Genomic DNA, 99,291 nt, shown 5'->3' with positions numbered 1-99,291 from the left:
ACTGTTCCGTCGCTTGAAAGGCTACCGCCGGATTTTCTCGCGCTTCGACAAGCTGGATGTCATGTTCCTTGGATTCCTCAGCTTCGTCCTAGTCGTTGATGGGCTTCGGATGTGTTAACAGGCCCTAATTTAGTGAGTGCCCAGTAAATTGGTCTGGCGTCATGCCATGCTGGCTAATGTATTGAATGTTGTCTGGTGTCAGGCCCAGCCCGTTGACCACATGCGCCTCAGGAAGCCCGGTCAGCGCCGCAATCGTATGAAGACCGCAATCGTTGCTGGTGCCTGCGTGGAATGGCGGCATGCCAAGTGGTCGCATCTGCTGAGCCTGTGCGGTCGACTGAACGGGCTTGGGGGCGGTGCGATATCTTTTCGGAGCGGAACGTCCCTGGAGCTGTGCAAGCGGCCCATCGGTTTTTGTGGGCGGCCTGCTTTGCTTTTCGGCGCTCGGTGAATTCACCACATGGTGATTGTAGGAGTGTGCTGCCTGGGGTGTGGAAGAAACCTTCATGAATACCACTCGCTTGTATTGATGAGATAAGGTGAAGCGCAACGCTCGATAGCGAATCCACGTGTGATGTCTCGGGTGGCCGCTATGGGCGGCAACAATGCAGCACGCTGACCACTTTTTGCGACCTGCATCGCAAAGTCTGGCATATCGATGCGAATCGAATGTCCGGAGTGTAAGCGCGATAATCTCAGATCCATTTTGTGCAACTTGATCTTGCATTGCTCCGGGGCGTGGTGCACTTGATGCAGGTCTCGATTGCACATTTTTCACCAGGACAGCTTCGCGCGCGGCAAGAGTATTTCGCAGGGCTTTACCCAGGTATGCGTCCCGTATCGGAGACTTTGTCCTACCGGAATGGTGTATCGGTACTCATCGCATACTTTCTCGAGGATTTCGGACAATGTCGGAATTGGGAAATCTCCACACAGCGAACGACGCATTTTTCACCGGCCTGGGGGTCCGTCTTGGGTTGCCGGACGAGCTCGCGCAGCGACTTGGACAAGGCGAAACCATCCTTGGCCCTGCGGGCATGTTGTGCCGTGTCCACGCGCAGATGCAGCAGGGCGACATGACGGCGTTTCCGGAAGTGATCCTGCCACTGGCCGCACGCGAGCTCGGCGGTGATGAGGTGGTGACGCTACTGGCGCTACAGGAACAATTACTGACGCAATACGGATGGCGGCTCACGCTCTCGGATCTTGGTCTGCTCTGTGTCTGCCCGCTGTTGCTTGAACGCACGCCCGATGCCGTGGCCACTGCGCTGGAGCGCGGGCAGGTGGTCGCCCGTGTGGTGCTGGACGCGCTGGTGACGCAGGCCGGCAGCACGGCCGAGGTGGCCTCATGAAGCTCACCAGCAACATCGGGACCTCTCCCAGCAGCCGCGCAACGTCTCCTGCACCGGCACGCCCGACGCATGCCGAGGAGGCCGTCGCCCTGCCACAGACGCGAGTGCCAACCGGGCCGCTCGCCGGCTTGCCCTCTTCGGGCCCGGTGTTGCGCGGTCGTCGCGCGCCGGTTTCACGTCGCGTGACCACGGACGCAAATCATGCCGAGTCCTCGCATGGCGCATCACATCGCTCGGAGTCGTCGCATTCTTCGGAGTCGACGGATGCGTCGTTTTACACTCCGCACGCAAGCCCTGCGTCCTCGGTTGTCGATGAGCCACATGCGCCTGCCGTTGCAGCGACCTATGCGCAGCGCAGCGCGGCGGCAGCCGCTGAGTTGAAGGCGCAGCTACGTACTCGCCTGGGCAATCTGCACTTCGCAGAGCGTTCGCAGGAGCAGGAGGCGCTGCAGGCCGCGTATCTGGAATGGGCGGATGCGCGCGTGGACGAACGCATTGCCACGTTCGGGCCGGATGCCGGATACCAGATCGTCGGCGATATGAAGACGGCAGGCGCAAAGGCAGCGTGGCCGATCGCCTACGAGTGTCTCAGGGCCTTCGTCATCGGCTCGATGCGGACGCCGTTCGGTCTTGCCGCGGGCGCCGCCTACGACAACTCGCGCCCGCCCGGATCGGAGACGCTGAGTACGGCGACGCTGTCCGGTGCAGTGGCGGGCCTGGTGTCCTATACCAGCGATACGTTGCTGATCCCTGCAATGGACCGGCGCGCACGTGTCGCGAACTTGCCGCGTTTTCAGGCCATCGACCCCAAGATCCTGGTGCCCGATCCGCCGCCGGTGTTGCTGGAAATTACCGCCGAAGGCAAGCGTTTCACGCGTCCCGGCGAGGGTAACGCACCCACGCTTGCGGAACTCAAGGCACAGACCTACGACCGCCGCCAGGGGATCACCAAATGGCAGTCGACGTTGGACGACAAATCCCTGGACACCTTGTTGCTCAAGCCGACGATCAATGCAGGATTTAACGCGGCGCGGCGAACCTCCGACGACCCGGGCACGCGCACGCCGGCCGGCCAACTGGGGTTGAGCGCGCTCGCTATCGGCGGGGCGGGTGTCATGCAGAAGGCAATGCTCGAAACCGGCAAAGCCGTGGCGCGTACCGGACAGATGAGCGTCCCCGACCTGCTGGGCGGGCAGCAACGACTGAATCTGTTTTCGCTAGCATTGCCGGACAAGACGCGCCCACCTGCGCAGTGGTCCGATGCGGTACATTTCCCGACCTATTTGCTGGAAACCGGGAAAGAAGGCCTGGCGTTGGCAAGGCAGGCCTTGAGCACCACCAACGCGATCACCACTGCTGTACGCGACGTGCTGGGCCGCCACATGCTCAGCAATGTGCTGGCCAATTTCGCCTCGCTCGGGGCTGGCCGTTTGATCGCCGCGCCGTTGCGTGGCGGAAACGAAAACGGCAGCGTCGCGGGCGAAGCGCCCAACTCCACCGCCACGGTCGTGCAACAGGCCGCGCAGACCATGTTCAACGATACGGTCTGGAATGCGCTCAAGGCCAAGAACGGCGCTAACACCAGCCAGGCGACGCGACTGGATCAGGCACGTGCGGTCAAGGCCTCCGATTACCAAGGCACCATCGCACGCACACTCCAGACTCTGGCCGAACCCATCGACGAGGCGATCGCGATGTTTTCGGCGCCGACAGCTGCAGAGATTGCGCGCACCCTGGAGGAGGGGGAGCGGCTTGCGCCTGCACCGGGTCCGCAGGCGAGGAGGTTGCGCGAAGCCCTGGAGAAATTGCGCGCGGAAATCGGCACGCAGTCCATCTCGATTGCCACCATCGACACTGTGCGCGATCAGCTGCACGCGGGGCAAGCGGCGATGTTCAGCGGCGTGCCACGCAACGACCTGACCAAGACACTGGATATCGAGTTAAAGACGCTCCGGCACGCATTGCACGAGAGCGAGGCTCTTCGCCAGTGGGAAAACGGCAGGCCGTGAGCGAACGATTCTGCAGTTGATCTACTTGCGTATTGCACGCGACAACGACAGACGCAGCCGTCGTTGTGTCTGTCGCTTGTTGGCGGCTCCGGTGCCAGCCTGGTGCGCGGCTTACGTGCGATCAGCGGGTGTGGAACGGGGCGGCGCTGTGCGCGGCACCGCCTCGTACGCCGGCCATTGACCGACTGTACGCATGGCTTCGGCGATGCGGTTGCGCTGGCGCTTGACGATGAAGTCCACGCCACGTTCTTCGATCAGTTTCGCCTTCTCGCGGACTAGCAGCAAGGTCGGCTCCCACACCGCGGGCTGCTGCAGCAACGCGTCGAAGGCCGTGCGCTCGGCGAGTGCACGTGCGTGGTCACCCGCGTCCTGCGCCACCAGTGCAAGTGCCCGGTGCACGTCCAGCAACGGCGCAGCGGCGCTGCGTAACGCCTCGTCGGCAAACAGTGCGGCCAGCGCGTTGCCATCGGCAAAACGCCTGGCCTGCTGCATGAAATGCTCCAGTTGCAGCTCTGCCAGCACCGGCTGCAAGGTCTGGTCGACATCGTTGCCCAGCTTGACCAGGCCGTAGTCGGCCCAGCGCTCCCACTGGGTGCGGACCAGGCGTTCGAACGCGGCGAATTGCGTGAAGTCGGTTGCGCGGTCGCTGCGGGCCGCATCGATTTCGCCGCCGAACTGGAACAGCGTGCAGAACGCGGTGGCCACGTCCGCGCTCACTTCGGCGACATAGCCGGCATCGATTGCCGAGACCGTGGTGCTGGCAGCAGGCGTCGCCGATGCACCTTCGCGGCGCTGCTGGGCAAGTGCCAGTTGTACGCCGGCCGTCAGGCGTGCGGCCGCTTCCACCCGGCGTGCGGCGGTGGCGTCGCAATACTGCGTGGTCATGTAGCCGGCCACGGTCGTCGACGTCCAGCCGAGGTCCTGGCGCGCTTTGACGCCGAGCCCGAGCGAGCCGCCCGCGCGGCGGCCGTGCGTATCGCCTGCGCGCAGGCCGGCGCTGACGCTGGCGCTGCATTCGGTTCCCTGGCTGACGCGTGCGGCCTGGTCGATCAGCCCGACGCTGGCCTCCGGATGCTCGGCCAGCAACGCATGCATCCAGTCCGCGCCGTGTGGCTGCTCTGGATGATCGGCTGCTGCGCGGCGCACCAGATGCTCCAGCATGCGTAAAAACGCCTGCAACAGCGCCGGCTCGCGGCCCTTGCCCAGCCGCGGGATACGGATCTGCAGGCCGTCTTCCACACCGACCTCGCGCCGATAGCGCCAGTCCACGGCGGCCGACACGCCGGCTGCTGCGTAGGCACTGTCCACAGCGATGCCATAGCCGGCAGTCAGGCCCGCACCGAGCTGGCGCTGCGTCGCGGATTGGCGACTGATCTGCAGGTATAGACCGGTACGTCCCATGTAGAACTCCAGCGAGGCATCGCGATTGCACTGCATGCTGGCGATCAGTCGCGCGCCCAGGCCGAACGCAGATCCTGCAACGGCAGCTGCCGCCGAAAGCGGTGCGAGATTGGCGCCCCAGGTCCGTTGGCAGGTCATCCGCCAGCGGTCGCGCCATTCCAGGTGCGAAAGCATGTCGCGCAGCAGGTCCAGCAACGCCTCGGGGTGGGCCAGGGCCCCGGCACCGGTCTGCTTCGCCAACTGCAAGGTCTTGTCGATGGCGGTGTCGAAATGCGCCAGGCAGTCATCCGCATGTGCGAGCCACAAGGCGGCCTGTGTCGAGGCATCGCTTGCTTGCAGCTCGGCCGCTTGCTCTGCGTGCTCCGCCCGCACGGACAGGCAGGTACGCAATAGATCGAACGCGGCTGGCGCGGTGCAGCGGCCGCTTCGCACCTGCTCCCAGGCACGCTGCAATCCTTCCGGTGGCGCTGCCTGCACCGCTGCACCGCCCGGCATGCTGGATGCCTGTGCCTGATGGTGGTCGTGCAGCACCGCCGCACGTTCGGCGATGCGCGCCAGGGTGGCGGCATCGAAGACCATGCCGCTGCGGTCCACGTCCTCATCGACCCATTGCAGCAACTCGGCAGCCGCCTGCCAGTGCAACTCGGCCTGCGATGGCACACAGCCCTGCGGCCGGGCGGCGTGCAATGCGCCCAGGTAGCCGATCAAGGCAGCGCAGGCGTGTTCCAGGGTCAGGTTGGCGCGTCGACGCGGTGTCGGCAGTGCGGTGGCCGATGCGACCTCCAGCCCCTCCGACAAGGCATGCAGCGGATTGAGAGCGCTCGCGTGTGCGCCCCCAGGATAGGGCGAGGTGGCCGTACGCACCGTCTCGCCGAATGCCTGCAGGTGGGCGTTTGCGCGCGCATACGCCGAGCCGGGAGCACGCGACTCGTAGCCGTTGCGCAGCGCATGGTAGGCCGCGCGTTCGTCGCTGCTGCAGGCCTGCAGCGCCTGCGCCGGGTCGGCCGCGTGCAGGGCACTCCCGGCCGCGCGCCGTGCACCGCTCAGCCAGCACCGCGTGGCGGTATCGTCCAGGGGCGTGGCGCGCAGCAGCGCATCGGCCCGTAATGCGATGCGCGCGATGTCCTGGCGGCCCGGGTCGGCGGCACGCTCATGGCGTGCCTGGATCAACTGGCCGAGCACCTGGCGGCCGCGCGGCAAGCGCGCCAGGGTCTCCAGCCAGCGCGTCGTCGCCGCCTCGATCGCTGCGCGAGGAATCCCGGTGTGCTCGCCCATCGTCGCGCCCTGTTGGGCATCGTGCTGTTGCGGATCGGCAGGGATCAGCGCGCTCCAGCTGCTGTTGTGGACATGGTCGAAGGTGGCAAGCAGCAGCGCCCCCGCGTCAGCGCGGTTGTCGCCGAGCACACCGGCCACTGCCGAGCGCAGCGCGCCAAGCGCGATGGCCACAATGCCCGCTGCAGGCACCGCCTGGTCTCCGAAACGCGTGGTGGAGAGCCCGCTCGCCCATGTCGACAAGCGCTTGCGCAATGCAGTGGCCGCAGCGGCATCGGTTGCGCTGGATGCGGTCTGCGCGATCTGTGCGGCAATCAGCGCGTCCGACGCGGCACTTAGCGCTTGGCTGGCGCGCAGATCGTCGGCCGCTGCGGTGTCGACCTCCTGCGCGAGCGAGTGCGTCAGGCCCGCCAGCGCCGGCAGCAGTGCACGCAGCTCGTCGGCGTGCGCAGCGGTCTCGAACAGGTCGCCAGCCACGATGTGCGCAGACTGCAGCGCCTGCGCCAGGGTGGTGTCGAGGCTGGCGGCGCGCACTTGCAGGCGCTGCAGCGAGGCCTGCTGTTTCTCGCGCAGGGCGGACAGATGGCGCGCGTGCTCGTGCAGCTTGCGGATGCGATCCAGCTCGGCTTCGTGCTTGAGCATGTCGCGCAGGCGCGGTCGACGATCGCTTGCCGCAGGCGCGGGCATGGCCGTCAACTGGTCCAGTTGCTGCTGCAGCTGTTGCTCGGTGTGCGCCAGGCGCTCGCTGCAATCGGCGATGTGTTTGCGTAGTAGCGCGTTCCAGGTGGCCAGCACCTGTTGGCGTTTGCGGGTGTCGTTGGCACGGTCGGCCAGGCGCGGTGCGCGTCTGGCATGCAAGCCGGTGTCCTGCTCCAGGCGATCGAGATGCAGCCGCACCAGGCGCTGTAGCGCTGCGGCCTTGCGCACGGCGATCCTGGCATCGCTCAGCCGTTGCGAGGCGGCGAACGTCGCTGTCTGCAAGGGAGCCAGTGAGTGCCAGTCGCCCGGTTCCGATCGAGCGGGCGGTACAGGCTGCGCAGACGTGCCCTGGTAGCGCAGCAGGCGCGTGTGGTCGGGAGTGGCCTGCCGGGCAATGCCCACCGCCGTGCCGGCGAACCGGGCGAGCTTCTGCAACGACTTGCGCACGCCGCGCAGCCTGCCTGTCTCGCGCGGCGCAGGCGTGCCCTGTGCGATGTCTGCAGCAGCTGCGGTATAGCGACGTACCCGTGCGGCCACATCCACTTCCGCAGCGCGTGCTTCGGACTCGGCCGCAGGCCCATCCAATTGATGTAGTCGGTGATGGGCCTGCTTATGCGGCGACGGCGTACCCGCATGCGCCGTCCCTTGGCTATTGCCAGGTAGCCCGAATGTCAGCGTGGAGGGGCGAATACGGGTCAACGTCGATCTCTCGCGTGTAGTGGTTCATATCCGGCTGTGCTGGCCGCCCCCATAAGCCGATCAACATCAGTGGCCAGAAGCTACACAACGGCAGTGCGGAAGCACCGCTACCCGGTACGCGATTACAGTGCGCCGCACACGATGCCTAAGGTCTGCGGTATCCGCTACGAAACCGATGACGCCCGACAGATGCGATGCAGCAGCACATCTGCCGGGCGCGAACTACGCGCAGCGCTGGTACAGGGTGCGATCAGCCGCTGTAGGCCTTATGGCCGATACGTGTTGCACCTATCGCCTGAGAAGCCTCGGGGGCAATCACTTCGTTGGGCGCATCGGTCTTCAGGTTGGAAATCTTGACCGTCGCGCCGGGCGCGTCGGTGCGGAATACTGCTTCCTTGACCTGATTGAACTCGCAATTTTCGACTTGAAGGTTCGTGTCGATATCGGCATGTCCACCGTTAGTGCGGAAGACCTTGCCGGCGCCGTTGACGGTGTCACCCGACATCACCACGTCGGCAGCGCCGTTGTCCTGCACGACCTTATCTGCAGCGTTATTGAACGTGGAATTGATGATCTCGACCTTCGGCCGGCCGCCGACCTCCGAGCCACAACCGGCAATCCCCGCATCATGTTCACGGTTGCCCTGCCCATCGATGGTGACCGCGTCCTCGCTGACATCCTCGTTGACGCAGTTGATCATCTTGCCGCTGCCCATGAAATGCACGCCGTCGCCGCTGCCCTTCATGTTGACGTTGCAGACGCTGCCGCCGTCCTCGACGACGAACAGCGGCTGCTGGTGCTCATTCTGGGAGCCATCGCCCAGACCGGGGCCACCGATGTAGGTCTGACCCTTGCCGTCGAACACCTCGCCCTTGTGCACCACGATGGTCTTGTTCTGGACGCCGGGTGGCGCGGTGACGACCTTGCCGGGAGGCAGTGGCGCCTGCGTGCCGGTCGGGCCTGGTGTGCCGTGAGCACCGTCGGTGGGCGTAGGTGTGGGCGTCGCCGAGTGACCCGGGTTGGTGGGCGATGCGCCGTTGCCGGTTCCCGTTCCGGAGGTGTTACTGCCGTTGCCACCGCTGTTGCCATTGCCATTGCCGGCACCGCTGCCGTGTTGCCCGCCGGGGTTGGTGGAACACGGCGGGTTCGATGGCGGCATAGACGGTGTCGGATTGGAGTTGGTCGTTGGCTGACCATCACTGGACGGCTGATCCTGTGGCTGCATCATGTCCTTGAGCATGCGTTGCATGCAGTACGCCAGCATGCTCATGATCACTGCAGTCAAGGCCTGCTGCTGCGAAAGGGAAAATGAAGACGGTTGTAAGCTCGCAGTGGTATGTGAGGGAATAGCGAGATTCATTGGCGAGTGTCCTTGCAAGAGAGGAATGGCGAACGAAGTGCTGCGCTGGGAAATAAAAGCGTAGCGTGGCGATGTACTGCAGCGCAGCGGATGCGCAAGGCTCCGGCAGCGTGCTGCGGAGTCGTACATGTCTGGCTAAAACAATCGGCATGCAGGCAAAGCCGAGCATCTCACGCGCGTAGCCACAGATAATTTCCCGTTGCGATTCCTTCGAACATTTCGTCGTGTGCAATGAAGATGTTGTTGTTCCAGTAACGGCCATGCTCGGCGTAATGGGCAAGCAGATCGCAGATCCAGGCACCGTCGACGTCGTCGTCCAGCGGAACGCGCACGACCAGCACGATCACGCCGGCATCGTTCAATCCGAGTTGCGCCTGGTCCTGCGCATATACCGACAAATTGGCTTCCAGCAACAGCCGGAAGACCGTCAGGGTCCGTCCCGCAGGAGCAAGGCCGTAGGAGATGCGTAGGTAAAGCGCTTCTTCTTCCGGCGCTTGCTGTGCGTCATCGTCGGTCTGGGCTGCGGGCATGTGCAGATAGACTTCAAACCCTTCCACCCAGAGCACGCGATTGTTGAGCACCGCCTGCACATCCGGCAGGTCCAGTGCTTCGCACATCTGTAGAACGATCGCTTCGAATCGGGTAATGCTCATCTGTCGTACGACATGCGCAGGGCCATGCACCGGCCCTGCGTCATGTCAGGGCCTATTACTGGCCAACTAGCTGCTTCGCGTTGTCGCCTGCCTTGCCGATGAATTTGTTGAGCGCGACGTTGAAGTCAAGTTCGTTCTTCTTCGCGGTCAGGTAATTGTTCATGCGCTCCTGTGCTGCGGCTGATTTGCCAATGCCACCCATCAGACTATCCATCTGATTGTCCGAGGTCTGAGTGGCAGTGTGATTGTCAAATCTGCTTGAAAGGTCTGATCCAAGCAGATCCCCGCCCTGGCCCAATCGCGGCCCTATCGATTGTAAAGCTGACATATAAATACTCCTTAGCTAAAGAGAAGTAACGTGGAGCGCTTGTCGGCGCGTTTTGCTTGACCAACGTGGCCAAGGAACTCGATGATCAAGGCATGCTGGCGATGTGCGCGACGATGTCTCGCGCAGCGTTGATGCCGTCGTGCAAGACAGTAAAATCGTTGCGCGCAGCCTGATCGCTCGCGGCGGACCAGTGCACACGGAGTTGTTGCGCTGTCGCGTGCAGCGCTGCCTCGATGTTGCGCAGTCGCTCGCCGGAGAGATCCTGCGCCTTGGTCTGCAAGATCTTGCTCATATCCTGGGTGACCGTGTCGGTCATGGCATCGAACATGGTGCGGTTCTCATGGCGCCGCTTGCTGCGGCAGGGAAGTCATGTGCTTGGTGCCGTCCGGTGTCTCCACGTAATGCAGTCCGTCGACGAGCAAAGCGGCGTCGTAGTTGGCGGGAGGTTTCACAGACGGGTCCTGCTGGGCAATGTCCACGTGCAGCTTGCGGATTTCCGGGCCCAGATCGCTGCGCAGGTCGGCGATCCGCCGGATCGCGCGCTCTGCGTTGTCGCTGCTGCCGGCAATGGAGAAAACGCCCTGGCCCTCGTAACGCACGCTCAGGTCGCGGTCGGCCAAGGTATCGCGCAGGGTTGCCAACACCTCATCCACCACCACCACATCGACGCTGACCGCATGTTGATAGCGATGCAGTTGCGCGCGCAGGCGCGCCGCATCCGCGCTGCTTGTCACCAGGCCCTCGACCCGCACGCGCGACCCGACCTGCTCCACGCGCGCTTCGCGCAAGCCCAGCTGTTTGAGCACGAATCGCACCTGATTGAGCTGGTTGTCCTGGCTGCGCGGGGGAGCCGCATCGGAGAGAAAGGCCGGTAGCAGGGAGGGCAGCAGCGCCGCGACGGCCAGCGCTAGCATGGCGCCCACCACTGCACGCAGTGCGTTGCGCCTGGACCTGCGTTGCAAAGGAGCTGCCGGTGTCGCGGCGGGCGACAGTAACTGCTCCAGCAGCGCAACATCGTCCGGCCAATCGGCCGCAGCGTCGCCGATGCAGAGCACCAACGGACCAAAGCGCACCGGATGCAGCGCAACAAACGCTGTCGTCGGCAACGCTTCGCTGCGATAACGCACTTGACCATCTGCATCCACCTCGATGATGAGCGAACAATCGGGCCAATCTTCGATCCGGATTTCGGCTTGGGGATCGACGCCTAACGTATAGCTGCCTGGCTGCAAATCTAATCGTGCGCCGGCATGGATTCCCGTCAGCACGCGAAGTTGCATGGTCATGCGCGAATCTCCTGAGCGGTCCGCTCCTGGTGCTCAATCAGCAGTGTGTTCAAACGCGTGATTGCGCTAGCACGATCAAGGCGTTTACGTGGTTTTTCTGCGTTGAGCAGCACCAACGGAAGCAGTAGATGAAAGTTGCGCAGCGCTAGCGATGGCTCCGGTTGGACCGGCACCAGCTCCACCAGAAGCTTGCGTAACGCCTGCAGGTTTTCCGCAGAGGTGCTCGCGGTGCCGGAGCGCAGATGCTCGCGCATCAACCTCCAGACCATGGCCGTCAACTGTGCTGCGGCAGGATGGGCAATGCCGATCGCGCGCAGTTCGACAAGCGCAACGGCAAGCGCGCGTCGCCTGACCGTCGGGTCGGCGGCGCGTGCCGTCGCGTAGCGGTCGAGAACGCCGTCGACACGCGCACGCACACCGTCGTCCAAGTGCACCGACGAAGCGCTTTGCCATCTCCCCGCCTGCGGATCGCCGGCCTGCGCGTTGCCGCCCTCGCCGTGCTGATTGTCCTGGCGTTGCCCCTGGCCCTGTGGCTGAGCGACTGCAATGCTGACACGGCCGCGCAGCGCCGAGACGCGTGCCGCTTCGACTTCTTCCAGTTCTGTGGCGTCGCGTTCGTCGTCCATGCCATCCAGCGAGCGCATGCCGCGTCGCCGCTTGCGCGGCGGAGCGGAGCGCAGACGGGGTGCATGATGTGCCGTGTCCGCCAGCGGCTGTGCGCCTGGCTGCGGCGCATCGGCGCGGTGGTGCGATGCGCCGGGCGCGCTCGGCAGCGACGGCGGTACAGCGCCTGGCGAAATGCGCCGGATCATGGAAAGGCCGCCTGCATCAGCGCCTGACCGAACTGCATGATTGCCGAGGCGCCCCAGGGTGCAGTGACCGCAATGGCAGCCACCACCACCACCAGCTTGAGCGCGAACGAAATCGAGGCATCCTGCAGCGACATCACTGCCTGGATGAAGGCGATCAGCAGCCCGGCCACTGCGGCCACGCCGACCACCGGCAACGACACCTTGAGGCACAGCAACAAGGCTTCGGAAGTGAATCTCACCAGATCGTCGTGGTCCATGGCGTCACCGATAACTCAGGACCAAGCCGTGGATCAGCATGGACCAGCCATCCAGCGCCACGAACAACAGCAGTTTGAACGGAATGGCCACGTTGGTTGGCGTCACCTGCGAAAGGCCCATCGCCATCAACGCATTGGCCACCACCAGATCGATCACGATGAAGACCAGATACAGCAGGAATCCGATGCGGAACGCCTCGGTCAGCTCGCTCAGCGTGAATGCCGGTGCCAGCACGAGGAGGTCGTCCGGCTTGAGCGTATCGGCCTTGTCCTTGGGCCAGATCTGCTGCGCCGAGCGAATGAAAAAGGCTTTCTCGCGCTCGCGGGTGTGCTTGAGCAGGAACTGCCGAAACGGTTCGCGGCAGGCATCGAGCAGCACCACCACACGGCTGTTGTCGGCACCGGGACTGTAATTCTGCGCGGCCTTGAACGCCTCCATGCCCACCGGCGCCATCACAAAGCACGACACCAGCAACGCGACGCCGTTGAGCACCATGTTCGGCGGCACCTGCTGTACGCCGATGGCATTGCGCAGCAAGCCGAGCACGACCACGATCTTGGTGTAGGAAGTGACCACCATCGCTGCGAAGGGCAGCAGCCCCAGCATGATGACCACCAGCAGCAGCGAACCGACATCAGGCATCTGCATGCGCAGTCTCCGACATGCTGAGGATCTGCACGCCGAGATGTTCGCCCACCGCCAGCAATCTTCCGATGCCGATGGTCTGGCCGTAGACGACCAGGCGGATGTCGGCCTGATCCACCGGCACCGACAGCTCGAGGATCTGGCCGGGCTGCAGGCCCGACAGCACGGACAGAGACAGCGCAAGCTGGTCCACTTCCAACTGTACGGGCAGTTCCAGTGCCGCCACATCGGTGGCGGACGATGAGGATTCGGATGCGGGCATATCGTGCTGCATGGTGGGGGCAGTCTCCAGAATCATCTGTTGCAGGGTCAGGCGTACCGGAGCGCGCAACACCGCACCTCCAGGGATGCCCCAGAGCAGCTCGCCGCTGCGCACGGGAGCCGTGGCGAGCGCGTGCAGCAGGACATCGCCCGGGCGCAGCGATTGCAGCAACGCCGCCGCTGCCGTGCGCTGGCCGATACGCAGGCGCGTGGTCACCCGCAGTGCGCTCAGCCAGGCCGGCAGTGGCGATGGCTGAGCCAGCGCAGCGCTAGCCGTTTGCAGCGCAGCAAGCAGCAGCGGGCTGGCGGTTTCTGCGATCGCGTCGATGCCGCCTAGCGTGATGCCGATATCGAGGCGATCGACTGCATCCGCACAGCGCTCGAAGGCGACGACCTCGGCAGCGCCTAGTCCCAGCGGTACCAGGGCGCGCAGATCACCGCTCAACAGCACACCGGCGATCGCCACACGCAGGGCGTCATCGGCTTCGTTCAACAGCAGCGCCAGGCTGTCGCGTGCCGCGATCCGCAACTCCAGGTTGCCGCTATCGAACTGCAGCTGCAGGCGCGCGGCATCCGCAGCCCGGATGCCGCGGCGTTGCGCGGTGAAGCCACAACGCTGTGCTGCACGCGGATCGCAGAGCACTCTGCCCAGCTGCGCGCGCGCGGCGGGCACGTGGGTCAGCGCCTGCGACAAGTCGCGTGCCGGCGACGTCAGGCTCGGCTCTGTTGACAACACGGCGTCCCTCACTATGGCTGGTCTGCTGCAGCTGCAGCGCTAGACGACCTCGATGCTGATCTGAAGCGTGTCGCTGAGCGCAGCCTTCAATGCGGTATCCAAACGTTTTCTTCCGTTCAAAAGTACCTCGCGCGTCTCCGGCGAGCCGCTGTCGAAGCGAAGCGATAGCTGGTCTGGCGAAAGCCGCAAGAACAGCGTGGTCTGCGGCAGGATGTCGTGGTTGATCTCCAGCCATGCCTCCCAGGTACCTGCGCCGCGTACCGGTGTGGCGTTGCAAAACTCGGCCACCCGCAGCGCGATGTGGTTGATGGCCAGCTGCGCGCGTTGGGTGCGGATCCACTCGGTGGCGATCTGCCGACCCAGTGCGTCGCCGTCATCGCCTCGGGCGATCTGTCGACGATTGCCGTCATCCAGGCAGGGCGTTGCGCTTGGCAGCGGCGCGGGGCCGTGATCGTCGCTGGCCGCATCCACCACTTCCGGCAGCGTCGGATCGTCGTCGCCATCCTCCGGCAATACCGTGTCCGGCAATCCGGGCAGCACGCTGCTCAGGCGTCGGCGCAGTTGCATGAAGCTGACACGTTGCGTCGCACGCGCCGGCGCTGCCGCTGCGTGCGGCTGCAGCGGTGCGCCGGCAATCGGCAGGATGCGCACGTGTCGGACCGGTGGCTTGCGCATCAGGTCACCACTCTGCCGATCGGCTGCAGCTGCACCTCTGCGCCCAGTTCCTGGAACGAATACACCTCCAGCCAGTTCAGGCGTGCCTCGATCATGCGGCGCACATAACGCCGCACGTCCATCGAGGCGACCACTGCCAGTGGATGCCGCGCCTGATCTTCGACGATGCGTTCCACCTGCTCGACGAGCTGATTGGCCTGCTCGGGTGGCAGCGCCAGGAAATTGCCGGCCGGTGTGGCGCGAATCGACTGCCGGATCAACTGTTCCACCGCGTGGTCGAGCATCACCGCAGGCAGCTGTCCGGTGCCTGCGGTCGCGGTGTGCGCAAGATAGCGGCCGAGATCGCAGCGCACATACTCGGTCAGCATCAGCAGATCCTTTTCCTTCGGTCCCCACACCACCAGGCTCTCCAGGATGCTCTTGATGTTGCGCACCGGGATGCGTTCTTCCAGCAGCCGCCGCAACACATCGGCGATGCGCTGGGCGGGCATGGCCTTGTTGACCTCTGCGACCAGCCCGGGATAGTCCGCGCCCACCTGTTCCAGCATCCACTGCGTCTCCTGGATGCCGACGAATAGATGCGCGCGTGCACGCAGCGGCGCGATGGCTTGCTGGGCCAGCGCTTTCGGCATGTCCGCCGTATCGCTCAACGCGCTGCGGGTTTCCGGCACATCGTGGATCAACACTTCGTATTGCAGGTCCTGCAGTGATTCGCTCTGCCAGATCGCAATGCCCGGAAACGGCAGGCCCAATAGCTCCACCAATTGCCGGCGTTCGCTTTCGATCGCCTGATCCAGCAGTGCCGGGTCGAGCCGCGCAGCCAGTTGCGGCGACAGCCGCATCGACAAGGGCGAGGCGAAATCCGGCGCGCTCTTGCGGATATGCGGCGCATCGCCTTTGGCGCCCTTGCGGCTGGTCGATGGCAGCGTGGGCTGATCGGTACCGCTGACATCGCGCTGCTTGCGCCAGATCGTATAGCCGCCTGCGCCCACGGCCGCCGCCAGTAACAGGAACAGCAGTGCAGGAAATCCCGGAACGAACGCAAAGCAGGCCAGCAGGACGCTGGCTGCCAGCAAGGCGCGGGCATTGCTGGTGAGCTGGCGGCCGATATCGAGCCCGAGCGAGCTGATCTTGGCCTCGTTCTCGTTGGCCACGCGGGTGATCATGACGCCGGCCGCCACCGAGATCAGCAGCGAGGCGATCTGCGAGACCATCGCATCGCCGACCGACAGGATCGCAAAGCGGTTGGCCGCCTCGCCTGCGCTCATGCCGTGGTAGGTCACGCCCACCACGATGCCGGCCAGGATGTTCACCATGGTGATCACCAGGCCGGCGATGGCGTCGCCCTTGACGAATTTCATGGCGCCATCCATGCCGCCGTGCAGTTGACTCTCGATGGCCAGCCGCGCGCGTTTGCGGCGTGCTTCATCCGCGGTCAGGTTGCCGCCGCGCAGGTCGGCATCGATGCTCATCTGCTTGCCGGGCATTGCATCCAGGGTGAAGCGCGCACCGACTTCCGCCACGCGCTCGGAGCCCTTGGCGATCACGATGAACTGCACCGTGGTGATGATCAGAAACACCACCAGGCCCACCACCAGGTTGCCGCCGACCACCAGCTCGCCGAAGCTCTCGATGATGTGGCCAGCCTCGGCATGCAGCAGGATCGATTTTGTCGATGCGATGTTCAACGACAGCCGCAGCAGTGTGGTGAACAGCAGCAACGAGGGAAACGACGACAGCGAGATCGAGTCGGGCACATACATCGTGACCATCAGCAGCACCACGCTCAAGGTGATGTTGATGCCCAGCAGCGTATCGATGAGCGGGGTGGGCAGCGGCAGGATCATCAAGCCGATGACCGCCACCACCAAGGCGGCGATCGCCACTTCACCGGTGTATGAGAAATACCGTGTCAGGCGCATGCCATCTCCTAGCAAGGCAGCGGACCGCTGCCGTCATCGTTGTCGCGGCCCAGCTCATCGACCCAGCGCAGCACCACCGCCACCGTTTCGAACAGCGATTCGGGAACCGCCTCGCCCAGTTCGACCTCATGCAGCGCACGCGCCAACGGCGGGTTCGCCACGATCGGAATGCCCTGGTTGTGCGCATAGGCACGCAGTTCCAGCGCACCGTCGTCCACGCCCTTGGCAACCACTTGCGGCAAACCGAAACCGTCCGGCTCGTAGGCGAGCGCGACGGCGTAATGGGTCGGGTTGACCACCATCACCTTGGCCTTGGCAACACGCTCGCGCGGGTCGCCAAAGACCAGTTCCTTGGCGAATTCCTTGCGCTTTCCCTTCACTTCCGGGTCGCCTTCGCTCTCCTTGTGTTCGCGCTTCTGCTCGTCCTTGCTCATGCGCTTGTCGCGAATGAACAGCCAATGCTGCACGCTCCAATCCGCCGCGCCGACCAGCACGAACACCAGGACCGCCAGGGCGCACAGAACGCCCAGTGCGCGCCAGCCGATCTGGGCGATGTCGGCCGTTGGTTGGTAGGCGAGCCCGATGATGGTCGGCATGAGTGCACGAAGGCCATACCACAACACCACGCCGATCACGGCCGCCTTGATGCCCAGCTTCAGCAGGTTGATGAGACTGCGTAACGAAAAGAGTTTTTTGACGCCGTTGACGGGGTTGAGCGAATCGAATTTGGGCGTGACCGGTTTGAGCGAGGCATTGAGCCCGGTCTGCACAAAGGTGCCGATCAATCCCGCGGCCAGGCAGGCCGCCACGAAGGGCAGCGTCAGCAACACGCCCTGGATGCCGATGCGACCGAGTGCACGGTGCAATGCGGTGGCATCGCGCGTATTGGCGGTGAAATCGAAGCCGATCGCCATCAATGCACGCAGGTGTTCGACAAAATAGCTGCCTGCCAGTTTCAGCACCAACAGCGCGGCCAGCAGCACCGCAGCGGCAGTGACATCCGGGCTGATCGGGACTTCCCCATCCCTGCGCGCATCCTGCAGTTTCTTTTCGGTCGGCTTCTCGGTCTTCTCATCCGACATGGCGATCTCCGGCCGCTGTTGCTGCGCGCCGATTTTGGGCGAGCCGTCGCCAGACGATCCGCTTCCAAGGCGAATGTGTGCATGGATGGACGAAGCACGATGTGTTTGTTCGCGATGGTATTCCGATGTTCGCTTCTGAAAAGTCTTCGTTGGCGCCGACGCGTAGCGTTGCGCACGCATGCTGTCCACAGCCACTGAATGACGAGGTGCGGTATGGAAAACATTGAATGTCCCGGTCCGGTCGTGAGCGGGCTGATCGAACTGATCACGGTCGGGCTGACCCACGAAAAACTCGAAGAGGCCGCGGCGGTGCTGGCCGCTGTGCGGGTGCTGCGGCCAGAGCTGAAGGCGCTGGATACCTTCGATGCCTGGATTGCGATCAAGCGCGGCAGTTATCTGGAGGGCGCGCGCCTGCTGCGTGAGCTGGAGGCCGATGCAGGCTCCAAGCCGTTGTGCAAGGCCTTGTACGCGTGCTGCCTGTTTGCGGTGGGCGACCCGTCGTGGCATGGCATTGCAGACGGTGTGATCGAAGAGGACGCCGATGCCGACGCCGTTGGCCTGGTCAAGGCGCTGTCAGGACGCTACACCCCGGCACCCGCGCCGCTGGAAGCGGCGGCCGAATCCGCCGCGCCGATGGAAGTTCCCAACGCCCAGTATCTGCGCGCCTGACCCGGACCCCACCCAGCCTGCGGAACATGTCATGACGCTCATTCCTCCTGTCCCAGCAGTCACGGCCAGTACCGGCCTGTCCACGCCAGCGGTGTCGCCGACGGCGGCGCCGAACCAGGCGCTCGTCAACCGCTTCCAGGCGCTGATGCAGTCCTCCAGCCCGTTGCCGCCAGCCATGCAGCGTGTGGGCGAGCCGAGCATGATGAGCCGCATGGTCGACGTGCAGAACGATGGCGTGCGCAGCATTACCGAGCATATCGATGCCTTCAGCATGCAGGCGCCGACCATGGGCCTGCAGGAAATGGCCTCGCAACAAATGAAGTTGATGCACGAGCTGACGATGGTCGGCTTCAACCTCAATGTCAGCGTCGGCGTGGCGCAGTCGGGCAAGAACGCCGTGCAGACGCTGTTCAAGAACCAATAGCATGCGAAAGCTCAGATATCTGCTGGTGTTGCTGCTCGCACTGCTGCTCTCTGGCTGCGACCAGCAGCTCTATTCCGGGCTGACCGAGAACGACGCCAACGACATGCTGGCCGTGCTGCTGACGGCCGGTGTGGATGCGGAAAAGCTCACGCCCGACGACGGCAAGACCTGGGCGGTCAACGCGCCGCACGATCAGGTGGCGTACGCATTGAACGTGCTGCGCACGCATGGCATGCCGCGGGAGCGGCACGCCAATCTCGGCGAGATGTTCAAGAAAGACGGCCTGATCTCCACACCCACCGAAGAACGCGTGCGCTTCATCTACGGCGTGTCGCAGCAACTGTCGCAGACCTTGTCGAATATCGACGGCGTGATCGCGGCCGATGTGCAGATCGTGCTTCCCAACAACGACCCGCTGTCCACCTCGGTCAAACCATCCAGCGCCGCGGTGTTCATCAAGTTTCGCGTCGGTAGCGATCTGACCAGCCTGGTGCCCAGCATCAAGACGCTGGTGATGCACAGCGTGGAAGGACTGACCTACGAAAACGTCAGCGTCACGCTGGTGCCGGGCGGGGCGGAGAGCGATGCGCAGCTTTCTGTGGCGGCGCCTGCGCGCGCATGGCCGTGGCCGTGGCTGGCCGGATGCGCGCTGGCGCTGTGCGTGGCGATTGCTGCGGCAGCGCTGTATTGGTGGCCGAGCGCCGATGCACGCCGCTGGGGCGGCTGGCAGCGCCTGCGCGCGTTGTCCAGAAAACATGCTGGGTGAGGCCGGCAGATGGACAAGCCACGCATCGACAACGCAGCACTATGGCTTCAGCGATGGACGGCGGCCGTGTCCGTGCTGGCGCAATCGCTGGATGCAGAGCGGGTGGCGCACTGGCTGGGTCCGGTCGCTGCGTTGGGCTGGGAACGGGCACCGGCGCGGGCCCGTGTGCGCGTGATCCAGGCCTGGTCGGGATGCTCGCGCATGCAGGTTTCGGCGCTGGATCCGCTGGCCAATCGGCTGGTCGTGCTCGCGCCGGATCTGCTCGCCAAGGTGTTGATGAGCCGCGCAGTGTTTTCGCGCGCACTGGCGCTGCGCCGCTGTATCGAACGCGAGCGCCTGACCTGGTTCGAGCAGTGGGTGGGGCCGGCGGTGCTTGAGCATGTGCGCCATCGCGCAGTCACGGGCATGACAGTGCCGCTGTTGCCGCGCGATGCCGAGCACGCGGCATGGGTCGGCGATGGCTGGCGTCGAATGGAGGCCGATGGTGCCTGGCCAGACCCCTGCATCGCCAAGGTGCTGGCGCTGTCCTTGCCGTTGGGCGCTGCCAAGGTGGCGCCCATCGCGGCAGATGGCGCGAGCGCTGCGTTTCTGCAGGCGCTGCCTACCTTGTTGCCGGAGCTGCCATGCGTCTTTGGCTGAGGTCCACACCGGAGGCAGTCGGCCTGGACTGCGAGGTCATCCCACGCGAGGCATTGGCCTGTGTGCTGGAACTGGATGCAGCGACTGCACAGGTGCACGCGCGGTGCGCGCAGACGCTGGCGGACGCCCAGGCGCATGCGCAGGCGCTGATCGACGACGCCCAACAACAGGCCGAGACGATCCTCCAGGATGCCCAGGACAAGGCCGAGCGCAGTGCACGCCTGGGCTATGCAGCCGGGCTGCGCCGTCAGCTCGACGCGTGGAACGAGCGCGGCGTGCGGCATGCCTTCGCGGCCGAGGACGCCGCGCAGCGCGCCCGCGCGCGTCTGGCCGAGATCGTCGCGCACGCCTGCGAACAGGTCCTCCACGGGCACGACCCGGCTGCGCTGTACGCGCGCGCCGCACAGGCGCTGGACGGCGCCCTGGACGAGGCGAAGGCCCTGCGGGTGAGCGTGCATCCCGATGCGTTGGACGACGCACGGCGCGCCTTCGACGCGGCCGCCGCGGCCGCAGGCTGGGCCATGCCGGTGGAACTGTGCGGCGATGCGACGCTGGCCTTGGGTGCCTGCGTGTGCGAATGGGATACCGGCGTGTTCGAGACCGATCTGCGCGATCAGCTGCGCAGCCTCCAGCGGGTCATCCGCCGCGTGCTGGCCGCGCCACAGGCGGTGCCGGATGTCTGCTGAGATGCCGGTGCTGGAGGCAACGCTCGAGCGCGAACTGGCTGCGCTGGCCTTCGGTCGTCGCTACGGCAAGGTGGTCGAGGTGATCGGCACCATGCTCAAGGTCGCCGGGGTACAGGTCAGCCTGGGCGAGGTGTGCGAGTTGCGCCAGCGCGACGGCACGCTGTTGCAACGTGCCGAGGTGGTGGGCTTCAGCCGCCATCTCGCCTTGCTGGCGCCGTTTGGCGAGCTGGTGGGCTTGTCGCGCGAGACGCGCGTGATCGGATCGGGGCGCCCCTTGGCGGTGCCGGTCGGGGAAGCGCTGCTGGGGCGCGTGCTTGATGGCCTGGGTGAGCCGGCGGACGGCCAGGGGCCGGTCGCCGGCGACGGCTGGGTGCAGATCCAGGCACAGGCGCCGGATCCGATGCGCCGGCGCCTGATCGAACAGCCGCTACCGACCGGTGTGCGCATCGTCGATGGCCTGATGACGCTGGGCGAAGGCCAGCGCATGGGCATTTTCGCCGCAGCTGGCGTGGGCAAGAGCACCTTGATGGGGATGTTCGCGCGCGGTACGCAGTGCGACGTCAACGTGATCGTGCTGATCGGCGAGCGCGGGCGCGAAGTGCGTGAATTCATTGAGATGATTCTTGGCCCAGACGGTCTGGCGCACAGCGTGGTGGTGTGCGCCACCTCCGATCGCTCCTCGATCGAGCGCGCCAAGGCCGCCTATGTCGGCACCGCCATCGCCGAATATTTTCGCGATCAGGGCATGCGCGTTCTGCTGATGATGGACTCGCTGACACGCTTTGCCCGCGCGCAACGCGAGATCGGCCTGGCCGCCGGCGAGCCGCCCACCCGTCGCGGCTTCCCACCGTCGGTGTTCGCCGAGTTGCCACGCCTGCTCGAACGTGCCGGCATGGGCGAGACGGGCTCGATCACCGCGTTTTACACCGTGCTGGCCGAAGACGACACCGGCAGCGATCCGATCGCCGAGGAAGTGCGCGGCATCCTGGATGGCCATCTGATTCTGTCGCGTGAGATCGCCGCCAAAAACCAGTACCCGGCCATCGATGTGCTGGGAAGCCTGAGCCGGGTGATGAGCCAGATCGTGTCTGCCGAACAACGCCAGTACGCCGGCCAGCTGCGGCGCCTGCTGGCTAAGTACAACGAGGTGGAGACCTTGCTGCAGGTCGGCGAGTATCGCCAGGGCAGCGATGCGGTCGCCGATGAGGCGATCGCCAGGATCGATGCGATTCGCGACTTCCTCAGCCAGTCCACCGATCAGCTCAGCGACTATGACGCCACCCTGGAGCAGCTTGCCGGCGTGATCGACGATGCGTGAGCGTGCCGGCACCTGGGCCACGTTGCAGCAGTTGAAGACGCGTCGTCATGAGCGGATGCAGGAGCACCTGAGCGACTGCAAACGGGCGCTCGAGCAGTGCGACCGCGAGCGCGCCAGTTGCAGTCAGGAGGCCAACGCCTGCACCACGCGCCTGGAGGCGTTCGATACCACGCTGGCCGACAAGGCCGGCGCGGGTGAGCCGATCGGCATCGAGGCGATCCTGCAGCACCAGCGTTTCCGCACCGTGCTGGAAGAGCGCTGCCGCGCCGCAGAGCAGGCGCTGGTCGCAGCGACGCAGGCGTTGCAGAGCGCACTCGATGAGGCCGCAACGGTGCAACAGGCAGTGAGCAAGCTGCAGGCGCAGGCGGATGTGTACGCAGAAAACGCCGCCCGCGCGCAGCGTGCCTGGCAAGCCCAACGCGAAGCGGCCGAAGAGGAAGACGCGATCGACGCCTTGCTCGGGCTGCGGTTGCATCGTGCCGCGCGCGGAGTGGGGCAATGAACGACACCGCCACCGCACTGCTGGCGCTGTCATCCCAGGGCGTGTCGCTGCTGACCCTGCTGGCGCTATGCGGGGTGCGCGTGTTCGTGATGTTTTTCGTGCTGCCGGCAACGGCGCAGGACAGCCTTCCCGGAATGGCGCGCAACGGTGTGGTGTATGTGCTCAGTTCGTTCATCGCCTACGGACAACCGGCCGATGCGCTGGCCAGAATCGAAGCGACCGGCCTGGTCGGGCTGGTATTCAAGGAAGCCTTCCTCGGCCTGCTGATCGGGTTTGCCGCATCCACGGTGTTCTGGGTTGCCGAGAGTGTGGGCCTGCTCATCGACGATGTGTCCGGCTACAACAACGTGCAGATGACCAACCCGCTGAGCGGTGAGCAGAGTACGCCGGTCTCCACGGTGTTGATGCAGTTGGCGATCGTGTCCTTCTACGCGCTGGGCGGCATGCTGATGCTGCTCGGTGCGCTGTTCGAATCGTTTCGCTGGTGGCCGCTGAGCCAGCTCACGCCGGACATGGGCGCGGTCGCCGAGTCCTTCGTCATCCAGCAGACCGACGGCATGATGGCCGCAATCGTCAAGCTGGCCGCACCGTTGATGCTGGTGCTGGTGCTGGTGGATCTGGCCATCGGCTTTGTGGCGCGCGCCGCCGACAAGCTGGAACCTTCGAATCTGAGTCAACCGATCCGTGGGGTATTGGCGCTGCTGCTGCTGGCATTGCTGACCAGCGTGTTCATCGCGCAATCCGGTGACGCTCTCGGCTTCCTCCATTTCCAGCAGCAGTTGCACGATGCCGCGAACGCCGGCGGCAAGGGGGGCGCAGCGAATTGATCATTGTTGAGACATCGCCTGCCGTGCGCTGCCTACACTGAGTCGCACGCGCCCGATGTGCTGCTCGACGCTGCAGTACGCAGCACGGCGCTGCATCCGGCACGCAATCCCCGGCCGACGCCTGCCCGCCAGGCGCCGCCCTATCGACTTCTTTCACTTGCCTCGCAGAGGGAACGCCATGGCATACGCCTGTCCTCCAGTTCACCGCCATCGACGTGCGCCATTGGCCGCCGCGTTGCTATTGAGCCTGCTGCCGCTGCTGCCGCCGCATGCCGATGCCGCGCAGGTGCCGTGGCATTCGCGCAGCTTCAAATACGTCGCCGACCACAAGGATCTCAAGGAAGTGCTGCGCGACCTGTCCGCCAGCCAATCCATCACTACCTGGATTTCACCGGAAGTGACCGGCACGCTCAGTGGCAAGTTCGAGGCCAGCCCGCAGAAATTCCTCGACGATCTGTCTGCGACGTTCGGCTTCGTCTGGTATTACGACGGTGCCGTGCTCAGGATCTGGGGCGCCAACGAAACCAAGAATGCAACCTTGAATCTGGGCGCCGCGTCGACCAGTGCGCTGCGCGATGCGCTTGCGCGCATGCGGCTGGACGATCCGCGTTTTCCGGTCCGTTACGACGAGGCGGCGCACGTGGCGGTGGTGTCCGGCCCGCCGGGTTATGTGGATACCGTTACCGCAATCGCCAAGCAGGTCGAGCAGGGCGCACGCCAACGCGACGCCACCGAAGTGCAGGTATTTCAGCTGCATTACGCGCAGGCGGCCGATCACAGCACCCGCATCGGTGGGCAGGATGTCCAGGTGCCGGGCATGGCCAGCCTGTTGCGCAGCATGTACGGCGTGCGTGGCGCGCCCACTGCGGCGCTGCCCGGGCCGGGCGCCAATTTCGGGCGGGTGCAACCGATCGGCGGTGGCTCGTCCAACACCTTCGGCAACCCTGGTCAGGGTCAGAATGGCGGTGGCGGCAACACCGGTATTCTCGGATTGCCTGCGTCGTGGTTCGGCGGTGCCTCGCCGTCCGATCGCGTGCCGGTCAGCCCGCCGTTGCCGGGCAGTGGCGCCAATGCGCCGGCCAGCGTGTGGCCGGAGATGAGCCAGGCCCGCCGCGATGCGCCGCTGGCGGTGGACGCAGGCAGCGGCGGCGAGCTGGCCTCCGACGCGCCGGTGATCGAAGCCGACCCGCGCACAAATGCCATTCTCATCCGCGACCGCCCCGAGCGCATGGCCGCCTATGGCACCTTGATCCAGCAGCTCGACAACCGCCCCAAGCTGCTGCAGATCGATGCCACCATCATCGAGATCCGCGACGGTGCCATGCAGGATCTCGGCGTGGACTGGCGGTTCCACAGCCGGCGTGTGGATGTGCAGACCGGCGACGGGCGTGGTGGCCAGCTTGGCTACGATGGCAGCTTGAGCGGTGCAGCAGCAGCGGGTGCAACCGCGCCGTTGGGCGGGACGTTGACCGCTGTCCTTGGCGATGCGGGGCGTTACCTGATGACGCGCGTCTCGGCGCTCGAGCAGACCGACAAGGCCAAGATCGTGTCCACCCCGCAGGTGGCGACGCTGGACAACGTGGAAGCGGTGATGGATCACAAGCAACAGGCATTCGTGCGTGTCAGCGGTTACGCAGCCGCAGACCTCTACAACCTGTCCGCAGGTGTGTCGCTACGCGTATTGCCGAGTGTGGTGCCGGGCTCGCCCGACGGACAGATGCGCCTGGATGTGCGTATCGAAGACGGGCAGTTGGGCACCAATACCGTCGATGGCATTCCCGTCATCACCTCCAGCGAGATCACCACCCAGGCATTCGTCAACGAAGGCCAGAGCCTGCTGATCGCAGGGTATGCCCAGGATACCGATCAGACCGATCTGAACAAGGTTCCCGGGCTGTCCAAGATTCCCCTGGTCGGCAATCTGTTCAAGCATCGCCAAAAGAGCGGCTCGCGGCTGCAGCGGTTGTTCTTGCTGACCCCGCATATCGTCTCGCCCTGAGCAACGCTTCGGGGTGTAGCCGACGCTGTGACAACGTGCAGGCTGCCGCGTGGCGCGGCAGCCTGCACGCATTGCCAATCAGGCTTGGCCGGTGATGCTCGACAGGTTGGCGTTGAAACCGCCACCCACACTGTTGCCGCCCAGGCTGCTGTTGACCGAACCGCCACCGCCCATGCCGGCGCCGCCCTGGTTCTGCATCAGCTGCATCACGATCTGCATCAGCATCTGCGTCAACGGACTCAGGCCTTCCTGTTGACCGTTCTGCGGCTGTTCGTTGCCACACTCCTGATTGGCATCGCTGCCCTGGCTCTGTTGCAGCATCATCATGATGAACATGGCGAGCAACTGATCCAGCTGCTGCTCGGAGTCAGACGAAGGCGAGCGCTGACTGGAGTTCTCGTGTTGCTGGGGCCCGATGCCCGTCGTCTGCAGGTTGCTGAAATTCGAAAAGTTGTTTCCGATAGATGAGTCCATGGTGATTCCCGTCTCATGTGGTTGAACTGGATACATCGCGGATTGCCGGAAAGCTGCAACGGCAAGATCGCAACGGGGACGCTGCGCTGCCCCCGAGCGCAAAGTAGAAGAGGCAACGGCAATGCATCTGCCAGGACGCGAAGGCGCGCTTTTGCTTGCGAACGTGACTGCGGAAAACGCAGGGAACACTATCGAAAACAGCTGTATTGCAGCGATGCGCGTTGTGATTTCGTTTACGTCATAGACGCTTCGTTCAGCGTGTGCATGCGTGTGCACAGCACCGTTATGGTGTTGCAATCGAGCGGGGCGCTGGATCAGCCGGGGGGTGTGCGTCCACTCCGCTACGTTGCTGGAATGAACGACGATCAGGTGACAGACATGAAAGAGACCGATACGCCGACCACGTGTGCGTCTGTGCACGGCACGGATGTCTGGCGTCAACTGTGTTGTGCCACGCTTTCGAGAAACATGCGCGTAGGCACGCGGTGGTGCGCGCTCCAGCCCAGGCATGCTGCCGCGCCTCGGCGACGCGTGTTGATTGCGGCGGCGTTGCTGTGCGCCGCGCCGCTCGCACGCGCAGACTGTTTTGAAGAAGCCGCCGGCTATCAACATGTCAATCCATGGGTGCTGCGTGCCATTGCGTGGCAGGAATCACGTGGCCGTGCCGACGCGATCCATCGCAACAACAACGGCACGATCGATTATGGAAAGATGCAGATCAATTCGATCCATCTGCGGCGTCTTTCCAGTTACGGCATCTCCAGGGACGCGTTGATGCAGCCGTGCGTCAGCGTGTATGTCGCCGCCTGGCGGCTGCGCGAGATGACCAATAAATATGGAAATACCTGGGCCGCCGTCGGCGCCTATCATTCCGAAACGCCCGCCGAGCGCGATAAATATGCGCATGCCATCCACGCGATTCTGACCAAGCGCGGCGTGGTTGCCGAGTAACGCTGCTGTGATCGCGGGAGCGCATGTGGTGCAGCACATGGCATCAAGCCAGCCGCGCCCGCCTGGTGGCGGGCGCGGAGGTTTGATCGCTGTGCTTACTCAACCTGCGAGCGAGGCGCTTCGGCTGCGCGAACGGCCGCCTCGGCCTGCCAGGTGGCGCCGATGGTCTTGTATTGCATGCCGGCGACCACGCCGGACACCGTATTGGAGAGCAATCCGCTGCGTGTGGGCGACAACCCGAGCCACGCGCCAATCATGTTGATGGCGGTACCAAGCGCGATATTGGAATTGATGGCGGCCGTGCGTGCGACCGAATGATCCATGACCCGCTCATAATCCTCGCGCTTGCCCTTCCACTCGGGTTCCCAGATCTGCTGCGTCCCTGCTTCGTCGGCTTCGTGCTGGGTGACGTTGATCCAGTCCAGCGTCTCCAGGCCGACATTCAAGGCGGTGTTTACCGCCGATTGACGCAAGATGACGCTGGCCGCCTCGCCTTGGGTGAAAGGCGAGTGCAGGCCTGCCCAGCGCTGCCGGGCCGCTGCAAAGTCCGGCGATGCCAGCTCGTTGGATGCCAGATTGGTCAGGACGTTGGCCATGCCGTAGAACCTGCCGGCGCTGGTGATATGCGGATCGCTGATGCCGCCATTGGTGGGGCCACGCATTCCCACCATGCGAAATGTTGCCTGGATGGTGTCGCGGGCTGCGGCATAAGCGGCGATCTTCAGATCGCTGGCCAGCAGCCTGGCCGCCATCTCCGGTTGGCCCGCTGACTTGCCGGCCGCACCCACGGCGATGTTGCTCACGATGCCGCCTAGCGCGAGCCGGGTGACCAGATCCGAATAATGTTGCTGCTCGGCTTTCTTGTGAGTGCGTTCGTCGTCGGACAATGCATCCCACTGTTCGAGACTGAGATTGTGGAAGCCTCGCGCAGCCGCATCTGGATTGCGGTTCTCGCGGTTGCTTCGCAGCGTATGCAGCGCCATCTGCAGCGTGCCGGAGACTGCTTGCATGGCGACGACCGCTTCGGGCGGAAGCTGGCGAAGAACGGCAAACAACCCTTCGCCCAGCAACTCGCGCGCGAAGGTGGTCGGTCCCACCGAGCTGGCCTGGTGCACCAGATGCCCCAGCGCAGCGCCCAAGTATTGCTTGTCGACACTGATCGGTATCACGCCGCGCGCTGCAGCCGCCACTGCGGCCGCGGTCGGTCCAAGCACGGTGCGTACGCCACGCGCTGCGCCGGTTCCGATCGATGCAGCCAGCGCGCCCAGACGCTCGGCGGTTGTGCTTGTGCTTGTGCTGGCTGCCGCCGCAGGTGCGGTGGTCGTTGCAGATGTGTGCACCGGCGGGGCAGGTTGTTCGTGAAAGATTGGAGGCGTATCGGATGGTTCCAGGAAATTTCTGGTGCTGTGGAAGCGCTCGCTGCTGCTCTGTTCGTCGTGCAGGATCGACGCGTCCGCGGCATGCAGCAGCGGGCTCTCACCGGTGTGCTGGTTTCTGTCGGCAGCGCTGCCAGATCCTGTGTTGCGTTCCGGGTTGTCGCGTCGTCGGGACGGTTTGGGAGCCAGGCGCGACAGTGCAGGGTTTGCCGCAGGTGTGGGCGTCTGGTTGGGTTGCTGTAGCGGCGGCATTTCGATCACAAACTCTGCATTCGTCGATCGCGCTGGCTGGGAAGCACTGGCTGAAGGGATCTTCGTCACGGCATGTCCTCGCTGTGGTGGGAAAGGCGGCGTGCTGCCGCCCGGGCTTGCAGGGCTGCTGACGTGCGGCGTTGACGGCCGGCACATCGTTGGACGGACGCATGGCGTTGCCAGCCTCGATTGCAGCGCCGGGGTCGCTGGTGGCCGGGCGACGCGTCGATCGACGCGACAACGCGCTCCACGTGCGGCACGCAGACACGGTCTGGCGCACGTGCCGTCATCAACGGTCCGGGCAAATACAGTGCGAATTACTCAGCGTGCAATCGAAGTGCTCAGGCGTGCCCTGGCATTCATGGCCACCTTGTGTGGCATGCGTTGTCGTCGTCAGTGACTCGAAAATGCCATCAAGCCGCAGATCCGGGACGCTTCAATTGCGAAATGATCATTCCCCAACGGAATATGTCAGTCGTTGTGCGGATGAAATGTGTCTGCTGTTGGGCGTGTCTTCGTCTACCCGAAGACAGCGTCGTGCGCGCAGCGACGACCACACTTGAGACGCGGCCTGGTTCGGGCAAGCAGCCCAGCCAGCTCAAGCAGCGATTTGGGGATGAGGTCGTGAAGCTGGTCGGCTGAGGTCCAATCGATGCACACGACGGAAGGCCCGGCCATTCGGCCGGGCGTTTTCCTTTCAGCTCAGCCAGCTGCTGCACCCGCTGGTGTTCTTGCTGTCGCAACTGGCCTGCATTTTCTGCTGCAGCCGCGCCAGCACTGCGCTGCCTTCCCGATGATGCTGCGTGCTCCAGGTCTTGAGCGAAGTACCAAGCGCCTTGAGGTTTTGAAGGTTACGCCGACCGTATCGATCCGGCTGGCCTGCCAACTCGCCGATCACCTGTGCAGTGGCAGATTCGATGGCAGCGGTGTCGTGGGGGCTGAGCCGGATCACCCCATTGGCATACCGCAGCGCCGACTCCACGCGCATGACGGGGCCTTGGGAACCTTCGTAGGACTTTTTCAACCACGTCAGCGCTGTCTTGGGATCGTTGCGTTCTTCGGCCAGATCGGCGAGGAACTGCATGTAGTGATAGGGCGTCTTGCTGCGTGTCAGTTCGCCCAGCAGCAGTTGTTCTGCACCGGCGGTATCGCCTGTATCGTCCAGTAGCCCCGCGGCTCCGGTGATGACGGACTGTCGTTCTTCATCGGTCTTGGCCGTCTGCACCGCCCATTGCACGCGCTGGCGAACGGTGTCGAGCACCGCTGCCGGCAGCGGTGGTTGCGGCTTCTTTGGCTCGCTACCCGGGGTTTGACCCTGTGCCAGGCGAGCGAGATCGATCTGCGTGGAGGCGGTGATCATCCGGTCCACGATCGGCAGGGTGGCGTCGGCATAGACCTTGTCCAGCGCCTGATTCAGCGCCAAGGACAGCGCCGCGCGCTCGCCTGGGTCGCTGGTGGATGCCATCACCAGGCGTGGGGCAAAACGACTCAGCTCGGTGCGGTTTGCGCGCACCTCCGACGGATCGGCCAGAACCGCCTTCAGCAACGCCAGGTGCGCCGGGCTGGCAACCGGTGGCGTTGTTGCGATGGACAACTCCAGCAGCGCGAATCTGCGCTGCTGCGCAGGCTGCGGTGCCGAGGCGGCCAAATGCGCAAGCACATCGCTTGCACTGCGCGTTTTCGACGGCTCGCGCGCCATGCCCCACCACTCGTAGCCGGCCAGCAAGGTCCAGTCGTCTGCGCGCAATTCCTTCGGTGTCTTCAACGCCCGGTCGAGCAACTGCTCCGAGGTCATGGTCTGCGTGGCAGCCACCTGCAAGGCGTCGGCCAGGCGGGCATTGTCGCTGTAACCGGCCAGGCGCGTGATCAGGCTGCGATCCGGGCGCAGCACGATGATGGTTGGATATCCCTTGACGTTGAATTGATCGCCCCACTTCTGTGCATCTGCAAGGTCCACGTCCAGATGCACCGCCACGAATTTGCGCGTCAATTCAATAAAGGCGGGATCCTTGAACAAGGTGGCCTGAAGCTGGTTGCACGGTGGGCACCAGACGGCGCCCCAATACAGCATGAGCGGCTTGCCGCTTGCCTTGGCCTCGGCGAAGGCGCCATCAACGTCGCCCTCGCGCCAGGCGATGCCGGCGTTGGCAGGAGTGGCCGCCGATTTGGTCTGTGCAGGCGGCGCTGGTGTGTCCGGCTTGCCGCAGCCGGTCAGGGTTGCCAGCACGGCCAACAGCGCGATCGAGGATGACGCAGGGCGTTGGAACGACAGCTTCATGGGAATCACCGGACAAGAGCAGAGGAAGATCGAATGACCGAACGCGCGGCGTTGCGCCGACGACCGATGACGTCACCATCTTTGTAGCCCTGCCGCCAACCTGGCAGCGTGGTTGGATGCGAAATGGTGTTGGCGCCAGCGCAGCGGCACGAATCAACGTCTCGAGGTCGCCGATGAGCGGCAGCGCAAGATCGGACTGCTTCAACGCATTCTCTGGCCAAGACAGGCGTTGCACCTGGTGGGTAAGGCGTCTCCATAAAACAACCCGCCCAATCTTTCGCTAATGGCGTGACAGCGACGCGCTACACGGAAGTTGGTGGTTTACCTGAACGTCACGGCAGCCGCATCGCCCTTACCTAATTCTGGCCTCAAGAAATGCCGATCACTGCCGTTAGCGCCAGTTCCTAACCAAACGGCAGAGGTCGCCATGTTTTTCTCCGACGGTCACAAGGTCGAGGCGTTGACCAAGGCGATTGAAGCCACGTTGCAGGGGGGCACCGCGCAGTGGCCGAGCAACGGTCCCGCCTTGCTTCTCAAGAAGATGGCAGAGCGCTTGTGTGCCGCCCAACAGGAGCGTGACCTGGCGAAAGTCCAGGCGGCTGATGCGGCGGCTGCACTGCGTCAACTGGAAGGACGCTTTGAACTGGTTGCCAACAGCACCACAGACGGCCTTTGGGATATCGGCGTCATCAATGGAGACCCCACGCATCCTGACAGCCCGGTATGGTGGTCGCCCCAGATGCGCGCTCTGTTGGGCTTCTCCTCCGAGCAGGAGTTTCCGAATGTGCTGGACAGCTGGGTTGCCTGCCTGCACCCGGATGACAAGCAGCCCACGCTAGACGCCTTCGCGGCGCATCTTGCGGACAGCAGTGGCCGGACCCCCTATGACGTCGAGAACCGCCTGCGTCTGAAGTCGGGCCACTACCGCTGGTTCCGCGCATTCGGCACCACCGAGCGCGACGCGCAAGGCTTGCCGCTTCGGGTGGCGGGTGCGCTCACCGACATCACCGAGCGCCGTGACCGAGAGCAGTTTCTCGACATCACACTGACGCGCTTTGAGCTCGGCTCGCAGATGCTGAGCGATGGCTTGTGGGACATGAGTGTCATCGCCGGTGACCCGATCAATCCCAGCAACGAGTTCTGGTGGTCACAGCAGTTCCGTCACTTGCTGGGCTTTGAGTCCGAGCAAGAATTTCCCAATGTATTGGACAGCTGGGCGTCGCGGCTTCATCCGGAAGACAAGACGCGGTCGTTGAACGCCTTCGCAGCGCACCTGAACGACTGCAGTGGCCGCACCAACTTCGATATCGAGTACCGCCTGCAGCTCAAGAACGGCCAGTATCGGTGGTTCCGGGCACGCGGCCTGACCAAACGTGCGGCAGACGGCACGCCGCTGCGCGCGGTGGGCGCGTTGATGGATGTGGAGGCCGGACGTCAGCTGGGCGAAGTGGCAAACACACTCAGCAACGCGGCAGGAGACATCGTGCGCAGCAACGATGACCTGTCGCGGCGCACCGAGCAGCAGGCAGCCGCGCTGGAGGAGACCGCAAGCTCCATGGAAGAAATGACCAGCATCGTGCGCAAGAATGCTGACGGCGCGCGCCAGGCCAATGCGCTTGCCAGTAGCGCCGCAGAGACGGCGCTGCGTGGTGGGCAATTGGTCAATGGCGTCGTCAGCACGATGTCCGCGATCCAGACATCGTCGCGGAAGATTGGGGAAATCATCACCGTCATCGACGGCATCGCGTTCCAGACCAATATCCTCGCCTTGAATGCAGCCGTGGAAGCGGCGCGTGCGGGAGAGCAGGGGCGTGGGTTTGCGGTGGTGGCCTCCGAAGTGCGCAGCCTTGCTCAGCGCTGCACCACGGCCGCAAAGGAAATTCGCGATCTGATCGCCGATTCCGGTGCGAAGGTGGGGCAGGGGGCGGAGCAGGTCAACGTGGCGGGCAAAGCCATGGAGGAGCTGCTGGCGTCGGTAAAGCAAGTCAACGACATCATGGGTGAGATCGCGGCGGCCAGTCACGAGCAAAGTGCCGGGATCGAGCAGATCAATCAAACCATTGCCCAGATGGACGCAGCGACGCAGCAGAATTCAGTGCTGGTTGACACCATGGCATCGTCCGCCCGTGCACTTGAAGATCAAGCAACCGCATTGGTGGAGAGTGTTGAGAGCAGCTCACGCAGCATCAATGGAAAACCAGCGCTCGCATTGGTGGCCTGACACCTTGTGTCGCCCCAGCGCCACCCTGCGACGTGGTGGTTTCACGAAGCAGGGCGGTGCATTGGGAGGCGGGCGTCAGACGGCGATTGAGTGACGATCTGGTCTGCATCGGCGTATCAAGGCCGACTGCCTGCCGCGCTGGGTGCGTGGCGGGAACTCCCCTATGTGCGGTGAAGCGAATCGCCCGGGAACGCAGCAGCGAGCCCGTGCGAAGATATGCTTTGGTGTTGCTCGCTCCCCCAGTCGCTTGGGTATCACACAGGTTCGAGGGTGTCAGGGCGGGTATCAATTGACGGTTTCGGGCGATGTCCCGTTTAAAAACAAGAAGATAGGCCTGAAATGTTACTGATGCTCGATAACTACGACAGCTTCACCTACAACCTCGTGCAGTACCTGCAGGCCCTGGGCGCGGAGGTCACGGTGGTGCGCAACGATGCCATGAGCGTGGATCAGATCGCTGCGCTCAAGCCGGAGCGCATCGTGATCTCGCCCGGTCCGCGCACGCCCAACGAGGCGGGTGTCTCGCTGCAGCTGATCGAGCAGCTGGGCCAGACCACGCCGATCCTGGGCGTCTGTCTGGGCCACCAGAGCATCGGTCAGGTCTATGGCGGCGATGTGATCCGCGCCAGCAACATCATGCATGGCAAGACCTCGCCGATCCGTCACCAGGGCAAGGGCGTGTTCGCCGGCCTGCCGGACAGCTACGAGGCCACGCGCTATCACTCGCTGGTGGTGGACAAGACCACCTTGCCGGAGGCACTGGAAGTCACCGCCTGGACCGAGAATCCGGACGGCTCGATGGAAGAGATCATGGGCCTGCGCCATCGCCAGTTTCCGGTCGAAGGCGTGCAGTTCCATCCCGAATCGATCCTGACCCAGCACGGTCATACCTTGCTGAAAAACTTCCTGGAGCGCTGAGCGAAATGCGCACTGCGCACGTCGCCCGCGCCTGTACAGCAGTTGTCGATGCAGTCTTCAGCAACGTCGATGCACCAGCTGCCCATGCATACGATGCCCGCAATCATCTGTCCTGCATGGCAGAGATGGTTCGCCGTTTCGTTTCTTCAACGCCTGCATCCGGATCACGATGAGCACCGCTAGCGACAACGTCCACTTCTACGAACCAAGCCAGGGCCACGGGCTGCCGCACGATCCGTTCAACGCCATCGTCGGCCCACGGCCGATCGGCTGGATCGGGTCGCGCAGCGCCGACGGCATCGCCAATCTGGCGCCTTACAGCTTCTTCAACGCCTTCAACTACGTGCCGCCGATCGTCGGCTTTGCCAGCATCGGTCGCAAGGACAGCCTGCGCAACATCGAAGCCACCGGCGAATTCACCTGGAACCTGGCCACGCGTCCATTGGCCGAGGCGATGAATGCCAGCGCGGCGATGGTGCCCTCGGAGGTGGACGAGTTCGCACTGGCCGGCTTGCAGATGGCAGCTTCGCGCCTGATTGATGCCCCGCGTGTGGCAGCAAGCCCGGTGAGTTTCGAATGTCGGCTCAGCCAATTGCTGCCGCTGCAGAGTGCAAGCGGGCAGGCCATCGAAACCTGGCTGGTCCTGGGTGAAGTGGTGGGTGTGCATCTGGCGCACGCGGCGCTGCAGGACGGCATCTACGATCCCGCTGCCGTGCAGACGATCCTGCGCGCCGGCGGTGCCGCCGATTATTTCGAAGTGCAGGCGCAAGCGCGTTTCCGCATGCGGCGTCCCGGTCAATGAGCGTCGCCTGCAACGTCGCTGCATGGCATTGCATCGACGCTGGCATGTCTCTCCACGCCTGATCGATCCACAGTCCTCTCGCACTTCTCCCACGTTTTCCACGGTCCTCTCGCCCATGCCGATCACCCCGCAAGAAGCCCTGCAACGCACCATCGAACACCGCGAAATCTTTCACGACGAAATGGTCGAGTTGATGCGGCAGATCATGCGCGGCGAGGTCTCCGACATGATGGTCGCCGCCATCCTCACCGGGCTGCGGGTCAAGAAGGAGACCATCGGCGAAATCGCCGGTGCGGCCACGGTGATGCGCGAGTTCTCGCGCCGCGTGCAAGTGACTGACCGCCAGCACATGGTGGATATCGTCGGCACCGGCGGCGATGGCTCGCACACCTTCAACATCTCCACCTGCGCGATGTTCGTGGCCGCCGCCGGTGGTGCCAAGGTTGCCAAGCACGGCAACCGCAGCGTCTCGTCCAAGTCCGGCAGTGCCGACGCGCTGGAAGCGTTGGGCGCAGTAATCGAACTGCAGCCCGAACAGGTCGCCGCCTCGTTGGCGCAGACCGGCATCGGCTTCATGTACGCACCGGTGCATCACCCGGCCATGAAGATGGTGGCGCCGGTACGTCGCGAAATGGGCGTGCGCACCATTTTCAATATCCTCGGCCCGCTCACCAACCCGGCGGGCTCGCCGAACATCCTGATGGGCGTGTTCCATCCGGATCTGGTCGGCATCCAGGCGCGCGTGCTGCAGGAACTCGGCGCCGAGCGCGCGCTGGTGGTGTGGGGCCGCGATGGCATGGACGAACTCTCGCTCGGTGCCGGCACCTTGGTCGGCGAGCTGCGCGATGGCCAGGTGCGCGAATACGAAGTGCATCCGGAAGATTTCGGCATCGCCATGTCGGCCAGCCGCAACCTCAAGGTGGCCGATGCCGCGCAATCGCGCACGATGCTGTTGCAGGTGCTGGACAACGTGCCCGGCCCGGCGCTGGACATCGTGGCGCTCAACGCCGGCGCGGCCCTGTATGTGGCCGGCGTGACCGACAGCATCGCCGCCGGCGTGGTGCGTGCGCGTGCGGTGCTGGCCGATGGCTCGGCGCGCGCCAAACTGGATGCCTATGTCGCCTTCACCCGTCAGGCTGCTGCGCAGTCCTGATCCATGCAGTGTCCGCACTCCGCACGTCTGCGATGTCACCACACCGGTGTGCCTGCCCTGAGAAAGCGGCAACCGCTGGCCGGCATCGTCACGCTGCCGCTGGCATGCTGTGCACTGGCGTGCGGCCACCTCAGTTGCGGCCGTGTTGACCGATAATGCCCGCCCGCCAGGACCCGATACGATGAGCGATATCCTCAACACCATCCTTGCCCGCAAGGCCGAAGAAATCGCCGAGCGCAGTGCACGCGTGCCGCTGGCCGAGCTGGTCGCGCGCTGCGCCGACCTGCCGCTCACACGCGGCTTTGCTGCCGCCATGCAGGCCAGCATCGCCGCCGGCGACCCGGCCGTGATCGCCGAAGTCAAGAAGGCCAGCCCGTCCAAAGGCGTGATCCGGCCCGACTTTCATCCGGCCGACATCGCCGTCAGTTACGAGTTCGGTGGGGCCAGTTGCCTGTCGGTACTCACCGACGTGGATTTCTTCCAGGGCGCCGATGCGTATCTTCAGCAAGCGCGCGAGGCCTGCACGCTGCCGGTGCTGCGCAAGGATTTCACTGTCGACCCCTATCAGGTCTACGAAGCGCGCGTGCTCGGTGCCGATTGCATCCTGCTGATCGTGTCGGCGCTGGAAGACGCGCAACTGGCCGATCTGTCCGGCCTGGCCATGCAACTCGGTCTGGACGTGCTGGTAGAAGTACACGACATCGACGAGCTCGAGCGCGCCGTGCAGGTGCCGGTGCCGCTGGTGGGTATCAACAACCGCAACCTGCGCACCTTCGAGGTCTCGTTGCAGACCACGCTGGACATGCGCGCCGCGGTGCCGCGCGATCGCATCCTGGTCACCGAGAGCGGCATCGTCACTCCGGCCGATGTGCAGTTGATGCGCAGCCACGATGTGAACGCGTTTCTGGTCGGCGAGACCTTCATGCGCGCGCCCGAACCCGGCGAGTCGCTGCGTCAGCTATTCTTTGCGCATGACTGAGTCGTATCCCGCACCGCGCGACGACGCCCCGCTGGTGGTCTTCGATTTCGACCACACGCTGTACGACGGCGATTCCGGCAGCCATCTGTTTGCCTGGCTGATCAAGCGCAACCCGTTGCGTCTGCTGGTGGCCTTGTTGGCTTCGCCAATTCTCGGCCCGATGGTGGCGATGCTGCCGACCCGCAGGCGCGGTGTCTCCGGCTATGTGTGGATCGCCACCTTCGGCCTGCATCGCACGCGCGAATTCAATCGCTTCATCGATGCGTACGTGCTCAAGCATGAAGCGCAGATCCGGCAGCGCCTGTTGCCGCATGCGTTGAAGGTGTTCACCGACCATCGCGCCGCCGGCGATCGGGTCGTGGTCGCTACCGGCGCACCGCCGGAACTGGCGCGTGCGATTCTCGGCTTCGTCGCGCATCAGGACGTGCCGGTGATCGGCAGCCTGGTCGGCCCACGCCTGGGTGCGGTCACCGCGCGGCGCCACTGCCACAACGAAGAAAAGATGCGCATGCTGCGCGAGCGCGGCTATGCCGACATCGCCATCGCCTATTCGGACAGCACGGCCGATCTGCCGTTGTTGAAGGCCGCGCGCGCACCGGTGGTGGTCAACCCCAAAGCCAATCGCGAAGCACTGTTCCGTCAGGTGCTGCCCGCGGGCACACCGATCCTCAACTGGGGCTGTCGCGACCGCGGTGGCAAGGCGCTGTAGCGCCTGACACGCCCGGCAATCGATAGCGGAAAGCGCCTGACTGCATCAGTCCGCATGCCTTGTGACATGCGGCTCTAACGGCGGTCGGTGCGATGTTGCACCAACCGCGACCACAACCGCTTAGCGCGTGCCGTACAACACGACAGTCTTGCCGCGTGCATGCAACAGACCATCGGCTTGCAGTTTCTTGAGTACGCGCCCGGCCATTTCGCGCGAGCAACCGACAAGGCGTGCCAACTCCTGCCGCGAAACGCGCAGCTGGGTGCCCTGCGGATGGCTCATCGCTTCAGGCTCCTTGGACAGATCGTGCAACGTACGCACAATGCGGTCGGTCACGTCCAGGAATGCCAGGCGGCTGGCTTTCCTTGTGGTATCGAGCAATCGCTTGGAGAGCTGAACGCCAATCGCGTACAGGATGCGGGGCGCATCCGGTGACAGACTGGTCTGGAACAGTTGCTGCAGCCGCTCGTAGCTGATTTCGGCCAGTTCGCATTGGGTGCGGGTGCGCAAGATCACCTCGCGCGTATCGGATTCGATGAACAACCCCATCTCGCCGACGAACTCGCCACTGCCGAAGTAACCCAGCACCAACTCACGATCGTCATCTTCCTCGGCGATGATGCTGACCGAACCGCTGACAACGTAGTAGAGGGTGCCGGCCGGGTCTCCTGGCCGGAACACATCGGTCCGGGTCGGATAGCGCCTGCGGTGGCTGTGCGCCAGAAAACGCTCAATCGTGCCAGCGTCCAGTGCCAGATAAGGGGTAGCGTTACGTACCGTCGTGGTGACAACCGTCGTGTTTCCTGGGCTCATGGTAGTTCCGCGTGTAATTCCTGAAGCTTAACGGCATGAGTCATGCAAGGTAAACCATTCTCAACGTCGGCATTTCGTTGCTGGGATCTTTGGCTCATAATTGACTCCTTTCCCGCTTTCCATAAGGACAGACCGACGTGGTCAAGCCGTTGCCTCGCCTGAGGCTACAGGGGTTCAACAACCTCACCAAGGCGTTGAGCTTCAACATCTACGACGTCTGTTACGCGCGTACCGAAGAGGAGCGTCAGCGCTACATCGAGTATATCGATGAGCAGTACGACGCGGACCGTTTGACGCAGATCCTGACCGACGTGGCCGAGATCATTGGCGCCAACATCCTCAATATCGCACGTCAGGACTACGATCCGCAGGGCGCGTCGGTGACGATCCTCATCTCGGAAGAGCCCGTCATCGACAAGAAGCAGGCCGGCAAGGAGTTGATTCCTGAAGCCGTGGTTGCTCATATGGACAAGAGTCATATCACTGTCCATACATATCCCGAGACGCATCCGCAGGAAGGCATCGCGACATTCCGCGCCGATATCGACGTCGCCACGTGCGGTGTGATCTCGCCGTTGAAGGCGCTGAACTACCTGATCGAGAGTCTGGAATCGGACATCGTGATCATGGACTACCGTGTCCGTGGCTTCACCCGCGATGTGAAGGGCAAGAAGCACTACATCGACCACAAGATCAACTCGATCCAGCACTTCATGGCCAAGAACGTGAAGTCGCGTTACGAGATGTTCGACGTCAATGTCTATCAGGAAAATATCTTCCACACGAAGATGCACCTGAAGGATTTCGATCTCGATCAGTACCTGTTCGAAGAGCGCGCCAAGAACCTCTCGTTCAAGGAGCGCATGAAGATCGAAACGCTGTTGAAGCGTGAGATCGAAGAGCTGTTCCACGGGCGTAACCTGAGCGAATAAGCGCAGGATTCGACCTGTTGCGTGCTTGTTTGCAAGTACGCGCAAGATGCAAGGCGGGACGGCCCGCCACGCGATGACCTCGCGTTCCACAGCCGACGGCGGCCCAGTGTGCAAACACTGGGTCGCTTTTTTTTTTGCCCGTTTTCTAGTGAGGAGTGACGCGATGCCCTGGATCTATCTGTTGTTGGCCGGCCTGTTCGAAATCGGCTTTGCCATGGGCCTGAAGTACAGCGACGGTTTTACGCGCCTGTGGCCGACCGTGCTGACGGTCGGCCTGGCAGCCATTAGCCTGTGGTTGTTGACGCAGGCACTGAAGACCATCCCGGTGGGAACCGGTTACGCGATCTGGACCGGTATTGGCGCAGTCGGCGTCACCATCGCTGGCATCGCTTTATTCGGCGATAGCGCGTCGTGGCCGCGCCTGGCGTGCATCGGCCTGATCGTTGCCGGTGTGATTGGCTTGAAGCTCGCCTAAAACGAACCGCCTAAAAGCGGTAGGCGATGGTCTTCATCAGCTTGGAGGCCAGGGCCATGGCGCTGGGAATCGGCGGCGGCAGGATGCGGGCGCCGGCCTGTTCGGCCTGATCGGCGTGGCGGGCTTCGTCGATCTTCATCACGCGCAGGATGGCGCGACTGCGCTGGTCGATCGCGGGCAGGGTCTCCAGGTGCTCGTCCAGATGGGCTTCGACCTGGCGCTCGGTCTCGACCACGAAGCCCAGGCTCCAGTCGTCGCCGCGCAATCCGGCCAGTGCGCCGAGGGCGTAGCTGCCGGCGTACCAGAGCGGGTTGAACAGGCTGGGGCGGCTGTCCAGTTCGTGCAGACGGTCGGCGCACCAGGCCAGGTGGTCGGTTTCTTCCTGCGCCGCTTCCAGCAGATGCTGCTGGGTGTGAGCATCGCGGGCGACCGCCGCCTGGCCAAAATACAGGCCTTGCGCGCAGACCTCGCCGACATGGTTGATGCGCATCAGCCCGGCGGCATGCCGGCGTTGGTCTGGTTCCAGCGCGATGTCGGGCGTGTCGGCGGCTGGATTGGGTCGCTCGGCAGGCGGGTTGCCGAATACCGTGTCCAGCGCGCGCTGGGCTTCGACCAGGAGCCGGTCGAGCGGGCTATGCAGTCGGAATGAAGAGGTCTGGGTCATCCGGCGATTCTGGCCCCCGGCCGGCGCGCTGCCAACCGCCCAGCGCCGGCCGGTAGGGCGACTTGCGCCGCCACGGGGCGTCCCGTACAATCCCGCCTCTTCTGTTTCGCCTTCACAACGCGTGGCAAAGTTCCAGCGGTCATCGCCGCTGCAATCCGCCCGACTACTCAAGAGCTTCCTCATGACTACGTTCACCGCCAAGTCCGAGACCGTCCAGCGCGACTGGTATCTCGTTGACGCCGCCGGCAAGACGCTTGGCCGTCTCTGCACCGAACTGGCTAGCCGCCTGCGCGGTAAGCACAAGCCGATTTATACCCCTCACGTCGATACTGGCGATTACCTCGTGGTGATCAATGCCGAAAAGATCGTGGTCACGGGCAACAAGCTGAAAGACAAGAAGTATCACCGCTTCACCGGCTACATCGGTAACTTGAAGACCGAGAGCCTGGAGCAGGCGCTGCAGCGCCACCCGGAGCGCGTGATCGAAATCGCCGTCAAGGGCATGCTGCCGAAGGGTCCCCTGGGCCGCACCATGTACCGCAAGCTCAAGGTCTATTCGGGTGCCGAGCATCCGCACGCCGCTCAGCAGCCGCAAGTTCTGGATATCTAATCATGGCTATCACGCAAAACTACGGCACCGGTCGCCGCAAGTCCTCCACCGCTCGCGTGTTCCTGCGCAAGGGTACCGGCAACATCTCGGTCAACGGCCTGCCGTTGGACAAGTTCTTCGGTCGCGAAACTGCGCGCATGATCGTGCGTCAGCCGCTTGAGCTGACCAAGAACACCGAAAGCTTCGACATCCTGGTCACTGCTTCGGGCGGCGGCACCACCGGTCAGGCTGGTGCGATCCGTCTGGGCATCGCCCGTGCGCTGGTCGAATACGACGAAACCCTGAAGTCCGAGCTGCGCAAGGCTGGCTTCATGACCCGTGACGCCCGCGAAGTCGAGCGTAAGAAGGTCGGTCTGCACAAGGCCCGTCGCGCTACCCAGTTCTCCAAGCGCTGATCCATCGCGTTTGCTGCGTCCCGGCTCGCCGGGGCGCCTGCTTCAAAAGCCCGGCCACGCCGGGCTTTTGTCGTTTTGGGGTGTGTAAATTTCGCTTGCCTGAAAGTCATCAGGCAACAAAAAAGGCCCGATCTTTCGATCGGACCTTCTGTGTATGGCTGCCCCGGATGGATTCGAACCACCGATGCCTGAGTCAGAGTCAGGTGCCTTACCGCTTGGCGACGGGGCAATAAAACGTGTTGGTCCAAGATTATCGCATGCCCGTGTGCGCATGAATACCTTGGTGGCTATGGGTGGACTCGAACCACCGACCCCAGCATTATGAGTGCTGTGCTCTAACCGGCTGAGCTACATAGCCTAGGGAGCCGGCAATTCTCACTACGTGCCCGTGTGTTGTCAAGCATTTCGTTTTCAGCTTGTGAGCTGGCCGTCGCCGTGGCAGAGTCGGTGACAGTAGATTTTCAGGAGTCCGCATCGTGATCGATCCGGACGGCTTCCGGCCAAACGTTGGCATCGTGCTGATGCGGCAAGACGGTCAGGTGTTCTGGGCACGACGTGTGCGCAGGGACGGCTGGCAGTTCCCGCAAGGTGGCATGAATACCGACGAGACACCCGTCGAAGCCATGTACCGCGAGTTGCGCGAAGAAACCGGGTTGTTGCCCGAGCATGTGTCCGTGCTCGGCGCCACCCCTGGATGGCTACGCTATCGCCTGCCCAGCCGGGCGGTGCGCCGCAACGAACGCCAGGTGTGTATCGGCCAGAAGCAGGTCTGGTTCCTGCTGCAATTCACTGGCGAAGAATCCCACCTCAAGCTCGACCATACCGATACCCCGGAGTTCGACCACTGGCGCTGGGTGGATTTCTGGTACCCGGTCGAGCATGTGGTGATGTTCAAACGCGGCGTCTACGCACGTGCGCTACGCCATCTGGCGCCACTGGCGCAGAACCTGGCGGGGCCGGCCGCTGTCGGTGTGATGCCCGAGCGTGCGCTGGAGGCGTGGTTGCCGGGCAGCAGCGCAGCGGGGCACGACAGCCCACGCAAGCGTCCGCGTAAGCGCAGCGGGGCTCGCACGGTGCGGATTAATAATGATTAACGTTTGGAATTGACACCTATTCTCGTTTGCGGTGCAATCAGTCCCGGTCCTCTCCGGATCGCCAGCACCCGACCGATACCGTGTACGTCTGCATCTGTAATGGGGTCACCGACCACCAGATCCGCGAAGCGGCCCAGAGTGGCTGCGCCAGCCTGGCCGAGCTGACCATGCGCACCGGCTGTGGTTCCAACTGCGGTTCGTGCCTGGAGATGGCCAGCGACCTGCTGAGCCAGGCGCATGCGACCCGCGCGCTGCCGTTGCCCATGCTGGGGCTGGCGAGCGCAGCTTGAGGCGTGCGACGTCGCGCGCCGTGACGGCCGGTAGATCCGACCAGCGTCTCTCGAATATCTCTTCAGGCCTGCGCCGTCGACGGTTTTCCTTCGAGATCGAGCGCGAGGTCGTCGCAGCCTAAGGGCAGTACGGCGCTCCACACAGCGGTCGACCCACGCGTCCCGCAACTGATCACGATTCGCGTTCCTTCATGCGTCGCGCCAACGCGTTAGAGTGCGGCCGGCTCACTGTCTCGGAGACATCGCATGAAGGGCGATACCAAAGTCATCGAGTACCTCAACAAGGTGCTCTACAACGAACTCACTGCGATCAACCAGTACTTCTTGCACGCCAAGATGCTGAAGAACTGGGGCCTGAAAGAACTGGCCGAGCATGAGTACAAGGAATCTATCGACGAGATGAAGCATGCGGACAAGCTGTCCGACCGCATCCTGTTTCTCGAAGGGCTTCCCAATTTTCAGGCGCTGGGCAAGCTGCGTATCGGTGAGAACCCGACCGAGATGTTCCGTTGCGATCTGGCGCTGGAGCGCGAAGCGGTCGCTGTGCTGCGCGAGGCGGTGGCGTATGCGGAGACCGTCAACGACTACGTGAGCCGCCAGCTGCTGGTGGACATCCTGGAGTCGGAAGAAGAGCACATCGACTGGCTGGAAACGCAGCTGGATCTGGTGGCGCGGATTGGTGAGCCGAATTATTTGCTGACCAAGCTGGACGATTGAGGTCTGCTGAGGGAGCTGTCGGGTTGTTCTTGGGCGGTGCGTTTTGCTGGCTGCCTGGTATGACTCGGCACAGGCTCCTGATCGCTCAGCTGGCGGCGTGGGTCTTGGCTTGCAGGCGTGCGACCTGGCCGAGCAGTGCCAGGCGGGCGCGGGCGTATTCGGCGATGACCAGCGCCACCATGACCGAGGGGCGTTCGACGGTGCCGGTGCGAGCGGCCAGTTCGATGCGCCGTGCTGCATTGGAGACCGCTTGGGCGCCGACGTTGGCGCTGGATGACTTGAGCGTGTGGGCCAGATCGCGCAGCTGCATGCTGTCGCGATTGGCTGCTGCGGTTTCCAGTCGTTCGATGATGCCTGGCGCATCTTCCAGGAACAGCTGCAGGATGGTGATGGTGTCTGCGCCCGCCACCTCGTACAGCTCGTCGATGACGCTGTTGTCCAGGATCGGCAGCGCACGCGCCTGAGCGGCGTTGCTGGCGCTTTCGGACTCCACACTGGCTGCGCCACCACTGGTCGGACCGGGCAGCGCAGGCTGGCGTGGCAGCCAGCGCTGCAGGCAGGCATCCAGTTGTTCGCGCGCGACCGGCTTGGACAGATAGTCATCCATGCCGGCGGCCAGGCAGCGTTCGCGATCGCCGGCCATGGCGTTGGCAGTCATCGCCACGATCGGGATCGGGCGGCCGCCACTTTCGGTTTCCATCGCGCGCCAGCGCCGGGTGGCGGCATAGCCGTCCAGTACCGGCATCTGGCAATCCATGAAGACCATGTCGTAGCGGGTGGATTCCATGCTGCTCAGCGCGGCTTCGCCATCGGTGGCGGTGTCGGCGTCGAAGCCGAGCACCGCCAGCAGCTTTTGCGCGACCAGCAGGTTCACCGGGTTGTCTTCCACCAGCAGGATGCGCACCTCGCGTGCGTTGGCCAGCGGCGGCGCCAACGGCTCGGGGATCATCGCCGAGGCCAGCGTGAGCGATTGGGCCGGCTTCGGATCGGGCGGCAGCACCAGCGAGCGCAGCGTCTCGTCCGGACTCTGGCGCGGCACCAGGGTGGCGTGGTCCTGCAGTTCGGACGGCACCGGTTCGTCGCCGTAGAGCCAGATCAGGCGCGAGCCGCCGAGGTCTGCGGGCTGGGCCAATGCGCGATGCACGGCGCGGGCGCTGTAGCGCAGCGTGTCGTGGTCGGCGATGACGCAGCGGAAACCTTCGGTGTCGCTGTGGCGGCGCACGCGCTCCAGCGCTTCCTGGGTGGTTTCCATCAGCACACTCGACACGCCCCAGCTGTCGAGCAGGCGCTTGAGGCGCTGCGACAGGCGCGTGTCGGAACTGATCACCATGACGCGTGCGGCGTCGGCGCCGGTGTTCTGCTGCAGGTCGCCAATGACCTTGAGCAGCGGGATCTCGAACCAGAAGGTGGCGCCGCGCCCGGGCTCGGATTCCACCCCGATGCGGCCGCCCATCAGGTCGATGATGCGCTTGCAGATCGCCAGCCCCAGCCCGGTGCCGCCGTACAGGCGGGTGGTGGAGGCGTCGGCCTGAGCGAAGGAGCGGAACAGACGCGCCTGCTGGTCCTGCGCAATGCCGATCCCGGTGTCGCGGATCTGGAAGCGCAGCAGATGCTGAGCGCGGGTTTCGCCAAGACGACGCAGCTGGATATCCACGCTGCCACGTTCGGTGAACTTGATTGCATTGCCGATCAGGTTGCCCAGCACCTGGCGCAGGCGGATCGGGTCGCCGCGCACCAGCAGGCGCACCGATGGCTCGATCTCCAGACCGATGCGCAACTGGCGGCCTTCGGCGGTGCGCTGCAACAGCTGCACGACGCCGTCGAGCAGTTCGCGCAGGTTGAAGGTGGTGATCTCCAGTTCGAGCTTGTTGGCTTCGAGTTTGGAGTAGTCGAGGATGTCGTCGACGATGCGCAGCAGTTGCAGCGAACTGCCGGTGGCGGTCTGCAGCATGTCGCGCTGATCCAGGCTGAGCTGGCCGCTGGAGATCAGTTCCAGCATCGGAATGATGCCGTTGAGCGGGGTGCGGATCTCATGGCTCATGGTGGCCAGGAATTCGCCCTTGGCCAGCGTGGCGGCCTCGGCGGCCTGTTTGGCGCGCAGCAGTTCCTGCTCGAGTTCGCCCTGGCGTTGCAGCTCCTGCTGCAGGCGCTCGCGGGCGACCTCGGCTTCTTCCAGGCGTTGTGCCAGGGCGTACTGCGCGTGTGCACTGCGATACGCGGCGATGGCAGCGCACACGCCCAATACCACCGCGAGCGCTGCAGATGTTGCGGTCAACGCCAGCCATGGACCATCGATGGCAGACCACTGCAGGCCTGCCCCCAGCGCTGCGGCAAGGGCGGCCAGCGTGGCCAGGCTGCTCCAGGCGCGAAGGCCTCCTGCCCGCGCTGTCACTTCACAGCACCGCGTTCGTGAAGTCGAAGTCCAGTTCCTTGCCGACCGTCTGCACCAGGTTGCCCTGGATGAAGTCCACGCCGCTCATCCACATCGCCGCGGCCGCCTGCGGATCTTCGATGCGCTGGCCGATGATCAGCAAACCGCGCTGATGGGCGATATCGATCACGCTGCGCAGTTGATCGCGCACTGTGGCATTGCCGTGGGCGTCTGCAAAGCGATTGGCCATGCGCACGAAACTCAGCGGCAACTGGCTCAACAGCGCGTTGGCTTCGTCGCCGGGCTCGAACTGGCTGAGGCAGAACTGCACGCCAGCCGGCATCAGCTTGGCGCAGAACTGCTGCACGGTGACCGCGTGGATCAAGGCATCGTCCAGGCGCAGATCCACGATCAGCGATTGCCCGGCCACGCCGCGTTCGACCAGCGCCGCGAGCAGCCAGTCGGCGAAGGCATCGCGCGCCAGTGTGCGCGGGGATTGCGAGACGAACAGGCGCAGCGGTGGATGGGCGTGCTGGTACAGATGCAGCAGGCCGAGCGCGTGGTCCATGACCTGCTGGTCGAGATCGGCGATGCGTCCGGCGGCTTCGGCGGCGGGAATCACCTGGCCGGCCGACAGCAGCGTGCCATCGGCCTGGCGCAGCCGCAGCAGCACCTGGTACTGCGCAGTGTCGCCGCCGGCCACCGCCACGATCGGCTGATAGGCCAGTTCGAGCTGGCCTTCGACCAGGCGCAGTTGCTCCTGTTGCTCGGCCTGGCTGGGGGCCAGATAGACCTGCACGCCGTCGCTGCGCAGGCGTGCCTGCAAGGCGGTGCGTTCGACTGCTTCCAGCGCGCTGCCGGTGTCGTCGAAGCCAAGTCCCAGCGGTGCGACGCCAATGGCGCAGCGCACGTGCACGGATTCTTCTTCGCGCACCGAGAAGGCATTGGCGGACAGCCGCTGGCGGATCTCCAGCGCATGCTGTTCCAGACTGTTTTCCGGCATGTCCACGCCCAGCAGCAGGAAGCTGTTGTCGTTCAAACGCGCCAGCGGATACGGGTGCGCAGCACTGGCCAGGCGATGGCCGGCCTGGGTCATCAGGCGCTCGTAGGCGGCATAACCGTAGCGCTCACGCAGGCCGAGCGCACTGGCGATTTCGATGAAGAACAAGCCGCCGGACTGCTTGCGCTCCAGCGCCTCGGCGAGCAGTCCCATCACATGGTTGCGCGTTGGCAAGCCGGTTTCCGGATTGCTGCGCACGCTGACCTGTTCGCCGGTCTGTTGCAGCGCCTGTTGGCGCGCGCGGCGAATGCGGTTGGACACTGCGGCGATCAAGTGGCGCGGGCGGATCGGCTTGGTCAGGAAATCGTCGGCGCCGCTGTCGAGCACTTCGAACTGGCGCTCCGGATCCGGGTCGCCGGTCAGGAACACGATCGGCAGCAACTGCTGGCCGGGTTGTTGGCGGATCAAGGTGGTCAGGCGGATGCCGTCCAGCTCGGGCATGTGCAGATCCATCAGGATCAGATCCGGGTGGTAGTCCTGGATCGCCTGCGGCACGCTGGCGGCGGTCATTTCCACCTGCGCATGCATGCCGGCACCGTGCAATACGCTTTGTGCGAACAAGGCTTGCGAGCGGTCGTCTTCGACGATCAGCACGCGATATGGCGCATCTGCCGCCACGCTGCCGTCGCCTTCGCGGGTTGCCGCCTGCGTTGCGGATGGCGGTGCTGCCGGCGTGGCGCGCGCAGCGCTGATCGAGGTCACCGTTTGCGCTTGAACTCCCGGCGCGGCCACGCCCGCAGGTGCGGGAATGATTGCCGCACTCACCGGCGCAGCGCTGTCGGAAGCAGCCGTCTCGTCGACCCAACGGCGCCAATAGTCGGCCGGCGGCGTCTCTGCGCGCAGCAGACGATTGCGCGTGGCGGTGTCGTCACGGGTGGAAGGAACCGGATCTCGGGCGGCCATCGATACTCCCTGCAGTCGCGATGATTATGCGATGAACTTCACGATAGTGGGGACCTGCGTGCAGCCGGCGTGGTGGCCGGGCGCGTGGGTGCGACCAGCCGACGCATGCCCCGCCACAGCAGGCGCCATACCCACCACACCACCAGCGCGGCCAGCACGCTGGAGCCCACTGCAACACTCAGTGCCAGCCACGGATGCGCCAGTGCCAGCGCCAGTGCGGTGGTGGCGACGGCGTCTTCGGTGAGCGATGCGATCCAGTTGCTGGCCGGCTCCGGCGAGGTGTTGAGCAAGGCGCGGGTGCCGGCCTTGAGCGTGTGACTGGTCAGCGCCACGCCTGCGCCGGCCGCTAGTGCGCCCGTGCCCAGATCGCCATCGGGCGAGAGCGTGGCGGCGGCCAGAAACGCACCGGCCGGCACGCGGGCCAGCGTCTGCAGCAGGTCCCAGCCCGAATCCACGCCGGGGATTTTGTCGGCGAAGAACTCGGCCACGGCCAGTGCGCCCGAGGTGCCGAGCACCCACCAGGACTGTGCCGGGTGCAGGGCGGGCGGCAGTTCGATCCAGCCGAGCAGGCCGGCCAGGCCGACGCCGAACACGGTGAGATAGACACGGATGCCGGCCAGCCAGGCCAGCAGGATGCCGATCACGAACAGGTGGGCTTCGCTCATGGCGTCGTCAGTCTCTGCAAACAATTGCAGAACTATCGCAGAATTTTGGCAGAACTTTGGGATAACCGCCGGTCCAGCGCCAGCACGACGGTCGGTGGCGCTCTGGCACACTACGCCGCCCATGACTGCGCCGGCCTGTCCGGACCCGATGCCCATGCGACCAGCCGCACGCGTTCAGATCGTCCAACGTGACTCGGGTGGTGGCCGTTCCAGCGGCCGCTGGCTGTGGTTGGTGATCGCCCTGGTGTGGCTGGCATCGCTGGGCGGGGTGTGGTGGATGGCCAGCCGCACCGCCGCGCCGCGTCTGGTCGAGGCCGAGGCGGCGTTGCAGCAGGCGCAGCGTAGTCAGGCGCAGCAACGACGGCTGATCGAGCAACTACAGCAGCGCCAGGTCAATCTGGCGATGTCCGACAAGATCAGCCGCGCCGCCAACACCGAGGTGCAGGCCTCGCTGGCAGAGCGCGACGAACAGATCGCCGCACTACGCGCCGATGTGGCGTTCTACGAGCGGCTGGTGGGCTCCACCGCGCAGCGCAAGGGGCTCAACGCGCATTCGGTGCAGTTCACCGCCGAGGCCGGCGGCACCTGGAATTACAGCGTGGTGCTGACCCAGAACCTCAACCGCGGCGCGATCAGCCAGGGCCAGCTGCGCTTTGCGGTGGAAGGCGTGCGCGCCGGCAAGCTGGTGACGGTGAGCTGGAACGAGCTGCACCAGAAACCCGACGCCGCCGGGCAGCCCTACTCGTTCCGCTATTTCCAGCAATTGGACGGCAGCGTGATCCTGCCGAAGGATTTCACTCCGCAACGTGTCAAAATCTCCCTGAGCGGCGATGGGGCGCCGGTCAATCAGACATTCGACTGGAAAGTCGCCGGCAATGGCGCGGGGGAGTAGCTCTATGTTCGGAAACAAGTCCAACCGTGGTGCGCAGACCGTGGTCGACACCTTGATCGGGCCGCAAGTGATCATTCGCGGCGACCTGATGTTCAGCGGCGGGCTGTATGTGGAAGGCCGCATCCTGGGCAAGGTCATTGCCGAAGATGGCGCCAGCGCCATCCTGACGGTGGCCGAGCAGGGCAGCATCGAGGGTGAAGTGCGCGCGCCGGTGGTGATCATCAACGGCCAGCTGACCGGCGATGTGCATGCCGCCGAGCGGGTCGAACTGGCCGCCAATGCGCGCGTGGAGGGCAATGTGCATTACCAGGTGGTGGAGATGAGCGCCGGTGCGCAGCTCACCGGGCGGCTGATCCACGCCGCCAGTGCAGGCGCAACCGCTGCGTTGCCGGCGCCGGACGCCAGCCGCGCCGAGCCGGTCAACGCCCGGCAAGCCGAAACCGCCGACGCCTGAATGCCTTGTGCGCGGCTGAAGCGCGGCACGGGGTTCGGCAGCCACCGCTTGAAGTGGGACCGCCTGGCCCCCATGCTAACGCCATGAGTACGCTCGTTTCGCTTCCCACCGCCGCCCCGGCACCGGACTATCAGTCCATCGACCGGCCACTGAACTTTTCCGTGGCCGCCGCCGCCAAGGTGCGCGAGCTGATCCAGGAAGAAGGCAATGCCGAGCTGGCACTGCGTGTGTACATCCAGGGCGGCGGCTGTTCCGGCTTCCAGTACGGCTTCGAGTTCGATGAGAACCGCGCCGAAGACGATCTGTCCGTGGCCACCGATGGCGTGACGCTGTTGGTCGATCCGTTGAGCCTGCAATACCTGATGGGTGCCGAAGTGGACTACACCGAAAGCCTGACCGGTGCGCAGTTCGTGATCCGCAATCCCAATGCCAAGACCACCTGCGGGTGCGGTAGCAGCTTCAGCGTCTAAACCAGGCGCGGTTGCTTCAGCCTGCGCGTGTCGTTGATGCGATGGTCGATTTTCAAGCGCCGAGTGATGTGATCTACGCACTGCGCGGATGATCGCCAAGGTGTCGGTGGTGCGCGATGCGCTACCAGGGCGCCTGTCTAACGTGTTGCAAACATTTCCGTGCTGCGGGTTTCGCCGGGCGCGCGCAAGCTTCGTGCGCGCGAGGTGGCGCGCGCGTGGCGGCGGCCATACTGCCCGCATGCTCAATGCCGGTGCTACGACATGCTCGCCTTATCCCTGCATCGTGTCTCGACCTGACGCGCGCTGGCGGCACTCGCCATTGCGCCGAGCGAGCGTGCCGTACACAGCACCCATCCCACGCCATGGCGTCGCGACCACATTGCCATCTCCCGCGCGTTGATCGGACAGCTAGATGCCGATCCTGCGTGCCGTAGATCGCTGCTGCCGGTTCCGTTCATTAACTCACATCCCGATCGGCGTTCGGCCTGTTGACCATGCTTGGCATCGCCGGCGCGGTGCTTGCGCCCAGCGCCCAGGCATCGCCTGCACGTGGCACCTTGCTCAACAGCAATTTTCTGACCAGCTACACCCGGGATGCGATTGCGGTATCGCTTGCCTCCGAGCCAGCGGCCGAACAGCCCAAATGCAATGTGCGCGTGGCCGAGTTCACCTATGCAACGATCGGCGTCAATGGCGAACCGGCCACCGCATCGGGCGTGGTGCTGATTCCGGGTGGCGAGCGCTGCAGCGGGCCCTATCCGCTGCTGGGCTGGGGCCGGTCGACCGCGACCATTCGCAATGAGGAGTAGGCCAAGGACATCCGTGACGCCAAGGGTGACGACCCGCTGGTCACGCGTCTGGCCAGCCAAGGCTATGTGGTGGTCAGCAGTGATTATCTGGGGCTGGGGAAATCCAGCTACGGCTTCCATCCTTACCTGCATAGCGCGTCCGAGGCGAGTGCGACGGTCGATGCACTACGCGCGGCGCGCAGCGTTCTGCAGCGGTTGAACACGCCGTTGTCCGGCAAGGTCATGCTGTCGGGGTATTCGCAAGGCGGCCATGCCGCACTGGCCACCCAGCGGGAGATCGAGGCGCATCTGTCCAAGGAATTTCAGTTGGTTGCCAGCGCGCCGATCTCCGGGCCCTACGCGCTGGAGCAGACCTTTGTGGACAGCTGGAGCGGAAGCAACGCGGTCGGCGAAAGCAGCTTCGGCATCATTTTGGGCAGCTATGCCATCGTCGCGATGCAGCACACGTATCGCAATATCTATCTGGCCGCCGGGCAAGTGTTTCAGGACCCGTGGGCGGCCAGGGTCGAGGCGCTGTTCCCCGGCAAGCTGGGCCTGACCGATCTGGTCCTTGGCGATACGCTGCCTGGGATCGATCAGCTCAAGGCGTATTTCCAGCCCGGGTTCTACCGTGATGTTGCCAGCAACCCCAACAACCCGTTCCGCAAGGATCTGGCGCGCAACGATCTGCTGGACTGGAAACCACAGACGCCAACGCTGCTGTGCGGTTCGTCCAACGACGCGACCATCCCGCTCAAGAACGCGGTGACCGCGATCGCCGGGTTCAAGCGTCGTGGCAGCACGCAGGTCGCGCTGGTCGACATCGGCAGTGGCGACCCCAACGACAACTCGGCATTCGTCCATCTGACGACCAATGAACCGTGCATCGTCGCGGTGCGGCATCAGTTGCTGGACAAGCAGCGCTGACGCGACGGTCATCGGTTCGATTCGGTTCGATCTGCCGGATGCGGATGATCTGCAGGTCAGGGGTCTGTCGAAAGCCTACCCAGTGATGCCGTCGCGCCGATGCGAGCGGCGAGGCGGAGGATGACGGCGGAGTCGGACATCGTTGTCTGAGTGCTGTGACAACTGCGCGCTGCCTCGCGATCCGGGCAGCGCGCGCCTTGCTGTCACCATGCGGCAATCAACTGGCTGGCGCTGCTGGCATCCAGGTCTGAACACGCGCCGGTAGCGAGGCCGTCAGAGTGTGTGCGACGGTTGCAGGCGATGCCGATTATCGGCAGGCTTGCGCCGATGTCCGAGTCTCTCTTTTCAACCTCCGAATGTGCCTTCACCCACGCGCCGCTCGATCGTGGCGATCTGTTGCGTGACGATCCCGATGCATTGGCGCGTCTGTGGCCGCAGGGCTGCGTCTTGTTGCTCGATGCCAAGGGCGCTGCGCTCGCCGACGCGCAGGGCCAGCCCTTGCTGATGGAGGGCGCGGCGCTTGGCGACGGGCCGGAGGCGGCGATTTTTTTGGGCCTGCGCGATGACGTCGGCTGGTTTTGCTTGCCGGCCGATCAGAGCGGCGTGCAGGCGCCGCAAAGCATCGATCTGCGGCAGGCCGCTGCCGATTGGCCGGCCGACATCGCCACAGCCTTCGCCTATGCGCGTGCGATGTTGCATTGGCAGTCGCGCACGCGGTTTTGCGGCGTGTGTGGCGGGGCGATCGCCTTCCGGCGTGCCGGCTTCATCGCGCATTGCACGCAGTGTCAGACCGAGCATTACCCGCGCGTGGATCCGGCCATCATCGTGGCGGTCAGCGATGGCGCGCGCGTGTTGTTGGGGCGGCAGGCAAGTTGGGCGCCGGGGCGGTATTCGGTGATTGCCGGCTTCGTCGAACCCGGCGAATCGCTGGAGCAGACCGTGGCGCGTGAAGTCTTCGAAGAAACCCGCGTCGTGGTGCAGGACTGCCGCTATCTGGGCGCGCAACCGTGGCCCTTCCCGGGTGCGTTGATGCTGGGTTTTACCGCGCGTGCTGCAGCCACCGAGGTGCCGCAGGTGACCGGCGAGCTGGAAGACGCGCGTTGGGTCACGCATGCCGAGGTCACCGCTGCATTGGCGGGCGAGGGCAGCATCGGCTTGCCGCCACGTATTTCCATCGCGCGCGCGCTGATCGAGCACTGGCACCGCACGCATGGTTGAGCCTGGCCGATCAGTACAACGCGGGCAGATCAGGTGCGCTGGCATCGGCTCGGCTAGACTCGGCTGAGGAGGCCCACCCATGTTCACCACCCTGGTTGCTGTCGTCGTCGCACTCGCACTGGGGCACCTGGTGCCTGCTCACGTGGTGCGGCTGCGACGTTTTGAGTGGTTCGCCCACTGGTTGCGCCGGCTGGATAGTCATGCGGCCGGGCGCGGTGCGTGGCAGGGGCGCTATGGCGTGCTGCTGGCGCTGTTGCCGGCCTTGCTGGTTGTCCTGCTGCTGCAATGGCTGCTGGACGATGTGTGGCGCGGGTTTTTGGCCTTGTTGTTCGGTGTGGCGGTGCTGGCCTGGACCTGGGGGCCGCGCGATCTGGATCGCGATGTGGAAGCGGTGATCGATGCCGACGCGCCGGGCGCGCGACGCGATGCGATTGCGCAGTTGCAGGCAGCCGGCGGCAGCGTGCACGAAGATGCGCCGTCGCTGGTGGAAGCGGTGGTGGTCAACGGCCTGCGGCGCTGGTTCGCAGTGTTGTGGTGGTTTTTGCTGCTGGGGCCGTTTGGGGCTGTGCTGTACCGGCTCACGGCATTGGCGGTGGAAAGCCCGCTGTCGGTGCTGCTGCCGCCACGCAATCTAGCCGGCGCGCGCTGGCTGCTGGCCGCGCTGGAATGGCCGGTGGCGCAGTTGATCACCGTCTCGATGGCGCTGGTGGGCAATTTCGACACGGTGTTCCGCGCCTGGCGGCAAGCGCACGGCAATCGGTGGTCGTTGGAGCCGCATTTTCTCGGTGCGGTGGCGCGTGCCAGCGTCAGTGCCGAGCTACGCGAAGAAGCGCACGACTACACCGATTCGGGGCTGGTGCCAGTGTGGCGCCGCCTGCCGGAAGTGCGCGATGCGATGAGCCTGGTCTGGCGCGTGCTGCTGCTGTGGATGGTGGTGCTGGCGTTGCTGGTGATTGCTGGGTGGGTGCGGTAACACCAAGTCCGCTTAGAGGCAGTTAATCACCCGTGCAATCGGTGATAGAAAGCTCAAGAGCATCGCCATTGACGTCCATGAAGAGCCGGCTTCCATCTTCGAACTGGATGGCGACTTCGCCAGGTCGGTGACGTCTAACAGACTTAACAATCTTTCCGATTAGTAGCTCAGTGGCGCGCTCGGATTCTTGCTCTAAGTTCACAGAGTTGATCCTTAACGGTCTAAGCCGGCGCCAGAAGCGTAAACGGGTACCAAGGCAAATTCCTGGCAACCCAATACGTCGGCAACGCCCATAACCAGAACTTCGGCTCGGACATCACTGCCACGACCGGTGCGAACCAGCGCGCGCGCCAGCCGGCTTTCCAGGCGATCAGGCCGGGCAGGGTGAACAGGCCGAGCACGGCGGCGGGGTTCATTGCGAAGGCGCCGGGGAGATCGAAGTGCACCAGCGCGTACAGCGCGCGGGTCATGCCGCAACCGGGGCAATAGCAGCCGGTCACGGCACGGAACACGCAGGGCGGGAACGGGCTGTTGCTCGCGTTCGGATCGAAGCGATACAACAAGCTCACGCCAAAGGCGGCCACGCTGGTGGCCGCCCCGAGTCCAAGCCAATGGCGTAGACGCAGTTCCATTACTGCATGTGCTGCAACTGCTGCATGTAGTCCATGTAGCCCTGCATGCCGCCGGTGGCGACCATGCCGATGTTGATCAGCAGACCGATGACGGCCAGCACGCTGGTCACGATGCACCAGGTCTTGGCGGTATTGGAGGCGCGACGTGCGCCGTCGATGTCGCCCTGGTTGAGCAGGCCGTTGACCTTGCTGGAGAACACGATCGCCACGATGCCGCTGATCAGGGCCGGGCAGCACAGGCAGAAGCCGAGCACGGTGGAGACGATCGCCCAGATCAGGTGGTTGGGGACCGGGCCGGGCGCGGCGCTGGACGAGGGATGGATCGGCGGCGGGATGGCACTCATGGTGAAGCTCCTTGGGTGGTAAACGACTGCGAACTGATGGGTGAGTGGGGAGGGTTATCGGGCGCGTGCCGCAGCAATGGCGACGGTCGTAGGCATGGGTACACAACGGCCGCACATGGCTACCGGCGCGATCGCCGGCCGCTGCAATGAGCAGCAGCAGCCGATCGCGGCAGATGCCTCAGGCGCGATGATGTTGAGCACGACGACTTCCCCCAAGACGACCTGTCGCGTTCGCCAGGCGAGCGCGGCGGCAAAACGTGTGATGGCGCACAGGCTACTCGCGGCGCGCGACGGACGCAAAGCCCGCGCTCGCCGCACTCATGGCTGATCCTGACGCAGCGCCCGCACCTGCTGTTCGAGCAGCGCGGCGGTCGCCTCGTTGCCGGGAACCGCTGCCGCGGCGGCCACTTCGATATGCGCGCGCATCCTGCGCGGTACGCGCATGCGGCCCAGACGGGTGTCGCGGCGGCTCCACATGCTCGACCACATGCCGCGCAGCGCCATCGGAATCACCGGCACCTGGCGGCGCTCAAGGATCTTTTCCACGCCCGATTTGAACGGCGCAATCTCGCCATCCTTGGTCAATGCGCCTTCGGGGAAGATGCAAACCAGCTCGCCGTCGGCCAGCGCCGCATCGATACGGTCGAAGGCCTGCTGCATCAGCGCGGGGTCTTCGCGTGCGCCGGCGATCGGGATCGCCTTGGCGGTGCGGAATATCCAGCGCATCACCGGGATGCGGAAGATCTTGTAGTACATGACAAAGCGCACCGGGCGCGGAATCACCGCCGACAGAATCAGCGCGTCCATGTAGCTGACGTGGTTGCAGACCAGCAGCGCGGCGCCTTCATCGGGCACGTGGCGGTCGATGTCGCGCGCGCGCAGCCGATACAGCACGCTCACCAGCACCCAGCTGAGAAAGCGCATCAGGAACTCGGGCACGAGGGTGAAGATCCACAGCGCCACCAACGTGTTGGCCAGCGCCAGGGCCAGGAACACCTGCGGAATGCTCAGGCCCGGCAGCGGAATGCGCACCCCGAACAGCACCAGCTGCGGCAACTGCAATGCAATACCGATGATGGCGGCAGTGACGATGAACAGCGAGTTCTGGATGTTGAGCCCGGCGATCACGCGCGAGAGTTCGGCCTTGGGCGTGCGGCTCTGGATCAGCGCGAACAACGGCACCACGAACAAGCCGGTGAACAGGCCGATGCCGACCAGATCCACGATCAGGCGCACGCTGCCGGGCTGCTGCACGAACTGGCTGATCGACAGATTGCTGGCGGGCGCAGCGCCCGGGCGCGCGAAATAAAGATCCAGCAAAAACGCGCTGATGCCGAACGCACCCAGCGGCACCAACCCGATTTCCACGGTGCGCCCGGACAGCCGTTCGCACAGCAGCGAACCCACGCCGGTGCCGATCGAAAACAGCGCCAGCGCGAACACGTACAGATCCTGCTGGCCGCCAAGATTGACCTGCGCGTACGTGGGCAACTGCGCGGTCAGCACGGTGCCGACGAACCAGAACCACGACACCCCGAGCACCGCGTTGCGCACTGCCGGCGTGCGCCGGGTCAGGCGCATGATGGCGCGCGATTCGGGAATGGGGTTCCAGTTGATGGTCAGCTCGGGCGCGCCGGCATCGACCTTGGGCACCAGCCGCGCGACCAGGTTGCCGGTGACGGCAATGGCAATGACCGCAGTGGCCGCGGCGACCGGTCCATGGCTGCCGGCGATCTGGAAGATCAGCCCGCCGAAGATCATGCCGCACAGGATCGAGATCGAGGTGCCCATCTCGACCAGGCCATTGCCGCCGGTGAGTTCCTCGGGTTTGAGCACCGAGGGCAGGATCGAATATTTCACCGGCCCGAACAGCGTGGATTGCAGGCCGGTGCAGAACAGCGCGATCAGCAATATCACCATGTTCTCGGTGAGAAAGCCCACCGCGGCCAGCGACATGATCGCGATTTCCATCGTGGTGGTGATCACGATGAGTTTCTGCTTCTCCAGTTTCTCGGCGATCTGCCCGGCCAGCGCGGAGAACAGGAAGTACGGCAGGATGAACAGTGCCGGTGCCAGATTGGTGTAGAGCGTGCGCTGCGCCGCATCGATGCCCAGGTAGAACAACAAGCCGATGATGGCCTGCCGATAGACATTGTCGTTGAACGCGCCCAACGCCTGCACGGCGAAGAACGGCAAGAAGCGGCGCTGCCTGAGCAGGGCGAACTGACTGTGACCGGACATGCAGTTTCCTTTGCGAACGCGCGCAGCCTAGCAGGCTTCCACGGCGGGCTGGTGCATGGCCGATGCGCTCAGCGCGGCGCGCGTGCCGATGGCGCACTTCGTGCGGCCTGGGCGCGCAGCAGCGCCATGAACGCACGCGCGGCCGGGGTGGGATCGGGCCGCCACACCGCATAGGTCAAAAAGCCGAAGCGCTCCTTCAGCGCGACCGTCACCACCCCGCGCATGGCCGCAGCCATGGTCTGCGGCACGATGCCCACGCCCAGGTCGGCGGCGACCAGTTCGCGCACCAGATCGGCATGGGTGACCTCGTATTGCTGGCGCTGCCGCAAACCGGCCTGCGCGAAGGCCGCATCGACGATGCCGCGCACGCCGGCGCCGGCGATCAGCCCGGCCATCGGTTCGTCGTCCAGCTCGGCCAGCGCCACCCGCTTGCGCGTGGCGAAGCGATGGGTGGGCGCCACGATCAAGGACAGGGCTTCCTCGTGCAGCAGCAGCCGCTGTTCCGGCACTGCGACCTGCGGGCCGACGCCGACCAGGGCCACATCCAGCCGGCCTTCACTCAGGTCGTGCAGCAGGGCCTCGCTCATGGCGGTGCGCAGGTGCACGTCCACCCGCGCATGCGCGCTGCGAAACGCGCGCAGCAGCGTCGGCAGCTGCACGGTGGTGAGCGAGGAGATCTGCCCCAGCGTGAGCCGGCCGCGCACCGTGCCCAGGGCCTGGGCCATTTCCTCGTGCAGGCGCTCGGCCGCGCGCAAGGTTTCGCGGGCGTTATGCAGGAATACCTCGCCGGCCGCGGTAGGCCGCACCTGGCGGGTGCCGCGTTCGAACAGGCGCGCGCCGAGGGTTTCCTCGATCTTGGCGACCTGGTGGCTGAGCGCCGATTGCACGGTGTTGCAACGGCGTGCGGCAGCGGTAAAGCCGCCTTCCTCGGCCACGGCCACGGCAAATTCCAGTTGGCGCAGGGTCAGCATGCGATCTCAAAACGCGATGGACACGGTGAAAACAATACATTGGAAAGATGCGGCGTCGCTGCCCACACTGCGCCCATTCCTTCAGCAGGCACTTGTCATGACCGTCGAACCGATTGCCCAACCGCCATTGCCGCGCCGGCTGGTGCTGCTGATGGCCGCCGCCACCGGGCTGGCGGTGGCGAGCAACTACTACGCGCAGCCGCTGCTGGAGACGTTGGCGCAGGCATTCGGGATCCAGGTGCGTAGTGCCGGGGCGGTGGTAACCGCTGCGCAGCTGGCGTACGCGGCGGGGCTGCTGTTGCTGGTGCCGCTGGGCGACCGGCTGGAGCGGCGCGGGCTGATCGTGGGGCTGTTCGTGCTCAGCGCGCTCGGCCTGCTGGTGAGCGCGGCCTCGCACAGCTTCGGCATGTTGCTGGCGGGCACCATCGTGACCGGTGCCAGCTCGGTGGCGGCGCAGATTCTGGTGCCGTTTGCGGCGACCCTGGCCGCGCCCAAGGAGCGCGGGCGGGTGATCGGCACGGTGATGAGCGGGTTATTGCTGGGCATCCTGCTGGCGCGCACGGCCGCCGGGGTGCTGGCCGGTGTTGGCGGCTGGCATACGGTGTACTGGATCGCCTCCGGCCTGTTGCTGGTCACCGCCTGGCTGCTGTGGCGCGGGCTGCCGCGGCATCCGGGCAATGCGCAGCTGTCGTATCCGCAGTTGGTGGGATCGGTGCTGACGCTGTTGCGCGACGATGCGGTGCTGCGCTCGCGTGCGGTGCTGGGCGGGCTGATCTTTGCCGGCTTCAGCATGTTCTGGACCACGCTGGCGTTTTTGCTGTCCGGGCCAAGTTATGGCTATGGCACAGCGGTGATCGGGCTGTTCGGTTTGATCGGCGCGGCTGGTGCGCTGGCCGCCAATCGCTCCGGGCATTGGTCCGATCACGGGCATGGCGATCGGGTCAGTTGGGGCGGGCTGGTGATGTTGCTGCTGTCGTGGGGATTGCTGGCGTTTGCGCCGCAATCGATCGGCTTGCTGATCGTCGGCGTGCTGCTGCTGGATATCGCGGTGCAAGGCGTGCATATCGCCAACCAGAGCGTGATCTATCAGCGCAATCCCAATGCGCGCAATCGCATTACCTCGGCCTACATCACCTGCTACTTCATCGGCGGCGCGGTGGGTTCGACATTGGGCACGGCGGCGTATGCGCAGGCCGGCTGGAACGGCGTGGTGATCGGTGGCGCAGTGCTGGCCGTGGCGGCGTTGGGGTGGGTGTGGCTGAGCGTGGCGCGCAAGCAGTGGAAGTAAGTGTGGCTGACAGAGCGACGGCGCGGCCATCGGATGGCGGTGGCCTGTGCTTGCATCGCATCGCCCGTTATCCGGCTGTCCACATGGATGCTGCATTGGTTGCGCGGCATCCGTGCCCACAGGCAAGGACGCGTTAGGCTTTGTTGATCGCCAAACGGGGGGTGCTGTCTGCCGGTGCGGTGGTAACCGCCATTGCCGCAGCACGCAGCTTGGGCAACAAGCGCAGGGTCAGTGCCAACTGGTCGCGCACCAGGCGCTGCTTGGGCGGTAGTTGCACGGCATGTTGTTCCAGCGCCTCGGCAGTGGCCACTTCTTCGGTTTCGTCGTGTACCGGCAACGGTTGGCGTTCGCGCAAGGCGGTGGCGATCTCGCCCAGCGCGCGCTGCAGGTAGTCGCCGGCCTGCGCGATACTGGGGTCGTGTTCGCCATCGAGTGCGGCGCGGTGCGCGCCCAGTGCAGACAGATAGCCGAGCAAGGTGTTGGACAGCGCCAGGAAGCGGAAGCCCGCGTCCAGATTGCGCCGATAGCGGCCCGGTTCGCGCAGCATGTTGGACAAGGCCACCGACAATGCGGCATCGGCGTTGTGCATGTCGCGGCGCGCGATGCGGTAGGGCAGGTCGTCGCGCATGCCGCTGGCGTATTGCTCCAGCACCTGGGTGAGATAGCGCGCGCAGCTGGCCAGCACCGTGGCCATCACCTGGTTGAGGCGGCGGCCCTGCCAGTCGGGCAGGATCAGGAACGAGGCCGCAGCGGCAATCGCGCAACCGATCAGCGTGTCGATCAGGCGCGGCCAGATCAGCACGAAACCATCGCCGAGCAGGTTGAAGCAGAACAGCGCCATCACCGTGATACCGGCGGTAGCCAGCATGTAGCGATCGGTGCGGGTGATGAAGAAGATCAGCGCGGCGGCCAGTGCCAGCAGCAGCTGCACCTCGGTGCCGGGAAACAGCTGCATCAGCGCCCAGGTGGCGACCAGGCCGATCAAGGTACCGGCGATGCGTTGCACCAGCCGCAGGCGGGTGGCGCCGTAGTTGGGCCGGCACACGAAGGCGGTGGTGAGCAGGATCCAGTAGCCGTTGTCGGCATGGATGGATTGCATGATGGCGTAGCCGACCACCAGCGCGATGGCCATGCGCAGGCCATGGCGAAACAGCACCGAGCCGGGCGTGAGTTGCTGGCCCAGGCGTGCGGCCATTTCGCGCAAGGTGTGCGGCGATGAATCGCGCAGGCGGGTGTCGAGGTTGTCGCTGGTGGAATCGGATTGCGCCGCCTCCGACAGCTTGCGTTCGATGCTCTGCAGGTTGGTGACCAGCAGTTCCAGCGCACCGAGCAGGCGCGCCAATGCGGGGTCGGCACGCGCGTGCAGATAGTCCAGCGATTGCCGCAGGTCTTCGGTGGCCAGACGGCTGTTGTCGCCGTAATCGAAAGGGTGGCGCAGCCGGATCGCCTCGCCCAACGCCGCGCAGGCCTTGCCTTGCAACGCGAGCAGGCGCTGGCAGCGATACAGCACATCGCTATGGAAGAACGCATCGGTCAGCGCTTCGTAGGGATAGTGCGAGGAACTGGCGCGCTCGTGGAATTCCTGCGCCATGTAATACAGCCGGAAATACAGGCCCGATTGCACGCCCGGCCGCCCCGAGCGGCCGAAGCGGCTCATGATCGCGGTCTTGGCGGCGTTGAGCGCGCCGACCACCTTGGCGTTTTGTTCTGCCAGCGCCAGCCGGCGCGCATGCAGGTCGCTTTGCCGCACCGGTTCGAACAGATCGGCTTTGAGCTTGAGATAGCGGCCCAGCTCGAAGAACAACCGCGACAGCCGCTCGCGTACCGGGCGGTTGGCAAACAGCAGGGTCCACAGGATCGACAGCACGCCGTACCAGGTGGCGCCGATCAGCAGCAGCGCCGCACCGTGCCAGGCGATCAGCGGATCGTGGCTGCCGTGCTGGTCCATGCCGATCATGGCGTAGATCGATAAGGCCACCGTGGCCTGCGCGATCGAGGCATAGCGCTCGCCCAGTGCGCCGAGCAGGGTCAGCGAAAACGTCGCCACCGCCATGCCGATCACGAATGCCAGCGGATACGGAAACAGCAGCACCACCGATGCTGCGGCAGCGGCAAAACACAGCAGCGACAGCAACACCGATTTAATGCGGCCCAGCCAGTTGTCGTCGGTTTCGGCAATGGCGCTGGCGATCGCGCCCAGGAACAGCGCAGGTACCGCGGTGAGCTGCTGCCAGTGCCAGCACACGCCCATCGCCACTGCCAGCGCGATGAACACGCGCAGGCCATAGCTGGCCTTTTCATGGGCCCACAAGCGGCTCAGGCGGGTTTCGAAGGAAGAAGTGGCCACAGTCTCTGCAAAGCAAGGTGCCCGGGCATTATTGCCGCAGGCACGCGTCATCGGTGTGGAGGGCGGCTAATTCTTTGTCAGTAGGGCGGCGTTTGTGCGGATTGGAGCCGATTGCGCGACGACGGTGCCTGCGCCGCAGCCCGACAGCACGTGCCTGCGCGCAGCTGCGTGAGCTGCGCGTCCGGCCAACTGCACGGGCATGTATCGCGCTTGATGACCTTGCAAGGTGTGGTTGCGAGTGTTCAGCCCTGTGCGTCGCGCTCGCGGGCGATCGCACGCCAGCCGATATCGCTGCGCTGGAAGGCGTTGGGCCAGTGGATCGGCTGCAGGCCGGCATACGCGGTGCGCTGTGCGTCCTGCACGCTGTCGCCCAGGGCGGCCACGCACAGCACGCGGCCACCGGCGCTGATCACCTGCCCGTCGGCATTCAACGCGGTGCCGGCATGGAAGGCCTTGGCGTTGGCCGGCACTGCGTCCAGGCCAGTGATGACCTCGCCGGTGACCGGGGTTTCCGGATAGGGCTTGGCCGCGATCACCACGCCCAGCGAGGGGCGCGGGTCCCACTTTGCTTGCGCGCTGTCGAGCTTGCCGTCGATGGCGGCTTCGAGCAGATCGACCAGGTCCGACTGCAGGCGCAGCATCACCGGCTGTGTTTCCGGGTCGCCAAAGCGCACGTTGAACTCGATCACCTTCGGTGCGCCATGCGCATCGATCATCAGCCCGGCGTACAGGAACCCGGTGAACGGCACGCCGTCGGCGATCATGCCTTGCACGGTGGGCTCGACCACCTCGCGCATCACCCGCGCATGCACCTCGGGCGTGACCACCGGCGCTGGCGAGTACGCGCCCATGCCGCCGGTATTGGGGCCGGTGTCGCCATCGCCGACGCGCTTGTGGTCCTGGCTGGTGGCCATTGGCAAGGCGTGGGTGCCGTCGACCATCGAGATGAAGCTGGCTTCTTCGCCATCGAGAAATTCCTCGATCACCACGCGCGCGCCGGCATCGCCGAACGCATTGCCCGAGAGCATGTCGCGCACCGCGTCTTCGGCCTCGCTCAGCGTCATCGCCACGATCACGCCCTTGCCGGCGGCCAGGCCATCGGCTTTGACCACGATCGGTGCGCCTTTCTCACGCACATAGGCAAGTGCTGCGTCCACTTCCGTGTGCACCGCGTAATACGCGGTGGGGATGCCGTGGCGGGCCAGGAAATCCTTGGCGAAGGCCTTGCTGCCTTCCAGCTGCGCGGCCTTGGCGGTCGGCCCGAAGATACGCAGGCCGGCCGCATGGAAGCGGTCGACCACGCCCAGCACCAGTGGCACTTCCGGGCCGACCACGGTCAGCGCGACGTCTTCGCGCTGCGCCAGTGCGAGCAAGCCATCCAGATCATCGACCTTGATCGCCACATTGCGGCACTTGGCCTCGGTGGCGGTGCCGGCATTGCCCGGTGCCACCAGCACCTCGCTCACTTGCGCGGACTGCGCGATTTTCCAGGCCAGGGCGTGTTCGCGGCCGCCGGAGCCGATGACAAGGATTTTCATGTGAGTGCCGAGAGTGGGGAGTCGTGATTGGGGATTGGTTGAAGCAAGGCGGAGACCGGAAACAGGAGAGACCAGAGCGACGTTGCCACTCCCGAATCCCCACTCCCGAATCCCGGCACTTCAGTGCCTGAAATGCCGCACGCCGGTGAACACCATCGCAATGCCATGCTCGTCGGCGGCGGCGATCACTTCGCCGTCGCGCATCGAGCCGCCGGGCTGGATCACCGCCTTGATGCCGGCCGCGGCGGCGGCATCGATGCCGTCGCGGAACGGGAAGAATGCATCGGAGGCCATCACCGAGCCGGCCACCGTGAGCTTGGCTTCTTCGGCCTTGAGCGCGGCGATCTTGGCGCTCACCACGCGGCTCATCTGCCCGGCGCCCACACCGATGGTGCGGCTGTCCTTGGCATAGACAATCGCGTTGGATTTGACGTACTTGGCCACGCGCCAGGCGAACAGCAGATCGCCCAGTTCGGCCTCGCTGGGGGCGCGCTGGGTGACCACGCTCAGTTCGCCCAGCGACATGCCGCGGTTGTCGGACGACTGCATCAGCAGGCCCGAGCCGATCCGCTTGGTGTCGTAGTTGTTGAGGCCGTTGCCGTGCGGGATCTTGAGCACGCGCACATTGGCTTTCTTGGTCGCGTACTCGAGCGCGCCGGGCTCGTAGTCCGGGGCGATCAGCACCTCGACGAACTGGCGGTCCAGGATGGCTTTCGCCGTCGCTGCATCGAGGGTCTTGTTGAAGGCCAGGATGCCGCCGAAGGCGCTGGTCGGGTCGGTCGCATAGGCCAGCTCATAGGCATCGCCGCAGGCCGCGCCCACCGCTACGCCGCAGGGGTTGGCGTGCTTGACGATCACGCAGGCCGGCGCATCGAACTGGCGCACGCATTCCCATGCGGCATCGGCGTCGGCCAGGTTGTTGTAGCTCAGCTCCTTGCCCTGTAACTGCTGGAAGGTGGCCAAGGTGCCCGGCACCGGATACAGGTCGCGGTAGAACGCGCCGGATTGGTGCGGGTTTTCGCCGTAGCGCAGGTCCATCACCTTGATGAAATTGGAATTGATCTGCGCCGGGAACGGGCTGCGCGTGGGCACACTTTCGGCGCTATCGGCTACTGCCGAGAGATAGTTGCTGATCGCCGCGTCGTACTGCGCCACGCGGTTGAACGCAGCCACCGACAACGCAAAGCGCTTGGCCGCCGACAATTGACCGTCGTTGGCATCGAGTTCGGCCAGCAACTCGGCGTATTGCGCCGGATCGGTGGCCACCGCCACGCGGGCGAAGTTCTTCGCCGCCGAGCGCAGCATCGCGGGGCCGCCGATGTCGATGTTTTCCACTGCATCGGCCAGCGTGCAATCGGCCTTGGCGGTCACCGACTCGAACGGATACAGGTTCAGCACCAGCAGGTCGATCGGCACGATGCCGTGTTCGGCCATCACCGCTTCATCGATGCCGGCGCGGCCGAGCAGGCCGCCGTGCACCAGCGGGTGCAGGGTCTTGACGCGGCCGTCCATCATCTCCGGGAAACCGGTCAGCTCGGCGACGTCGGTGACCGGCAAACCGGCCTCGCGGATCGCCTTGGCGGTGCCGCCGGTGGACAGCAGCTCGACGTGACGCGCCACCAGCGCGCGGGCCAGGTCGATCAGGCCGGTCTTGTCGGAAACGGAGAGCAGGGCCCGGCGCACGGGCAGGAAATCAGAGGCCATCGGTGGGGGATGTCATTGCGGGGCAGCCGATATTGTAGGCCGCGACAGCGCGCGATGGGCTCAACACCTTCGCGATCGCCTTAATCTGCGTGCTGGCGGCGAGCTTCCAGGCGCTGCTACGGACGCAGGGTTGGTGGGCGCTAGAGCGCAACGGCATCGGGCGACAGCAGGTGACGACCACGTGCCGCTCGGTCGAGTTGTTCGGTCGCCAGACATGATCACGCAGGCGTCGGCGAAGCGATCGCTCCATCTAGGGCTGTCTGGACAACTCGGCGAGATACCAGCAATCGAACGCCCGCCTGCGGTGGTGTCGTGTGCTGGCGTGCAGCTGATATCAGTCATGGCAGCGCGCTGACGGCTTGCCGTAAATGCGGCAGCCGTCGCGCATGACCGACCCGGCAGGGACGAAGGGCGCGTTGATGCAGTCAGATAAAGTCCGCGTCACAAACGCCAAATGACGGAGCGCACATCCGAAAAGCGACATTCGACCATCGGGTTTAAATTGATTTAGTGAGCCAATTCACCAATAAATCAGGCGTTAATCACGAAAATATTTTGCTGTAAAAAATCGGCGGGCTGCCGATCTGTTTGAAAGCGAGCGATTCGCCGAATGACATAATCAAGACCCGTTCGCATATTTAGAAAAAAAGTCGGAAATCTCGGCGCAATGTGCGCTTCGCGCTTCGGTATCGGAAACATTTTTTCTGCTGCGGCGACATCTGCCACGTGCTGCTGAATCACGATCTGGACTCGCTGATCTGTTGAGTTCCCTAACGTTCAAAGGCAATGACGCTGTCGGCGAGGCGTCCACCACTACTTGCTGCAAGGGCTGCCGCGCAGGAGCCAGCCTTGCCCTCACCCCTAGCTGCGTCTTGCCGTCACGGCGATCCATGACCCTGCGATTCAAGCAAGACACCCCAGCGCACTTCGCGCCCTAGGGCGTTCCCGAAGGACCACCATTGCCGTTCCGATGCAGTCCTTGCCAGCGGGAGGATGCGTTTCGCCCGCATGGGCGACGCTCCCATCTTTCTATCGGCGATGGCATGAACCTGACTTGCGCGGCTGTTTTAGAAAATTCAGATGAGATTATCTTATGAATCGTGAAAAAGTTTTGGCATTACGCACATGCACGAACAACATGTCCGATCATTGCGGATTGATCTGGCCGAAAAGCGGTCCGGTCGAATGCAGGCATTGGCAGCCTAGCGTCAAACAGGAAAATGGCTTGACCGGTTTGTTGTGGGGGCAGGGAACCAATGCGCATCTGAACATGCATGCCGATGCGCACTGGGTGGTGTGCATGGTGGAAACCGCCGATATCATCTGGTTGGGCGAAGAGGGAATGATCAAGTTCCCCAAGGCCGACGTGGTCTACGCCGGTAACCGCGCGGGCGCGATGAGCTGCATCGCCGCCGGCATCGAGCAACACGCGCCACCCAAACCCGACTTGCCTGTCGACACCGTCATGGCTGCGGAATTCACCCCCAAGGCACCGCACGCGCAGTTCACCGCGCCGGCTGTTGAAAGCGGTCCGCATTCCACCGCGCCACTTCCATCACCGCCTAACGGCATCGACCCCCAAGCCGCGCAGCCGTCAAATGCGATCCTGCGCACCCGCGAAATCGCCACCTATGGCAGCACGCTCACCGGCGCCGATCAGAGTCAGCTGATCGCAGGCTATGGAAGCACCGAGACCGCGGGTAACGGCAGTGAGTTGATCGCCGGCTATGGCAGCACCGGCGTGGCCGGATCCGACAGCACCATCGTGGCCGGCTATGGCAGTTCCCAGACCGCAGGCGGGGGCAGCACGCTCACTGCCGGCTATGGCAGCACCCAGACCGCGCGCCAGGGCAGCGAGCTGACGGCAGGTTACGGCAGTACCGAAACTGCCGGTGCAGACAGCTCGCTGATCGCCGGCTATGGCAGCACGCAAACCTCCGGCGGCGACAGCTCGTTGACTGCCGGCTACGGCAGTACCCAGACCGCGCAGAACGGCAGCGACCTCACCGCAGGCTACGGCAGCACCAGCACGGCGGGCACCGATAGCTCGCTGATCGCCGGCTACGGCAGCACCCAGACCTCGGGCGGAGAAAGCTCACTCACTGCCGGCTATGGCAGCACGCAGACAGCGCAGGACGGCAGTGACCTCACTGCCGGCTACGGCAGCACGGGCACCGCAGGTGCCGATAGCTCGCTGATTGCCGGTTATGGCAGTACGCAGACATCGGGCAACGACAGCTCGCTGACGGCAGGCTATGGCAGCACCCAGACCGCCCGCACCGGCAGCGACCTCACTGCGGGTTACGGCAGCACCTCCACCGCCGGTGCCGACAGCACGCTGATCGCCGGCTATGGCAGCACCCAGACCTCCGGCGGGGACAGTTCGCTCACCGCCGGCTACGGCAGTACGCAAACCGCGCGCAAAGGCAGCGATCTGACCGCCGGCTATGGCAGCACCGCAACCGCCGGTGCAGATAGCACCTTGATTGCCGGTTATGGCAGCACCCAGACCTCCGGTGGCGAAAGTTCGCTCACCGCCGGCTACGGCAGCACGCAGACCGCCCGCAAAGGCAGCGATCTGACCGCCGGCTACGGCAGTACCTCGACGGCCGGTGGTGACAGCACCTTGATCGCCGGTTACGGCAGCACGCAAACCTCTGGTGGTGACAGTTCGCTGACCGCCGGCTACGGCAGCACGCAGACCGCCCGCAAAGGCAGCGATCTGACCGCCGGCTACGGCAGTACCTCGACGGCCGGTGGTGACAGCACCTTGATCGCCGGTTACGGCAGCACGCAAACCTCTGGTGGCGACAGTTCGCTGACCGCCGGCTACGGCAGCACGCAGACCGCACGCAGCGGCAGCGACCTGACAACCGGCTATGGCAGCACCTCTACGGCCGGCGCTGACAGCACCTTGGTTGCAGGCTACGGCAGCACGCAAACCGCTGGTGGCGAAAGTTCGCTCACCGCCGGCTATGGCAGCACGCAAACTGCACGCAAGGGCAGCGACCTCACCACCGGTTACGGCAGCACCTCCACTGCCGGCGCCGACAGCACCTTGATCGCCGGTTATGGCAGCACGCAGACCTCCGGCGGCGAAAGCTCGCTGACTGCCGGTTATGGAAGCACCCAGACGGCGCGCAGCGGTAGCGACCTGACCACCGGCTACGGCAGTACCTCCACGGCCGGCGCCGACAGCACCTTGATTGCCGGTTATGGCAGTACCCAAACCTCTGGCGGGGACAGCTCCCTCACTGCGGGCTACGGCAGCACGCAAACCGCGCGCAAAGGCAGCGATCTCACTACCGGCTACGGCAGCACCTCCACGGCCGGTGCCGACAGCACCTTGATCGCAGGGTATGGCAGTACCCAAACCTCTGGCGGGGAGAGTTCGCTCACTGCAGGCTACGGCAGCACGCAAACCGCACGTAAGGGCAGTGACCTCACCACCGGCTATGGCAGCACGTCGACCGCCGGTGCCGACAGCACGCTGATCGCCGGTTATGGCAGCACCCAGACCTCCGGGGGCGACAGCTCGCTCACTGCCGGCTACGGCAGCACGCAAACCGCACGTAAGGGCAGTGACCTCACCACCGGCTATGGCAGCACGTCGACCGCCGGTGCCGACAGCACGCTGATCGCCGGCTATGGCAGCACCCAGACCTCCGGGGGCGACAGCTCGCTCACTGCCGGCTATGGCAGTACGCAAACCGCACTTAAGGGCAGTGACCTCACCGCCGGTTACGGGAGCACTTCAACTGCGGGTTCTGACAGTTCGCTGATTGCCGGCTATGGCAGCACGCAGACGGCCGGCTTCAAAAGCATCCTGACCACCGGCTACGGCAGCACCCAGACCGCGCAGGAAGGCAGCATGCTCACTGCCGGCTATGGCAGTTCGTCCACTGCCGGCTCCGACAGTTCGCTGATCGCCGGCTACGGCAGCACCCAAACCGCGGGCTTCAAAAGCATCCTCACCGCCGGCTACGGCAGCACCCAGACCGCGCAGGAACGCAGCACGCTCACCACCGGTTACGGCAGCACATCGACCGCCGGCCACGACAGTACGCTGATTGCCGGCTATGGCAGTACCCAGACCGCCGGTTACAAGAGCATTCTCACCACCGGCTATGGCAGCACCCAGACCGCGCAGGAAAGCAGTTCGCTGATCGCCGGCTACGGCAGTTCCTCCATGGCCGGCCCGGACAGCTCGCTGATCGCGGGTTATGGCAGTACCCAGACTGCCGGTTACGACAGCTTCCTGACGGCCGGTTACGGTAGTACCCAGACCGCGCAGAGCAGCAGTTGGCTGATCACTGGCTACGGCAGTACGTCCACCGCCAGCTTCCAGAGTTCGTTGATTGCCGGCTATGGCAGCACACAGACGGCAGGCTACGAAAGTACCTTGACCGCCGGTTATGGCAGCACCCAGACGGCGCAGGAAATCAGTTGGCTCACCACCGGCTACGGCAGCACGCAAACGGCCGGCCATGGCAGCATCCTGACCGCCGGTTACGGCAGCAATTCCACCGCAGGTTACGAAAGCACCCTGATCGCGGGGTATGGCAGCACCCAGACCGCCGGTTACGAAAGCACCCTGACCGCCGGTTATGGCAGCACGCTGACCGCGCTGGAAAACAGCTCGCTGACCGCCGGCTACGGCAGTACCGAAATCGCCGGGTTTTCCAGCACGCTGATCGCCGGCTACGGCAGCAGCCAGACCGCCGGTGGCGACAGCACGCTGACCGCCGGCTACGGCAGCACCCTGATGGCGCTGGACAACAGCACGCTGACGGCAGGCTACGGCAGCACCGAGACCGCAGGACAGGACAGCTCGCTGATCGCCGGTTATGGCAGCACCTTGACCAGTGGCGTGCGCAGCTATCTGACCGCCGGCTATGGCAGCAACCAGATCGCAAGCTACGGAAGCTCGTTGATCGCAGGACACGAAAGTACCCAGATTGCCGGTCATCGCAGCATGTTGATCGCCGGCAAGCTGAGTTCGCAGACGGCCGGTTCGCGCAGCACGCTGATCGCCGGCAGGGGCAGCATCCAGACCGCAGGCGACCGCAGCAAGCTGATCGCCGGCGCCGACAGCACCCAGATTGCCGGCGATCGCAGCAAGTTGCTGGCCGGCAGCAATAGCTTCCTCACCGCCGGGGACCGCAGCAAACTCACCGCAGGCGACGATTGCACGCTGATGGCAGGCGACCGCAGCAAGTTGACCGCCGGCAAGAACAGCATCCTGACTGCGGGCGCCAACAGCCGATTGATCGGTAGCCTGGGCTCCACCCTCACCGGTGGCGAAGACTCGGTGCTGATCTTCCGATGCTGGGACGGCAAGCGCTATACCAACATCATTGCCAAGACCGGCGAGGAGGGCGTCGAGGCCGACACCGCCTATCAGGTCGACGACGACAAGAACGTGGTCGAAAAATTCGACGATCCGTTCGACACGATCGACACCATCGTGCTCGAGCATGGCGGCGGGCCGGCGTCTGCAGCCGATCACGCGCCTGACGCGCATGCACCCCACTGAGCAAGCAACGCACGCAAGCGATCGGTGGCGTTGATCAGCGGCTGCGGCCAACTGCCCGATGAGCGGCAGTTGGCCTGATCTGCTCAAACACGCATTGCGGTGACTCCGATGACTGCCGCACGCCTGGCGTCGCCAGTCCCTGAAGCGGGTCACGAAGAGTGAACCGCGCATGTCAGCGCTGGATCCGCATCGGCAGAGCGAGACATCCAGACGACGCTCCACGCATCAGCGCTCAGAGCGGCTTGGCTCCGTCAACCACGGCAGTGGAGCGCACTGAACAGCCAGCGACCCAGCACCGCGCTTACGATTCCCTAATCCCTAATCCCTAATCCCTAATCCCGACGTTAGGTCAGCCCGTACTCTTTCAGCTTCTTGCGCAACGTCGCCCGATGGATGCCCAGCATCGCCGCGGCGCGGCTCTGGTTGCCTTCGCAGTGGTTGAGTACTTCGACGAACAACGGGATCTCCATCTCGCGCAGCACGATTTCATACACATCATCGGCGTCGCTGCCGTCCAGGTCGCGCAGATAACGGCGGACGGACTGGGCCACGTGTTCGCGCAGCGGCGACTTCGGGGCGCCACGACTGGTGTCAGGACGAGCGGGGGCTGCGTTCAAAGGAGGTTTCCCAGTGTCACGAAGCCGGGATGCGTGGCCGGCGAGGGGGAGTGAGTCTAGCGCGTGACCTCATCGCTCGCCACGCCCGTGTGGTCATCGATGGCCGGTCGCGTCCGTTCAACGGAAATCGAAACTGAAGGCGGCGGTGCTGGCGGCCGGTTCGCGCACGCGAAACGCCACCTGCACCGCCTGGCCTGGCGCGAGCGTGTCCTGCGCGCCCGGGCGTTGGCCCAGATACTCCTGCGGTGCCAGCACGCGCGTGCCGATCACCCGGCCGTCTGCATCCGACAGCGACAGCTGCAGCCACGGCCAGGCCTGCGCCCAGCGCGCATCGTTGCGGAAGCTGGCCTGGATCTGCAGCACGCCGGGATTGGCCGGCAGCGGCCGCACGTCGCGGTTGAGCAGCGTCAGCGCGGCCGGTTCGCGCCAGGCCGGTAGCGTGCACCGCAGCACCTCGCAGGCCGCGCCGGCCAGCGGCCGCCAGCGCGCGTCCGCGGCCAGGCGCGCGCGGTCGGCGATGACGATCTGCAGCGCTAACAAACCGATCAAGCCGACCAACAGCGCCCATTGCCGCCCGCTGGCGCGCAGACGCGGCCGGGTGAAGCCGCGGCGGGCGAAGGCGGGCGCGGGTTGGGTTGCAACTGGGAGTGGCTGGAAGTGTGCGGCGGCGGTGCCGGCTTGGCCCGCATCGCTGAGGGTTGCCTTGGTGGCTGTTTGCGGAGTGGTGTCGGAAGCCGGAATGGTGGCGGTGTCGGGTGTGGGATCGCGATCGACATCGAACTTGAGATGTTGCTCGGCATCGGCATCGGCATCGGCATCGGCATCTGCATCGAGATCGGTCTCCCGGCCTGCGTCCGCGATGCTGCCGACAACCGCGCCAGTCGGATGCGTGCCGGTGTAGCGGGACGCCGGATCGCGGTTGTCATCAGCGCCAAGCCTTGTGTCTTCCTCGGTATCGCCGAGGACGTCGCGCGTGCTGGAGGTGTTCCACCCCAATCGATCCGGATTGGCGTCGCCTGCTGCAGTTTGGCGGTCATCGCTGCGTGGGGTGGTGGTGGCCGCGCGTGCCGTGTCGGCGCGAGGCGCTGTCACCAGCGGCGCCACCGGCGGCGGAACGACCGCGGCCTGCGGCGCGGCGGCCGGCTCTGCCAATGGCGCGGGCGGCAACTGGCGCGTCGGTACCGGTAGCGGCTGCTCGGGCGGCTCGGCAGGTGGCACGGCCGGCGTGGGAATCAGCGATGGGGCAGCCGGCGTCGCACGCAGGAACGTGGCCAGGGGGCGGCGCGGTGGCGGAGTCTCGGACATCGGCAGACGTGCAGCGGAAAGACCCCTATTCAACCACGCGCACGCCAATGGGCGAACCCGGGTGCTTCAGCAGGTGTGCCTTGCATGAAGCGCGCGCGGCAGTGGCGTTGACTGCATTTTCGCAACACCTCTGGCTGCGGCGGACACGCGCCAAGGCGCGGCAGCCAACAGACCAGGCGGGCTCAGAGCGAGCTCCCAATGCGAATCTCGAATCGCAGCGTCAACACTCAGCAGTCCTTGTCGGCATGGCTTGCCTGGTCAAACGCAGACAAGCAAGCTCTTCCCGATTCCCGATTCCCGATTCCCGATTCCCGATTCCCGATTCCCGATTCCCGATTCCCGATTCCCGATTCCCGATTCCCGAATCCCGAATCCCGAATCCCGAATCCCGAATCCCGAATCCCGATTCACCGCCGCCGACGCGTCTTGGTCTCGGCCAGCAATAGATCGAGCAAGCCACTGCGCTGACGCGGTGCCAGCGTATCGAAGCGCGACAGCAGTACGCGCTGCTGGTCGTCCAGGCGACGGTATTGGGCGGGTTCTTCGGCGATCGCCGAGACCGGCGGGCCGAATGTCCGCTCGCCGCGCCCGGTAGCCAGGTATTCGAACGCCATGCCGCTGCGCTTGGCCAGGCCGATCAGATTCTCCACCGAAGGCGCGGTGCCTTCGGCCATTTCCCATTGAGCGACGGCGCTGCGGGTGACCCCCAGTTCGCCGGCCAGGGCTTCCTGGGTCAGCTTGGTGAAGCTGCGGGCTTCGCGTACTCGCTCGTACAGCTTGCTCACACGGCACCGATGAATGGCAGACAGGGCCGGGAGATATAGCTCTAGCAGCGCCGGGAGATAGTTCGTATAACTTTCATATCGCAATATGTTTGCGATACTGTCTACGTGTCGATGACGACGACATCACAGCGAACTCAAGGAAGGTGTTCATGGTCGAGCCAGCCGCTCCCAAATCCGATCCAGCGCGACGGGATTCAGCACCGTCGGCACCACCTGAGGTGGCGCCCTGGCCTGCGCATTCGCCATTGGATCCCGCTGTTGCGCACTTTCGCGGCGCGCCGTGTTACCAGATCTGGCAGCGCGGTGCGGACTGGAGGGCAGTGCGCGAAGGCGTGCATTGGTCGGCCGGACTGGCGCCGCGCGCGTGGGCGCTGCGCTACCGGCAATGGCGGTTGCTGGCGCTGGGCCTGTTGATCGTGGGCCTGGCTGGCGGCCTGGCCATGATCGGTGCACAGGCGTGGGTATCGTCCATTGCCTGGGCGGTGGTGTTGTTGGCCGATGCATTGCTGCGCGTGCGCGTGGCCAGACACGCCGGGCGCTGGCGCAACGAAGCGCTGCAGCGCGATGGTTGGCAGACGGTGACCCGGTTGCGCGCGATCAGCGTTGCCGACGCGCTGACCACCGCGCAGATCCGCGCCGGCCGGCCCCCGCGGTAAACCCGGGATGCGTCAGGCGCGGCGTATGCCGTCGATGCGCATCCAGTCTTCGTCGCGTTCGCAGTGCAGTTGCTCGAACCACGGCGCGTAGCGTTGCAGCAGCTCGTCTTCCTGGCCGTGCAGGATGCCCGACAGTGCAATCCGCCCGCCGGGTGCCACACGTGCGGCCAGGGTCTCGGCCAGGGTATCCAGCGCCGAGGCCAGGATATTGGCCACCACCACCGGGTAGGTCTGCACCGGCTCGTCCTGCGGCAGATACACCGCCAGCTGTGCTTGCACGGCGTTGCGCTCGGCATTGTCAGCGCTGGCCAATACCGCCTGCGGGTCGTAGTCCACGCCCACCGCGCTGGCGGCACCCAGCTTCAGCGCGGCGACGGCCAGAATGCCCGAGCCGCAGCCGAAATCGAGCACGCGGCGGCCCTGCAGTTCGCCGCTGCCGGCCAGGCTGTCCAGCCAGCGCAGACACAGCGCGGTGGTCTGGTGCGTGCCCGAGCCGAAGGCCAGGCCCGGATCCAGCCGCACTACCGCAGCGTCGGGCGCTTGCGCGGCCTCGGGCAGATCGTGATTCCACGGCACGATGAAGGTGCGCGCGCCGAACTGCATCGGCTTGAACTGATCCATCCAGGCGCGTTCCCAATCGGTGTCTTCGACCGTGCGGAATCCGACCTGGCTCCAGTCCAGCCCGGGATCGAACGCTTCCAATGCGGCGAGCAGCACCAGCGCATCGCTGTCGCCGTCGAACAGCGCGTTCAGCACAATCGTGTTCCACATCGGTGTTTCGCCAACGCCGGGTTCGAGAATGGCGCGCTCATTGCTGGTATCGGCATTGGCGTCGAGCAGCGTCACCGCCAGCGCGCCGATATCGTCCAGCGCATTCTGGTAACGGGGCTGGGTGGCATCGGAGCAGGGCAGGGTCAGTTCAAGAAACGGCATCGTGGCAGTTGGGCAATTCGAAAGCGTGCATCGTAGACCATTCGTGCAGGCGGGCTCTTGCGCGAAGCCGCGGAAGGGGCGGTCTGGGCAATGGGTGCGCAACGACGATGCGGAGGTTGAAGATCGATGTCGAGACGTGGCAGCGGCATCGACGAGGCAGCGCATCGAGCGCCGGTGGTGCGGTGCTCGGCGCTTCAGTGCATTCGGCGGCGCGTGTCCTGCTGCAGGGCGTGCCGCACGCTTGCGTATCGGCAACCAAATCGCCACGGCGCGTCACTCACTTCAAATCGCGCGCAGACCATCACTCCATGCATTGCCCTTCCCGCAGTTTGCGCAGGCAGCGCCCGCTTGCGCACCGCGGCGTGCGAAAGGCGGGTGCTAGACTCCGCGCCGTCGCTGCGGGGCTTTCCCGCACCAGGGTCGCTGCTGTTCATGCCGCTTGCTCGTGCCCGCCATCTTTGGTTGTTGCTCGCTCCTGCTGCGCTGGCAGCGGCAGCGTGGTGGCATGTGCGTGCGCAACCGACCGAGTCGCCCGCTGCAGCGATAGCGGCCCCGGCAAGCAGCACGCAGGCAAGCTTGTTTGCGCCAGCGCTACACGCGCCTGCCGAACGCAGCACCGCCTTGCAGTTGCCCTATCGCGATACCGTGGATGCGCAAACGGATCTGTATCGCTACGCGCAGCAATTGCAGCAGCAGGTGCGTGCCGGCGATGCGCAGGCCGGTTGGCGCTTGAGCCGGGTCTACGACTACTGCGCGCCGTACGCGGCCAGCCCGGCCGGCTACGCTGCCGACAGCGACTGGATTGCCGCGCAACACACCCCCGGCGTGGTGGCGATGCACGCGGCACGCGAGCGCGTGGCGCAGCGTTGTGCAGGCTTTGCGCCCAGCGATGGCGTGAGCCCGCAGTTGGTTGCGCAGCAACGTCAGGCCGCCGCGCGCGCCGGGAATCTGGCTGCCGAGGCGGCATTGCTTGCGCTGGGCGAGCCGTTGCAGACATCGCCGACCTACAAGCGCGCGTTGGTGCAGCGCGTGCTGGCCTCGCGCGATCCGGAGGCCTATCTGGCGCTTGCCCCGGCCATGGGTGCGCGTGCCAGTGGCGACGACAGTCTGCAGGGCTATGTGGCCGGCGATCAGTTCGCCGAACTGGCCTGGCAGGTCGCTGCATGCCGGCTGGGCCTGGATTGCAGCGCCGAAAGCACCTTGGTTACCAGTTATTGCGCCAACGCGGGCATCTGCTCGCGCGATAGCGCACAGGATTTTGTGTCATTCGTATTCGACGCCGCGGTGCCGCGGCAGGGAGCAGACAGGGTGGATGAGATGGTCGATACACTGGTGTCCGAGCCGGGAGCGCAGTCATGAATTACCGTCGGTTGGCGCATGGCGCCAAGTTCTGGTTCTGGGTCGCGTTGTTCGTGGCGTATTCGGCAGCGGCCGTTGGCATCGTGATGATCGATACCGCCGATCACCGTTACCAGCCGCTGTCGGTCAAGTCGACCACGGTCACTGCCGACGAACAGCAGCGACGGCATGGCGCCAGCCAGGTGGCGGCGGTGTATCGCGCCAGCAGCGCGATGCCGTTTTCGGCATTGCCGGCCGGGGCGACCTTCCAGGTGGTGTGGCCGGATGGGTCCACCGAAACCATGACCGTGGTCGACCCGTCCTCGTCCAGCGGCATCGTGCCGGTGCCGGGTAGCCAGCAGCCGGCTGCGCCGCGGCGTGAGTGATGCGCGGTGTCTGTGCGTCAACAGCGTGAACTACGAAAAAGCCCGGTTTCCCGGGCTTTTTCGTTATCTGCGTGCGTCGATCAAACCAGCGCGATCGACTTGTTCTTGCGCTCGGCCAGACGCTTTTCCAGATAGTGGATGTTCTGCCCACCGGCCTGGAAGCCCTTGTCGCGCATGATGCGCTGCTGCAGCGGGATGTTGGTCTTGATGCCGTCCACCACCATCTCGCTCAGCGCCACACGCATGCGCGCGATCGCGGTTTCGCGATCCGGGCCGTGCACGATCAGCTTGCCGATCATCGAGTCGTAATTGGGCGGCACCTTGTAGCCGGCGTAGATGTGCGTATCCACGCGCACACCCGGGCCACCGGGCGGATGGAACGCGGTGATCAGGCCCGGGTTGGGCATGAAGGTTTCCGGATCCTCGGCATTGATGCGGCATTCGATCGCATGCCCGCGCAGCACGATGTCGCTCTGCTTGATGGTGAGCTTCTGCCCGGCGGCAATGCGCAATTGCTCGCAGACTAGATCGATACCGGTGATGCGTTCGGTGACCGGATGCTCCACCTGGATGCGGGTGTTCATTTCGATGAAGTAAAAACGCCCGTCTTCGAACAGGAATTCGAAGGTGCCAGCGCCGCGATAGCCGATGCGGATGCAGGCATCCACGCAGACCTTGCCGATCTCGTTGCGCAGTTCTTCGGTGATGCCCGGTGCCGGTGCTTCTTCCACCACTTTCTGGTGGCGGCGCTGCATCGAGCAATCGCGTTCGCCCAGATGGATCGCACCGCCCTGGCCATCGGCAAGCACCTGGATTTCCACGTGACGCGGATTTTCCAGGAACTTCTCCATGTAGACCTGATCGTTGCTGAAAGCGGCCTTGGCTTCGGACTTGGTGGTTTCGATGGCGGCCTTCAACGCGGCCTCCGAATGCACCACGCGCATGCCGCGCCCGCCGCCGCCGCCGGCGGCCTTGATGATCACCGGGTAGCCGATTTCGCGCGCCACCTTGGTGTTGGCGACGATGTCGTCGCCCAGCGGGCCGCCCGAACCGGGCACGCACGGCACGCCGGCGGCCTTCATCGCGCGGATCGCCTCGACCTTGTCGCCCATCAGGCGGATGGTGTCGGCCCTGGGGCCGATGAAGATGAAGCCGGATTCTTCCACGCGCTCGGCAAAGTCGGCGTTTTCCGACAGGAAGCCGTAGCCGGGATGGATGGCTTGCGCATCGGTGACCTCGGCCGCGGCGATCAACGCCGGGATATTGAGGTAACTGTCGCTGGAGGCCGCCGGGCCGATACACACCGACTCGTCGGCCATGGCCACGTGTTTGAGATTGCGGTCGACCGTGGAATGCACCGCGACCGTGCGGATGCCGAGCGTGTGGCACGCGCGCAGGATGCGCAGCGCGATTTCACCTCGGTTGGCGATGACGATTTTATCGAGCATGGGATTCGGGATTCGAGAGGGGAGATTCGTAGAGGGCGCCGGGCTCGCGCAGATGTCGCGATTCGTCCAGCGTGCGGATCAATGCATTGAGCCTGGCAAACGTGCGATTCAAGAGATCCAGAGTTGCCGTATCGGGCGAACCGAACTGCAGCCGTATTGCGATCTGCAGCTGCGTATCCAATTCCGCCAGCGAACCCCGCGCTATCGACAGATAACGCAGGTAGTCGGCGGTAGAGCGCCGCGCGGCACCTTCGGCGATGTTGGAAGGCACGCTGATCGCCGCGCGCCGCATTTGTGCCGTCAGTCCGAAGCGTTCGGAATCAGGAAAGTCGTGGCTCAGACGGTAGATCGCTTCGACAAGCGACATCGCATCGCGCCATACCATCAGGCGCTCATGCGGTCGCTCTTGCGAATCCCGAATCACGACTCTCCAATCCCCGCCGCTCAGCCGATCACAAACAACGGCTGATCGAATTCCACTGGCTGGCCGGTTTCGCCGAGGATGGCCACGATGGTGCCGGAGACGTCGGCCTCGATCGGGTTGAACATCTTCATCGCCTCGATGATCGCCAGCGTTTCGCCGGCCTTGACCTGCTGGCCGACGGTGACGAAGGCCGGCTTGTCCGGGGCCGGCGAGATGTAGAACGTGCCGACCATTGGCGCGCGCAGCACGTGGCCTTCCGGCAAGGCGGGGCCCTGCTTGGCACCGCCGGTGGAGGCTTCGGTGGGCGATTGCATCGGCATGGCGGCTGCGGCCGGGGCCTGCGCGAGCGGGGCGGGTGCGTACTGCTGCACCGGCGCGCTGACCACGGTCGTGCCCTTGGGCACGCGCGCCAGACGCACGCTTTCTTCGCCTTCCTTGATCTCGATTTCGGCGAGATTGGATTCTTCGAGCAGGTCGATCAGTTTCTTGATTTTGCGGAGATCCATACGGGCCTCATGAGGTGAATCGGTGGGGAGTGCCGGCGGTTGCCGGCGGAATGGGGTCAGTGCGTCGGCGCGGGCGCCGGGGATGCGGGTGTCATGCGTCGCGCTCCAGCCGCGCGATCACCGCTTCCAGTGCCAGCCGATAACTGTCGGCGCCGAAGCCGCTGATGACGCCGTCGGCCTTGTCGCTGAGATAGCTGTGGTGCCTGAATGGCTCGCGCGCATGCGGATTGGACAGATGGATTTCCACGAACGGCAAGCCCACGCCCAGCAGCGCATCGCGCAGCGCCACCGAGGTGTGGGTGAAGGCGGCCGGGTTGATCAGGATGTAGGCGGTGCCGTCTTCGCGCGCTGCGTGGATGCGCTCCACCAGCACGTGCTCGGCGTTGGACTGCAGGCAGGCCAGCGTGTGCCCGGCGGCCTGCGCGCGGTCCACCAGCGCCGCATCGATCTGCGCCAGCGTGGTGCGCCCGTAGACCTCCGGCTCGCGGGTGCCGAGCAGGTTGAGGTTAGGGCCATGCAACAGCAGCAGGTGGGCCATGACATCCGGGAGAGCGGAAAGGTCGGAAGTCTGCGCGATGTGGCCGATGCTGTCCAGATAGGCGAAGTTAGGCTTGTTTTAAACGGATGATTGAAATTTCCGGGTCATCTGCCCTGGAGCGAGCACGCGGAGCCTTGTGTGGTGGCATTTTCGCGGCAGGCACTTGAACGTTGCCCGTCGACTGGTGCCGTGCGGCCGTCTGCTCAATCGTCGTCGGCGCGTTTAGTTTGCCGCGCGCCGTGTGGGCTGGCAGCAGCGGGCAGGGAAATCAGCGACGTTGTGTGCGCGGAGTGTGTCTCACCTCAGCGCCTGAGCGGCAACTGGGCTGCATGTTGTCTCGGTGCTCAGCCGCGCGCCGCAGCTCCGCCGGTCAACGCGCGGATGCTGCCGGCGTCGGCTTGGTGGACCGGATTGCATACCAGCAGGATCAGATCGGTGCGGCCCTCCACTGCGAAGGAGGAATACTCCATCTCCATCTCGCCCAGGATGGGGTGGCGGATGTGCTTGATGCCATCGCTGGGGTCGTTGACCTCGCCGGCTTCCCACAAGCGGGCGAAATCTTCGCTGCGGCTGCGCAGCTCTTCCACCAGCGGGGCGATGGCGGCGTTGGCGCCTGCGCGCGCTGCATCGGCGCGGAACACGGTGACCAGCGATCTGGCCACGCCTTCCCAATCCAGATTCATCACCCGCGATGCGGGGCTCAGGAACATCAGCCGCAACACATTGCGTTCGCTGGGCGGCAACGTTGCGTAGTCGGTGAGCACCGCTGCGGCCGCCGCGTTCCAGGCGACCACGTCCCAGCTCACCGTGCGGATGAAGGCCGGGCTGGTTTCCATCGCATCGAGCACGCGTTGCAGCCGCGGGGTGACGCCGGCGGGCGGGTGATAGCGTACGTCGGGCAGGCGCCCCAGCCCGAGCAGGAACAGGTGCTCGCGTTCGGCATCGGTGAGCAGCAAGGCCTTGGCGATGCGGTTCAACACGTCTGCAGAGGGCGCTCCGCCGCGGCCTTGTTCCAGCCAGCTGTACCAGGTGGCGCTGATGTTGGCGCGCTGCGCCACTTCTTCCCGGCGCAGGCCGGGCGTGCGCCGCCGGCCGCCGGGATAACCCAGCGCGGCAGGGTCCAGGCGTTCGCGCCGCTCGCGCAGGTAGCTACTGAGAGTGGCGTCGGCCATGGTCCGATCCTGTTATTGGTTATACCGGGATAATCTCACGACTGTAAGGGTATCTCTGGCGTCGATAGCATCCCGGTTCCTCATGAATTGGTGGATCCACATGCATGTATTCGTCACAGGTGCCACTGGTTGGGTGGGCACAGCGGTGGTCGATGAGTTGCTGCAGCACGGGCATCGCGTGCTCGGTCTGGCGCGGTCGCCCGAAAAAGCGCAGACGTTGAAGGCGAAAGGCGCCGATGTGTTGCACGCAACGCTGGACGATCTGGACAGCCTGCGCGCGGCCGCCCGCGCTGCCGATGGCGTGATCCATCTGGCCTTCAATCACGATTTTTCCCGCTATACCGAAAATGCCGCGCAGGATCGCCTGGTGATCAACACGCTGGGCGACGCGTTGCAAGGCAGCGACAAGCCGCTGCTGGTGACCTCCACCTTGTCGGCGTTGCGTGCGTTCGGTCGGGTCGCCAGCGAAGCCGATCTGCCTGCGTCGGATCCGTCCTATCCGCGCCGTTCGGAAGAGGCCACGCGCCTGCTCGGCGAGCGCGGTGTCCGCGCGGCCACCATTCGGTTGCCGTCCTCGGTTCACGGCGTTGGCGAAACCCATGGCTTTGTGCCGATGCTGATCGACCTGGCGCGCGAGAAGGGCGTGTCGGCCTACATCGGAGAAGGCGCCAATCGCTGGCCGGCGGTGCATGTTGCCGACGCGGCCCGGCTGTATCGGCTGGCGCTGGAAGGTGCGACGCGTCAGGCCGCTTAATCGACTTGCGCACATCACTTCATGCGCCAACGCGCACAAGCGCTCCACATCAAACGCCGCGCTTACGCAGCGCGTGGCGATGCGCTCACCGCGCCGCGCGCAACAATGCATCCTCGGTGATCGCGTTGGTCAGTACGGTCGGCAACACCGCCGGGGGTGTGCCGGGCCCGTAGACCACGTACAACGGCACACCGACCGCCTGATGCTGGTCGAGAAAGGCGCTGATCTTGGGGTCGACATTGGTCCAGTCGCCTTTCATGTAGACCGCATCGACACGGCGCAATGCATCGCGGAATTCGGCACTGCTCAGCACGTTCTTTTCGTTGGCCTTGCAGGTCACGCACCAGTCGGCGGTCATGTTGACGAACACCACGCGGTTGTCGGCGCGCAGGCGGTCCAGCAATTGCGGCGAGAACGTCACCACGCCGTCGGCGGCGGTGGCGGCCGGCAAGCTGAGGCGGGTGACCGCAATCACCGGCACGATGGCCAGCACCAGCATCACCGCAGCCAACCCCATGCCGATGCGATGGCTCTTCCAGCGGCTGCGCTCAAAGCAGAACAGGCCCAGCGCCAACAACGTGGCGCCGACCAGCATCAGCGCCAGCGCATCCACACCGCGCTGCTTGCCCAGTACCCACAACAACCAGATCGCGGTGAGATACATCGGGAACGCCAGCACCTGCTTGAGCGTTTCCATCCACGCACCGGGCGTGGGCAGGCGCCGCGCCAGCGAGGGAATGAAGCCGATCAGCAGGAACGGCAGCGCCAGGCCCAGGCCCAGCGCCAGGAACACCAGCATCGCCAGCAGCGCCGGTGCGGTGAACGCATACGCCAGGGCGGTGCCCATGAACGGGGCGATGCAGGGGCTGGCCACCACGCAGGCCAGCACGCCGGTGAAGAAATCGCCCAGCGGTCCATTGCGCGATGCCAGCGACTGGCCGATGCCGCCCAGATTGCTGCCCAGCGTAAACACGCCCGACAGGCTCAGGCCCACCGCAAACATCAGATACGCCAGCGCGGCGACAAACCAAGGCTGCTGCAGCTGGAAGCCCCAGCCGGCCGCTTGCCCGGCCGCGCGCAGGCCGATCACCAGCCCGCCGATGGCGGCAAACGACACCAGCACGCCCAGCGAATACCAGATGGCATGGCTGCGCGCATGGCTGCGGCTCTCGCCGCTGTGCGCCAGCCCCAGCACCTTCAGCGACAGGATCGGCAGCACGCATGGCATCAGGTTCAAGATCAACCCGCCCAGCAGGGCCAGCACCAGCATCGCCAGCAGGCCTTTATCGGTATGCGGCGGCTGGGTGCGTTGCGGGTTGCCGGCCGAGGCGTCGGCAGCGGGCGCGGCACTGGTGGCGGGCGTGGCGGCGGGCGCGGGTTCGCTGGGCGTCTGCCCGGCGGCCAGCGGCGAAATCATCAGCGGTGCGGTCTGCGCCTGGTTTTGCGGCGATACCGTGCCGGGCGGCAACTCCAGCGCCACGCGGCGGGTCATCGGCGGGTAGCAGATGCCATCGGTCTGGCAGCCCTGGAAGGTCGCCACCAGGGTCACCTTTGCCGGATCGGCGTGGTCGCGCAGCAGCGGCAGGGTGACTTCGGCCTGGTCGAAATACACCACCACATCGCCGAAATGCTCGTCGCGATGCGCCTTGCCCTGCGGCCAGCGCGGCAGCCCGGTCCGCACACCGCCGGCGCCTTCCAGCGCCAGCGAGGTGCGGTCGCGGTAGATGTAATAGCCGGGCGCGGGAGTGAAGCGCAGCAGCAGGCTGTTGCCGTCGCCGACGATGGCTTCGAAGCTGAAGGCCTGCTCGGCCGGCAGCGGCAGCGCGTCCACGCCGGCTGCCTGGCCGGGGCTGCCGAACAGGCGCGGGGCGGAGGCCGGGGCACGCGGTACCAGTGAGCCCAGGTTTTCGCGCTGTGCGGCAGGCGCAGCGGCAGTGGGCGAGGCCGATGCAGCCGAGGCCTCGGGCAGGGTCACGCGCAGTTCGCGACGCTGCGGCGGGTAGCACACGCCGGCATCGGCGCAGCCCTGGTATTGCACCTGCAACACGGCGGTTTGCAGCGCAGGCTCGGCCTTGCCGGCCAGCTTGGCCTGCAGTTGCCTGCGATAGGTCTGCACCTGGCCGAAGAACTCGTCGTGCTTGCTCTGCCCTTCCGGCAGCGCCAGTTCGCCGGCGGCAAAGCCTTGCCCGGCTTTGACGCTGATACGGTGGCGATACAGGTAATAGCCCGGCGCGATCTTCCAGCTCAGCGCGATGCTGTCGCGGCTATCGGCCGTGGCGCTCAGCGTGAATGCCTGATCCACCGGCAGCAGGTCGGCCTCGGTGACGGCAGCCTGCGCGGGCAATGGCGCCACCAGCGCCAGCGGGGCGGCGAACAACGGTACGGCCAGCAATGCGCAGCGGGCGATCCAGCGGGACAGAGACTTCATGAACGTCAGGATTCCTTGCGGGTTTCGGCCCGGACCCAATCGAGATATGCCGGCAGCCCGGCGCTGGCTTGGACCGCAACCGCCTCCGGCAGTTCATACGGATGCAACGCCTGCAGCCGCGCAATGGCGTCGGGCAAGCGGTCTTCCCAGGTCTTGATCAACAGCTGCACTTCCTGACTGCGCTCGATCGCCCCATTCCAGCGGTACAGCGACTGCACGCCGGGCACCTGGGTGACGCAGGCGGCCAGGCGCTCGTTGAGCAGCGCGTGCGCAATGCGATCGGCGCTGTCGGCATCCGGGCAGGTACTGAACAACACATGGAGGGAAGAGGCGCTCACGTAGCTGCGCAGTGTAATCCTCCGCTTACGCGGGATCGACCGTACGTTCCGGAGCGCGGCGTTGACTTCGCGCAATACAGCTTTCGGCAATCGATGCGGGCAGCGTCTTGGCAGTCGGGCGCTGATGACCGGCAAGGTTCGGTGCGATGACCGGATGCGCGGGAGCGCCACCGCTGCGGTGGTCCAGGGCGGGAATGGAACGTCGGCCAGGATAATGTCGCCACGCCGGCATTCGAGCGGCATCCGAAGCCGATTGGCCGGTAAGCCACATGCACCGGCCCGACGCCCTGGGCGCCGGGCCAGGATGGATCAATATGCCTCGGCCCGACGCCTCAAGCGCCGGGCCGGGATGGATCAATTGGCCAGCTGGCAGCTGGCCGGCTTGGCCGAGGTGAACAGGCTCGAGGTCGCCCATTCGGGGTGATCCACGAACGGGTTGCGGTTGCCCTGGAAGCTGAAGATCACCTGGTTGCGCGCCCGCTCGGCATCGTCCGGCGGGTCGGCCTGGTGCCAGGCCAGCAGTGTGGACAACAGGCCCATATAGGCCGGGGAGGCCGAGGTCTGCACGATCTTGCTGCGGTCGTCGGTGAGTTCCAGGTCCGGCTCGGACTGCCCGGTGGCCGCATCAAGGCCGCCTTCGTAGCGGATCGCCATGTACATCACCGCACGCGCCATGTCGCCCTTGCGCTTGCCCCACACTTCGAAGGTGCCACCGTTGCCGTCGGGCGTGCGCACCCAGTTGGAATTGCCCGGATAGCGCCCGCTGCCGCCGCCACTGCCGTCGTTGACCTCGGTCACCCGCTCGCCGCAGCTGCTGGTGCAGGTGGCGTAGGGCTTGTTGCCGCGGTCGGCGTTGAAGCCGGTGTCGGTCAGATACAGCATGTGGGTGTCGGTGTAGGGCGCATACGGCAACCCCTTGTCGCCGCTGGCGCTGCCGAAGCCCAGCGAGTTGGGCCAGGTGTGTTCGCGGTTGTAGGTCAGCCCGCTCCCGGTGCCGGCACGGTCGCTGCCCTTGGCGTAGCTGCGGTTGCGGTAGGCGTCCAGGATCCGGCCGCTGTTGTTGGGATCTTCGTCGGCCATTTCCAGAATGGTCCAGGTGCTGGTGCCCGAGCCGCTGTACGGGTAGACCGTGTGGCCCTTGATCACGGTGTGCAGCGAGCAACGCAACTGGCTGGCATTGGCGGTGTTCACCCGCGAGTAGTAGCCGGTGCCGCCGCCGCTGGCCGTGGCCACGGTGAAGGCGATGGCCTGGTTGGCGGCCGGGCTCAGCCCGCTGGCGTCGCGGATGGCGCTGGCGGTGATCGCCAGCGTGCAGCGCTCGCCGCCGACCAACGCAGTGTTGGTGGACAGGCTGAAGCGGGTACCGCTGGTCGGGTAGCTCAGCGCCACCGTGCCGGAGCTGGCGCAGCTCAGCGCGAAGGCGCCGCTGCTCAGCGTCACCGCTTCGCTGAAGCCCACGCTCAGATCGCCGGCCGCCGGGAAGTTGGTGGCGCCCTGGGTCGGGGTGGTACTGGTGATCGAAGGCGCAGCGCCGGTTTCGCCGCCACCACCGCTGCCATTGAAGGTCTGGCCGCGATTGCACGCGCCAAACGTCTGCGCCGACGAGCCGGCCCAGCTGAAGTTGGCCGCGCTGCTGCCGGTACCGGTGAGTTGCAGCGAACTGCCGACCGCGCTGCTGTTGCTCTCGCTGACCGGCAGGTTCTGGCTGGTGACGCCGGCGGCGGGGCCACCGCTGCCGGTGATGGCGCCTTCGTAACTGAGGAACTGCACCAGTTGCCCGTTCGGGTCGACCAGCGCCACACCGTCGTTGGGCCCGTTCTGCACGCCGTTGCTGGCGTAGCTGACCGTGGCCACGCGCACCTGGCTGCCGCAGCTGACCAGGCTGCCGGCCGGCACTGCGGTGTTGGCGTAGACCGTGGCCGCGCTCGGCGCGCTGCCGTTGTACAGATAGATGCGATAGCCGCTCAGCGATTCGCCGGCGGTGGCCACCACTTCCACGGCTTCGCCGCTGTCGCCGGAGGCGCCCGCGTCGTCGTAGTGCAGTTCGTTGATGAACACCGCGGCGTGGGCGGTGGGGACGGCCAGTGCGAACGCACAGGCCAGGGGAAGCACGCAGCTCAGGGACACAGCACGGGACGGCAACCTCATCGACAGCTCCTTGTGATCGGGGAATGCGTTGCCGACTGTAAGACGTGCGCATGACAATCGGTGGAACCTGGTTCCAATTCGGCCCCTGTATTCGAGAGAGCGTCGAAATTTTTTGCCCCTAGCCCTTGAAAGCCGCCCGCGCAGCACAATCTTTGGCCCGCACCCGCTCTGTCGGGTTTTTTCCGCGCGCTGTGCTGGCAGTCGTCACATACGAGTGCTAACATCGCCGATAATTTCCAGACCAATCAATCACTTAAGAGGGTCTTTCTCTATGAGCATCAAGCCGCTTCACGACCGCGTTGTAGTCAAGCCGATCGAAGCCGACGAAGTTTCCGCCGGCGGGATCGTGATTCCGGATTCGGCCAAGGAAAAGTCCACCAAGGGTGAAGTCGTCGCCATTGGCGCCGGCAAGCCCCTGGACAACGGCAGCCTGCGCGCGCCGGTGGTCAAGGTCGGCGACAAGGTCATCTACGGCCAGTACGCCGGCAGCAGCTACAAGGCCGAGGGCATCGAGTACAAGGTGCTGCGCGAAGACGACATCCTGGCGGTCATCGGCTGATAGCCGTTGCCCGCGGGATTCGGGAGTGGGGATTCGGGATTAGCCACTGCGCTTGGCGCAGCTGATCCCGCATCTCCCCCGAACCCCGCTCTAGCCAATCCCCAATCCCCAATCCCAAATTCCGGAGTTACAACAAATGGCTGCTAAAGACATTCGTTTCGGTGAAGACGCACGTACCCGTATGGTCCGTGGCGTCAACGTTCTCGCCAATGCCGTCAAGGCAACCCTGGGCCCGAAGGGCCGCAACGTCGTGCTCGAAAAGAGCTTCGGCGCGCCGACCATCACCAAGGACGGCGTCTCCGTCGCCAAGGAAATCGAACTGGCTGACAAGTTCGAGAACATGGGCGCGCAGATGGTGAAGGAAGTCGCGTCGCGCACCAACGACAACGCAGGCGACGGCACCACCACCGCCACCGTGCTGGCCCAGGCCCTGATCCGCGAAGGCGCCAAGGCTGTGGCCGCCGGCATGAACCCGATGGACCTCAAGCGCGGTATCGACCAGGCCGTCAAGGCCGCCGTCATCGAGCTGAAGAACATCTCCAAGCCCACCACCGACGACAAGGCAATTGCCCAGGTCGGCACCATCTCGGCCAACTCGGACGAATCGATCGGCAACATCATTGCCGAAGCGATGCAGAAGGTCGGCAAGGAAGGCGTGATCACCGTTGAAGAAGGCTCGGGCCTGGAAAACGAGCTGGACGTGGTCGAGGGCATGCAGTTCGATCGCGGCTACCTCTCCCCGTACTTCATCAACAACCAGCAGAGCCAGTCGGCCGATCTGGACGACCCGTTCATCCTGCTGCACGACAAGAAGATCTCCAACGTGCGCGACCTGCTGCCCGTGCTGGAAGGCGTGGCCAAGGCCGGCAAGCCGCTGCTGATCGTGGCTGAAGAAGTCGAAGGCGAAGCGCTGGCGACCCTGGTGGTCAACACCATCCGTGGCATCGTCAAGGTCGTGGCCGTCAAGGCACCGGGCTTCGGCGACCGTCGCAAGGCGATGCTGGAAGACATGGCCGTGCTGACCGGCGGCACCGTGATCTCCGAGGAAGTGGGTCTGGCGCTTGAGAAGGCCACCATCAAGGACCTGGGCCGCGCGAAGAAGGTGCAGGTCTCCAAGGAGAACACCACCATCATCGACGGCGCCGGCGATTCGGCCACGATCGAAGCCCGCGTTGGCCAGATCAAGACCCAGATCGAAGACACCTCGTCCGATTACGACCGCGAGAAGCTGCAGGAGCGCGTGGCCAAGCTGGCCGGTGGCGTTGCAGTGATCAAGGTCGGCGCTTCGACCGAAATCGAAATGAAGGAAAAGAAGGCTCGCGTCGAAGACGCCCTGCACGCCACCCGTGCAGCCGTCGAAGAAGGCGTGGTCCCGGGCGGCGGTGTGGCCCTGGTGCGTGCACTGGTGGCCGTCGGTAACCTGACCGGTGCCAACGAAGACCAGACCCACGGCATCCAGATCGCCCTGCGCGCGATGGAAGCCCCGCTGCGCGAAATCGTGGCCAATGCCGGCGAAGAGCCGTCCGTGATCCTGAACAAGGTCAAGGAAGGCACCGGCAACTACGGTTACAACGCGGCCAACGGCGAGTTCGGCGACATGGTCGAGTTCGGCATCCTGGATCCGACCAAGGTCACCCGCTCGGCGCTGCAGAACGCAGCCTCGATCGCCGGCCTGATGATCACCACCGAAGCCATGGTGGCCGATGCCCCGAAGAAGGACGAGCCGGCAATGCCCGGCGGCGGTGGCGGCATGGGCGGTATGGGCGGTATGGATTTCTGATCCAGCCCCATCGGTTGTTGCATCAAAAAAGGACCCCGCCGAAAGGCGGGGTTTTTTTGTGGGCGATAAGTTGGGGAGCGACGCCGCGCAGGGCACGGCGACCCGAACGAATCGCTGCCGGTATGAGCGCAATGCGGTCGATGCCGAGATCGCAGTGGTGTCCCAATTGCAGTCAACGGCGCGCGCTTGCGGATGGCCGGATATGCATTGCCGAACCACTCTGCCGCGCTATGTACTTCTGCATGCGTGTCGACATGATTTATGTGGGTGAGGCGTGCCAGGCGGTGTGGCTTGCCGCGTCTATCGCGCTGTGGAAGTGCGTGGTCTCTACAGCGCTTGGCACATGGCACCATCCCGCGTCTGTTGATCCTTGTGCTGCGTCTTGTACTGCCGCGTATGCCCCGGCATGCTCGGCTGGATGCGGTGTTGTGTCGTAGGCGATGCCGCTCTCTACGCTGCGTGTGGTTGCACTCGCACCGCAGTCCAGCCATCCCCAAGGAGAACGCCGATGCGCCGTCTGACCGCTCAGGATTTCCACCCCGATCTGCTCGCGCTGTACGACGGCTATGTGCACGGCAAACTCAGCCGGCGCGATTTTCTCGACCGCGCCGCTGCGTTCGCGGTGGCCGGGTTGAGTGCGGCGGCGATCCTGGAATCGCTGAGCCCCGACTACGCGCTCGCCACGCAAGTGGAGTTCACCGACCCGGACATCGTGGCCGAGTACATCACCTATCCCTCGCCCAACGGCCATGGCCAGGTGCGCGGTTATCTGGTGCGGCCGGCCAAGGTCACCGGCGCGGTGCCGGGCGTGGTGGTGGCGCACGAAAACCGCGGTCTCAATCCGTATATCGAAGATGTCGCGCGGCGCGTGGCGAAAGCCGGCTTTGTGGCGCTGGCACCGGATGGCCTGAGTTCGGTGGGTGGGTATCCCGGCAACGACGAAAAAGGCCGCGCGCTGCAGGCGCAGGTCGACCCGACCAAGCTGATGAACGATTTCTTCGCCGCAGTGGAATTTTTGATGAGCCGCGAACGTACCACCGGCAAGGTCGGCATTACCGGCTTCTGCTACGGCGGCGGTGTGGCCAATGCGGCGGCGGTGGCGTATCCCGAGCTGGCGGCGGCGGTGCCGTTCTATGGCCGTCAGCCCACCGATGCCGAGGTTGCCCGCATCCGCGCGCCACTGCTGCTGCATTACGCCGCAGAGGACGAGCGCGTCAATGCCGGCTGGCCGGCGTACGAGGCCGCGCTCAAGGCGCAGCACAAGGTCTATCAGGCGTATGTGTATCCGGGAACCAATCATGGTTTCCATAACGACTCCACGCCGCGTTACGACAAGGCGGCCGCGACCCTGGCCTGGGATCGCACCATCGCGTGGTTCAAGCGTTATCTGGCGTAAGTGCCGCTGCCGATCGGCGCGTTCGATTTGCGGGCGTAAGCGTAACGTCCGTGACGCGGTGGCAAGGGTCGCGATCTGGATCACACTTGCATGACAGGGTGTTGACACCGATGTCATCAGAGCCCTAGCGTCGCTGGGCAGGCGCTTGCGCCGAACGGTCGGGGGGCCATCGGACAGGGGGCGGCGATGCGGTGCATCGCTCGCAGGCGTCGTTGCAGTGGAACGCCACGCCGGCCATGCCGGCCTCTCCCGGGGATCTTATGAACTGCCGCAGTCATCGCCTTGCCTTGTCGATTTCCTTGTCGCTTGCCCTGTCCGTCGCCGCGCAGTCGGCCACTGCCCAGCAGACCGAGCCGGATCAACCACGCGCTACCTCCACCCTGGACGCAGTCAGCGTCACCGGCTCGCGCATCAAGCGCGCGCAGGTCGAAGGCGCGCAGCCGGTGGTCACCATCTCCGCGCAACAGATCCAGCAGGAAGGCTTCGCCACCGTCTACGACGTGCTCAACAGCATGAACCAGCAGGGCTCGGTGGAAGCCGATACGCAATGGGGCTCGCACACACCCAACGCCTCGCCGATCAATCTGCGCGACCTGGGGCCGGGCCGCACCTTGCTGCTGGTCAACGGCCACCGCGTGGCCGATTACCCGCTGCCGTACGGCGGCGAGAGCAACTTTTCCAACTACAGCAACATCCCCTCCGCCGCGGTGGAGCGCATCGAGATATTGACCGGCGGCGCCTCGGCGATCTACGGCTCGGACGCGGTGGCCGGCGTGGTCAACGTGATCCTCAAGCGCGACTACCAGGGCGACCAGGTGCGGCTGCGCGGCGGTACGGCGACCGAAGGTGGGCGCGACAGTTTCGATGTGTCGTGGGCGGGTGGGCGCACCGGCGAAAACTGGAGCCTGACCTACGCGCTGCAGGCCACCCGGCGCGATCCGCTGAGCGGGCGCGATCGCCCCGAAATGGACGATTCCGACGACATGTCCTATTCCAACTGGACCGGCCAGAACCGCCTGTACGGCTTCAATCCGTTCACCGGCCTGAGCCTGGTCGATGCCAACACCAACGAGCGTCTGGCGCCACCTGCCGGCACCTGCGCGCGCTTTGGCGGCGAGTTCGTCGATGCGCAGCGGCTGAGCTACGACCAGAACAGTGGCGCTCTCACCAATGCCGGCAACTATTGCGGCGTGGCGCGCGATTACGGCGATTGGGGGCTGGTTACCGGCAGCGAGGATTATTCGGCCTATCTCTACGGCACCTGGAAGTTCGGCGAGCACACCGAGGCGTGGGCCACGCTGTCGGCCAACCGCAGCATCGGGCGCTGGACCTATGACCCGCCGTACGCGTATCTGGGCCCGTTCCAGGACGCGGCTACCGGTCGCTCGCTGTATGCGATCCGTCAGCTCACCCGGCGCGAAGCCGGTGGTTGGGACCGGCTGGCCAACTACAACAAGGAGCAGTCCTGGGACCTGAGCGCCGGCCTGCGCGGTGTATGGGCCGATCGCTTCGATTGGGAGCTGAGCGTCGGTCGCTCGCGTTACACGGTGGACGAATATGTGCGCACGGTGGATACCGCGCGCGCGACCGATTATTTTCTCGGCAGCCCCACCGGCACCGCCGCCGATGGCACGTCCATCTATGCCATCAACGAAGCACGGCTATATGCGCCACTGTCGTCGAACGAGTACGACGACCTGGTCGCCAAATCGCATAACTCCGCCTATTCGTGGGTGAATCAAGCCAGTTTCAGCTTGAGCGGCGACGTGGTGCAGGGCTGGGCCGGGCCGATCCGCTTTGCCACTGTGGCCGAAGTGGCCAAGCAGGGCTATCAACTGTCGCCGGACCCGTGCGCCAACGAGTGCTACCCGGTGGACGTGGTCGATAGCGGCGGCGGCGAACGCCTGCGCAGCTCGGCCGGGCTGGAATTCCAGATCCCGTTGCTGTCCACGTTGAGCGCGAATGTGGCCGGTCGCTACGACCGCTATGGCAACTATCGCTCGTCGGCCGCCATCCCCACCGATGTCGGCACGCAGAGCGACACCACCTGGAGTGCAGGTCTGGAATGGCGCCCGGTCGAGAGCCTGTTGTTGCGCAGCACGCTGGCCACCAGCTTCCGCGCGCCGGACATGCATTACGTGCTCGGCGAACCCAGCTCCACCAACCAGACCGTGATCGATCAATACCGCTGTATTTCCTCGGGCGCGTCTCTCACCGGTGGCTGCAATGACGAGAACAGCAACATCTTCTACACCGTGGATGTAAATCGCCGCGGCACCCCGGATCTACGCTCGGAAACCGGCCGCTCATTCACCGGCGGGGTGGTGTGGGACATCGCGCAAGGTCTGTCGCTGAGCGTGGATTACTACCGCATCCAGCTGGAGGAAATGATCAAGGATCTGGACCGCGACGAGATCCTCTCGGCCGAAGCCGGCTGCCGCACCGGCACCACCATCAGCGGCGGCGCCTGGAACAATCCTGGCGGCGCCGGCTATTGCGACACCATCAGCTCGCGGGTGGTGCGCAATGCCGACGGCACCATCGCCAGCATCGAGCGTGGCCCGATCAATCTGGCGCAAATGGAAACCTCCGGCATCGATGCCTCGCTGAAATACCGCCTTGCCACCGCCGGTTGGGGCAACTTTCAGTTGTCGCTGGACTACAACACGCTGATCGCCTATCGCGAACAGATCTACCGCACCGACAGCGACGAAAACCGACGCGACGAACGCGTGCGCAGCCGCGTGCGCGGCAGCGTGCATTGGGACAACGGCGGCGCCTGGGACTGGACGGTGTACTTCCGCCGGCTCGGCTCCATGCGTGCGGTCAACTGGGGCACCTGCGCACGCTTCGACGACGGCTACCAGCCCAGTGCCGCCGATGAGTGCGTGGTCACCGACACCGCCAACGTGCATCTGGGCGAAACCAGCAAGCGCTACTTCGGCCGCGTGGGCCCGGCGATCTACTGGAACCTAAGCACCGGCTACAAACTCACCGACCACGCCAAGGTCAATCTCTACGTCAACAACGTGTTCAACGAAGTGGGTTACGAGAACAAGGAGCGCTTCTACGGCTACGGGTTCTACAACACCACCTTGTTCAACCCGATCGGCCGTGAAGTGGCGGCGGAATATGTGTTTACGTTTTGATTGAATGTGGCTGCCGCACCACACGCCACGGCACAGCGCCGTGGCGTGTGGTGCAGTGCAGGCTGATTTTGTGACGAAAGCTGGTTGGGCTGGAAAGCGTTATTGGCTGGCGCCTTGATTTTGTGCGTGGGAGCGGCCCGCAGACCACTCTTCGAAATTGCGGCATTGGCGGAACGGAAAGCGCGGCCTCCGGCGAAACACATGCTCATCTGCAAGCGTCATTCATTGCGTCATGGCGTGAAGTAAGGCCTGCTCGCTCTATCAAAAAGCTGCGAGAGAAAAGCCCGTGTGCTCTTCAAATAATCACAAGTGATCAGGTAAGGACGACGTGCTCGGAACCTTAGTGGATGAGTCATATAAATCCAGAGTCCGAACAATGGCTGCGCTGCCGTTTCAGTCGCTCAAAGTCATGGCAACGACGTACCGAGGCGGTAGCGTGGCTGGGGATTGGCGGAGAGCGGCACTCGGATGTGCTGCGGCGGCGAGTCAGACAGGATGTCTGACCGAGCCGAATAGCCGATCCCCGGCCGCGCTGCCGCCCCTTGCCGAAGCCAGTAACTGACAGGCGGGTTGCACGCGGAGAAACCGTACCCTCACCCCAACCCCTCTCCCGGCGGGAGAGCCTTTAGGCGTCGGCGTCAGGCAAGACGTGACGCCGTTCGATGCAGGCTGGCCAACGCGCGCGTGGCGATGCCGCGCATCTGTTCGCTCAGCTTGTCGTTGTCCATGGCTTGCTGCCAGAACTGCTCGGCCATCCCGGCAGCGCGCCGCCATTGCGCGAACTGATCAACGCTAGGCGGTGGAATCTCGATATCCCGCTGCACGACTTCGCCACTGGATGCCGGCCGCAGTGCCATCGGCAGCATGTCGTACACCGGGGCAAGTTGCAGGGGCAGGGTGTCGGCAAGCACCAATGCCGCATTGCCCAGGTGCATGTCGGTGTTGCCGATAAGCGTGCCGAACCAACTGATCACTTCCAGGCGCTCGGCGTCTTCCGGGCTTAGCCAGCCATCGCGCTTGAGCAGTGGAGCAAGGGTCCGCCAGCTGCTGGTGTTCGCGTCGCCGTAAAAGGCAGCGAACAGCGACATCAGTGAGACGAACCCGCGCCGGCCCAATGCAGCAGTCCGATCGAAGCGTGTCGATTCGAGGAAGACGCGCCCGCCCGCCTGCAGCAGCTGCGTTGCCGCTGCAGGGATGCCGCCGGCAATCAGAATCTGGCTGGCCAACCACTCCATGTGTAAAAGATCCGCCCAACGCCGGCCTGTTGGCTGATCGGTCTGGTCGGAGAACTTGACGATCACGGGGCGATACGCGCCATCTTCTCCCAGCACTGCAGTGAACTTCGGCTGCTCGCCAGCGGCAGACGAGCCAACGGCCTCGCCGCGCAATGCAGCTTCGGCGCGGCTGAGATATTCATCGGGACGCGCCTGCATGGCGATGCACTCAGGCTGTTCGATCGCCTCCAAAGCCAGAGCCAGCGCCCGCTCGCCGATCAGCAGGTCGCCAAGCTGGTCGTGACCATCCGACAGCATGGCCACCAGGTTGTCCCTGGGCGACCACAGCGCCAGGTTGTCCGGTAGGCGCAACGGCCCGGCGACACGGTGCGCCAGATTGCGCCCGAGAAATCCCTGGGGCCGTTGGTCGTCGATAAACCACGGCAGCGACGCGAACACGCCTGTGTCCAACGGCGGATGCAATAGAACGGGGTTGTCCTGCAAAAGGTCGACAAAGAAATGGTCGTTATGCAGCACCAACAGTTGGCCCAGTGGTACAACGCGGGCATCGTGATCGATTCGATAGAGCGGCCACATACGCTCGCCCCGCAACTCACCGGTGGCCGCGTAGCCGGTAGTGCGCGCCTTGCCATAACGCAGCACTGCAGGACCGGCACTTGCGACCAGGCGAGACAAGGTAGTTCGGCTCACGCCCAGGCGCGCCGCCAGATCGGCCCCACGCATGGGGCCGTTGATGCGTAGCGCGGCGATCAGCCGTTCGACTGCGTCGGGAGAAGGCATGGAGCGCAGATTCTGAAACGATATGTGAAACGATAGTAAGCCACTAGTGACTGCCTAATCAATTGATATAAAAGAAATTTCAGTTCAGCGATAAGCGTCATTGACGTCGGTAGGTGAAACAATACCCCGGTGTGCCTGGCTATCTTCATGGTCACCACCGAGGATGGATACACACGCAACGGACCGGACATCAATCCGCACCGATATCGTGCCGGCACGTCGCAGCATCCATCGCGGTCGGGCTCAGCAAGACGGTTACCAAGCTGTGTGTCTGAGTTGCATCCAGCGTACGTGCGTGACAGCCGTGGGACGTGGCAGCACTGCCGCACGGCGCAATGCGGCACTGGGCGTGGCGCGCGATGCGCTCAACGTCAGTGCGACGCGGTGGTCGGCGAGATACATACGGCTTGCAGGCGCATCGCGACCGCCTCTGCAACGTTCCGTTGCCGATGAAACAGTGGCAACGGCGAAATGTGCGTGGTATCAATGCATCCCATGAACGCAGCCCGCAGCCAGTTTTATTTTTGGTACTACGGTTTTCCGATGCCGCTGGCGGAGGACGGATTGCGCTCACCCTGAAGAAATCTTCAGCAGCATTCCCGAAAAGCCGCCAGCGCACACTGGCGGCTTTTTTGTTGCCGCTTCGCCTGGCTCCCTGATGCAACACCGCCCACCGAGACACTGTTATGCCGCCTGTGACCGATGACCTGCGTATCCGCAAGATCGAAGCCCTCGCACCGCCTTCGCAGCTGCTATCGCTGCTGCCTTGCGACGACCGCGCTTCCGAGACCGTGACCAATTCGCGCGCTGCCCTGCATGAAATTCTGCATGGCCGCGACGACCGCCTGGCGGTGGTGATCGGGCCCTGCTCGATCCACGATCCGGTCGCGGCGATGGACTACGCGCACCGCCTGCGCCCGCTGCGCGAGCAGTTCGGCGATGCGTTGGAGATTGTGATGCGGGTGTACTTCGAAAAGCCGCGCACCACCATCGGCTGGAAAGGCCTGATCAACGATCCGGATCTGGATGGCAGCTTCCAGATCAACAAGGGTCTGCGCGTGGCGCGTGGCCTGCTGCGCGACATCAACAACCTCGGCCTACCGGCTGGCGTTGAATTTCTCGACATCATCTCGCCGCAGTACATTGCCGACCTGGTGGCCTGGGGCGCGATCGGCGCGCGCACCACCGAAAGCCAGGTGCATCGCGAAATGGCCTCCGGCTTGTCGTGCCCGGTGGGCTTCAAGAACGGCACCGGTGGCGACGTCAAGATTGCGGTGGACGCGGTGGGTGCTGCCTCGCATCCGCACCATTTCCTGGCCGTGACCAAGGATGGCCACACCGCGGTGGCAGCGACGGCAGGCAATCCGGATTGCCACGTGATCCTGCGCGGCGGCAAGCAGCCCAACTTCGACGCGGCCAATGTGGAAGCGGCAAGCCAGGTACTTACTAAATCCGGCTTGCCGGCGCGCCTGATGATCGACGCCAGCCACGCCAACAGCGGCAAGAATCCCGAGAACCAGCCCAAGGTCATCGACGACATCGCCAGGCAGCTGGAAGGCGGCGAGACACGCATCGTCGGCGTCATGGTGGAGAGTCATCTGGTTGGCGGACGTCAGGAACTGGTGCCGGGCTGCGCACTGACCTACGGCCAGAGCATCACTGACGGTTGCCTGGATTGGGACGCTTCGGTGCAGGTGCTGGAGCGCTTGGCGACGGCGGTGCGTGCACGTCGTGCGAGGCGGGTTGCTGAAGCTGCGTGATTGCCCAGAGCCCCTCTCCCGCCGGGAGAGGGGTTGGGGTGAGGGTACGGGGTGAAGCCATACTTGGAATGAGATGCCATGAGGCTTCGCCCGTACCCTCATCCGGCGCTACGCGCCACCTTCTCCCGACGGGAGAAGGAATAAAGCCCCTCTCCCTTTGGGAGAGGGGTTGGGGTAAGGGTACGGGTACGGCGGAAGACAGCCATCTAAGATTGCATGCTTACAAACGACGCGGCGCACTCGCAAGGGCAACAGATGCTGCGCACGCTGTGCCCGGCACGACGATCAGGTGCACAGAGCGCGGCATGATCGGGCAGCTGCAACGCGCGTGATCATCCCAGCATGTCGCCTGTCTCCAACCAGCGTTGATGCCACGACAGCGCTTCGGTCAACAGATGCGGAGTGTGCTTGCCGTAGCTGTCGCGATTGGCGCGCGCTACATAATCTTCCAGTGCATCGCGATAACGCGGGTGCACGCAGTGATCGAGCAACTGGCGCGCGCGTTGCTTGGGCGTGAGTCCGCGCAGATCGGCCAGGCCTTGTTCGGTGACGATCACCGAAACATCGTGTTCGGTGTGATCGACATGACTGACCATCGGCACGATCGAGGAAATGCTGCCGGCCTTGGCGATGCTGGGGCTCAAAAAGATCGAGAGAAATCCATTGCGCGCAAAATCGCCGGAGCCGCCGATGCCGTTCATGATGCGGCTGCCCATCACATGGGTGGAATTGACGTTGCCGTACAGGTCGGCTTCGATCATGCCGTTCATGCCGATGCAGCCAAGCCGGCGCACCAGTTCCGGATGGTTGGAGATCTCCTGCGTGCGCATGACGATGCGTTGCCGATAGAAATCGATATTGCGCTTGAACTCCTCGTTGCCTTCCGGGCTGAGTGCAAAACCGGTGCACGAGGCGTAGCGCAGCACGCCATCGCGCAGCAGCGCGAGCATGCCGTCCTGGATCACTTCGGTGAACGCTTCCAACTCGCGAAAACCGCTGCGTGCCAGCCCCGCCAGCACCGCATTGGGGATATTGCCCACGCCCGATTGCAGCGGCAGCAGGTTGGTCGGCAGCCTGCCCTTGCTCACTTCATGGCGCAGAAACTCGATCAGGTGTTCGGCAATGCGTTCGCTGCTTGCATCGGCAGCGGCAAACGGGCTGTTGCGGTCCGGGCCATGCGTGCGCACCACCGCCACGATCTTGTCCGGATCGCAGCGCAGGCTGGGCTCGCCGATGCGGTCGTCGCCATGCAACAGCGGGATCGGTTTGCGATGCGGCGGCAGCGCGGTGCCGTAGTAGACGTCGTGCATGCCGTCCAGACCGGCCGGCTGCCAATCGTTGACCTCGATGATCACTTTCTTGGCCAGGTCGAGCCAGGTCTTGTTGTTGCCGATCGAGGTCGACGGCACCAGGCTGCCATCGGCGCGGATCGCCGAGACTTCCACCACCGCGGTGTCGATCTGCCCGTAGAAACCGAACCACACGTGCTGGGCGACGTGGCTGAGATGGATGTCGATGTAGTCCAGGGTGCCGGCGTTGATGCGTTGGCGTGCATCCGGGTCGGACTGGAACGGCATGCGCATGGCGATGCCCTCGGCCTTGGCCAGCGCGCCATCGAGTTCCGGTGCGGTGGAGGCGCCGGTCATCAACTTGATCTGGAACGGTTGGCCCTGCAGATGCGCCGCTTCGATGCGCTGCGCCAGCGCCATCGGCACCGCCTTGGGGTAGCCGGAGCCGGTGAAGCCGCTCATCGCCACGGTCTCGCCGGGCTGGATCAAGGCGGCAGCGGCCTCGGCAGAAACCAGGCGTTCGCGCAGCGGCGCGTGCAGGATGCGTTCGTCGGACATGGGCAGCATAGCGGAAACGGGAGAAGCGCAATTATCGCCGCTGCACACCTCGATCGGGGCGCGACCTTGGTGGAACGAGCGAGCGCGACACCGGCCATGCGCATGTTCACGCCTCGCCGCCAGCGCAACCGCGATAGTGACGGCAGACTCATCACTGCCTGCGCCCATGCCCACACTTCGCGATCGCTTCCAGCGCTGGCCCCGGCCGTGGCGCATTGCAGTGGTCGTGCTGGTGGCGCTGTATGCGCTGTATCTGCTGGCCGGCAACCTGTTTCTCAATACGCCGCTGTTCGATGCCGTCACC

87 protein-coding genes, 2 tRNA genes and 2 pseudogenes (1 of these 91 cut by a window edge) are annotated in these 99,291 nt (G+C 64.7%); 45 read left to right on the top strand and 46 right to left on the bottom strand.

Annotation, left to right across the window (positions count from 1 at the left end; translation table 11 throughout):
• Positions 1 to 118, top strand: a pseudogene (locus ABS769_RS03425) (IS5-like element ISCARN85 family transposase); the annotation flags it as partial.
• A gap of 6 nt (positions 119 to 124) precedes the next feature.
• Here the strand turns inward: ABS769_RS03425 and ABS769_RS03420 are convergent.
• Entirely contained in the window at positions 125 to 508 is a 384-nt protein-coding gene (locus ABS769_RS03420; RefSeq protein WP_317060810.1) for a hypothetical protein, read from the bottom strand.
• Positions 509 to 908: 400 nt separating this feature from the next.
• Between ABS769_RS03420 and hap3 the strand changes: the two genes are divergently transcribed.
• Entirely contained in the window at positions 909 to 1,352 is a 444-nt protein-coding gene (gene hap3 / locus ABS769_RS03415) for an Hpa3 family type III secretion system protein (RefSeq protein WP_317060809.1), read from the top strand.
• Positions 1,349 to 3,361 (top strand): type III secretion system effector XopF1, encoded by a 2,013-nt coding sequence (xopF1, locus tag ABS769_RS03410; protein WP_317060808.1) that lies wholly within the window; start codon positions 1,349 to 1,351, stop codon positions 3,359 to 3,361. Before hap3 ends, xopF1 begins: the two co-directional genes overlap by 4 nt.
• A gap of 111 nt (positions 3,362 to 3,472) precedes the next feature.
• On the opposite strand, the gene xopZ is transcribed toward xopF1, so the two are convergent.
• The 13 genes from xopZ to sctU form a co-directional block, all read right to left on the bottom strand.
• Complete coding sequence (gene xopZ / locus ABS769_RS03405; RefSeq protein ID WP_317060807.1) at positions 3,473 to 7,432, bottom strand: XopZ family type III secretion system effector; 3,960 nt, start codon at positions 7,430 to 7,432, stop codon at positions 3,473 to 3,475.
• A gap of 250 nt (positions 7,433 to 7,682) precedes the next feature.
• Positions 7,683 to 8,792 carry a pectate lyase gene (locus ABS769_RS03400; RefSeq protein ID WP_317060806.1) on the bottom strand — a complete coding sequence of 370 codons (1,110 nt, stop codon included), beginning with the start codon at positions 8,790 to 8,792 and terminating at the stop codon, positions 7,683 to 7,685.
• A 170-nt stretch (positions 8,793 to 8,962) separates the two neighbouring features.
• Positions 8,963 to 9,445 (bottom strand): CesT family type III secretion system chaperone, encoded by a 483-nt coding sequence (locus tag ABS769_RS03395; RefSeq protein ID WP_316697005.1) that lies wholly within the window; start codon positions 9,443 to 9,445, stop codon positions 8,963 to 8,965.
• Between the two features lie 55 nt (positions 9,446 to 9,500).
• Positions 9,501 to 9,773, bottom strand: coding sequence for an HrpE family protein (hrpE, locus tag ABS769_RS03390; protein ID WP_317060805.1), 273 nt, complete (start codon positions 9,771 to 9,773; stop codon positions 9,501 to 9,503).
• Between the two features lie 85 nt (positions 9,774 to 9,858).
• Positions 9,859 to 10,101: an HrpD6 family protein gene (hrpD6, locus tag ABS769_RS03385; protein WP_316697003.1), complete on the bottom strand. Its 243-nt coding sequence runs from the start codon at positions 10,099 to 10,101 to the stop codon at positions 9,859 to 9,861.
• Between the two features lie 10 nt (positions 10,102 to 10,111).
• Positions 10,112 to 11,059: an HrpD5 family protein gene (gene hrpD5, locus ABS769_RS03380; RefSeq protein ID WP_317060804.1), complete on the bottom strand. Its 948-nt coding sequence runs from the start codon at positions 11,057 to 11,059 to the stop codon at positions 10,112 to 10,114.
• Entirely contained in the window at positions 11,056 to 11,871 is an 816-nt protein-coding gene (locus ABS769_RS03375) for a 4-hydroxyphenylacetate catabolism regulator HpaA (protein ID WP_317060803.1), read from the bottom strand. The genes hrpD5 and ABS769_RS03375 overlap by 4 nt, the downstream gene beginning before the upstream one ends.
• Positions 11,868 to 12,128: a type III secretion system export apparatus subunit SctS gene (gene sctS, locus ABS769_RS03370; RefSeq protein ID WP_005994479.1), complete on the bottom strand. Its 261-nt coding sequence runs from the start codon at positions 12,126 to 12,128 to the stop codon at positions 11,868 to 11,870. Before sctS ends, ABS769_RS03375 begins: the two co-directional genes overlap by 4 nt.
• Positions 12,129 to 12,132: 4 nt before the next feature.
• Positions 12,133 to 12,777, bottom strand: a complete 645-nt coding sequence (gene sctR, locus ABS769_RS03365; RefSeq protein WP_006451038.1) for a type III secretion system export apparatus subunit SctR — start codon at positions 12,775 to 12,777, stop codon at positions 12,133 to 12,135.
• Positions 12,764 to 13,717, bottom strand: coding sequence for a type III secretion system cytoplasmic ring protein SctQ (sctQ, locus tag ABS769_RS03360; RefSeq protein ID WP_317060816.1), 954 nt, complete (start codon positions 13,715 to 13,717; stop codon positions 12,764 to 12,766). Before sctQ ends, sctR begins: the two co-directional genes overlap by 14 nt.
• Before the next feature lie 93 nt (positions 13,718 to 13,810).
• Complete coding sequence (gene sctP, locus ABS769_RS03355; RefSeq protein ID WP_317060802.1) at positions 13,811 to 14,446, bottom strand: type III secretion system protein SctP; 636 nt, start codon at positions 14,444 to 14,446, stop codon at positions 13,811 to 13,813.
• The gene (locus tag ABS769_RS03350; RefSeq protein ID WP_317060801.1) at positions 14,446 to 16,368 is read right to left on the bottom strand and encodes an FHIPEP family type III secretion protein; all 1,923 of its coding nucleotides are present in this window, start codon (positions 16,366 to 16,368) and stop codon (positions 14,446 to 14,448) included. Before ABS769_RS03350 ends, sctP begins: the two co-directional genes overlap by 1 nt.
• A gap of 8 nt (positions 16,369 to 16,376) precedes the next feature.
• On the bottom strand, positions 16,377 to 17,450 hold the full coding sequence (gene sctU / locus ABS769_RS03345; protein ID WP_317060800.1) for a type III secretion system export apparatus subunit SctU: 1,074 nt from the start codon (positions 17,448 to 17,450) through the stop codon (positions 16,377 to 16,379).
• Positions 17,451 to 17,663: 213 nt separating this feature from the next.
• Between sctU and ABS769_RS03340 the strand changes: the two genes are divergently transcribed.
• The 9 genes from ABS769_RS03340 to sctC all read left to right on the top strand — a co-directional run bounded on the left by ABS769_RS03340 (position 17,664) and on the right by sctC (position 25,280).
• Positions 17,664 to 18,119 carry an HrpB1 family type III secretion system apparatus protein gene (locus ABS769_RS03340; protein WP_317060799.1) on the top strand — a complete coding sequence of 152 codons (456 nt, stop codon included), beginning with the start codon at positions 17,664 to 17,666 and terminating at the stop codon, positions 18,117 to 18,119.
• 31 nt (positions 18,120 to 18,150) lie between these two features.
• Positions 18,151 to 18,543 carry a type III secretion protein HrpB2 gene (locus tag ABS769_RS03335; protein ID WP_317060798.1) on the top strand — a complete coding sequence of 131 codons (393 nt, stop codon included), beginning with the start codon at positions 18,151 to 18,153 and terminating at the stop codon, positions 18,541 to 18,543.
• A gap of 1 nt (position 18,544) precedes the next feature.
• A complete protein-coding gene (gene sctJ, locus ABS769_RS03330; RefSeq protein ID WP_317060797.1) occupies positions 18,545 to 19,309 on the top strand; it encodes a type III secretion system inner membrane ring lipoprotein SctJ in 765 nt (254 codons plus the stop codon).
• A 9-nt stretch (positions 19,310 to 19,318) separates the two neighbouring features.
• The gene (locus ABS769_RS03325) at positions 19,319 to 19,948 is read left to right on the top strand and encodes a type III secretion protein HrpB4 (protein WP_317060796.1); all 630 of its coding nucleotides are present in this window, start codon (positions 19,319 to 19,321) and stop codon (positions 19,946 to 19,948) included.
• The gene (gene sctL, locus ABS769_RS03320; RefSeq protein ID WP_043909229.1) at positions 19,933 to 20,634 is read left to right on the top strand and encodes a type III secretion system stator protein SctL; all 702 of its coding nucleotides are present in this window, start codon (positions 19,933 to 19,935) and stop codon (positions 20,632 to 20,634) included. The genes ABS769_RS03325 and sctL overlap by 16 nt, the downstream gene beginning before the upstream one ends.
• On the top strand, positions 20,624 to 21,952 hold the full coding sequence (sctN, locus tag ABS769_RS03315; protein WP_317060795.1) for a type III secretion system ATPase SctN: 1,329 nt from the start codon (positions 20,624 to 20,626) through the stop codon (positions 21,950 to 21,952). The genes sctL and sctN overlap by 11 nt, the downstream gene beginning before the upstream one ends.
• A complete protein-coding gene (locus ABS769_RS03310; RefSeq protein WP_317060794.1) occupies positions 21,945 to 22,454 on the top strand; it encodes a type III secretion protein HrpB7 in 510 nt (169 codons plus the stop codon). The genes sctN and ABS769_RS03310 overlap by 8 nt, the downstream gene beginning before the upstream one ends.
• On the top strand, positions 22,451 to 23,281 hold the full coding sequence (gene sctT, locus ABS769_RS03305) for a type III secretion system export apparatus subunit SctT (RefSeq protein WP_210762819.1): 831 nt from the start codon (positions 22,451 to 22,453) through the stop codon (positions 23,279 to 23,281). The genes ABS769_RS03310 and sctT overlap by 4 nt, the downstream gene beginning before the upstream one ends.
• Positions 23,282 to 23,459: 178 nt before the next feature.
• Entirely contained in the window at positions 23,460 to 25,280 is a 1,821-nt protein-coding gene (sctC, locus tag ABS769_RS03300; RefSeq protein WP_317060793.1) for a type III secretion system outer membrane ring subunit SctC, read from the top strand.
• A gap of 78 nt (positions 25,281 to 25,358) precedes the next feature.
• Here sctC and xopA read toward each other — a convergent pair whose 3' ends face one another.
• Positions 25,359 to 25,754, bottom strand: coding sequence for a XopA/Hpa1 family type III secretion system protein (gene xopA, locus ABS769_RS03295; RefSeq protein ID WP_317060792.1), 396 nt, complete (start codon positions 25,752 to 25,754; stop codon positions 25,359 to 25,361).
• Positions 25,755 to 26,222: 468 nt separating this feature from the next.
• On the opposite strand from xopA, the gene ABS769_RS03290 reads away from it, so the two are divergent.
• Complete coding sequence (locus tag ABS769_RS03290) at positions 26,223 to 26,705, top strand: lytic transglycosylase domain-containing protein (RefSeq protein WP_317060815.1); 483 nt, start codon at positions 26,223 to 26,225, stop codon at positions 26,703 to 26,705.
• A 95-nt stretch (positions 26,706 to 26,800) separates the two neighbouring features.
• On the opposite strand, the gene ABS769_RS03285 is transcribed toward ABS769_RS03290, so the two are convergent.
• Positions 26,801 to 28,402 carry a hypothetical protein gene (locus ABS769_RS03285; protein WP_317060791.1) on the bottom strand — a complete coding sequence of 534 codons (1,602 nt, stop codon included), beginning with the start codon at positions 28,400 to 28,402 and terminating at the stop codon, positions 26,801 to 26,803.
• Positions 28,403 to 29,030: 628 nt separating this feature from the next.
• Positions 29,031 to 30,611, bottom strand: coding sequence for a thioredoxin family protein (locus ABS769_RS03280; RefSeq protein ID WP_317060790.1), 1,581 nt, complete (start codon positions 30,609 to 30,611; stop codon positions 29,031 to 29,033).
• A gap of 427 nt (positions 30,612 to 31,038) precedes the next feature.
• Here ABS769_RS03280 and ABS769_RS03275 point away from each other — a divergent pair, with 427 nt between their 5' ends.
• The 6 genes from ABS769_RS03275 to ABS769_RS03250 all read left to right on the top strand — a co-directional run bounded on the left by ABS769_RS03275 (position 31,039) and on the right by ABS769_RS03250 (position 37,393).
• The gene (locus ABS769_RS03275) at positions 31,039 to 32,832 is read left to right on the top strand and encodes a methyl-accepting chemotaxis protein (protein ID WP_317060789.1); all 1,794 of its coding nucleotides are present in this window, start codon (positions 31,039 to 31,041) and stop codon (positions 32,830 to 32,832) included.
• 339 nt (positions 32,833 to 33,171) lie between these two features.
• The gene (locus ABS769_RS03270) at positions 33,172 to 33,750 is read left to right on the top strand and encodes an anthranilate synthase component II (RefSeq protein ID WP_317060788.1); all 579 of its coding nucleotides are present in this window, start codon (positions 33,172 to 33,174) and stop codon (positions 33,748 to 33,750) included.
• 169 nt (positions 33,751 to 33,919) lie between these two features.
• Positions 33,920 to 34,552: a flavin reductase family protein gene (locus ABS769_RS03265; RefSeq protein WP_317060787.1), complete on the top strand. Its 633-nt coding sequence runs from the start codon at positions 33,920 to 33,922 to the stop codon at positions 34,550 to 34,552.
• 115 nt (positions 34,553 to 34,667) lie between these two features.
• Positions 34,668 to 35,705 (top strand): anthranilate phosphoribosyltransferase, encoded by a 1,038-nt coding sequence (gene trpD, locus ABS769_RS03260; RefSeq protein ID WP_317060786.1) that lies wholly within the window; start codon positions 34,668 to 34,670, stop codon positions 35,703 to 35,705.
• A gap of 181 nt (positions 35,706 to 35,886) precedes the next feature.
• Positions 35,887 to 36,684, top strand: a complete 798-nt coding sequence (gene trpC, locus ABS769_RS03255; protein WP_006451015.1) for an indole-3-glycerol phosphate synthase TrpC — start codon at positions 35,887 to 35,889, stop codon at positions 36,682 to 36,684.
• Positions 36,677 to 37,393 (top strand): haloacid dehalogenase-like hydrolase, encoded by a 717-nt coding sequence (locus ABS769_RS03250; RefSeq protein ID WP_104549709.1) that lies wholly within the window; start codon positions 36,677 to 36,679, stop codon positions 37,391 to 37,393. The genes trpC and ABS769_RS03250 overlap by 8 nt, the downstream gene beginning before the upstream one ends.
• 120 nt (positions 37,394 to 37,513) lie before the next feature.
• Here ABS769_RS03250 and crp read toward each other — a convergent pair whose 3' ends face one another.
• Complete coding sequence (crp, locus tag ABS769_RS03245; protein ID WP_055828153.1) at positions 37,514 to 38,206, bottom strand: cAMP-activated global transcriptional regulator CRP; 693 nt, start codon at positions 38,204 to 38,206, stop codon at positions 37,514 to 37,516.
• Positions 38,207 to 38,343: 137 nt separating this feature from the next.
• On the opposite strand from crp, the gene speD reads away from it, so the two are divergent.
• Complete coding sequence (speD, locus tag ABS769_RS03240; RefSeq protein WP_006451012.1) at positions 38,344 to 39,138, top strand: adenosylmethionine decarboxylase; 795 nt, start codon at positions 38,344 to 38,346, stop codon at positions 39,136 to 39,138.
• Positions 39,139 to 39,301: 163 nt separating this feature from the next.
• Positions 39,302 to 39,613: a DMT family transporter gene (locus tag ABS769_RS03235; RefSeq protein ID WP_023902394.1), complete on the top strand. Its 312-nt coding sequence runs from the start codon at positions 39,302 to 39,304 to the stop codon at positions 39,611 to 39,613.
• A 10-nt stretch (positions 39,614 to 39,623) separates the two neighbouring features.
• Here ABS769_RS03235 and coq7 read toward each other — a convergent pair whose 3' ends face one another.
• Positions 39,624 to 40,277 (bottom strand): 2-polyprenyl-3-methyl-6-methoxy-1,4-benzoquinone monooxygenase, encoded by a 654-nt coding sequence (coq7, locus tag ABS769_RS03230; protein ID WP_176340758.1) that lies wholly within the window; start codon positions 40,275 to 40,277, stop codon positions 39,624 to 39,626.
• A 181-nt stretch (positions 40,278 to 40,458) separates the two neighbouring features.
• Between coq7 and rplM the strand changes: the two genes are divergently transcribed.
• The gene (rplM, locus tag ABS769_RS03225; RefSeq protein ID WP_006451009.1) at positions 40,459 to 40,887 is read left to right on the top strand and encodes a 50S ribosomal protein L13; all 429 of its coding nucleotides are present in this window, start codon (positions 40,459 to 40,461) and stop codon (positions 40,885 to 40,887) included.
• A 2-nt stretch (positions 40,888 to 40,889) separates the two neighbouring features.
• Positions 40,890 to 41,282 carry a 30S ribosomal protein S9 gene (gene rpsI / locus ABS769_RS03220; RefSeq protein WP_006451008.1) on the top strand — a complete coding sequence of 131 codons (393 nt, stop codon included), beginning with the start codon at positions 40,890 to 40,892 and terminating at the stop codon, positions 41,280 to 41,282.
• Between the two features lie 155 nt (positions 41,283 to 41,437).
• Here the strand turns inward: rpsI and ABS769_RS03215 are convergent.
• Positions 41,438 to 41,511: transfer RNA gene (locus tag ABS769_RS03215), tRNA-Gln, on the bottom strand.
• 52 nt (positions 41,512 to 41,563) lie between these two features.
• Positions 41,564 to 41,640, bottom strand: a tRNA-Met gene (locus ABS769_RS03210).
• A 118-nt stretch (positions 41,641 to 41,758) separates the two neighbouring features.
• Here ABS769_RS03210 and ABS769_RS03205 point away from each other — a divergent pair.
• The 3 genes from ABS769_RS03205 (at position 41,759) to bfr (ending at position 43,383) form a co-directional block, all read left to right on the top strand.
• Positions 41,759 to 42,376: an RNA pyrophosphohydrolase gene (locus tag ABS769_RS03205; RefSeq protein ID WP_006451007.1), complete on the top strand. Its 618-nt coding sequence runs from the start codon at positions 41,759 to 41,761 to the stop codon at positions 42,374 to 42,376.
• A gap of 80 nt (positions 42,377 to 42,456) precedes the next feature.
• Positions 42,457 to 42,666, top strand: coding sequence for a (2Fe-2S)-binding protein (locus ABS769_RS03200; protein WP_006451006.1), 210 nt, complete (start codon positions 42,457 to 42,459; stop codon positions 42,664 to 42,666).
• Positions 42,667 to 42,912: 246 nt separating this feature from the next.
• Positions 42,913 to 43,383, top strand: coding sequence for a bacterioferritin (gene bfr / locus ABS769_RS03195; RefSeq protein WP_005990707.1), 471 nt, complete (start codon positions 42,913 to 42,915; stop codon positions 43,381 to 43,383).
• An 85-nt stretch (positions 43,384 to 43,468) separates the two neighbouring features.
• On the opposite strand, the gene ABS769_RS03190 is transcribed toward bfr, so the two are convergent.
• The 3 genes from ABS769_RS03190 to ABS769_RS03180 are packed head-to-tail and all read right to left on the bottom strand — an operon-like array spanning position 43,469 to position 48,382.
• On the bottom strand, positions 43,469 to 45,736 hold the full coding sequence (locus ABS769_RS03190) for an ATP-binding protein (RefSeq protein WP_317060814.1): 2,268 nt from the start codon (positions 45,734 to 45,736) through the stop codon (positions 43,469 to 43,471).
• A gap of 40 nt (positions 45,737 to 45,776) precedes the next feature.
• Positions 45,777 to 47,717, bottom strand: coding sequence for an EAL domain-containing protein (locus tag ABS769_RS03185; RefSeq protein WP_317060785.1), 1,941 nt, complete (start codon positions 47,715 to 47,717; stop codon positions 45,777 to 45,779).
• Positions 47,718 to 47,755: 38 nt separating this feature from the next.
• Entirely contained in the window at positions 47,756 to 48,382 is a 627-nt protein-coding gene (locus ABS769_RS03180) for a DUF4126 domain-containing protein (RefSeq protein ID WP_095575128.1), read from the bottom strand.
• Positions 48,383 to 48,536: 154 nt separating this feature from the next.
• Here ABS769_RS03180 and ABS769_RS03175 point away from each other — a divergent pair, with 154 nt between their 5' ends.
• The 6 genes and pseudogenes from ABS769_RS03175 to ABS769_RS03150 all read left to right on the top strand — a co-directional run bounded on the left by ABS769_RS03175 (position 48,537) and on the right by ABS769_RS03150 (position 54,104).
• A complete protein-coding gene (locus ABS769_RS03175; RefSeq protein ID WP_104592422.1) occupies positions 48,537 to 49,274 on the top strand; it encodes a DUF6776 family protein in 738 nt (245 codons plus the stop codon).
• A 4-nt stretch (positions 49,275 to 49,278) separates the two neighbouring features.
• The gene (locus ABS769_RS03170) at positions 49,279 to 49,728 is read left to right on the top strand and encodes a bactofilin family protein (RefSeq protein WP_317060784.1); all 450 of its coding nucleotides are present in this window, start codon (positions 49,279 to 49,281) and stop codon (positions 49,726 to 49,728) included.
• A gap of 83 nt (positions 49,729 to 49,811) precedes the next feature.
• On the top strand, positions 49,812 to 50,198 hold the full coding sequence (gene erpA / locus ABS769_RS03165) for an iron-sulfur cluster insertion protein ErpA (RefSeq protein ID WP_006451000.1): 387 nt from the start codon (positions 49,812 to 49,814) through the stop codon (positions 50,196 to 50,198).
• Between the two features lie 494 nt (positions 50,199 to 50,692).
• Positions 50,693 to 51,913, top strand: a pseudogene (locus tag ABS769_RS03160) (lipase family protein).
• Between the two features lie 327 nt (positions 51,914 to 52,240).
• On the top strand, positions 52,241 to 53,131 hold the full coding sequence (gene nudC / locus ABS769_RS03155) for an NAD(+) diphosphatase (protein WP_317060783.1): 891 nt from the start codon (positions 52,241 to 52,243) through the stop codon (positions 53,129 to 53,131).
• Between the two features lie 79 nt (positions 53,132 to 53,210).
• Positions 53,211 to 54,104 (top strand): hypothetical protein, encoded by an 894-nt coding sequence (locus ABS769_RS03150; protein ID WP_317060782.1) that lies wholly within the window; start codon positions 53,211 to 53,213, stop codon positions 54,102 to 54,104.
• A 221-nt stretch (positions 54,105 to 54,325) separates the two neighbouring features.
• Here the strand turns inward: ABS769_RS03150 and ABS769_RS03145 are convergent, their stop codons facing one another.
• The 4 genes from ABS769_RS03145 to ABS769_RS03130 all read right to left on the bottom strand — a co-directional run bounded on the left by ABS769_RS03145 (position 54,326) and on the right by ABS769_RS03130 (position 58,292).
• Positions 54,326 to 54,736, bottom strand: a complete 411-nt coding sequence (locus tag ABS769_RS03145; RefSeq protein WP_317060781.1) for a DUF2752 domain-containing protein — start codon at positions 54,734 to 54,736, stop codon at positions 54,326 to 54,328.
• Positions 54,736 to 55,080 carry a CD225/dispanin family protein gene (locus ABS769_RS03140; protein WP_006450995.1) on the bottom strand — a complete coding sequence of 115 codons (345 nt, stop codon included), beginning with the start codon at positions 55,078 to 55,080 and terminating at the stop codon, positions 54,736 to 54,738. The genes ABS769_RS03145 and ABS769_RS03140 overlap by 1 nt, the downstream gene beginning before the upstream one ends.
• Before the next feature lie 318 nt (positions 55,081 to 55,398).
• Entirely contained in the window at positions 55,399 to 57,321 is a 1,923-nt protein-coding gene (locus ABS769_RS03135) for an MFS transporter (RefSeq protein ID WP_317060780.1), read from the bottom strand.
• A 68-nt stretch (positions 57,322 to 57,389) separates the two neighbouring features.
• On the bottom strand, positions 57,390 to 58,292 hold the full coding sequence (locus ABS769_RS03130) for a LysR family transcriptional regulator (RefSeq protein ID WP_317060779.1): 903 nt from the start codon (positions 58,290 to 58,292) through the stop codon (positions 57,390 to 57,392).
• A 97-nt stretch (positions 58,293 to 58,389) separates the two neighbouring features.
• Between ABS769_RS03130 and ABS769_RS03125 the strand changes: the two genes are divergently transcribed.
• Positions 58,390 to 59,580, top strand: a complete 1,191-nt coding sequence (locus ABS769_RS03125) for an MFS transporter (RefSeq protein WP_317060778.1) — start codon at positions 58,390 to 58,392, stop codon at positions 59,578 to 59,580.
• A 133-nt stretch (positions 59,581 to 59,713) separates the two neighbouring features.
• Here the strand turns inward: ABS769_RS03125 and yccS are convergent, their stop codons facing one another.
• The 4 genes from yccS to ABS769_RS03100 form a co-directional block, all read right to left on the bottom strand.
• Positions 59,714 to 61,927 (bottom strand): YccS family putative transporter, encoded by a 2,214-nt coding sequence (yccS, locus tag ABS769_RS03120; protein WP_317060777.1) that lies wholly within the window; start codon positions 61,925 to 61,927, stop codon positions 59,714 to 59,716.
• 242 nt (positions 61,928 to 62,169) lie between these two features.
• Positions 62,170 to 63,465: a phosphoribosylamine--glycine ligase gene (purD, locus tag ABS769_RS03110; protein WP_317060776.1), complete on the bottom strand. Its 1,296-nt coding sequence runs from the start codon at positions 63,463 to 63,465 to the stop codon at positions 62,170 to 62,172.
• Positions 63,466 to 63,585: 120 nt separating this feature from the next.
• A complete protein-coding gene (purH, locus tag ABS769_RS03105) occupies positions 63,586 to 65,169 on the bottom strand; it encodes a bifunctional phosphoribosylaminoimidazolecarboxamide formyltransferase/IMP cyclohydrolase (protein ID WP_268213992.1) in 1,584 nt (527 codons plus the stop codon).
• Between the two features lie 531 nt (positions 65,170 to 65,700).
• Positions 65,701 to 65,910 (bottom strand): hypothetical protein, encoded by a 210-nt coding sequence (locus ABS769_RS03100; RefSeq protein WP_317060775.1) that lies wholly within the window; start codon positions 65,908 to 65,910, stop codon positions 65,701 to 65,703.
• Positions 65,911 to 66,262: 352 nt separating this feature from the next.
• Here ABS769_RS03100 and ABS769_RS03095 point away from each other — a divergent pair, with 352 nt between their 5' ends.
• Positions 66,263 to 70,705, top strand: coding sequence for a beta strand repeat-containing protein (locus ABS769_RS03095; protein ID WP_350498071.1), 4,443 nt, complete (start codon positions 66,263 to 66,265; stop codon positions 70,703 to 70,705).
• A 344-nt stretch (positions 70,706 to 71,049) separates the two neighbouring features.
• On the opposite strand, the gene fis is transcribed toward ABS769_RS03095, so the two are convergent.
• The 3 genes from fis to ABS769_RS03080 all read right to left on the bottom strand — a co-directional run bounded on the left by fis (position 71,050) and on the right by ABS769_RS03080 (position 73,412).
• Positions 71,050 to 71,322: a DNA-binding transcriptional regulator Fis gene (gene fis / locus ABS769_RS03090; RefSeq protein WP_043908547.1), complete on the bottom strand. Its 273-nt coding sequence runs from the start codon at positions 71,320 to 71,322 to the stop codon at positions 71,050 to 71,052.
• Positions 71,323 to 71,439: 117 nt separating this feature from the next.
• Positions 71,440 to 72,627 (bottom strand): DUF3426 domain-containing protein, encoded by a 1,188-nt coding sequence (locus ABS769_RS03085; protein ID WP_317060774.1) that lies wholly within the window; start codon positions 72,625 to 72,627, stop codon positions 71,440 to 71,442.
• Between the two features lie 407 nt (positions 72,628 to 73,034).
• Positions 73,035 to 73,412 (bottom strand): helix-turn-helix domain-containing protein, encoded by a 378-nt coding sequence (locus ABS769_RS03080; RefSeq protein ID WP_006451532.1) that lies wholly within the window; start codon positions 73,410 to 73,412, stop codon positions 73,035 to 73,037.
• Between the two features lie 143 nt (positions 73,413 to 73,555).
• Between ABS769_RS03080 and ABS769_RS03075 the strand changes: the two genes are divergently transcribed.
• Positions 73,556 to 74,068 carry a hypothetical protein gene (locus ABS769_RS03075; RefSeq protein WP_317060773.1) on the top strand — a complete coding sequence of 171 codons (513 nt, stop codon included), beginning with the start codon at positions 73,556 to 73,558 and terminating at the stop codon, positions 74,066 to 74,068.
• 12 nt (positions 74,069 to 74,080) lie between these two features.
• Here ABS769_RS03075 and prmA read toward each other — a convergent pair whose 3' ends face one another.
• Positions 74,081 to 75,001, bottom strand: coding sequence for a 50S ribosomal protein L11 methyltransferase (gene prmA / locus ABS769_RS03070; RefSeq protein WP_317060772.1), 921 nt, complete (start codon positions 74,999 to 75,001; stop codon positions 74,081 to 74,083).
• A gap of 432 nt (positions 75,002 to 75,433) precedes the next feature.
• On the opposite strand from prmA, the gene ABS769_RS03065 reads away from it, so the two are divergent.
• On the top strand, positions 75,434 to 76,360 hold the full coding sequence (locus ABS769_RS03065) for a hypothetical protein (RefSeq protein WP_168958072.1): 927 nt from the start codon (positions 75,434 to 75,436) through the stop codon (positions 76,358 to 76,360).
• On the top strand, positions 76,357 to 76,725 hold the full coding sequence (locus tag ABS769_RS03060; protein ID WP_006451536.1) for a hypothetical protein: 369 nt from the start codon (positions 76,357 to 76,359) through the stop codon (positions 76,723 to 76,725). The genes ABS769_RS03065 and ABS769_RS03060 overlap by 4 nt, the downstream gene beginning before the upstream one ends.
• 80 nt (positions 76,726 to 76,805) lie before the next feature.
• On the opposite strand, the gene accC is transcribed toward ABS769_RS03060, so the two are convergent.
• The 5 genes from accC to ABS769_RS03035 all read right to left on the bottom strand — a co-directional run bounded on the left by accC (position 76,806) and on the right by ABS769_RS03035 (position 80,813).
• Complete coding sequence (gene accC / locus ABS769_RS03055) at positions 76,806 to 78,173, bottom strand: acetyl-CoA carboxylase biotin carboxylase subunit (RefSeq protein WP_006451537.1); 1,368 nt, start codon at positions 78,171 to 78,173, stop codon at positions 76,806 to 76,808.
• Positions 78,163 to 78,540 carry a four helix bundle protein gene (locus ABS769_RS03050; RefSeq protein ID WP_233397319.1) on the bottom strand — a complete coding sequence of 126 codons (378 nt, stop codon included), beginning with the start codon at positions 78,538 to 78,540 and terminating at the stop codon, positions 78,163 to 78,165. The genes accC and ABS769_RS03050 overlap by 11 nt, the downstream gene beginning before the upstream one ends.
• A 77-nt stretch (positions 78,541 to 78,617) precedes the next feature.
• Positions 78,618 to 79,103 carry an acetyl-CoA carboxylase biotin carboxyl carrier protein gene (gene accB, locus ABS769_RS03045; RefSeq protein WP_006451539.1) on the bottom strand — a complete coding sequence of 162 codons (486 nt, stop codon included), beginning with the start codon at positions 79,101 to 79,103 and terminating at the stop codon, positions 78,618 to 78,620.
• Positions 79,104 to 79,194: 91 nt separating this feature from the next.
• On the bottom strand, positions 79,195 to 79,641 hold the full coding sequence (gene aroQ, locus ABS769_RS03040; RefSeq protein ID WP_104592407.1) for a type II 3-dehydroquinate dehydratase: 447 nt from the start codon (positions 79,639 to 79,641) through the stop codon (positions 79,195 to 79,197).
• 344 nt (positions 79,642 to 79,985) lie between these two features.
• Positions 79,986 to 80,813, bottom strand: a complete 828-nt coding sequence (locus ABS769_RS03035; protein WP_317060771.1) for a helix-turn-helix transcriptional regulator — start codon at positions 80,811 to 80,813, stop codon at positions 79,986 to 79,988.
• A gap of 82 nt (positions 80,814 to 80,895) precedes the next feature.
• On the opposite strand from ABS769_RS03035, the gene ABS769_RS03030 reads away from it, so the two are divergent.
• Positions 80,896 to 81,567: an NAD-dependent epimerase/dehydratase family protein gene (locus ABS769_RS03030; RefSeq protein WP_317060770.1), complete on the top strand. Its 672-nt coding sequence runs from the start codon at positions 80,896 to 80,898 to the stop codon at positions 81,565 to 81,567.
• An 85-nt stretch (positions 81,568 to 81,652) separates the two neighbouring features.
• Here the strand turns inward: ABS769_RS03030 and ABS769_RS03025 are convergent, their stop codons facing one another.
• The 3 genes from ABS769_RS03025 to ABS769_RS03015 all read right to left on the bottom strand — a co-directional run bounded on the left by ABS769_RS03025 (position 81,653) and on the right by ABS769_RS03015 (position 86,481).
• Complete coding sequence (locus tag ABS769_RS03025; RefSeq protein ID WP_317060769.1) at positions 81,653 to 83,995, bottom strand: protein-disulfide reductase DsbD family protein; 2,343 nt, start codon at positions 83,993 to 83,995, stop codon at positions 81,653 to 81,655.
• A gap of 5 nt (positions 83,996 to 84,000) precedes the next feature.
• Positions 84,001 to 84,333: a divalent-cation tolerance protein CutA gene (gene cutA, locus ABS769_RS03020; RefSeq protein WP_043909625.1), complete on the bottom strand. Its 333-nt coding sequence runs from the start codon at positions 84,331 to 84,333 to the stop codon at positions 84,001 to 84,003.
• Between the two features lie 354 nt (positions 84,334 to 84,687).
• Positions 84,688 to 86,481 (bottom strand): endonuclease, encoded by a 1,794-nt coding sequence (locus ABS769_RS03015; RefSeq protein ID WP_317060768.1) that lies wholly within the window; start codon positions 86,479 to 86,481, stop codon positions 84,688 to 84,690.
• Between the two features lie 271 nt (positions 86,482 to 86,752).
• Between ABS769_RS03015 and ABS769_RS03010 the strand changes: the two genes are divergently transcribed.
• The 4 genes from ABS769_RS03010 (at position 86,753) to ABS769_RS02995 (ending at position 93,365) form a co-directional block, all read left to right on the top strand.
• Entirely contained in the window at positions 86,753 to 87,040 is a 288-nt protein-coding gene (locus ABS769_RS03010; protein ID WP_006451546.1) for a co-chaperone GroES, read from the top strand.
• A 136-nt stretch (positions 87,041 to 87,176) separates the two neighbouring features.
• Positions 87,177 to 88,820, top strand: a complete 1,644-nt coding sequence (gene groL / locus ABS769_RS03005) for a chaperonin GroEL (RefSeq protein ID WP_023902681.1) — start codon at positions 87,177 to 87,179, stop codon at positions 88,818 to 88,820.
• A gap of 508 nt (positions 88,821 to 89,328) precedes the next feature.
• Positions 89,329 to 90,216: a YghX family hydrolase gene (yghX, locus tag ABS769_RS03000; RefSeq protein WP_317060767.1), complete on the top strand. Its 888-nt coding sequence runs from the start codon at positions 89,329 to 89,331 to the stop codon at positions 90,214 to 90,216.
• Between the two features lie 260 nt (positions 90,217 to 90,476).
• Positions 90,477 to 93,365, top strand: coding sequence for a TonB-dependent receptor plug domain-containing protein (locus ABS769_RS02995; RefSeq protein ID WP_317060766.1), 2,889 nt, complete (start codon positions 90,477 to 90,479; stop codon positions 93,363 to 93,365).
• A 638-nt stretch (positions 93,366 to 94,003) separates the two neighbouring features.
• On the opposite strand, the gene yjjJ is transcribed toward ABS769_RS02995, so the two are convergent.
• Positions 94,004 to 95,380, bottom strand: coding sequence for a type II toxin-antitoxin system HipA family toxin YjjJ (gene yjjJ / locus ABS769_RS02990; RefSeq protein WP_430544137.1), 1,377 nt, complete (start codon positions 95,378 to 95,380; stop codon positions 94,004 to 94,006).
• Between the two features lie 449 nt (positions 95,381 to 95,829).
• Between yjjJ and ABS769_RS02985 the strand changes: the two genes are divergently transcribed.
• Positions 95,830 to 96,039, top strand: a complete 210-nt coding sequence (locus ABS769_RS02985; protein ID WP_317060765.1) for a hypothetical protein — start codon at positions 95,830 to 95,832, stop codon at positions 96,037 to 96,039.
• Positions 96,040 to 96,066: 27 nt separating this feature from the next.
• The gene (locus ABS769_RS02980) at positions 96,067 to 97,140 is read left to right on the top strand and encodes a 3-deoxy-7-phosphoheptulonate synthase (protein ID WP_115037502.1); all 1,074 of its coding nucleotides are present in this window, start codon (positions 96,067 to 96,069) and stop codon (positions 97,138 to 97,140) included.
• Positions 97,141 to 97,472: 332 nt separating this feature from the next.
• Here the strand turns inward: ABS769_RS02980 and ABS769_RS02975 are convergent, their stop codons facing one another.
• A complete protein-coding gene (locus ABS769_RS02975) occupies positions 97,473 to 98,987 on the bottom strand; it encodes an acetyl-CoA hydrolase/transferase family protein (protein WP_317060764.1) in 1,515 nt (504 codons plus the stop codon).
• Positions 98,988 to 99,153: 166 nt separating this feature from the next.
• Here ABS769_RS02975 and ABS769_RS02970 point away from each other — a divergent pair, with 166 nt between their 5' ends.
• On the top strand, positions 99,154 to 99,291 hold the 5' end (the start) of the coding sequence (locus ABS769_RS02970) for a hypothetical protein (protein ID WP_317060763.1). Its footprint extends 2,040 nt past the window's final position; 138 of the gene's 2,178 nt are visible here — the first part of the coding sequence; it begins with the start codon at positions 99,154 to 99,156; the stop codon falls past the right edge of the window.

This window comes from Xanthomonas hortorum (genome assembly GCF_040279205.1).
In the GTDB taxonomy this organism is placed as follows: domain Bacteria; phylum Pseudomonadota; class Gammaproteobacteria; order Xanthomonadales; family Xanthomonadaceae; genus Xanthomonas; species Xanthomonas hortorum_F.
This window is presented reverse-complemented; position numbering and strand designations above follow the sequence as displayed.

What these genes read in the sequence shown, in the direction of transcription:
- ABS769_RS03420 (WP_317060810.1), bottom strand. Translation starts at nt 508, where the DNA reads ATGAAGGTTTCTTCCACACCCCAGGCAGCACACTCCTACAATCACCAT.
- hap3 (WP_317060809.1), top strand. Translation starts at nt 909, where the DNA reads ATGTCGGAATTGGGAAATCTCCACACAGCGAACGACGCATTTTTCACC.
- xopF1 (WP_317060808.1), top strand. Translation starts at nt 1,349, where the DNA reads ATGAAGCTCACCAGCAACATCGGGACCTCTCCCAGCAGCCGCGCAACG.
- ABS769_RS03400 (WP_317060806.1), bottom strand. Translation starts at nt 8,792, where the DNA reads ATGAATCTCGCTATTCCCTCACATACCACTGCGAGCTTACAACCGTCT.
- ABS769_RS03395 (WP_316697005.1), bottom strand. Translation starts at nt 9,445, where the DNA reads ATGAGCATTACCCGATTCGAAGCGATCGTTCTACAGATGTGCGAAGCA.
- hrpE (WP_317060805.1), bottom strand. Translation starts at nt 9,773, where the DNA reads ATGTCAGCTTTACAATCGATAGGGCCGCGATTGGGCCAGGGCGGGGAT.
- hrpD6 (WP_316697003.1), bottom strand. Translation starts at nt 10,101, where the DNA reads ATGTTCGATGCCATGACCGACACGGTCACCCAGGATATGAGCAAGATC.
- hrpD5 (WP_317060804.1), bottom strand. Translation starts at nt 11,059, where the DNA reads ATGACCATGCAACTTCGCGTGCTGACGGGAATCCATGCCGGCGCACGA.
- ABS769_RS03375 (WP_317060803.1), bottom strand. Translation starts at nt 11,871, where the DNA reads ATGATCCGGCGCATTTCGCCAGGCGCTGTACCGCCGTCGCTGCCGAGC.
- sctS (WP_005994479.1), bottom strand. Translation starts at nt 12,128, where the DNA reads ATGGACCACGACGATCTGGTGAGATTCACTTCCGAAGCCTTGTTGCTG.
- sctR (WP_006451038.1), bottom strand. Translation starts at nt 12,777, where the DNA reads ATGCAGATGCCTGATGTCGGTTCGCTGCTGCTGGTGGTCATCATGCTG.
- sctP (WP_317060802.1), bottom strand. Translation starts at nt 14,446, where the DNA reads ATGCGCAAGCCACCGGTCCGACACGTGCGCATCCTGCCGATTGCCGGC.
- ABS769_RS03350 (WP_317060801.1), bottom strand. Translation starts at nt 16,368, where the DNA reads ATGCGCCTGACACGGTATTTCTCATACACCGGTGAAGTGGCGATCGCC.
- sctU (WP_317060800.1), bottom strand. Translation starts at nt 17,450, where the DNA reads ATGTCGGATGAGAAGACCGAGAAGCCGACCGAAAAGAAACTGCAGGAT.
- ABS769_RS03340 (WP_317060799.1), top strand. Translation starts at nt 17,664, where the DNA reads ATGGAAAACATTGAATGTCCCGGTCCGGTCGTGAGCGGGCTGATCGAA.
- ABS769_RS03335 (WP_317060798.1), top strand. Translation starts at nt 18,151, where the DNA reads ATGACGCTCATTCCTCCTGTCCCAGCAGTCACGGCCAGTACCGGCCTG.
- sctJ (WP_317060797.1), top strand. Translation starts at nt 18,545, where the DNA reads ATGCGAAAGCTCAGATATCTGCTGGTGTTGCTGCTCGCACTGCTGCTC.
- ABS769_RS03325 (WP_317060796.1), top strand. Translation starts at nt 19,319, where the DNA reads ATGGACAAGCCACGCATCGACAACGCAGCACTATGGCTTCAGCGATGG.
- sctL (WP_043909229.1), top strand. Translation starts at nt 19,933, where the DNA reads ATGCGTCTTTGGCTGAGGTCCACACCGGAGGCAGTCGGCCTGGACTGC.
- sctN (WP_317060795.1), top strand. Translation starts at nt 20,624, where the DNA reads ATGTCTGCTGAGATGCCGGTGCTGGAGGCAACGCTCGAGCGCGAACTG.
- ABS769_RS03310 (WP_317060794.1), top strand. Translation starts at nt 21,945, where the DNA reads ATGCGTGAGCGTGCCGGCACCTGGGCCACGTTGCAGCAGTTGAAGACG.
- sctT (WP_210762819.1), top strand. Translation starts at nt 22,451, where the DNA reads ATGAACGACACCGCCACCGCACTGCTGGCGCTGTCATCCCAGGGCGTG.
- sctC (WP_317060793.1), top strand. Translation starts at nt 23,460, where the DNA reads ATGGCATACGCCTGTCCTCCAGTTCACCGCCATCGACGTGCGCCATTG.
- xopA (WP_317060792.1), bottom strand. Translation starts at nt 25,754, where the DNA reads ATGGACTCATCTATCGGAAACAACTTTTCGAATTTCAGCAACCTGCAG.
- ABS769_RS03290 (WP_317060815.1), top strand. Translation starts at nt 26,223, where the DNA reads ATGCGCGTAGGCACGCGGTGGTGCGCGCTCCAGCCCAGGCATGCTGCC.
- ABS769_RS03280 (WP_317060790.1), bottom strand. Translation starts at nt 30,611, where the DNA reads ATGAAGCTGTCGTTCCAACGCCCTGCGTCATCCTCGATCGCGCTGTTG.
- ABS769_RS03275 (WP_317060789.1), top strand. Translation starts at nt 31,039, where the DNA reads ATGTTTTTCTCCGACGGTCACAAGGTCGAGGCGTTGACCAAGGCGATT.
- ABS769_RS03270 (WP_317060788.1), top strand. Translation starts at nt 33,172, where the DNA reads ATGTTACTGATGCTCGATAACTACGACAGCTTCACCTACAACCTCGTG.
- ABS769_RS03265 (WP_317060787.1), top strand. Translation starts at nt 33,920, where the DNA reads ATGAGCACCGCTAGCGACAACGTCCACTTCTACGAACCAAGCCAGGGC.
- trpD (WP_317060786.1), top strand. Translation starts at nt 34,668, where the DNA reads ATGCCGATCACCCCGCAAGAAGCCCTGCAACGCACCATCGAACACCGC.
- trpC (WP_006451015.1), top strand. Translation starts at nt 35,887, where the DNA reads ATGAGCGATATCCTCAACACCATCCTTGCCCGCAAGGCCGAAGAAATC.
- ABS769_RS03250 (WP_104549709.1), top strand. Translation starts at nt 36,677, where the DNA reads ATGACTGAGTCGTATCCCGCACCGCGCGACGACGCCCCGCTGGTGGTC.
- crp (WP_055828153.1), bottom strand. Translation starts at nt 38,206, where the DNA reads ATGAGCCCAGGAAACACGACGGTTGTCACCACGACGGTACGTAACGCT.
- ABS769_RS03235 (WP_023902394.1), top strand. Translation starts at nt 39,302, where the DNA reads ATGCCCTGGATCTATCTGTTGTTGGCCGGCCTGTTCGAAATCGGCTTT.
- coq7 (WP_176340758.1), bottom strand. Translation starts at nt 40,277, where the DNA reads ATGACCCAGACCTCTTCATTCCGACTGCATAGCCCGCTCGACCGGCTC.
- rplM (WP_006451009.1), top strand. Translation starts at nt 40,459, where the DNA reads ATGACTACGTTCACCGCCAAGTCCGAGACCGTCCAGCGCGACTGGTAT.
- rpsI (WP_006451008.1), top strand. Translation starts at nt 40,890, where the DNA reads ATGGCTATCACGCAAAACTACGGCACCGGTCGCCGCAAGTCCTCCACC.
- bfr (WP_005990707.1), top strand. Translation starts at nt 42,913, where the DNA reads ATGAAGGGCGATACCAAAGTCATCGAGTACCTCAACAAGGTGCTCTAC.
- ABS769_RS03185 (WP_317060785.1), bottom strand. Translation starts at nt 47,717, where the DNA reads ATGGCCGCCCGAGATCCGGTTCCTTCCACCCGTGACGACACCGCCACG.
- ABS769_RS03180 (WP_095575128.1), bottom strand. Translation starts at nt 48,382, where the DNA reads ATGAGCGAAGCCCACCTGTTCGTGATCGGCATCCTGCTGGCCTGGCTG.
- ABS769_RS03175 (WP_104592422.1), top strand. Translation starts at nt 48,537, where the DNA reads ATGCGACCAGCCGCACGCGTTCAGATCGTCCAACGTGACTCGGGTGGT.
- ABS769_RS03170 (WP_317060784.1), top strand. Translation starts at nt 49,279, where the DNA reads ATGTTCGGAAACAAGTCCAACCGTGGTGCGCAGACCGTGGTCGACACC.
- erpA (WP_006451000.1), top strand. Translation starts at nt 49,812, where the DNA reads ATGAGTACGCTCGTTTCGCTTCCCACCGCCGCCCCGGCACCGGACTAT.
- nudC (WP_317060783.1), top strand. Translation starts at nt 52,241, where the DNA reads ATGTCCGAGTCTCTCTTTTCAACCTCCGAATGTGCCTTCACCCACGCG.
- ABS769_RS03150 (WP_317060782.1), top strand. Translation starts at nt 53,211, where the DNA reads ATGTTCACCACCCTGGTTGCTGTCGTCGTCGCACTCGCACTGGGGCAC.
- ABS769_RS03145 (WP_317060781.1), bottom strand. Translation starts at nt 54,736, where the DNA reads ATGGAACTGCGTCTACGCCATTGGCTTGGACTCGGGGCGGCCACCAGC.
- ABS769_RS03140 (WP_006450995.1), bottom strand. Translation starts at nt 55,080, where the DNA reads ATGAGTGCCATCCCGCCGCCGATCCATCCCTCGTCCAGCGCCGCGCCC.
- ABS769_RS03135 (WP_317060780.1), bottom strand. Translation starts at nt 57,321, where the DNA reads ATGTCCGGTCACAGTCAGTTCGCCCTGCTCAGGCAGCGCCGCTTCTTG.
- ABS769_RS03130 (WP_317060779.1), bottom strand. Translation starts at nt 58,292, where the DNA reads ATGCTGACCCTGCGCCAACTGGAATTTGCCGTGGCCGTGGCCGAGGAA.
- ABS769_RS03125 (WP_317060778.1), top strand. Translation starts at nt 58,390, where the DNA reads ATGACCGTCGAACCGATTGCCCAACCGCCATTGCCGCGCCGGCTGGTG.
- purD (WP_317060776.1), bottom strand. Translation starts at nt 63,465, where the DNA reads ATGAAAATCCTTGTCATCGGCTCCGGCGGCCGCGAACACGCCCTGGCC.
- purH (WP_268213992.1), bottom strand. Translation starts at nt 65,169, where the DNA reads ATGGCCTCTGATTTCCTGCCCGTGCGCCGGGCCCTGCTCTCCGTTTCC.
- ABS769_RS03095 (WP_350498071.1), top strand. Translation starts at nt 66,263, where the DNA reads ATGAATCGTGAAAAAGTTTTGGCATTACGCACATGCACGAACAACATG.
- ABS769_RS03085 (WP_317060774.1), bottom strand. Translation starts at nt 72,627, where the DNA reads ATGTCCGAGACTCCGCCACCGCGCCGCCCCCTGGCCACGTTCCTGCGT.
- prmA (WP_317060772.1), bottom strand. Translation starts at nt 75,001, where the DNA reads ATGCCGTTTCTTGAACTGACCCTGCCCTGCTCCGATGCCACCCAGCCC.
- ABS769_RS03065 (WP_168958072.1), top strand. Translation starts at nt 75,434, where the DNA reads ATGCCGCTTGCTCGTGCCCGCCATCTTTGGTTGTTGCTCGCTCCTGCT.
- ABS769_RS03060 (WP_006451536.1), top strand. Translation starts at nt 76,357, where the DNA reads ATGAATTACCGTCGGTTGGCGCATGGCGCCAAGTTCTGGTTCTGGGTC.
- accC (WP_006451537.1), bottom strand. Translation starts at nt 78,173, where the DNA reads ATGCTCGATAAAATCGTCATCGCCAACCGAGGTGAAATCGCGCTGCGC.
- ABS769_RS03050 (WP_233397319.1), bottom strand. Translation starts at nt 78,540, where the DNA reads ATGTCGCTTGTCGAAGCGATCTACCGTCTGAGCCACGACTTTCCTGAT.
- accB (WP_006451539.1), bottom strand. Translation starts at nt 79,103, where the DNA reads ATGGATCTCCGCAAAATCAAGAAACTGATCGACCTGCTCGAAGAATCC.
- aroQ (WP_104592407.1), bottom strand. Translation starts at nt 79,641, where the DNA reads ATGGCCCACCTGCTGCTGTTGCATGGCCCTAACCTCAACCTGCTCGGC.
- ABS769_RS03035 (WP_317060771.1), bottom strand. Translation starts at nt 80,813, where the DNA reads ATGGCCGACGCCACTCTCAGTAGCTACCTGCGCGAGCGGCGCGAACGC.
- ABS769_RS03030 (WP_317060770.1), top strand. Translation starts at nt 80,896, where the DNA reads ATGAATTGGTGGATCCACATGCATGTATTCGTCACAGGTGCCACTGGT.
- ABS769_RS03025 (WP_317060769.1), bottom strand. Translation starts at nt 83,995, where the DNA reads ATGAAGTCTCTGTCCCGCTGGATCGCCCGCTGCGCATTGCTGGCCGTA.
- ABS769_RS03015 (WP_317060768.1), bottom strand. Translation starts at nt 86,481, where the DNA reads ATGAGGTTGCCGTCCCGTGCTGTGTCCCTGAGCTGCGTGCTTCCCCTG.
- ABS769_RS03010 (WP_006451546.1), top strand. Translation starts at nt 86,753, where the DNA reads ATGAGCATCAAGCCGCTTCACGACCGCGTTGTAGTCAAGCCGATCGAA.
- groL (WP_023902681.1), top strand. Translation starts at nt 87,177, where the DNA reads ATGGCTGCTAAAGACATTCGTTTCGGTGAAGACGCACGTACCCGTATG.
- yghX (WP_317060767.1), top strand. Translation starts at nt 89,329, where the DNA reads ATGCGCCGTCTGACCGCTCAGGATTTCCACCCCGATCTGCTCGCGCTG.
- ABS769_RS02995 (WP_317060766.1), top strand. Translation starts at nt 90,477, where the DNA reads ATGAACTGCCGCAGTCATCGCCTTGCCTTGTCGATTTCCTTGTCGCTT.
- yjjJ (WP_430544137.1), bottom strand. Translation starts at nt 95,380, where the DNA reads ATGCCTTCTCCCGACGCAGTCGAACGGCTGATCGCCGCGCTACGCATC.
- ABS769_RS02985 (WP_317060765.1), top strand. Translation starts at nt 95,830, where the DNA reads ATGAAACAGTGGCAACGGCGAAATGTGCGTGGTATCAATGCATCCCAT.
- ABS769_RS02980 (WP_115037502.1), top strand. Translation starts at nt 96,067, where the DNA reads ATGCCGCCTGTGACCGATGACCTGCGTATCCGCAAGATCGAAGCCCTC.
- ABS769_RS02975 (WP_317060764.1), bottom strand. Translation starts at nt 98,987, where the DNA reads ATGTCCGACGAACGCATCCTGCACGCGCCGCTGCGCGAACGCCTGGTT.